Annotated in this window: 101 protein-coding genes and 2 tRNA genes (1 of these 103 running past the window's edge); 41 read left to right on the plus strand and 62 right to left on the minus strand. The window is 68.7% G+C overall.

All coding sequences use genetic code 11. From position 1 onward, the window contains the following. Positions 1-145: 145 nt before the first annotated feature. The 8 genes from GGQ96_RS12335 to GGQ96_RS12370 are packed head-to-tail and all read right to left on the minus strand — an operon-like array spanning position 146 to position 7,678. A complete protein-coding gene (locus GGQ96_RS12335; RefSeq protein ID WP_184115176.1) occupies positions 146-742 on the minus strand; it encodes a retropepsin-like aspartic protease family protein in 597 nt (198 codons plus the stop codon). Beyond that, complete coding sequence (locus tag GGQ96_RS12340; protein ID WP_184115178.1) at positions 739-1,503, minus strand: MBL fold metallo-hydrolase; 765 nt, start codon at positions 1,501-1,503, stop codon at positions 739-741. Before GGQ96_RS12340 ends, GGQ96_RS12335 begins: the two co-directional genes overlap by 4 nt. Beyond that, positions 1,500-2,276: a TatD family hydrolase gene (locus GGQ96_RS12345; protein WP_184115180.1), complete on the minus strand. Its 777-nt coding sequence runs from the start codon at positions 2,274-2,276 to the stop codon at positions 1,500-1,502. Before GGQ96_RS12345 ends, GGQ96_RS12340 begins: the two co-directional genes overlap by 4 nt. After that, a complete protein-coding gene (gene metG, locus GGQ96_RS12350) occupies positions 2,276-3,829 on the minus strand; it encodes a methionine--tRNA ligase (RefSeq protein ID WP_184115734.1) in 1,554 nt (517 codons plus the stop codon). Before metG ends, GGQ96_RS12345 begins: the two co-directional genes overlap by 1 nt. A gap of 10 nt (positions 3,830-3,839) precedes the next feature. Further along, complete coding sequence (locus GGQ96_RS12355; protein ID WP_184115182.1) at positions 3,840-4,814, minus strand: AAA family ATPase; 975 nt, start codon at positions 4,812-4,814, stop codon at positions 3,840-3,842. Positions 4,815-4,827: 13 nt separating this feature from the next. Further along, positions 4,828-6,000 (minus strand): D-alanyl-D-alanine carboxypeptidase family protein, encoded by a 1,173-nt coding sequence (locus GGQ96_RS12360; protein WP_184115184.1) that lies wholly within the window; start codon positions 5,998-6,000, stop codon positions 4,828-4,830. 18 nt (positions 6,001-6,018) lie between these two features. Continuing rightward, complete coding sequence (locus tag GGQ96_RS21460) at positions 6,019-6,663, minus strand: SPOR domain-containing protein (protein ID WP_184115186.1); 645 nt, start codon at positions 6,661-6,663, stop codon at positions 6,019-6,021. Further along, a complete protein-coding gene (locus GGQ96_RS12370) occupies positions 6,647-7,678 on the minus strand; it encodes a lytic murein transglycosylase (RefSeq protein ID WP_184115188.1) in 1,032 nt (343 codons plus the stop codon). Before GGQ96_RS12370 ends, GGQ96_RS21460 begins: the two co-directional genes overlap by 17 nt. 104 nt (positions 7,679-7,782) lie before the next feature. Here GGQ96_RS12370 and GGQ96_RS12375 point away from each other — a divergent pair. Further along, positions 7,783-7,872 (plus strand) — tRNA-Ser (locus tag GGQ96_RS12375). Between the two features lie 1,459 nt (positions 7,873-9,331). On the opposite strand, the gene GGQ96_RS12380 is transcribed toward GGQ96_RS12375, so the two are convergent. Next, positions 9,332-10,342 carry a ferritin-like domain-containing protein gene (locus tag GGQ96_RS12380; protein WP_184115190.1) on the minus strand — a complete coding sequence of 337 codons (1,011 nt, stop codon included), beginning with the start codon at positions 10,340-10,342 and terminating at the stop codon, positions 9,332-9,334. A gap of 27 nt (positions 10,343-10,369) precedes the next feature. After that, positions 10,370-11,338, minus strand: a complete 969-nt coding sequence (locus GGQ96_RS12385) for a ferritin-like domain-containing protein (RefSeq protein WP_184115736.1) — start codon at positions 11,336-11,338, stop codon at positions 10,370-10,372. A 327-nt stretch (positions 11,339-11,665) separates the two neighbouring features. On the opposite strand from GGQ96_RS12385, the gene GGQ96_RS12390 reads away from it, so the two are divergent. Further along, complete coding sequence (locus GGQ96_RS12390; RefSeq protein ID WP_184115192.1) at positions 11,666-11,848, plus strand: hypothetical protein; 183 nt, start codon at positions 11,666-11,668, stop codon at positions 11,846-11,848. Between the two features lie 87 nt (positions 11,849-11,935). Here the strand turns inward: GGQ96_RS12390 and GGQ96_RS12395 are convergent, their stop codons facing one another. The 5 genes from GGQ96_RS12395 to GGQ96_RS12415 all read right to left on the minus strand — a co-directional run bounded on the left by GGQ96_RS12395 (position 11,936) and on the right by GGQ96_RS12415 (position 18,431). Continuing rightward, entirely contained in the window at positions 11,936-12,364 is a 429-nt protein-coding gene (locus tag GGQ96_RS12395; RefSeq protein ID WP_184115194.1) for a hypothetical protein, read from the minus strand. Between the two features lie 403 nt (positions 12,365-12,767). Further along, positions 12,768-13,319: an FxDxF family PEP-CTERM protein gene (locus tag GGQ96_RS12400; protein ID WP_184115196.1), complete on the minus strand. Its 552-nt coding sequence runs from the start codon at positions 13,317-13,319 to the stop codon at positions 12,768-12,770. Positions 13,320-13,892: 573 nt separating this feature from the next. After that, positions 13,893-16,787, minus strand: coding sequence for a PAS domain S-box protein (locus tag GGQ96_RS12405; protein ID WP_184115198.1), 2,895 nt, complete (start codon positions 16,785-16,787; stop codon positions 13,893-13,895). Between the two features lie 190 nt (positions 16,788-16,977). Further along, positions 16,978-17,364: a response regulator gene (locus tag GGQ96_RS12410; protein WP_184115200.1), complete on the minus strand. Its 387-nt coding sequence runs from the start codon at positions 17,362-17,364 to the stop codon at positions 16,978-16,980. 2 nt (positions 17,365-17,366) lie between these two features. Beyond that, positions 17,367-18,431, minus strand: coding sequence for an HWE histidine kinase domain-containing protein (locus tag GGQ96_RS12415; protein WP_184115202.1), 1,065 nt, complete (start codon positions 18,429-18,431; stop codon positions 17,367-17,369). Between the two features lie 295 nt (positions 18,432-18,726). Between GGQ96_RS12415 and GGQ96_RS12420 the strand changes: the two genes are divergently transcribed. Beyond that, entirely contained in the window at positions 18,727-20,184 is a 1,458-nt protein-coding gene (locus tag GGQ96_RS12420; RefSeq protein ID WP_184115204.1) for an aminotransferase class I/II-fold pyridoxal phosphate-dependent enzyme, read from the plus strand. A gap of 274 nt (positions 20,185-20,458) precedes the next feature. Then, on the plus strand, positions 20,459-21,112 hold the full coding sequence (locus GGQ96_RS12425) for a PAS domain-containing protein (RefSeq protein ID WP_184115206.1): 654 nt from the start codon (positions 20,459-20,461) through the stop codon (positions 21,110-21,112). Here the strand turns inward: GGQ96_RS12425 and GGQ96_RS12430 are convergent. After that, on the minus strand, positions 21,080-21,247 hold the full coding sequence (locus GGQ96_RS12430) for a hypothetical protein (RefSeq protein WP_184115208.1): 168 nt from the start codon (positions 21,245-21,247) through the stop codon (positions 21,080-21,082). The genes GGQ96_RS12425 and GGQ96_RS12430 overlap by 33 nt on opposite strands. Before the next feature lie 352 nt (positions 21,248-21,599). Between GGQ96_RS12430 and GGQ96_RS12435 the strand changes: the two genes are divergently transcribed. Next, complete coding sequence (locus tag GGQ96_RS12435; protein ID WP_184115209.1) at positions 21,600-22,688, plus strand: glycosyltransferase 61 family protein; 1,089 nt, start codon at positions 21,600-21,602, stop codon at positions 22,686-22,688. Between the two features lie 18 nt (positions 22,689-22,706). Here GGQ96_RS12435 and GGQ96_RS12440 read toward each other — a convergent pair whose 3' ends face one another. From GGQ96_RS12440 to GGQ96_RS12470, 7 genes are all read right to left on the minus strand, one after another. Further along, positions 22,707-23,297 carry a hypothetical protein gene (locus tag GGQ96_RS12440; protein WP_184115212.1) on the minus strand — a complete coding sequence of 197 codons (591 nt, stop codon included), beginning with the start codon at positions 23,295-23,297 and terminating at the stop codon, positions 22,707-22,709. Next, positions 23,294-23,836 (minus strand): hypothetical protein, encoded by a 543-nt coding sequence (locus tag GGQ96_RS12445; protein ID WP_184115214.1) that lies wholly within the window; start codon positions 23,834-23,836, stop codon positions 23,294-23,296. Before GGQ96_RS12445 ends, GGQ96_RS12440 begins: the two co-directional genes overlap by 4 nt. Further along, positions 23,836-24,651, minus strand: a complete 816-nt coding sequence (locus GGQ96_RS12450) for a hypothetical protein (RefSeq protein WP_184115216.1) — start codon at positions 24,649-24,651, stop codon at positions 23,836-23,838. The genes GGQ96_RS12445 and GGQ96_RS12450 overlap by 1 nt, the downstream gene beginning before the upstream one ends. Before the next feature lie 13 nt (positions 24,652-24,664). Then, positions 24,665-25,102, minus strand: coding sequence for a hypothetical protein (locus tag GGQ96_RS12455; protein WP_184115218.1), 438 nt, complete (start codon positions 25,100-25,102; stop codon positions 24,665-24,667). Positions 25,103-25,114: 12 nt separating this feature from the next. Beyond that, positions 25,115-26,656 (minus strand): phenylacetate--CoA ligase family protein, encoded by a 1,542-nt coding sequence (locus GGQ96_RS12460; protein WP_184115220.1) that lies wholly within the window; start codon positions 26,654-26,656, stop codon positions 25,115-25,117. After that, positions 26,653-28,116, minus strand: a complete 1,464-nt coding sequence (locus GGQ96_RS12465; protein ID WP_184115222.1) for a pyridoxal phosphate-dependent decarboxylase family protein — start codon at positions 28,114-28,116, stop codon at positions 26,653-26,655. The genes GGQ96_RS12460 and GGQ96_RS12465 overlap by 4 nt, the downstream gene beginning before the upstream one ends. Before the next feature lie 1,241 nt (positions 28,117-29,357). Continuing rightward, the gene (locus GGQ96_RS12470; RefSeq protein ID WP_184115224.1) at positions 29,358-29,675 is read right to left on the minus strand and encodes a hypothetical protein; all 318 of its coding nucleotides are present in this window, start codon (positions 29,673-29,675) and stop codon (positions 29,358-29,360) included. A 72-nt stretch (positions 29,676-29,747) separates the two neighbouring features. On the opposite strand from GGQ96_RS12470, the gene GGQ96_RS12475 reads away from it, so the two are divergent. From GGQ96_RS12475 to accD, 8 genes are all read left to right on the plus strand, one after another. Next, positions 29,748-30,443, plus strand: coding sequence for an endonuclease/exonuclease/phosphatase family protein (locus GGQ96_RS12475; RefSeq protein ID WP_184115233.1), 696 nt, complete (start codon positions 29,748-29,750; stop codon positions 30,441-30,443). A gap of 71 nt (positions 30,444-30,514) precedes the next feature. Beyond that, positions 30,515-32,770 (plus strand): patatin-like protein, encoded by a 2,256-nt coding sequence (locus GGQ96_RS12480; protein WP_184115235.1) that lies wholly within the window; start codon positions 30,515-30,517, stop codon positions 32,768-32,770. 81 nt (positions 32,771-32,851) lie between these two features. Continuing rightward, positions 32,852-33,193 (plus strand): hypothetical protein, encoded by a 342-nt coding sequence (locus GGQ96_RS12485; protein ID WP_184115237.1) that lies wholly within the window; start codon positions 32,852-32,854, stop codon positions 33,191-33,193. Beyond that, positions 33,190-33,864, plus strand: coding sequence for an orotidine-5'-phosphate decarboxylase (gene pyrF, locus GGQ96_RS12490; protein ID WP_184115239.1), 675 nt, complete (start codon positions 33,190-33,192; stop codon positions 33,862-33,864). The genes GGQ96_RS12485 and pyrF overlap by 4 nt, the downstream gene beginning before the upstream one ends. A 37-nt stretch (positions 33,865-33,901) precedes the next feature. Further along, positions 33,902-34,537, plus strand: a complete 636-nt coding sequence (locus GGQ96_RS12495; protein WP_184115241.1) for a phosphoribosylanthranilate isomerase — start codon at positions 33,902-33,904, stop codon at positions 34,535-34,537. Then, entirely contained in the window at positions 34,534-35,763 is a 1,230-nt protein-coding gene (trpB, locus tag GGQ96_RS12500; RefSeq protein ID WP_184115243.1) for a tryptophan synthase subunit beta, read from the plus strand. The genes GGQ96_RS12495 and trpB overlap by 4 nt, the downstream gene beginning before the upstream one ends. Then, positions 35,760-36,560 (plus strand): tryptophan synthase subunit alpha, encoded by an 801-nt coding sequence (gene trpA, locus GGQ96_RS12505; protein ID WP_184115245.1) that lies wholly within the window; start codon positions 35,760-35,762, stop codon positions 36,558-36,560. Before trpB ends, trpA begins: the two co-directional genes overlap by 4 nt. Beyond that, on the plus strand, positions 36,557-37,414 hold the full coding sequence (accD, locus tag GGQ96_RS12510; protein WP_184115247.1) for an acetyl-CoA carboxylase, carboxyltransferase subunit beta: 858 nt from the start codon (positions 36,557-36,559) through the stop codon (positions 37,412-37,414). The genes trpA and accD overlap by 4 nt, the downstream gene beginning before the upstream one ends. Here accD and GGQ96_RS12515 read toward each other — a convergent pair. Then, positions 37,411-38,082, minus strand: coding sequence for an HPP family protein (locus tag GGQ96_RS12515; RefSeq protein ID WP_184115249.1), 672 nt, complete (start codon positions 38,080-38,082; stop codon positions 37,411-37,413). The two genes, accD and GGQ96_RS12515, sit on opposite strands and share 4 nt — an antisense overlap. A 115-nt stretch (positions 38,083-38,197) precedes the next feature. Between GGQ96_RS12515 and GGQ96_RS12520 the strand changes: the two genes are divergently transcribed. Both GGQ96_RS12520 and GGQ96_RS12525 read left to right on the plus strand, forming a co-directional pair. Then, positions 38,198-39,505 (plus strand): bifunctional folylpolyglutamate synthase/dihydrofolate synthase, encoded by a 1,308-nt coding sequence (locus GGQ96_RS12520; RefSeq protein WP_184115251.1) that lies wholly within the window; start codon positions 38,198-38,200, stop codon positions 39,503-39,505. A 66-nt stretch (positions 39,506-39,571) separates the two neighbouring features. Further along, entirely contained in the window at positions 39,572-39,997 is a 426-nt protein-coding gene (locus GGQ96_RS12525) for a DUF6628 family protein (protein WP_184115253.1), read from the plus strand. Between the two features lie 4 nt (positions 39,998-40,001). On the opposite strand, the gene recR is transcribed toward GGQ96_RS12525, so the two are convergent. After that, positions 40,002-40,598: a recombination mediator RecR gene (recR, locus tag GGQ96_RS12530; RefSeq protein ID WP_184115255.1), complete on the minus strand. Its 597-nt coding sequence runs from the start codon at positions 40,596-40,598 to the stop codon at positions 40,002-40,004. A gap of 53 nt (positions 40,599-40,651) precedes the next feature. Between recR and fmt the strand changes: the two genes are divergently transcribed. Continuing rightward, positions 40,652-41,560 (plus strand): methionyl-tRNA formyltransferase, encoded by a 909-nt coding sequence (fmt, locus tag GGQ96_RS12535; protein WP_184115257.1) that lies wholly within the window; start codon positions 40,652-40,654, stop codon positions 41,558-41,560. Next, positions 41,557-42,294 carry a tRNA pseudouridine(38-40) synthase TruA gene (truA, locus tag GGQ96_RS12540; RefSeq protein WP_184115259.1) on the plus strand — a complete coding sequence of 246 codons (738 nt, stop codon included), beginning with the start codon at positions 41,557-41,559 and terminating at the stop codon, positions 42,292-42,294. Before fmt ends, truA begins: the two co-directional genes overlap by 4 nt. Here the strand turns inward: truA and GGQ96_RS12545 are convergent. The 11 genes from GGQ96_RS12545 to dapA form a co-directional block, all read right to left on the minus strand. Beyond that, entirely contained in the window at positions 42,284-43,450 is a 1,167-nt protein-coding gene (locus GGQ96_RS12545; protein WP_184115261.1) for a class I SAM-dependent RNA methyltransferase, read from the minus strand. The genes truA and GGQ96_RS12545 overlap by 11 nt on opposite strands. Next, the gene (locus tag GGQ96_RS12550) at positions 43,447-44,832 is read right to left on the minus strand and encodes an NAD(P)H-hydrate dehydratase (protein ID WP_184115263.1); all 1,386 of its coding nucleotides are present in this window, start codon (positions 44,830-44,832) and stop codon (positions 43,447-43,449) included. The genes GGQ96_RS12545 and GGQ96_RS12550 overlap by 4 nt, the downstream gene beginning before the upstream one ends. A 49-nt stretch (positions 44,833-44,881) precedes the next feature. After that, positions 44,882-46,600, minus strand: coding sequence for a dihydroxy-acid dehydratase (gene ilvD / locus GGQ96_RS12555; RefSeq protein ID WP_184115265.1), 1,719 nt, complete (start codon positions 46,598-46,600; stop codon positions 44,882-44,884). 62 nt (positions 46,601-46,662) lie between these two features. After that, positions 46,663-47,013 (minus strand): response regulator, encoded by a 351-nt coding sequence (locus tag GGQ96_RS12560; protein ID WP_184115267.1) that lies wholly within the window; start codon positions 47,011-47,013, stop codon positions 46,663-46,665. 64 nt (positions 47,014-47,077) lie between these two features. Continuing rightward, positions 47,078-49,453, minus strand: coding sequence for a hybrid sensor histidine kinase/response regulator (locus GGQ96_RS12565; RefSeq protein ID WP_184115269.1), 2,376 nt, complete (start codon positions 49,451-49,453; stop codon positions 47,078-47,080). A 75-nt stretch (positions 49,454-49,528) separates the two neighbouring features. Beyond that, the gene (locus tag GGQ96_RS12570; protein WP_184115271.1) at positions 49,529-51,553 is read right to left on the minus strand and encodes a M13 family metallopeptidase; all 2,025 of its coding nucleotides are present in this window, start codon (positions 51,551-51,553) and stop codon (positions 49,529-49,531) included. A 174-nt stretch (positions 51,554-51,727) separates the two neighbouring features. Then, positions 51,728-53,812 (minus strand): M13 family metallopeptidase, encoded by a 2,085-nt coding sequence (locus GGQ96_RS12575; RefSeq protein ID WP_184115273.1) that lies wholly within the window; start codon positions 53,810-53,812, stop codon positions 51,728-51,730. Between the two features lie 78 nt (positions 53,813-53,890). Continuing rightward, complete coding sequence (locus GGQ96_RS12580; protein WP_184115275.1) at positions 53,891-54,448, minus strand: DUF2062 domain-containing protein; 558 nt, start codon at positions 54,446-54,448, stop codon at positions 53,891-53,893. Further along, entirely contained in the window at positions 54,448-54,930 is a 483-nt protein-coding gene (gene smpB, locus GGQ96_RS12585) for an SsrA-binding protein SmpB (RefSeq protein WP_184115284.1), read from the minus strand. The genes GGQ96_RS12580 and smpB overlap by 1 nt, the downstream gene beginning before the upstream one ends. Positions 54,931-55,007: 77 nt before the next feature. Continuing rightward, positions 55,008-55,304 carry a hypothetical protein gene (locus GGQ96_RS12590; protein ID WP_184115286.1) on the minus strand — a complete coding sequence of 99 codons (297 nt, stop codon included), beginning with the start codon at positions 55,302-55,304 and terminating at the stop codon, positions 55,008-55,010. Positions 55,305-55,368: 64 nt separating this feature from the next. Further along, on the minus strand, positions 55,369-56,253 hold the full coding sequence (dapA, locus tag GGQ96_RS12595; protein ID WP_184115288.1) for a 4-hydroxy-tetrahydrodipicolinate synthase: 885 nt from the start codon (positions 56,251-56,253) through the stop codon (positions 55,369-55,371). Between the two features lie 88 nt (positions 56,254-56,341). On the opposite strand from dapA, the gene GGQ96_RS12600 reads away from it, so the two are divergent. The 6 genes from GGQ96_RS12600 (at position 56,342) to GGQ96_RS12625 (ending at position 62,322) form a co-directional block, all read left to right on the plus strand. Next, positions 56,342-58,333: a lytic transglycosylase domain-containing protein gene (locus GGQ96_RS12600; RefSeq protein WP_184115290.1), complete on the plus strand. Its 1,992-nt coding sequence runs from the start codon at positions 56,342-56,344 to the stop codon at positions 58,331-58,333. 13 nt (positions 58,334-58,346) lie between these two features. Beyond that, positions 58,347-58,832, plus strand: a complete 486-nt coding sequence (gene greB, locus GGQ96_RS12605; protein WP_184115292.1) for a transcription elongation factor GreB — start codon at positions 58,347-58,349, stop codon at positions 58,830-58,832. 50 nt (positions 58,833-58,882) lie between these two features. Beyond that, positions 58,883-59,134, plus strand: coding sequence for a hypothetical protein (locus GGQ96_RS12610; protein ID WP_184115294.1), 252 nt, complete (start codon positions 58,883-58,885; stop codon positions 59,132-59,134). Positions 59,135-59,173: 39 nt separating this feature from the next. After that, positions 59,174-60,049: an NYN domain-containing protein gene (locus tag GGQ96_RS12615; RefSeq protein WP_184115295.1), complete on the plus strand. Its 876-nt coding sequence runs from the start codon at positions 59,174-59,176 to the stop codon at positions 60,047-60,049. A 139-nt stretch (positions 60,050-60,188) separates the two neighbouring features. After that, positions 60,189-61,349, plus strand: coding sequence for a mannonate dehydratase (gene uxuA, locus GGQ96_RS12620; RefSeq protein WP_246360533.1), 1,161 nt, complete (start codon positions 60,189-60,191; stop codon positions 61,347-61,349). A gap of 154 nt (positions 61,350-61,503) precedes the next feature. Continuing rightward, a complete protein-coding gene (locus GGQ96_RS12625; protein WP_246360535.1) occupies positions 61,504-62,322 on the plus strand; it encodes an ImuA family protein in 819 nt (272 codons plus the stop codon). A gap of 66 nt (positions 62,323-62,388) precedes the next feature. Here the strand turns inward: GGQ96_RS12625 and GGQ96_RS12630 are convergent, their stop codons facing one another. Beyond that, positions 62,389-62,901 (minus strand): FUSC family protein, encoded by a 513-nt coding sequence (locus tag GGQ96_RS12630; RefSeq protein ID WP_184115297.1) that lies wholly within the window; start codon positions 62,899-62,901, stop codon positions 62,389-62,391. Positions 62,902-62,906: 5 nt separating this feature from the next. Continuing rightward, positions 62,907-64,631, minus strand: coding sequence for a ubiquinone-dependent pyruvate dehydrogenase (poxB, locus tag GGQ96_RS12635; protein ID WP_184115299.1), 1,725 nt, complete (start codon positions 64,629-64,631; stop codon positions 62,907-62,909). A gap of 199 nt (positions 64,632-64,830) precedes the next feature. On the opposite strand from poxB, the gene GGQ96_RS12640 reads away from it, so the two are divergent. Both GGQ96_RS12640 and GGQ96_RS12645 read left to right on the plus strand, forming a co-directional pair. Further along, on the plus strand, positions 64,831-66,129 hold the full coding sequence (locus tag GGQ96_RS12640; RefSeq protein WP_184115301.1) for a PQQ-dependent sugar dehydrogenase: 1,299 nt from the start codon (positions 64,831-64,833) through the stop codon (positions 66,127-66,129). Next, positions 66,126-66,980 (plus strand): hypothetical protein, encoded by an 855-nt coding sequence (locus GGQ96_RS12645; RefSeq protein WP_184115303.1) that lies wholly within the window; start codon positions 66,126-66,128, stop codon positions 66,978-66,980. Before GGQ96_RS12640 ends, GGQ96_RS12645 begins: the two co-directional genes overlap by 4 nt. On the opposite strand, the gene GGQ96_RS12650 is transcribed toward GGQ96_RS12645, so the two are convergent. Then, positions 66,964-68,484 carry a hypothetical protein gene (locus GGQ96_RS12650; protein WP_343059038.1) on the minus strand — a complete coding sequence of 507 codons (1,521 nt, stop codon included), beginning with the start codon at positions 68,482-68,484 and terminating at the stop codon, positions 66,964-66,966. The genes GGQ96_RS12645 and GGQ96_RS12650 overlap by 17 nt on opposite strands. Positions 68,485-68,614: 130 nt before the next feature. Here GGQ96_RS12650 and GGQ96_RS12655 point away from each other — a divergent pair, with 130 nt between their 5' ends. After that, on the plus strand, positions 68,615-69,580 hold the full coding sequence (locus GGQ96_RS12655) for an SDR family oxidoreductase (RefSeq protein WP_221239956.1): 966 nt from the start codon (positions 68,615-68,617) through the stop codon (positions 69,578-69,580). Next, positions 69,577-69,900 (plus strand): hypothetical protein, encoded by a 324-nt coding sequence (locus GGQ96_RS12660; protein WP_184115305.1) that lies wholly within the window; start codon positions 69,577-69,579, stop codon positions 69,898-69,900. The genes GGQ96_RS12655 and GGQ96_RS12660 overlap by 4 nt, the downstream gene beginning before the upstream one ends. A 4-nt stretch (positions 69,901-69,904) precedes the next feature. Here the strand turns inward: GGQ96_RS12660 and GGQ96_RS12665 are convergent, their stop codons facing one another. Next, a complete protein-coding gene (locus tag GGQ96_RS12665) occupies positions 69,905-70,396 on the minus strand; it encodes a nucleoside deaminase (RefSeq protein ID WP_184115307.1) in 492 nt (163 codons plus the stop codon). Between the two features lie 141 nt (positions 70,397-70,537). Here GGQ96_RS12665 and GGQ96_RS12670 point away from each other — a divergent pair, with 141 nt between their 5' ends. Next, a complete protein-coding gene (locus tag GGQ96_RS12670) occupies positions 70,538-71,569 on the plus strand; it encodes a LacI family DNA-binding transcriptional regulator (protein ID WP_425506702.1) in 1,032 nt (343 codons plus the stop codon). A 17-nt stretch (positions 71,570-71,586) separates the two neighbouring features. On the opposite strand, the gene GGQ96_RS12675 is transcribed toward GGQ96_RS12670, so the two are convergent. Both GGQ96_RS12675 and GGQ96_RS12680 read right to left on the minus strand, forming a co-directional pair. Continuing rightward, positions 71,587-73,329, minus strand: a complete 1,743-nt coding sequence (locus GGQ96_RS12675) for a DUF885 domain-containing protein (protein ID WP_184115309.1) — start codon at positions 73,327-73,329, stop codon at positions 71,587-71,589. Between the two features lie 274 nt (positions 73,330-73,603). After that, on the minus strand, positions 73,604-74,548 hold the full coding sequence (locus GGQ96_RS12680) for a phosphotransferase (protein ID WP_246360539.1): 945 nt from the start codon (positions 74,546-74,548) through the stop codon (positions 73,604-73,606). Between the two features lie 314 nt (positions 74,549-74,862). Here GGQ96_RS12680 and GGQ96_RS12685 point away from each other — a divergent pair, with 314 nt between their 5' ends. Continuing rightward, complete coding sequence (locus tag GGQ96_RS12685; protein ID WP_246360564.1) at positions 74,863-75,774, plus strand: alpha/beta hydrolase; 912 nt, start codon at positions 74,863-74,865, stop codon at positions 75,772-75,774. 55 nt (positions 75,775-75,829) lie between these two features. On the opposite strand, the gene GGQ96_RS12690 is transcribed toward GGQ96_RS12685, so the two are convergent. The 4 genes from GGQ96_RS12690 to GGQ96_RS12705 form a co-directional block, all read right to left on the minus strand. Continuing rightward, positions 75,830-77,428: a glycoside hydrolase family 43 protein gene (locus GGQ96_RS12690; protein WP_184115313.1), complete on the minus strand. Its 1,599-nt coding sequence runs from the start codon at positions 77,426-77,428 to the stop codon at positions 75,830-75,832. Beyond that, on the minus strand, positions 77,425-78,666 hold the full coding sequence (locus tag GGQ96_RS12695; protein WP_221239957.1) for an MFS transporter: 1,242 nt from the start codon (positions 78,664-78,666) through the stop codon (positions 77,425-77,427). Before GGQ96_RS12695 ends, GGQ96_RS12690 begins: the two co-directional genes overlap by 4 nt. 115 nt (positions 78,667-78,781) lie before the next feature. Then, on the minus strand, positions 78,782-79,657 hold the full coding sequence (locus GGQ96_RS12700; RefSeq protein WP_184115316.1) for an exonuclease domain-containing protein: 876 nt from the start codon (positions 79,655-79,657) through the stop codon (positions 78,782-78,784). A gap of 31 nt (positions 79,658-79,688) precedes the next feature. Further along, the gene (locus GGQ96_RS12705; protein ID WP_221239958.1) at positions 79,689-80,966 is read right to left on the minus strand and encodes a dicarboxylate/amino acid:cation symporter; all 1,278 of its coding nucleotides are present in this window, start codon (positions 80,964-80,966) and stop codon (positions 79,689-79,691) included. A 369-nt stretch (positions 80,967-81,335) separates the two neighbouring features. Between GGQ96_RS12705 and GGQ96_RS12710 the strand changes: the two genes are divergently transcribed. After that, positions 81,336-82,253: a crotonase/enoyl-CoA hydratase family protein gene (locus GGQ96_RS12710; protein WP_184115318.1), complete on the plus strand. Its 918-nt coding sequence runs from the start codon at positions 81,336-81,338 to the stop codon at positions 82,251-82,253. A gap of 57 nt (positions 82,254-82,310) precedes the next feature. On the opposite strand, the gene GGQ96_RS12715 is transcribed toward GGQ96_RS12710, so the two are convergent. Next, a complete protein-coding gene (locus tag GGQ96_RS12715; RefSeq protein ID WP_184115320.1) occupies positions 82,311-84,248 on the minus strand; it encodes a putative bifunctional diguanylate cyclase/phosphodiesterase in 1,938 nt (645 codons plus the stop codon). A gap of 192 nt (positions 84,249-84,440) precedes the next feature. On the opposite strand from GGQ96_RS12715, the gene GGQ96_RS12720 reads away from it, so the two are divergent. After that, positions 84,441-85,175, plus strand: a complete 735-nt coding sequence (locus GGQ96_RS12720) for a helix-turn-helix domain-containing protein (RefSeq protein WP_184115322.1) — start codon at positions 84,441-84,443, stop codon at positions 85,173-85,175. Between the two features lie 15 nt (positions 85,176-85,190). Here the strand turns inward: GGQ96_RS12720 and GGQ96_RS12725 are convergent, their stop codons facing one another. The 4 genes from GGQ96_RS12725 to GGQ96_RS12740 form a co-directional block, all read right to left on the minus strand. Further along, the gene (locus tag GGQ96_RS12725) at positions 85,191-85,709 is read right to left on the minus strand and encodes a GNAT family N-acetyltransferase (RefSeq protein ID WP_184115324.1); all 519 of its coding nucleotides are present in this window, start codon (positions 85,707-85,709) and stop codon (positions 85,191-85,193) included. Further along, positions 85,709-86,131: a nucleoside-diphosphate kinase gene (ndk, locus tag GGQ96_RS12730; protein WP_125993787.1), complete on the minus strand. Its 423-nt coding sequence runs from the start codon at positions 86,129-86,131 to the stop codon at positions 85,709-85,711. The genes GGQ96_RS12725 and ndk overlap by 1 nt, the downstream gene beginning before the upstream one ends. 91 nt (positions 86,132-86,222) lie before the next feature. Beyond that, positions 86,223-86,663 (minus strand): DNA polymerase III subunit chi, encoded by a 441-nt coding sequence (locus tag GGQ96_RS12735; protein WP_184115325.1) that lies wholly within the window; start codon positions 86,661-86,663, stop codon positions 86,223-86,225. 56 nt (positions 86,664-86,719) lie between these two features. After that, positions 86,720-88,192: a leucyl aminopeptidase gene (locus tag GGQ96_RS12740; RefSeq protein ID WP_184115327.1), complete on the minus strand. Its 1,473-nt coding sequence runs from the start codon at positions 88,190-88,192 to the stop codon at positions 86,720-86,722. 154 nt (positions 88,193-88,346) lie between these two features. On the opposite strand from GGQ96_RS12740, the gene GGQ96_RS12745 reads away from it, so the two are divergent. From GGQ96_RS12745 to rsmA, 4 genes are all read left to right on the plus strand, one after another. Next, entirely contained in the window at positions 88,347-90,578 is a 2,232-nt protein-coding gene (locus tag GGQ96_RS12745) for an LPS-assembly protein LptD (protein ID WP_184115329.1), read from the plus strand. A 115-nt stretch (positions 90,579-90,693) separates the two neighbouring features. After that, entirely contained in the window at positions 90,694-92,016 is a 1,323-nt protein-coding gene (locus tag GGQ96_RS12750) for a peptidylprolyl isomerase (protein WP_184115754.1), read from the plus strand. A 4-nt stretch (positions 92,017-92,020) separates the two neighbouring features. Continuing rightward, positions 92,021-93,013, plus strand: coding sequence for a 4-hydroxythreonine-4-phosphate dehydrogenase PdxA (gene pdxA, locus GGQ96_RS12755; RefSeq protein WP_184115331.1), 993 nt, complete (start codon positions 92,021-92,023; stop codon positions 93,011-93,013). Continuing rightward, positions 93,010-93,849 carry a 16S rRNA (adenine(1518)-N(6)/adenine(1519)-N(6))-dimethyltransferase RsmA gene (gene rsmA, locus GGQ96_RS12760; RefSeq protein ID WP_343059041.1) on the plus strand — a complete coding sequence of 280 codons (840 nt, stop codon included), beginning with the start codon at positions 93,010-93,012 and terminating at the stop codon, positions 93,847-93,849. Before pdxA ends, rsmA begins: the two co-directional genes overlap by 4 nt. 10 nt (positions 93,850-93,859) lie before the next feature. Here the strand turns inward: rsmA and GGQ96_RS12765 are convergent, their stop codons facing one another. Both GGQ96_RS12765 and GGQ96_RS12770 read right to left on the minus strand, forming a co-directional pair. Next, on the minus strand, positions 93,860-94,258 hold the full coding sequence (locus tag GGQ96_RS12765) for a YybH family protein (protein WP_184115333.1): 399 nt from the start codon (positions 94,256-94,258) through the stop codon (positions 93,860-93,862). Then, a complete protein-coding gene (locus GGQ96_RS12770) occupies positions 94,255-95,775 on the minus strand; it encodes a GGDEF domain-containing phosphodiesterase (protein ID WP_184115335.1) in 1,521 nt (506 codons plus the stop codon). The genes GGQ96_RS12765 and GGQ96_RS12770 overlap by 4 nt, the downstream gene beginning before the upstream one ends. A gap of 85 nt (positions 95,776-95,860) precedes the next feature. On the opposite strand from GGQ96_RS12770, the gene moaA reads away from it, so the two are divergent. Then, the gene (gene moaA, locus GGQ96_RS12775) at positions 95,861-96,874 is read left to right on the plus strand and encodes a GTP 3',8-cyclase MoaA (RefSeq protein ID WP_184115337.1); all 1,014 of its coding nucleotides are present in this window, start codon (positions 95,861-95,863) and stop codon (positions 96,872-96,874) included. Next, complete coding sequence (locus tag GGQ96_RS12780) at positions 96,871-97,650, plus strand: NAD kinase (protein ID WP_184115339.1); 780 nt, start codon at positions 96,871-96,873, stop codon at positions 97,648-97,650. The genes moaA and GGQ96_RS12780 overlap by 4 nt, the downstream gene beginning before the upstream one ends. A 10-nt stretch (positions 97,651-97,660) precedes the next feature. Here GGQ96_RS12780 and GGQ96_RS12785 read toward each other — a convergent pair whose 3' ends face one another. From GGQ96_RS12785 to GGQ96_RS12800, 4 genes are all read right to left on the minus strand, one after another. Beyond that, the gene (locus GGQ96_RS12785) at positions 97,661-99,124 is read right to left on the minus strand and encodes a hypothetical protein (protein ID WP_184115341.1); all 1,464 of its coding nucleotides are present in this window, start codon (positions 99,122-99,124) and stop codon (positions 97,661-97,663) included. Positions 99,125-99,330: 206 nt separating this feature from the next. Beyond that, positions 99,331-99,405 (minus strand) — tRNA-Asn (locus GGQ96_RS12790). A gap of 109 nt (positions 99,406-99,514) precedes the next feature. After that, a complete protein-coding gene (locus GGQ96_RS12795; RefSeq protein WP_184115343.1) occupies positions 99,515-100,660 on the minus strand; it encodes a glutathionylspermidine synthase family protein in 1,146 nt (381 codons plus the stop codon). Next, on the minus strand, positions 100,657-101,028 hold the full coding sequence (locus GGQ96_RS12800; RefSeq protein WP_184115345.1) for a hypothetical protein: 372 nt from the start codon (positions 101,026-101,028) through the stop codon (positions 100,657-100,659). The genes GGQ96_RS12795 and GGQ96_RS12800 overlap by 4 nt, the downstream gene beginning before the upstream one ends. A gap of 93 nt (positions 101,029-101,121) precedes the next feature. Here GGQ96_RS12800 and GGQ96_RS12805 point away from each other — a divergent pair, with 93 nt between their 5' ends. Then, on the plus strand, positions 101,122-101,538 hold the full coding sequence (locus GGQ96_RS12805) for a secondary thiamine-phosphate synthase enzyme YjbQ (protein ID WP_184115347.1): 417 nt from the start codon (positions 101,122-101,124) through the stop codon (positions 101,536-101,538). A 123-nt stretch (positions 101,539-101,661) separates the two neighbouring features. Then, positions 101,662-102,285, plus strand: coding sequence for a CC0125/CC1285 family lipoprotein (locus GGQ96_RS12810; RefSeq protein ID WP_184115349.1), 624 nt, complete (start codon positions 101,662-101,664; stop codon positions 102,283-102,285). A gap of 209 nt (positions 102,286-102,494) precedes the next feature. Here GGQ96_RS12810 and secA read toward each other — a convergent pair whose 3' ends face one another. Beyond that, entirely contained in the window at positions 102,495-105,239 is a 2,745-nt protein-coding gene (gene secA / locus GGQ96_RS12815; protein ID WP_184115356.1) for a preprotein translocase subunit SecA, read from the minus strand. Between the two features lie 87 nt (positions 105,240-105,326). Then, positions 105,327-105,584 (minus strand): hypothetical protein, encoded by a 258-nt coding sequence (locus GGQ96_RS12820; protein ID WP_184115358.1) that lies wholly within the window; start codon positions 105,582-105,584, stop codon positions 105,327-105,329. 97 nt (positions 105,585-105,681) lie between these two features. Between GGQ96_RS12820 and argJ the strand changes: the two genes are divergently transcribed. Together argJ and GGQ96_RS12830 are read left to right on the plus strand one after the other, a co-directional pair. Next, positions 105,682-106,902 carry a bifunctional glutamate N-acetyltransferase/amino-acid acetyltransferase ArgJ gene (gene argJ / locus GGQ96_RS12825; RefSeq protein ID WP_184115360.1) on the plus strand — a complete coding sequence of 407 codons (1,221 nt, stop codon included), beginning with the start codon at positions 105,682-105,684 and terminating at the stop codon, positions 106,900-106,902. Between the two features lie 5 nt (positions 106,903-106,907). After that, positions 106,908-107,522, plus strand: a complete 615-nt coding sequence (locus tag GGQ96_RS12830; RefSeq protein ID WP_184115362.1) for a glutathione S-transferase family protein — start codon at positions 106,908-106,910, stop codon at positions 107,520-107,522. Between the two features lie 49 nt (positions 107,523-107,571). On the opposite strand, the gene trxA is transcribed toward GGQ96_RS12830, so the two are convergent. The 3 genes in view from trxA to GGQ96_RS12845 are tightly spaced (at most 47 nt apart) and all read right to left on the minus strand, a layout consistent with a single transcriptional unit that may run on beyond the window. Next, positions 107,572-107,892 carry a thioredoxin TrxA gene (gene trxA / locus GGQ96_RS12835; protein ID WP_184115364.1) on the minus strand — a complete coding sequence of 107 codons (321 nt, stop codon included), beginning with the start codon at positions 107,890-107,892 and terminating at the stop codon, positions 107,572-107,574. A 47-nt stretch (positions 107,893-107,939) separates the two neighbouring features. Further along, complete coding sequence (addA, locus tag GGQ96_RS12840; protein ID WP_184115366.1) at positions 107,940-111,368, minus strand: double-strand break repair helicase AddA; 3,429 nt, start codon at positions 111,366-111,368, stop codon at positions 107,940-107,942. Continuing rightward, on the minus strand, positions 111,352-114,197 hold the 3' portion of the coding sequence (locus GGQ96_RS12845) for a PD-(D/E)XK nuclease family protein (RefSeq protein ID WP_184115368.1). 103 nt of this gene lie beyond the right edge of the window; only the last 2,846 of its 2,949 coding nucleotides appear in the window; the start codon falls outside the window, past its right edge; its stop codon occupies positions 111,352-111,354. Before GGQ96_RS12845 ends, addA begins: the two co-directional genes overlap by 17 nt.

The raw sequence follows: 114,197 nt of genomic DNA on the forward strand, positions 1-114,197 counted from the left end.
ACCTGGCGACGATCATGGCACCCGACGTCCGCTTGTCAGCTTAAAGTGTCATCTCTAAGTTGCGGAGAGGTGTCATTTGCACGTTGCGCTTACACATCCTCCCGCACACAGATGCTCGATAAGAAACATTATGTAAAATCAGGCGTCATTCCGCAGGTGGTGCCGCGCCGCGGTCCGTCGCGGTCATCACCAGTGTTCGACCATCGACATGCCAGGACGCCAGCCGCGACAGGAAGTTCATGCCCAGCACGTCGGTGTCGCCGAACGCCGGCGACACCACCACGCCCAGATCGTGCATCCGGATCGAGCCGACGCGCACTTCCTTGACCCGCGCGGTATCGGCGGCGACGCGGCCGTTCGCCGTCTGGATCAGCGCAGCGAACGGATTGGCGTTCAAGTCGAGCCCCAGCGCCTTGGCGGTGCCGACCGACAAGGCGGTGGTTGTGGCGCCGCTGTCGACCAGCATCCGGCGAGACACGCCTTCGATCTCGACCTCGGCATAGAAATGCCCGTCGGGGTCCTGGCGGATGCGCGTCTCGCCGCCGCTGGTGCGCTGGTCGGAGAATATACCCGGCAACCGGTCGCGCTGGCTGACGGCCAGCAGGCCGACCGCGAAGATGCCGATCCAGGCCAGCGCCATCTTCACCGTCTGCTTCAGCGGAGGCCGGCGCGCGATCAAGCCGGCGAGCGGCAGGATCAACAGCAGCGCATAGAAAAACAGGTCCGCGCCGCGATCGCTCATTGGCCGAGCGTCAGTCCGTCATAGCCCGGCTCGACCCCAGCCGGCAGCGCCGCCGCCAACGTGCGATAGTCCAGGCTCTGGTCCATATGGATCAGCGCGGCCCGGCCCGGCTGGAACGCGGCGATCCAGCCGAGCACCTGATCGACGGTCGGGTGCGAAGGATGCGGCTTGTAGCGTAGGGCATCGACGATCCACACGTCCAAATCCTGGTACAGCGTGCGCATCGCATCGGTCATCACATTGAAATCAGTAGCGTAACCGATGCTGTACCCCCCTGCCTCGAACCGCAACCCGGCGCTGGCGATGTTGCCGTGCGGCTGATCGGTGACGGTGACGACGATGTCGCCGATGGTGATCCGGTCGGGCAGGATCTCCGCCGCGATGGTCGGCGGATAGCCGGGTCGGCCGTTGAATGCATAGGCGAAGCGCGTCTGCAGCGCGTCCAGCGTCCTTGGGCGGGCCAGCCCCCTGACAGGATGGCCGAGCGCATGGAAGACCTGGCGCAGGTCGTCGATACCGTGGCAATGATCGGCATGGTCGTGGGTCCAGATCACCGCATCGAAGGTCCCGACCTCGGCGGCGAGCAACTGCTCGCGCATATCGGGGCCGCTGTCGACCAGGATGCGGGTGTCGCCATGCTCGACCAGCAGCGCCGCGCGCGTTCGCCGGTTGCGCGGCTCGGCCGGGTCGCACGCCCCCCAGTCATTGCCGATCCGCGGCACCCCCGACGAAGTGCCGGCGCCGAGGATGCGCGCCCTCACGCCAGCGTCTTGCCAAACAAGGTGTGGAAGTTGGTGGCGGTGCGTTCGGCCAACGCTTCGGGAGCATCGCCGCGCACTTGCGCCAGAAAGGCGAGCGTGTCGGCGACGAAGCCAGGTTCGCCCGGCTTGCCCCGATGCGGCACCGGCGCGAGGAAGGGCGCATCGGTCTCGATCAGCAGGCGATCGGCGGGGATGGCGCGCGCCGTTTCCTGGATGTCCCTGGCGTTCTTGAACGTCACGATCCCGGAAATGGATATATAAAGCCCGAGTTCAAGCGCCTGGTCGGCGAAGGCGCGGCTGGCGGTGAAGCAGTGGATGACGCCGGAATAGGCGCCCTTGTCCATCTCGTCGCGCAGGATCGCGATCGTGTCCGCTTCCGCGTCGCGGGTATGGACGATCAGCGGCAGGCCGGTCTCGCGGCAGGCAGCGATATGGGCGCGGAAGCTGGCCTGTTGCCGCTCCACGCCGCTATGCTCGTAATGATAGTCCAGGCCGGACTCACCGATGCCGACGACGCGGGGATGCGCCGCACGCGCCACCAGCTTGCCGGTATCGACATGCGGGTGGGCATCCGCCTCGTTGGGGTGGATGCCCACCGTCGCCCAGACATCGGCCTCGCGCTCCGCGGTGGCGAGCACCGCGTCCCATTCGCTCTCGCGCGTGGCGATGTTGAGCATCGCGGTCACCCCCCTCGCCCGCGCGCGCTCCAGCACGGCCTGCTGCTGTTCGACCAGTCCCGGATAGTTTAGGTGGCAGTGGCTGTCGGCTAGCATCAGGCGGCCTCTACAGGGGCTTCCAGGCGGGGAAAGGCGGGTGTCGGGGTGTCGAGGCGGAAACCGGCTTCGGACTGGCGCGCATACCAGCCGTCATCGTCGATCGCCGCATGGTCGCGCTGCTCGACGCCGAGCAAATCGAGCACCCTGCCCGCGCCGTCCGGCACCACGGGCAGAATGGCGATGGCAAGCATGCGGATGGCCCGGACCAGCGTGCCAAGCACCGCATGCATCCGCTCCGGATCGGTCTTGCGCAGCGCCCAGGGCGCCTGCACGTCGATATATTGGTTGCAGGCATAGACGCCGCGAATCCAGCTTTCAATCCCCTGACTGAGCATCAGATCGGAAAACCCCGCCTTCAATCCGGCACAGGCGACGACCACCTCCTCGATCAGCATCGCGTCGGCCGGATCGCTCCGTCCCGCCTCGGGCAGCGCGCCGCCCAGGTTCTTAACGATGAACGACAAGGTCCGCTGCGCCAGATTGCCGAAGGCGTTCGCCAGTTCGGCATTGACGCGCGTGACGATCGCCTCGGCCGAATAGCTGCCGTCCTGACCGAAGCTCACCTCGCGCAGGAAGAAATAGCGCAGCGCATCGATGCCGAACAGGTCCGCCAGCTCCATCGGGTCGACGACATTGCCCAGCGATTTGGACATCTTTTCGCCGCGGCTGAGCAGGAAACCGTGGCCGAACACGCTCTTGGGAAGCGGGATCTTCGCGGACATCAGGAAGGCGGGCCAGTAAACCGCGTGGAAGCGCACGATGTCCTTGCCAATCAGGTGCAGGTCGGCGGGCCAGTAGCGCGCCTTTTCCGCATCCTTGTTGGGATAACCGGTGCCGGTCAGATAGTTGGTCAGCGCGTCGACCCAGACGTACATGACATGCCCGGGGCTGCCCGGCACCGGCACGCCCCAGTCGAAGCTGGTGCGCGACACCGACAGGTCGGACAGGCCGCCCTCGACGAAGCGCATGACTTCGTTGCGGCGGCTCTCCGGCCGGATAAAGTCGGGATTGGCGGCGTAGAGGTCGAGCAGCGGCTGCTGATATCGGGACAAGCGGAAGAACCAGGTCTCTTCCGCCGTCCATTCGACGGGGGTGCCCTGGGGCGAGAGCTTTGCGCCCCCCTCCCCTTCGACCAGTTCCTTTTCGTCGTAGAAGGCTTCGTCCCGGACCGAGTACCAGCCCTCGTAGCGATCGAGATACAGGTCCCCGGCCTCGACCATCGCCTGCCAGATGGCCTGGCTGGCGGCGTAGTGATCGGCGTCGACCGTGCGGATGAAACGATCGTACGAAATCTGGAAGCGGTCGGCCATCACGCTGAAATGCGACGACATCTCGTCGGCGAAGGCGCGCGTCTCCAGCCCGCGCGCGCGCGCGGCCTGCGCCATCTTCAAACCATGCTCGTCGGTGCCGGTCTGGAACAGCACGTCGCGCCCCGCCTGGCGCTGGAAACGGGCGATGACGTCGGCCGCGACCATTTCATAGGCATGTCCGATATGCGGACGCCCGTTGGGATAATGGATGGCGGTGGTGATGTAATAGGGTTCGGCCATGCGCGCGGGGTTACGCGGCGTGGAGCCGCGCGACAAGTCCGGCCATCTCGAAGATCGTGCCCGACGCGTCGAGCGACAGCCCCCGCGCCGCGCCGGCGAGGTCGCGCGCGGCAGCATGGGCGTCCAGTGCGGTCTTCAGCGCCGCGCCCTGCCGGGTGCGCGCCTCGCGTGCGATGAAGCTGGGCGCGCGATCGAGAAAGGCCTCGTATCGCTCCTGCGCCGCCTTGCCGGCGAGTTGCCGGGCCAGCGCCGCGCGACGTGCATTGTCGGGATCGCCGTCCGCCGCGATCGCCGCGATCGCTGCATCGACCTTGGCGAGGTCGAGCCCCGCAAACCGCAGCCCCCGCCCCGGCGCGCCGTCCGCCGCCGCGACCAGAGCCGCGATCTCGCCCCCGTCCGCTTCGGGCAGCAGGTCGCGCAGCACCGATCCGGTCAGGCCGTCGTCCAAGCGCTCGAACCGCACCAGGCGGCAGCGCGAACGGATCGTCGGCAGCAGCTTGCCCGGCGCGTGGCTGACCAGCAGGAAGACAGTGCCGGCAGGCGGTTCCTCGAGGTTCTTCAGTAGAGCGTTGGCGCCATTCCGCTCCAGGTCGTCGATCGAATCGATGATCACCACGCGCCGCGGCCCCAAGGCCGGCATCGTCGCGAACATCGGCTGGAGCGTGCGCACCTGTGCGATGGTGATCGAGCGGGCGAGATCAGAGTCGGGCTTGTCCGCGTCCTTCGGCAGACGGCGCAGCACGCGCAGGTCGGGGTGGGCCCCCGCTTCCGCCAGCGCCCGCATCCGGCTCGCCTCGCCGACCGCGAGCCCGGTCGGCAGCGGCTCGCCCGCCGCCTGGGCCAGCATCCGCAGCGCGGCCTCCCGCGCGAACCCCGCCTTGCCGACTCCCTCCGGCCCGGCGAGCAGCCAGGCATGATGCAGCACGCCGCTGTCCAGCGCGGCCAGGAACGCCGCCCTGGCCGAATCATGCCCCTGGATCGTCATGCGCCCGCTGCGATCACGCGAAGAAGGACATCAGCCCATTCCAGGCGCGTCGGAAGAAGCCCGCCTCGCCCACGTCGCTCGCGGCAACCAGTGGCAGATGCTGTTCCGGCACGTCGGGCGAGGTGATGACCAGATCGGCGACATGTTGGCCCGCCTTGATCGGTGCCTTGATCGGCCCCTGATAGACGATCTTCGCCGTCATCTCGGGCGCCAGGCCGCCGGGCAGCGTCACCTTCAGCGTGTCGCCCGCGACCAGCCCGACCTGGGTTGCGTCGCCCAGTTGCACCTGCGCCGTCCCTACCTGCTTGCCCTTGGCGGCGATCGGCTTCGATTGCCACGCGCGGAAGCCCCAGTTCATGAACTTGACCGATTCCTCGACCCGTTGGTTGGCGCTGCCGAGGCCCGCCATCACCATCACCAGCCGGCGGCCATTCTGTTCGGCCGAGCCGGTGAAGCCATAGCCGGCCTCCTCGGTATGACCGGTCTTCAGACCATCGGCTCCGGCGACGCGGCCGAGCAGCGGATCGCGATTGGCCTGGGTGATCTCGCTGCCGCCCATGGTCTTCCCCCAGGTGAAGTCGCGGCGGCTGTAGAACTGCTTGTAGAGCTGTGGAAAGTTGGTGATCGTCGCCTCGGCCAGCGTCGCCAAGTCGCGCGCCGTGACATAGGTGACGCCGCCGTCAGGCCAGCCGTTCGACGTGCCGAAATGGCTGTTCTTCAAGCCGATCTTTTGCGCGTCGCGGTTCATCCGCTCGGTAAAGGATGGCTCGGTACCCGCAATATGCTCGGCCAGCACGACGCAGGCGTCGTTGCCCGACAGGGTGACGATGCCATAGAGCAGGTTGGCGACGCTGACCTGTTCGCCCGGCGACAGGAACATGGTCGAACCGGCCGCGGGGCCATGCCACTTCTTCCACGTCTCCGGCTGCACCGTGACCATGTCGTTCAGCTTCAGCTCGCCACGCTTGATCAGGTCGAAGGCCACGTAGACCGTCATCATCTTCGCCATCGACGCCGGCGGCATCCGGCGATCGGCGTCGCGCGCGAACAGCACCGCGCCGGTCGACATGTCCTGAAGGAAGGCGATCGGGGCCGGCGTATCGAACTGCGGCGCCGCGGCGGTCGAGGGCACCGCCAAGGTGACGATGGCGAGCGGGGCGGCAAGCGGCCCGAGCAGGGTCTTCATGAATTTTTGGTCCGTCATTCAATCGGTGGCGACTAGATGGGCATCGGCATAGCCGCGTGCGGCCGCGGCGTCACGCGCTTGCTGCGCCGCTGCGGCATCGAACGGCCCCTGTTGCACCCGCCAGAGGGCGCCGGCCGGCACGACCACGCCCGCCATCTGCGTGGCGAGCGCCAGCGCCCGGTCCTGGCTGGCGAACGTCGCGACCTGGACCAGGTAGAGACCGCTGGCCGAACGGGGCGCCACCGGAGGCTGCGCCACCGGCGCAGCGCCCCGGCCATCGGCGACGACGGTGCCGGGTCTCCCGTGGGGAACCGCCCGCACACGAACCTTGGCCAGTGCGCGGCGATCGGTGCCGAGCAGCTGCGCCGAGCCGCGCGAGAGGTCGATCAGCCGGCCATGACGATAGGGCCCGCGATCGTTGATCCGCACCAGAATTGACCGGCCCGTCGCGAGATTCGTGACTTGCGCGACGCTGCCGAGCGGCAGGCGGCGATGCGCGGCGGTGAAGCCGGCCGGATCGAACCGTTCGCCGGTGGCGGTGGGGCGGCCCGCCAGTTCCTCGCCATACCAGCTCGCCAGTCCGGTCTTCGCGTAACCGCCGCCACAGCCCGATAGCAGCAGCAGGGTCGCCAGCGCGACCGATGCGTCAGCCCGCGACCGCATCGGCCAGCAATCCCACTGACAGGGCATAGAAGTTGGAGCAATTGTAATCGAGGATGACCCGATAGTTGCCGGTCAGCAGATAGGCGGTGTTGCCCGGCCCGTCCGGCTCGATCAGCGTCGCCTGCACGTCGTCGGCGGGCCAGGCCCGGCCCATCGGCACCAGGCCCAGCGCGCGCCACTCCGCCATGCTGCGCCACGCGCTGTGCCGCTCGAAGACGCGCGGGCAGCGTGGCGACACCAGCCGGTTGGCGATCGTGGTGCGATCGAAACCCTGGGGCACCCCCACCGCCACCCCCCAGGGCTGGCCTGGCCGCCAGCCGGCATTCGCGAAATAATTGGCGATCGAGGCCAGCGTGTCCGCCTGGCTGTTCCAGATGTCGGCGCGGCCATCGCCATCGCCGTCGCGCGCCAGCCGCAGATAGATGGACGGCAGGAACTGCGGATTGCCGGTCGCCCCGGCCCAGCTTCCCTTGAGCTGCGACCGCGTCACGCCGCGATCGATCATCTTCAGCGCGGCGATCAGTTCCGGTTCGAACAGGCTGCGCCGCCGCCCCTCAAAAGCGAGCGACGCAAGCGAGCGGATCAGGTCGAAATTGCCGGTATAGCTGCCGTAATTGGTTTCATGTCCCCAGATCGCGACCATGATCGCCTCGGGCACGCCGGTGTCCCGCTCGATTGCCTGTAGCCGCGCGCGCTGCGCCTGATAGACGTTGCGTCCGCGCCCGATACGCTGCGCATCGACATGCTCGATCCGATAGGGCGCAAAGGGCGACACGATCGTGCTGCGCGGATTGCCCGGCTGGCCACGATCCAGTTCGATGACGCGCGGATTGACGGTCAGCCCGGCCAGCTCGCGCGCGGCCGTGTCGGGACGCACCCCATCCGCGACAGCGCGGGCGCGCACCTGCGCCAGATAGGCCTGGAACGCAGCGTCGCCCCCGGCATCCTGAGCCCGAGCCTGACCGGCGGCGAGGCCGAAGCCGAACATGGCGAGCGTGATGATCTTCCCCCACATGGCGGCGCTTGTCGCCGCAAAGGGGGCAAAGGGGCAAGCTCCGGTCATCGCCGGGGTTGCACGGACGGCCGCGCACGCTATCGAGGCACAACCAGCCGTGGCGCGGAAGAGTGGCCGAGCGGTTTAAGGCACCGGTCTTGAAAACCGGCGAACGGGCAACCGTTCCGTGGGTTCGAATCCCACCTCTTCCGCCAAGTCGTTGTTTCGACGTTTCAGAACAACCGAGAACTGGCTTAAATCTGCTATTCTCAGGCTTGTCGGGCTATGCATATCGCCCCACGATATGCCGGTTCAGCGCGCTCAATTCGGCACATGTCGGGAGTATATAAAATATTATTCCTGAGCATCGGTAATCTGGCGGATTTTAGGTGCTGACCGATGTCGCCTGCCGCCGCGCGACGGCAGAGGAGTAGCCGTACAAGCTACGCGGCTGGCGCCGCCTACCGAGAAATTCCCTCTTGGAAGTACGAATAGACGACGAGCACAGTGGGTGACCCCCCGGCATGTCCCGTTCGATGGCGCGAGTTTGCGCATGCAACCAGTCAGCTGAACCAAAGGGTTCTACGTGGGTTAGGTGGATAGCGAGGGACTAAACCGTTGCTTTCGCGTGGACTTAGCTGTTCGTGGCGATGCGGGAACAGGCCGGCGCTTCTACTTTCAGCGGCAAGGAGATGGTGATGAGGGAAGTCAACGCAGAACGCTGTCTCATGGGAGTGGTGACCGTAAGTTGCGCAGTGATCGCGTTGGGTGGGTCTGTCGGCTTAGGTGTCTTAGAGAAGAAGCGGACGCAGGAACAAATCGCGGTCGCGAAAACCCGCGGTCAGGTGTCCAAATGGCAGGAGCTCGAACGCCGCCGCGCACGCATGTCACACGCAACGGTATCCACTGCCGTCAGCGCACGGTAACTTCGACTCCGTATTCCGGAGCGGAGACAGCCTCCGTCGCGATAATGTCCTGCCCCGCTATTTCCACGTCGATATCCCCCGACCAGCGCTGGCCATACCCCCGTCTCAGCGTACGCCAAATTGCTGTCATGGCCGCTATCTGTGATGGCGAAGGCTATGCTTCCATTTGCCGCGCTTCTCGCCGCCGTTCCGGCAACGCCTGCATCTCCGATCGTTCCGTTAAGTCAAACAGCGGAGATCGACCAGATAGTGGAAGCTCCATAGGACGACGCTTCAAAAAAGTTCGAGGATCACGTCGCTTCACTGGCGGCTGATGATCGAGCGCCCGCGCTGCTTGCCGCAGGCTTCCGCCGCATTCGCCCCGAGGATACTGTGCTAACTTTGTATATTCGAAGCGCATCGCGGAGGACCTGGGTCGGCGATCACTTCACCCTAAGGATCTACACGTCCGGGAAGTCGTTCAGCGCTGCTATGTCGCTGCGCGCCAGGCTGCAGGGCGAAGCGGGTGACAAGATCGAGTGGAAACCTCTTACCGTTCCCCCGCCCCCGGAGGATTGAAGCCGCCCTCGACCAAGACGGCAGCCACCTCGAAATTGCGGTCGTCTGGGGCGGACGATCCGTTTGCCGCGCCGCTTACGTCCCCTCGTTCGATGGGGCCGGCCGGGGCGTATAGGCCCCAGCCGTACCCCAGACCGGCATGCGTGGATCAGACCCGGATGTGTCTGCGTGCGTCTTCATCGCACGTCGGTCATCCCGCAGTCGATCCACGCACATTGCCGTTCAGCCCGGCTGGGAAGAACCCGCCGCTCGTCACCGCGCCGGCGTTGAGATAGGCGATGTTCAGGACGTCTCCGGGCGTACGGCCGAAGACGATGCCGTCACTATCCGTGGGCACGATGTTCGAAGCCAAGCCGCCATTGATCGTGACCGGACTGATGCCTTGATCATCGTCGACGCTATTGTCCAGCGCGTCGCGTGCGTCGGATATCTTGTCGGCATTGGTCCGCAGGATGGGCAAGGCCAGCCCCTTGCGATACAGCAGCGTGCGGATCAGGCCGGAGTGATAGGCTTCCACCGCCAGAATGCCGGCAGCAGCCTCCAGGATCACCTTGTTGGCAATCTTCGAGGCCGATCCCTTATAGGCGGTAACGCCGACATCGGTGAGCAGCATGCCGCCTAGCAGCCAGTTTTCGTCGGAGGCATAGGGATCGAAGGTGCCGTTGGCGTCCACCACCCCAGCTGCGCGCGCGGCCGCGGTGAATGCGCCGGTCGCACCGCCATCGATGTTGATGGCCGGTTGCGCCACGGCAGCGCTGCCCAGCTGCTGCCGCAGGAAACTGACATGCGCGTTTTCGTCCGCTGCGATCTCCCGGGCGTAGGCGGCCACGCTTGCATCCGTGAAAGCCACGCGCCGCCCGCCGATCACGCCGCCTCGCGCGCCGGTCCCGTCGGTGAAGGCGTCGTTCAAACCCGACCCGAAGGCCGCGAAGGTATAATAATTAGCCTCGAGATATTCGAGGTTGAGCGCAAAGTTGAGCACGTCGACGTCGCCCGCCGGGAGCGATGCCGAAGGTGTCGGCGTGGCTGTCGGCGCCGGTGCCGGCTGATAATCGTCGTCATCATCGCCGCAGGCGGCGAGCATCGTCGAACCGGCGGTCGCCGCCAGGGCGGTGCCAGCAATCTTCATGAAGCGGCGTCGTTCGGACCGGCGCTGCGCGGCGATGTCGAACACTTCCAGGAGCGTTTCACGATCGATCATGGGAGTTTCCCCTTGTCCGCCCTTGGATCAGGCGTTGTTGATGCTGCTGCGGATGGCGCCGTTGACGCCGGCAGGGAAAAATCCACCCGCGGTGGCCTCTGCCTTGGTCAGGTAGACGATGTTGAGCACCTGACCGGCCGACCGGCTGAACGCGAGTCCATTGGTATCGGTCGGCGCGATGTTCGACGTGTCGCCTGCGTTCGAGGCCACATAGGCGATCCCCTGGTCCAGGTCGGTCGAACCGTCGAGCGAATCGCGGGCGGTCGACACCAACTCGGTGTCGCCCCGCACGGTCGAGGCCTTCAGGCCCGGCATCGATCCCATCTGATCGATCGTCGTGCGGATGATCCCGGCATGATAGGCTTCGGCCGCCAAGATGCCGGCCGCCGCGTCGATATAGGCGGGCGTGGTGATCAGCGCCGACGATCCCTTATACGCGGTGACACCGACGTCCTCGAACAGGAATGCCCCGTAGAGGAAATTGAGATCGGAGGCATAGGGATCGAACGATGCCGTGGTCGGGATCAGCGTCGCGGCCTGCGCGGCTTTGCTGAAGGCGCTGGTCGGCGAGACCGACAGGTCGATCGCAGGCTGCGCGACGGCGCGTTCGCCAAGCTGGCGGCGCAGAAACAGCACGTGATTGAGTTCATCCTCGGCGATCTCGCGCGCCATCTCGGCGATGATACGGTCCGAGAAGGTCACCTGCTTGCCGCCCGTCGCCGCGCCGGCGGCCCCTGTCCCACCCGTCGCGGAAACAGGAATGGCCTGACCATAGACCGCGTAATAGTAGAAGTTGGCCTCGAGATATTCGAGATTGAGCGCGAAGTTGAGGACATCGAATTCCGATAGGGTCTGCGCCTGGGCAGCCTGACTGACAAGGAAGGCACCCGATCCGACGGCGGCAGCTCCGAGGGCCGCTCTGAAGAAAGCGCGACGCCCTTGTTGACGCTCGGCGTGGACCTCGAGCGCTTCCATGCCCATTGACGTATTCGCCATGCCTTGGCTCCCCTGTTTAACAGGAAAGCTTAAACTATTGATATATGACGCAGTTCCTGGATAATTGGTCAACAAACATCACTGATTTGCGGCAGCGTTTGCGCGCAACTTGGGTTATCGACAGTCGTGCCCTGCACAGCTTGCCGATGGATGCTCAAGCGACTGTGTAGATCGGGCGGACACATGGTCCGCCGCGCTCTTCATTTCTCGTTATATGGACCTGTGGGCGGGAACGGATATATTCCGGCTGTACCCCAGTCCCGCCAGGACAAAGCATCGAAGCGGAGTCGTATTGCATCCTCGCGAATGGCACGTAGGATGCGGACAATGGACGTTGATGATACCGATCAGCTCATCGCCCTGGTACACGGCTGCGGTTTGCAGGCGGGCGCGGATGCGTCGAAGAGCCGGTCGGACTGCCCGTTCTGCAATGACCGGGCCGATCTCTGCCGCGCTTGGCTCGCCGGCTTCGGGATCGGGCGTGCCGTACTGTCGAAAGCGCGGCATTGACCGGACGGAAGGCCACGACTCCTCACCGACGATTTGCTGGTGATCGGCCTCTCATTTGCACACACTTCGACACCGGATCGGATCGGTTCAGAGATGCGCGATCGCGCGCCACCAACCCGGAAGCGCGGCTCTTTTGCGACTGAGATGTCCGCTCAGCGCCGCGACCAGCGCCCGGACCGATACAGCATACCCCTCTCGATCCTCGCTGATCGCAGGGATAGACCACAACCCGACATGCTCCGTGTACCGGCGGCGCAAGTCCGCTGCCTCCGCTCCCAAATCGACGAAATGTAACGGGCGTTTGGCCGTTGGCAGCCGGCGGATCGGTCCATTGATCGCCGCCTCCTCCGCGATCACATTGTCATGAAGAAGCTTGGCAAGCCGCATCCTGGCTTTTCCGATCTCTTCGATGCTCACGTCAGGTCGCAGTTGCGATACCAGCATGGCACAGCAATCGACGATTGCGGCATGTTGCTGTTCGATGGCGTTCTTCGCTGTATCTATCGATGATGTCACACCTGCCCTGTAGCGCGAGAAGCCCGATAGTATGATGAATTATCTGACATAAATGGCAGATGGGAACTCATCATCTCCCATCGGCTTCCGTGGTGCCGCCGCCGTGCCAGCGCGCAGAGTAGGAGCACGCGACCCGTGCGACCGTCTGGACGGGCGCACATCGGCCGAGGGGCACAGGGTCTGGGCGCTCTCAGGACATCCCGGCATCCTCCATCGACAGACGGACGAGCGGGAGGCCGTGGCCGATGCGCCAGGCCGTACGCGCCGCCGACCCGAAGACGTACAGGCAGCTTTTCGGGATCACCGGCCGGATAGTCAGGGATGCCGCCGCTGAACATGGCAGGAGCGGCGGAGGCAAGCCCCGCCGCTCCTTCCATCGGCCTTCCGGGCGACGCGCGTGAGTCTAGGCGTAGACGACCGCCTGGCTGCGACGACGATAGCGCGAAGCCGCGCCGAGCATCGCGAAGCCGACAAGCATCATCGCCCAAGTTGCCGGCTCGGGAACCGCCGAGGGGATGAAGCTGGCCTGACCGCCATAGGCACCGTTGCCGCGCGAGAAGCCGGTGACCGTGATCGTGTTGAGCTGACCCGCGACGATCGGGATCATGTTCTTGTAGGCGGACTCAAACACGCCACCGCCTGCGCTGGTCAGGTCCGCTGCCACGCCGTTGATCAACACAGAGGTGAAATCCAGGTCGTTCGCGGACCCGACGAAGTTCGCACTCGTGGTCACGGTACCGCTGCCAAAGCCATCGCTGGGCAAGGTAAAGGTGAACGTGTCGGTAAACGCGCCCGCTGCGATGCCGGTATTGAAGAAGGCGCCGGCGAACGTTCCATTCGGACCGGGCGTCGCCGTGAAATTCGGGCTGCCGACCGGGAAGGTGGCGGCCTGAGCCGACGAGAAGCTGACGAAAGCGAGGGTGGCGGCACCTGCCGCGAGTAAAGCCTTTTTCATTCCATCTCTCCCTGCGCCGGTACGGCGATCATGGTGGAGACGGTAGAACGTCTGCTGTCGTTGGCTGATCCCAATGGTTAAGCAACTGAATACGCTTGCTTTTGTCCCAGTTGTCCCATGGTGGGATGGGTGCGATGCCCATTCCGAACTTTTGCGTATTTACAACGCGATACAACCCAAATGGCCGTTGCCGCAGTTTGAAGACGCAAAGTCCCTTCAGCCTCTCGTGAGTTCCTGGGTTTCATGGATCGAAGATATGCGATCTACAGCATCGAAACTGTACAGCCCTGCGGCCGCTACGTTTCGCACTCGGAGATTGCGCACAGGATCGTGACTATCGCGCGTATCCTGCGAACCATCGTCGCCCGGAAAGCGCCGGCTGCACGGCTCTCACCGACTGTCGCATAGGCGGCAGCCCTGTCCTTCGCCCACGCCCAGCCGCGTCGCAGCAGCCCAGGCACCGGACCGGACATGGCTCAAGCGCGCCGGGAGCCGGCTGCCCAGCGAGCACGTGCGGGACAAGGCACCCCGGGACCCGTCCGATATGGTGCGTGGCGGCAGGATGTCAGACCGTCACGGCTCCACGTGCTTGACGCGGGCGACCTTGCGCAGCGCCCGCGCCAGGTCGTCCATGGAATAGGGCTTGTGCAGGAGGGCGAAGCCGTGGTCGGCGTTGCGGGCCAGCACTTCGCTATAGCCGCTCGTCAGCAGGACCGGCACGGTGGGATGGCGTTCGGCCAGCGTCTCGCCCAGCTCGATGCCGGACATGCCGGGCATCATTACGTCGGAGAACACGGCGTCGAACCGTTCTTCGCCCAGCAGGGCGAGCGCCTTGGCGCCGTCCGTCACCCATTCGGTGCGGTAGCCGAGTTCGGTCAACGCATGGGTGGCGAACGCACCGACTTCGCCATTGTCCTCGACGATCAGGACCCGCGCGCCCTCTCCTAGCGGAACGAAATCGTCCGGCGCTTCGGCGGCGACGCTTCCGTTCGCCCGGACCCTCGGCAGGTACATGGTGAAGGTCGCGCCAGCACCGACGATGCTGTCGACCAGGACATCACCGCCGGACTGTTTGGTGAAGCCGAAGACCTGACTGAGGCCTAGGCCGGTTCCCTCCCCGATCCCCTTGGTGGTGTAGAAGGGCTCGAAGATCAGCTCCATCCTGTCCGCGGCGATGCCCGGCCCCGTATCGGTCAGCGAGACGGTGACGAATTCTCCCCGCACGGCCGGATGGGCCCGTATGGCGGGCATCTCCGCCGCCTGCCCAACCGTGATCGTCAGGGCTCCCTCGCCCTTCATGGCGTCGCGGGCGTTGACCGCCATGTTGACGATCGCGGTGTCGAACTGGCTGCGGTCGGCGTCCACGCAGCAGGGCTCCGCAGGCAGCCGCAATTCGACCGCGATTCGCCCGCCGGTCAGGGCGCGAACCATGTCGACCACGGCACTGGTGCTGACGCGGGCGTCGAACACCTCGGGCTTCAGCGACTGCCGCCGTGCGAAGGCGAGCAGCTGATGGGTCAGCTTGGTCGCGCGATCCGCCGTGTCGGCGATCGCATCGATATAGCGGACGCGGCGTTCCTCCGAGAGCCCGGCGCGTCGCAGCAAATCCACCGAACCGCGGATCACGGTCAGCAGATTGTTGAAGTCATGCGCCACTCCGCCGGTGAGCTGGCCGATCGCCTCGACCTTCTGCGACTGGCGCAAGGCATCTTCCGCTACCCCCAGATCGGCGGTCCGCTCGGCGACGCGTTGCTCCAGCGTTTCGTTGAGCGCGCGTAGATCGGCCACTGCCCGGTCGCGCTCCGCTTCGATCGCACGCCGTTCCTCGACGTCGATCAGCACGCCCGGAAAATAGAGCGGCGTGCCGTCGGGGCCGTGGTCGACACGGCCATTCGCCTCAATCCAGTAGTAGCGACCATCGGCGCGTCGCACCCGATATTGGTGCGCATAGGAGCCGCCCCGCGCGATGGCCACGTCCAGCGCCTCGGCCAGCCCCGACTGGTCGTCGGGATGGACCGTTGCCGTTATCTGCGCGAGCGGGATACCCTCTCGCCCCAGCGCCGGGTCGAGGCCAAAGGCGCGGGCGAAGGCTTCGTCGACGGTGAACTGGTCTCTGGGCAAGTCCCAATGCCAGGTGCCGATGATCGCGCCGGCCTCCAGGGCGAGTTGCACCCGCTCGCTATTCTGCCGGGCCAGCGCCTCGCTGACGCGCAAGCGGTCCTCCGCTGCCCGGCGCGCGGTGACATCGTTGAAGATGATGGCAATCTGCCGGTCCGCGGGATCGCCGACCCGCACCGCCCGAACATCGAACCAGCGCTGGAACGCTTCGGCGTAATTCTCGAAGTTCATCGGTTCGCCGGTCTTGGCCACATGACCATAGGTGTCGAACCAGAAACGTTCCAGATCGGGGGCGAACTCGGTCACCCACTTGCCGCGAAGATTGACGCCGGACTGACGCTCGAACGCCGGGTTGGCTTCCAAGAACCGATAGTCGACCGGGCGGTCGTCCGCGTCGAACTTCACCTGCACGATGGCGAACGCAGCCTCGACCGTCTCGAAGATCGTCGTGAACCGCTCCTGTGCCTTTCGCAATTCGGCGCCGGCGAGATGCTCCTGCGTGCGGTCGCGGAGGATCTTCACATAACCGATATGCTGGTCCGCTTGGTTGAGCAGCGGCGACAGATCACCGCTCGCCCAGAACCGTTCCCCCCCTTTGCGTACATGCCATCGATCGTCCGCGGCGCGTCCGGTTTCCCGCGCAACCGTCATCTCCGCCGCGGGGACGCCGGCCTGGCGATCCTCATCGGTGAAGATCAGGCTACAGCTTCGCCCCATCGCCTCCTGCTCCGACCAGCCAAGCACCCGCTCGGCCCCATAGCTCCACTCGACGATCATGCCGTCGAGATCGGTCGCGATGATCGCGAAGTCCTGCGCGCTGTCGACGATCGCGCGCTGCCGGGCTTCGGCGGCGGCGACCTGCTTCGTTGCGAGACGCTGTTCGAGTTGCATCATAACCTGGCGCGCCAGGACCCGGATGGCCTGCAATTGCACCTCGGTCAGCGTCCGCGGGCGACGGTCGAGCACGCACAAGCTGCCGATCGGATACCCTTCGCTCGTCTTCAGCAGGGCACCGGCATAGAAGCGCAAATGGGGCGCGCCCGTCACCAGCGGGCTGTCGGCGAAGCGTGGATCGGCGCTGGCGTCGGGGATGAGCATGAACTCCTCCTCCAGGATCGCCTTGGCGCAAAACGATGTGTCGAGCGGGCTTTCCCGAACGCCCAGCCCCACCTCGGCCTTGAAGAACTGGCGACCGTCGCCGATCAGATTGACGATCGCGATCGGCGCCTCGCAGATCGCGGCCACCAATGCCGCAATTTCGTCGAACGCCGCTTCGCGCGGCGTGTCCATCACGTCGAATTGTGCGAGCGCGGCCAGCCGCTGCTGCTCACGCGCGGGAAGATCGGTCATCGTCGTCCAGGAAAGAAGTCTGTGTCCGGCTATGGCAGGAACATCAATCCATCGCATTGATCGACGCTAAAAGGAACAGTGGCGCAAACATATTTAAGGGTGAATTTACAGTCCGTTGTGGGATGGGGGTCGTCGCCCAAGATTCCGTGTCCGGCCGCCCTTCCGCCCCCACGTCCTTCGGAGCAAGGGGTCACCGGTGGCTTGACATGCTGCCCCGCAACGCATCGTCAGCAGACCGCAGCAGGTCGGCGCCCCGGTAGGGCTTCTGCAGCACCGGCACGTCCTGATAGCCTCCGTTCAGGCCTTCGCGGCCATAGCCGGTCGCGAAGATGAAGGGCGTGCCGCGGGCCCGCAGCAGGTCGGCGACCGGGTAGCTACGCTCCGTGCCCAGGTTGACGTCGAGGATGCCGAGTTCCACCTCGTCATCCGCCGCGAGCGCCAAGGCCTCGTCCAGACGCATCGCCAGGACCACCTCACATCCTGCATCCAGGAGCAGGTCCTCGGCCAGAGCCGCCACCAGGCTCTCATCCTCGACCAGAAGGATGCGGCGGCCGCTGAGCGACGGGGGGCTGTGCATGTTCATGATGCTGCGCCAGCCGCTGCATCGGGCAGCCCCGCGCCCGCGCTGCCGGGCGGAGGAAGTCTGAGATCCATCCGGCACAGCAGACCGGACGGGCGGTACAGCAGTTCGATCGAACCGTCGAATTCCATTGAGACCTGACGCTCCAACAACCGCGTTCCAAAGCCTTTCCGGGTCGGCACCGCTACCGCCGGCCCGCCGACTTCCTCCCACCGCATCGTCATGCGCTCGCCGTCCGCCTCCTGCCTGACCTGCCATGCGATCTTCACGGACCCGTCCGGAACCGACAAGGCGCCGTACTTCACGGCGTTGGTGGCCAGTTCGTGGATGACCATGGAGAGCGAGACCACCATCTTGGGCGCGAGCGGATGATCGAGCCCGGTGAGTTCAAAGCGCCCGGGCCCTTGATAGGGGGCGATCGCGGTCTCGATGGCGGTGTAGAGGCTCGCTCCGGTCCAGCCCTCCCTGACCAGAACGTTATGGGCACCCGAAAGAGCGACCAGACGGCCCTCGAACGCTTGCCGCGCGTCGGCGTCGGCGCCTTTCAGCGATTGATAGGCGATCGACTGCACGGCCGAGAGGGTATTCTTCACGCGGTGGTTCAGCTCGTCGATCAGCAGCCGCTGCCGCTCCCGGGCGGCTTTGTCCTCGCGTATGTCCCGAACCTCGATGATCGTGCCGATCGTTCTCGACGCCTCGTCCCGGATGGGACTGGCGGTAAACGCGACGGGATAGAAGCTTCCGTCCTTGTGGACGAAGGTCTCCTCACCCTGCATTTGGTTATGCTCGGGAAAGGCGCGATCGATCGCACATTCGGCCAGCGGAAAATGCGAACCGTCTGGTCGGGTATGGTGCACGATGTCGTGGAGCGGGCGATCGAGCGCCAGCACCTCATCCAGCGTGAATCCGGTCAGGTTTTCGGCGGCGCGGTTCATGTAAATGCATTGCTGCCGCTCATCCATCAGGATGATCGAGACGGAGGCGTTGTTCAAGACCGCATCCAATCGGCGCTGCGTATCGCCGAGTTGGCCGGCTCCATCGATGCCCGCAACCGTCGAACCCATTCCCGCCCCTCAAGCCCGTGTCGCCCTTTGTCCAACCATATGGGATTATCCAAGCCCCGCAAGTGGATAGCCCCTGATTGGATGCAATCGTTTATCATAGGCTTTCCCAATGTACGATAACGGGGATTGGCACCGCATGAGCAAGACATGGGGTCGGCAAGATGCGGCACACGCACGCAAACCCGCGCGGTCCCGGTGGTCAACTATGTAACCGGAAACGCGAATATCGCCGCTTCGCTGTGCCTAAGTTCCCGGAATTGAGGCGTTCAGCCGGTCGCACTGGCGAAGGACGAATATGGATCAGAAGAGCGCGCCCCTGGTCGAGGCGCTTGCAGCGATCGAGCGGAACCCACCGGTCGGCTTTGGCGCACCGGGTCACAACCAGGGTGCCGTCATTCCCTCGGGCTTGCGAACCTTGCTTGGCAAGCGCACCTTTCGTGGCGACGTGCTGACACCGAAGGGACTGGACGACCGGACCGAGGGTGCGCTGGCGCTCCAGCGTTCCCATGAAATCGCGGCGGAGGCTTGGAACGCCGACTTCTGCCGCTTCGTCACCGGCGGATCAACGCAGAGCCTCCATATGGTGATGGCTTCGGTCGCCGGGCCGGGGCAGGCCATCCTCATCGCCGCCAACGCCCACAAGGCCGAGCGGACCTACGCCTTGGCGACCGGACTGGAGGTCGAGATCGTACCGGTGCAGATCGATCCGGAATGGGATATCGAACATGGCGTCCACCCCGATGCGCTTCGTTCCGCCTTGGCGCGATGCCCCGCCGCCAAGGCGTTCATCCTGGTGAGCCCGACCTATTTCGGCGTCACCAGCGATGTCGCTGCGCTGGCTGCGATATGCCACGAGCACGGTATCCCACTGATCGTCGACGCGGCCTGGGGCGGCGCCTTCGCCTTTTGCGAAGCCTTGCCCGACGATCCGCTCACCAAAGGCGCCGACGCCGCCGTGTACAGCGCGCACAAGACGATGGGCGCCCTGGCGCAGGGGTCGGTGATCGTGGCGAAGGGCGAACGACTGGACCGGCAACGTCTCTGGATGGCGTATGAACTGTTTGAGACGACCAGCCCCTCGGTCCCGATCCTGGCGTCGCTGGACGCCACCCGCCGCGACCATAGCCTGAGTGGCGAGCAGATGTGGAACGATGTGATCGGCTTGGCCATGCACGCGCGAGAGCGGATCGGCGCAATCGCCCCATTGCGCGTCTTCGGCCATGACGACGTTCCCGACGGCGGCGCGCTGGACGTCACGAAGATCCTGATCGACGTGTCGGCGCTTGGCATATCGGGTTACGCCATCGACGACTGGCTCTTCGCAGAGCATCGCATCAGCATCGGCCTATCCGATGCCCGCCACCTGCTCGGCGTCATATCGCTCGGGACCACCCGCGGTGACATCCAGGCGCTCGAACGGGCATTGGTCGATCTTGTAGCGCAGCTTGCCGCCGATCCGTCGATCCTGCCCCATATGGGTCCGGTCCCCGGCGTCGGGACGCTGACGGTGGAGATGGCGATGCCCGGACCGGAAGCGATCGCGGCGGCGGTCGAGATGGTGCGTTACGAAGATGCCGGGGGTCGGATCGCCGCCGAGCTGATCGCGCCGGCCCCGCCCGGCGTCCCGCGCCTGGTGCCGGGTCAGCGCATCTCCCCGGATCACGTCGCCTGGCTGGTCGCCAACCGCGATGCCGGCGCCTTCATCATGGACCCGGTCGATCCGAGCGAGGCCATGATCCGCGTGGTCGCCTGACCGAGCCCCCGATCCGCGCGGTCCCCGCCCGGAGGAACACCGTTCGCGCGCCGTTCCGCCGGGAGTGCGCGTCGCCATGACCTGCACGCCCACCAAGTCTCCCGACCGGCTCGGTCGCCACGCCGCGCCCGTCGTTCGACGGGACGGCCTTCGCCACGGACGCCGTATCGGCCGGCCGGCGACCGGCAGGTCCGGGACGCTTGTCGGCAATCCTGCAATCGGCCTATCCATGGACACCGGCCCCGACGATGGGGGTGGCGAAATGGGGGTGACCATGCCGACTGCCCATTGCGTTTCCACGGTCGACGGCATCATCCTCACCGTCGACCAGGGGTTCCTCGACCTTGTCGGCATGAGCGAGGAAGAGGTGGTCGGCGCCTCCTACCGGGATATTACCCATCCGGACGATCTCGGCCGCAGCGCCACGATGCTCGCTTCGCTGGTCGACCGGGCGCCGCCGTTCCGGCTGCAGAAGCGCTACATCCGGCCAGACGGCACCATCGTCGTCGCCAATCTCTATGTCACCCGCTTCAGCGAACCCGACCGGCTCGTCAGCACGGTCTTCTGGAACGACCATGGCCGCGCCCTCCCGCCCGCGCGCCTCTGGGAGATGGCGCTGCGCGTTCGCCGGTTGCATGCGGTCCGCAAAGTGGCGCTGGGGGCGGACCTCGCCACCGATCCGGTCTGGTCGATGCTGAACTGCATCTACTTGGCCGAGGCGGAGGGCCGCGTCGTCGACCTCGCCGACATCACGACCGAGACCGGCATGGCCGCCGGCATTGTCGCGCGCTGGATACAGGTCTTGGAGGTTCGCGGCCTCATCGAGCTCGGTGCGCTCGCGAAGCGGAACGTGCAGCTGACCCATCTCGGCATGGCGAAGATGGAGGCGATATTGTCAGCTCCGTTCGAGCTGCCGATCTCGCCTTGAGGCTTCGTCGACGAGGTGGATCACCTCGTCCAGGTGCGCGGCCGCGACATTCAGACCCTGTTCGTCCAGGATCGCGAGCGCCTCACGAAGAAGGCTCGAGGCGGACTCCAGGCGTGCCGGGTTCGAATGGATCACCTCTGCCTCCTGTCTCGCGGTTGCAACGCTATCATTGTCTCCGTGACGATAAGGCCAAGGCTGCATGACATGCATTGACGAAGATCAGAAACCCCAACCAACGCCGCTTCCGAATCCACCCAGGCCCCGCCGCCACTGGACGGGGCAGACCATGGCCGCTGCATCACCGGGGCCTAGACGATTTTGGTTAATTTAGCGTAAGTCTTTGTGATTACGCCAGTTGCGACGATTGTCATATCGCGGCACGGTGGTCGCGGTTCGCAACGCCGGGGTCGAGGCGGGCAATGACGCGCCACCGCCCACCCGCCCCTCCCCATTCGCCATTCCCCCGTCACCCATCCAGGAGGCCCAGATGAGCCAAAGTCGCGCGGCGCCGATACCCCGCCTCAAGCCGCTGGTCAGCCGGTTGCGGCCGCGCCTGGGACTGCCGAACGATCATGTCCATGGCGCAACGCGTCGCTGGGAACTGGCCCCGGCGACGCGCACAGTCAGCCCACCCGCCTTGCATCATCCCGACGATCTGGATCGCATCACCGGCTTGGGATCGTCCATTCGCGACATCCCCTCCGAGCGGCGTCGCGTGCTCGGCGGGATGGTCGAACACGCGCCCACGGTCGCTTATGAGCTTCGCGACGCGGTGATCTCGGGCACCCAGGTCTTCACCTGGCAAATCTACCTGCACGTCGGCACCGAACCGGCGCCGATGGTCGCGGGCGCGCAGGCGCTGCATGTCGACCAAGCGTCCATGGCCTCATCCTGGATCGGCTGTCGCTATTTCGGTCATTGGCTGATGGACGACCTGCCCCGCCAGCTCGCCGTCGAGGCGCTGGCTCCGCCCCTGTCGGTGCTGACGCGACCGACGCCATCGCAGCGCGTCTATGCCGACGAGCTCGACCTCGCGATCCCGACCGTCGACGAAGCCCGGGTAAAGCGACTGATCGTCATCGACGACTTCGGACAAAATGCCGGCAAGAAGGCGCGATACGCCGAATTGCGCGGACGCGCGCGGCGTCGGTTCCCGGATGCCGGCGGCGCGCGGGTCATGCTGTTGCGGGGCAGCAGCGGCAAGCGTCGCATGCTCACCAACGAGGCCGCGCTGGCGGCGGCCTTGGAGGCGCGGGGGTTCGTCATCCTCGATCCGGGCACGTGCAGCGTCCCGCAGATCCTGTCGACCTGCGTGGACGCGGCGCTGGTCGTCGGCGTCGAGGGGAGCCAGATCCTGAACGGCGCGATGTGGGCGCGAACGGGCGCCACCGTCCTGACCATTCAGCCACCGCATCGCTTCGAGTTGATCATCAAGGACCTGTGCGACGCGATCGACCTTCGATATGCCTTTGTGGTCGGGGAACGGCACGGCGACACCGACTTCACCGTCGATATCAGTCAGGTCTTGCGGATGATCGATCGCATCGATTCGGATGATGGCCGCGTGCGATCGTAAGGGCGTGGGTCGACCGCGCTATCCGACGCGGCGGATCGGCCTCGCTTCGGCGGCGTCGTCGCGCAGCAGCATTTCGCTGTCGTCGGGCGGAATGTACCAAATGTCGAGGGTCGCCCCGGTCAGCGTCATCCGCTCCTCGCCCAGCCGGAGCGTGACGTCATAGGGGTAGCTGCCCGCCGCCAGCTTCGGCAGCACCATGCCCGCCCAATAGTCATAAACCGGGGTCACGCCGGGCACATAATCCGGCGAGCGCGGAATATCGACCGCGCCATAGGATTGCAGCTTGAAACAGACCTTCTGGGCGAAGCTGATCGCGTCGATCGCCGCCGGCACGGGATCGCCGAACGGACCGACCGGATAGATGATCCAGTTGAGCACCATGCCAGGCTGGGCCTGGGTCGCGAGCCCGGTGGTGCCGCGCCCGGGGCTCGGCTTTTCGTCCCGGTCGACGCTATTGTCGACCAGCATGACCGCGTCATCCAGGGTGCCGGCGGCAATCGCCCGCGCCACGTCGACGATGATGACGATGTTGAGCTGGATAGAGTTGCGGACCAGCGCGCGGGGTTGGCTCGGCGAGGCGATCAGGGACGGGTTGGCAGGATCGGTCATTGCCCCTCTCCGGCAGGCGTGGCGCGCGGCGGCAGCAGATAGGACGGCACCGGCATGATCATCGGCTCGGACCGGCTGCCCAGCCGGAATTCGAGCTGATAGGGGATCGGTTCGACCAGCGTCTTCAAGACCCTCAGCGTCCAATAGACGACGGCGGTCCCGGTATAGGCGCCGCAATCGATCGCGACGAACTCTGCAAAGGCTGCGTCGATTCGGATGCCGCTGAGCCGCACGAACGCCTCGCATTCCAACCCCATCGATACCCACACCATCAGATCACCGGCCGACAGCGGCGTGGAGAGGCTGGCGGTGCCATGGCCGATCGCCCCGTCGGTCTGCGCGTTGTCGAAGAGATAGGCGCTGTTCGCCAGCGTGCCCGACGCCAGCGCGCCGACCACATCGACCAGCGCCAGCCCCGTCACCACGGTGCGGACCGGGCGATCGGAGACGATCGGCTCCGACGGGTCGGCCGGATCGCTCCCTGTGCTGACGGCTTGGGCCAGCGGGCCGGTGCCGCTGCGTGTCGCTGCTCGTGTCATCATGCCACTCCCGGGCCGACGGCGACGGCGCCGCCCATATCGGTGAAGCCGCTGCGCATCGCGCCGGTCGACAGCGACAGATAGGCGTCGTGCGACAGGGTGAGCGAATGATCGGTGACGGTGCCGTGTCGGTCGCGCCGCGCATAGGACAGCGTGATCCAAAGCGTGTAGCTATACAGGCCGCGTCTGCACGGATCGACCGACGCACTCCAGTACAGCCCGTCGGAGAAGAGTTCGGGCGAGCCATATTGCGCGGGATAGAAGACGCCCAGCGCCATCGCCTCGCCGCACACCCGCGTGATCACCGGATTGGGGTGATAGACCAGCTCGTGGTCGCCCGGCTCCGCCACCCGGCTGCGTCCGCTGCGATGGAAGCGCGCCGTACCGGGATCACGGAACCCCTTGCCGGAACAGATCATGCCGGGTTCGGGCGGCCCGGCATGGAAAAGGCCGGTCTCCGGCCGCGCGATGTCGATGTCGTCGCCCAGAATGTTGCGCATGCGCAGCGGGAAGTGCGGCCCATGCGCACCGGGCATGGACCGCAGTCCCGGCGCGCCGGGGGCGCTGTCGGCCAGGAAGAAGGTTTGCGGCACGGCGACCGGAACGGCGCCGATCCCCACCGGCAGCCAGTTGAGCACTGGCGGCCCTGCGCCGATGTCGGTGACGTCCAGCGCCGTGACCAGGTCCGGGGTCCCCTCATGGCGCGACCCGTTCCAGCCGCCATTGTCGACCAGCCAGATATGATCGCGCAGCGCGTTGGCCTCGATCGCCGCAGCGATGTCGATGAGCACGATGATGTTGAGTTGCTGTCCCATTCTTGCTGCTCCCTCAGCCGATCACGTCAAGCGCGGGACCGTCGATCGCAAATGTCGACTGCACCCCGACCCCGATCTCCACCGCCAGCCGATAGGGGTGGCGGCCCGGCGGCGTGCCGCATGGCACCACCATCGACCAGCAGCGCCATTCCGGCATCGTCAGGCGGTCGGAGCGCGGATCGAACGGGCCGGCGCAGTCCGAACCACCATCGTCGGGCAGGAAGGCGATGCCGGCGATCAATGCCGGCGTCTGCACGTCGATCGCGCCGATCCGCCAGATGATGGTCTGGCCGGGGACGCACGCGGTGGCCAGCCGCCGCGTGGCCTTGTCCTGGCTGCACCAGACATCGTCGGTCAGGAAGACCATGTCCTCCAGGCCACCGAGCGACAGGGCTGCGATGGAATCCAGGACGATCAGGACATGGATTGGTGGGGGAATGAGAAGGGACATGACGCTCCTTGCCTAGAAACGGTCGCGCAGCAGCGGCGTCTTGCCGACGGCGGTTCGCTGGACCTCGGGCGATCCGGGCGCGACGAGCCGCAGCGCGAAGCGGTATCCGGTGGCGGCGACGAAGCCGAGATGCGCTTCGCCCTGGTTGAACAGCGACAATGCGCCGATCATCGCCTCGGCGAAGAGATGTTGGACGATCTCGGGGGCGATCATCGCCGTGGCCGATCTCGTCTCCACCATCAGCGTCAGCCGCCGCGCCGGCCGCTCGTTGACGAACTGCACGGCCTCTGCGCTGCGATCCAGGTCGAGCCCGAAAGCGCGCAGCGCGTCGGTCAGCCGGGCAAGCGCGCGGACGGCGGACACTTGGCTGTCGCCCAGATGGATGATGTCGCCGCTCCGCCCAGCGAACTCGAACCGCATGGTGGTGAGCGCGTCGCTCGCCAGCGGCGCACGGCGGATCAGCCGGTCGCCGATGCGCAGGCGCGGCAGCGGCGCTTCATGGGCATGAAGCCGCGTCACCACCAGCTCGCCCTCTTCGTCGACATCGACCCAGCGCCCCTGCTGGTCGACGATCTCGACCAGGTGCAGGCCCGGCACCGTCGCGTGCCACGGATTGTCCGTATTGAGCTGCAGGCCGATCGTTTCCGCCTGCGTCGCCGCGAAATAGCTGAGGATGGCGATTTCAGGATAGACGGCGCGCAACGCATCATGCTGGCTTGGCGGCAGCACGCCGCTGCCATAAAGCGCGACCTTCAGCGACCGTCGCGTCGCCTCGTCCAGATCCGCCCCCATCTCGCACAATCGGGCGATGCCGGCGGTGATCCCCATGAACGCCTTGGGCCCTTCATAGCGCAGGAAATGCTCATAGACCGGCTTGCCGATCGGACCGGCGCCGACATAGTTGATGCCCGGAATGCGCGACAGCACGCCGCCGACCATCGTTCCGCTGCTCCACATCTGATAGTCGGCCAGGCTGGTCGCGACCCAGCCCGCCGGGCCGCCGCCCAGGAACCGGCCAAGCTGATGCCGGCCCATGAATTCGCCTGCGAGTTCATAGCTATCCTGCAATTCGCGGAGGGAATAGATCGTCTCCAGCGGCTCGCCGCTACTCGTCCCGCCGCTGGCGACGGTCTGGAACCCACCCAGCGACAGCGGCACGACCAAGCCGCGGCGCGCGCCCATGTACAGGTCGCGCATCTCCGGCTTGTCGGCGATGGGGATCGCCTGCCATTGCGCGAAACTCTCCAGCCGGCCCGTGACCCCCGCCCCCGCCAGCCGCGCCGCCCAGGCAGGGTTGAGCCGGAGCGTGGCGACCATCTGCTCCAGCCGGCGAAGCACCAGCGCATCCTGCACCTCGGCGTCCAGCGCGGCGAAGGGACGGCCCGCCATCGCCTCGACCGCGCGCAGCTTCGACAGGAAGGACGGCAACCGAACGACGGAAGCGACGTCGCCGGGCGCGCGTTCCGCGGCGCCGATCACGGCGGCAGCGTCTTCGGGACCGATCGACGCGGACGCCGGCCGCCCGGCCGGCCGATCGAGGATGGCGATCGTCATGCCCGCTCCTCCAGGACCATGGCGGCGACGGTGCGGATCTCGTCGAGCAGCAGGCCGACATGCTGGGCGGTGACGACATGGTTCATGAAGACCACGCGCAGCGCCGCCTGCCCGTCCAGGTCGACCTTGGAGATGAAGAACCGGCCGCGCGACCGCACGCGGTTGCGAATTTCCGTCTGCAGCGCACCAGATGCCGCCTCGTCCATCGGCGGCTCCGGCACGTAGCGGAAGCACAGGATGTTACTGTCCGGCCGGTGGAGCGGCACGAAGTCGCGTTGCGCCCGCAACAGGTCATGCGCCTGAACCGCCATGTCGCACAGCCCTTCGATCTTCTCGACAAAGGGGGCCGGCCCATACAAGGCCCATGGCACCCAGAGCGACATGATCATCGGCCGTTTGGTGCACTCGAAATTCTTCTCGGCCGCGTCGAAGGCCGTGTAGCGATCCGGGGTCTTCTCGAAGACATAGCTCGCCTCCTGCCGGAACGCGGCGTGGGCATGGTCGCGGTCGCGATAGAACAGCATCGTGCAGGCGGCGGGCACGAACATCGTCTTGTGCGCGTCCCAGGCGATCGAGTCGGCCCGTTCGATCCCGGCCAAACGGGCGCGCAGCCGGTCCGACACGATCATGCCGCCGCCATGCGCCGCGTCGACATGGAGCCACAGGCCCCGCTCGGCGGCGAGGTCGGCGAGCGCCTCCATCGGATCGATCGCGCCGACCGGGGTGGTGCCGGCGGTGGCGACCAGCGCGAACAGGTCGAGCCCGCGCGCGGCGGCGGCGTCCAGTTCGGCGGCGGCGCGAACCGGATCGATCCGCCGCGCGGCATCGAGCGGCAGGCGGACGACCTGCGCCTCGCCCATACCCAACAGGCCGGCCGCGCGCGTGATGCTGTAATGCGAGTCCTCGCCCACCGCGATCGCCGGGCGGCGGTCGAGGCCGGCGAGACCGGTGGTCCAAACCTCCGGATAGCGTCGGCCCCGAGCGGCGAGCAGCGCCGTCAGATTGGCTAGGGAGCCGCCGGAGGTAGTGACCATCGTGAACCGGTCGGCCGGCATGCCGAGGAAGCGATTGAGCTCCTCGCCCATGATCCGCTCGGCGACGCTGGGCAGGGGCCCCGCTTCGTAGAAGGAGGCGGGCTGCGTCAGGATCGCGCTGGCCAGGTCAACCGCGGCGGTGACCGGCAACGGACCGGAGAATTGCCGCCCCATATAGCCGGGCGAGTATACGGGAATGCCGGTTCGCGCATACAGGTCGAGGATCGCGGCCAGGCGATCGGCATGCATCGCCGCATCGTCGGGGCGCCCCCCACGGGTCAGCTTGCCTGCGGCGGCCATGACCAAGGCCGGATCGGTGAGCGCCAGTCCCCGCACCGACGTGTCGCCAAGAAAGCGACCGATGCGTGACAATGCGATGCCAGCATCGCCGACGAACCGCTCGACCGAAAAGAGATCGTCCAGCATCGCCCCTGAAGGCATCAATGATGGACGCGGCGCATCTGTCGCGTGATCCTGTGTTACGGATGCATCCACCAGCATCGTCACCCCCTGATCCTGCATCCGCTCTCGTATTCGGATGATCGTCCCCGCCGAGTCGGCGTTGCCGGGGATTTTGGTTACTTTCTGTGGTGATTCTCGACAATCACGCTTGTCTCCATTTCGGGGACAAGTCGATCCATTTCCTTGTAGCATTGGCTGGATCGTCAGAGCTGCGGAAATTTCGAGTTGTCACATCGGCAGCCGACAAATGCTGTAACTTTGCCATTCGAGTGATCTTGTGCGGCCAGGAAACCGATCTGCCGCGAAATTTGCTCATCCGTCCCTGCGAGGGTCGCGCGCCTGCTCGATCATTCCGCCGCCGAGCCGTCAGTGGCCTCCAAAGACGAGGATCGTCAGGACCGTCATGCCCTCCCCGCCGGACGCGACGACCGGTCCGCTGATACTGGTGACACCCGGCTTGATCGGACATCCGCACAGGGGGAACCTGTGCTTGCGCCCGCAGCCGAGATGGCCGGACCGGCAGTCCGCGCCCATCACCCGTCCCCTTGCCCATTCGGCCTGATCGATGAGCCGGCCGCCTGCCCCGATGCGGCGAAGGCGATAAGCACCATACCAGAGCGGCTTGCGACCATGTCGATCGACGCGCCCATCCCCAGCGCAACGCCGCGCGTGTTGAGATTTTACCTGCGCGTGATCATCCGGTCCGCGCCCCCTCGACCACGAGCGGGCGGCATGACCGATCGACCGGCAGCGCCTGGGTCGCAGCATCGCCGATGCGGCGACTGCTAAAGACACAGTGCCTCCTTCATCTTCCAGGCCGCCGGCGACATCGGGAGGTCCAGTTTCGGGTCGCCCCCGGCACCTTGTCGCGCGGCTAGAGGTCGGGTTCCGGAGCCTGCTCGGCTGGCAGGATCACGCCCGGCACCGTGTCGCGGCCGGACTCGGCATGGGTGCCTGCCGACGGTTCCGGCGTTCGGACCATCCCGCCTTCCGCAACGCCGGGGACGAAGCTGCCCTAGCCCACAGCCCGGAGCAACCCTCGGCCCACCGGGCCGAGGTGACGAGCGGATCGGCGACCGCCGTCCGTTCCGGCGTGCTCGGCGATAGGGCCCCCGCAACCGCTCCACTCGCCGGCTCTCTCGAAGCCGAAGGTCGTTGCGCGCGGTTTGACGGGTGGAGGCGATGATCGGATCGATCGACGTCCCTCAGTCGTTGTCGTAATTCTCGCCTTCCGATCCGCCGCCGGCGCCCATGCCACTGCCATGGACCTCGCCGGTGCGCTGATCGACATGCGCGCGGCGGCCGGCTTCCTCCGGTATCGCTTCGCCGGGAGCGTGCGTCGCATCGATCGGGTGACGCGCGACGCCGCCCTCGCCGGCACCGACGGCGACCTGGGGTGGGTTCTTGCGCGCATGGCTGTCATATTCCTGACCGGAATAATGACCCTTGGTGCCGGTGGGATTGTCGCGCATCTCCTGGCTGTCGTCGGTGGCGGGCGGCGTGATGGCGTGGGGGTCGACCATGTGTAACTCCTTCGGCAGGCTCAACGCTTGGGAAGGCAACCGGTCCCCGCTTCCACGCGTTCCACCACCGAAATGATTAAGGTCGCCAGCTATAATATGCGCAAGGCCATCGGCACCGATCGGCGGCGCAATCCCGAACGCATCCTGGAGGTGCTCTGCGAGATCGATGCCGACATCATCGCCCTCCAGGAGGCGGACCGACGCTTCGGGGCGCGGGCGGCGGTGCTGTCGACGCACCTGATCGAGGAGCATAGCGATTGGAAGCCGGTGGCCGTGGCGCGCCGCGCAGCCTCGATGGGCTGGCACGGCAACGCCCTGCTGGTCCGCAAGCGCGCCGAGGTTCGCGCGTGCGGCGCGATCCACCTGCCCGCGCTCGAGCCACGCGGCGCGGTGGTCGCTGACGTCGCGATCGATGGTCAGGCCATGCGCGTCGTCGGCATGCACCTCGACCTGTCAGGCCTGTGGCGGCGCCGACAGGCGGCGGCGATCCTCTCCCACCTCGCCGCCGCGTCCGAGCCATTGCCGACGGTGATGATGGGCGACCTGAATGAATGGACCGCCGCGGCGGGCTGCCTGCGCGATTTCGGCCGCGACTTCGCGATGGCCGCCACCGGACCCAGCTTCCATGCGCGCCGACCGATCGGGCGGCTCGACCGGATCATGGTCTCGCGCCAGCTCCGCACGCTCGACTGCGGTGTCCATAGCAGCCCGGCCGCCCGCGTGGCGTCCGATCACCTGCCGATCTGGGCGACGCTCGCCCCGGCCTGAAATCCGGCTATAGAAGAATCATGGAGAAGGGATCACAGGCGGGCCGCATGACGGCCCCGCGGCGCTAGAGCGTGCGGGAGAAGGAGCTTCGCCTGGCCCTGATCTGCTATGGCGGGATCAGCCTGGCCGTCTACATGCACGGCATCACCAAGGAGATCTGGCACGTCGCCCGGGCCAGCCGCGCCCTGCACGACGGCGCGCCGCCGTCGCCCGGCGCGGACGGCGTGTACTACGCGCTGCTGACCGAGATCGAGGCGGAGAGCGGCCTACGCCTGCGGGTCCTGGCCGATATCGTTGCGGGCGCATCGGCCGGCGGCATCAACGGCGTCTTCCTGGGCCAGGCGATCGCCACTGGCCAGTCGCTCGACCCGCTGACCGACCTGTGGCTGAGCTCCGCCGATGTCGAGGCGCTGATCGACCCCCAGGCCGCACCCGCCTCCCGCTTTTCCAAACTTTGGGCCCTGCCGCTCGCCTGGATGGCGGCCGGGCGCAGCGCCGCCGCCGTCGACGAGCTCGCCGAGGCCGCGACGCGCGACGAGGTCCGCGCCAAGCTGTCCCACTTCGTCCGTTCGCGCTGGTTCGAGCCGCCCTTTGGCGGCGCGACCTTCACCCGCCTGCTGCTCGACGCGCTGGATGCGATGGCGGCATCCGAGCGGGGACCCCGCCTCCTGCCCGACGGACAACCGCTCGACCTGTTCGTCACCGTGACCGACTTCACCGGTCACCCGGAACGCCTGCCACTCCATTCGCCGCCCGAGGTGGTTGAGACCGAACATCGCCTGGTGGTCGGCTTTTCGGACCATGGCCGATCGCTGCCTACCCTCGCCGCGCTGCCGGAACTGGCCTTCGCCGCCCGGTCCACCTCCAGCTTCCCGGGCGCCTTCCCGCCCTTCATGATCGGCGAGCTGGACGGCGTTTTGAAGGAGCGGCAGCTTGCCTGGCCCGGCCGGCGGGCGTTCCTGCGCCGCATCCTGCCGCGACAGGCGGCAGCGAACGCGCTCGATACGGCGGTGCTGATCGACGGCTCGGTGCTGGCCAACGCACCGTTCGGGCCGGCGATCGACGCGCTGCGCGAGCGCCCTGCCCGCCGGCAGATCGATCGGCGCTTCGTCTATATCGACCCCTCCCCCGGCCCCAAGTTCCGGCTGGGCCGCGGCGGCGCGCAGCCCGGCTTCTTCCAGACCATCATCGGCGCGGTCAGCGAGCTACCGCGCCACCAGCCCATTCGCGACAATCTGGAGGCGATCGCCGAACATAGCCGCCGGGTCGAGCGCATGGCCGGGGTGGTGGCGACGATGCGCCCGGCGGTCGAGGAACAGGTCGAGGCACTGTTCGGCCATACCCTATTCCTCGACCGGCCCACGCCCAAGCGGCTGGCGGCCTGGCGGCACCGCGCGCAACAGGCGGCGGTCAACCAGGCCGGCTATGCCTTCGCACCCTATGAGGCGGTGAAGCGTGACGGTGTTGTCGAGCGGCTGGCGGCGACAGTAGCCGGGCTGATCGGCGACCCGAGCCCGCGCCGGCGCGGCGCCGCCAGGTCGCTGATCGAGACGGCGTTGACCGCGCAGCCGGGCCGAAGCGGCATCCCGCTGCTGCGCGCCTATGACATCGGCTTCCGCATCCGCCGCCTGCGCCTGCTGGCGCGCCGGTTGGCCGATATGGAAGCGGTGCACGAGGATGCGGCGCTCGGCCCGATGCACGACGCGATCTTCGAATCGCTCGCCGGCTATCTGCAGCGCCAGCGACTGGAGCCGCTGCTGCCGCTGCGTCCGCTCGCGCGCAGCATGGCTGGCGACGCCGCGCCGCTGCTCGACTCGATCGCCACCGCCTATGACCTGAACGAGCTGGACGGCCAGGCCGACGCGCGACTGAGCACGGCGCTCGGTGCGCTGCCGCGGACGCTGCGCCGACCGCTTTTGCTCGCCTATCTCGGCTTCCCCTTCTACGACACGGCGACGCTGCCGTTGCTCGGCGGCGAGGGGATGGACGAATTCGACGCGATCAAGGTCGATCGCATCGCCCCGGACGACGCCGCCACGATCCGCCCCGGGGGCGCGGAGGCGACATTGAAAGGCATCCAGTTCAACAGCTTCGGGGCCTTCTTCAGCCGCGCCTACCGCGAGAACGACTATCTCTGGGGACGGCTGCACGGCGCGGAGCGGATGATCGACATCATCGTCTCGACGTTGCCGGCGGGCGCGCGACTGCGGGCCGGACGAGTATCGGCAATCAAGCGCGCCGCCTTTCATGCCATCCTCGACGAAGAGGCGCCGCGCCTCGTCACTGCCGCCGCGCTGATCGCGCAAATCCGCAACGAGGTCGGCTGAGCGGCGCGCGCCGGGTCGCCTGCTCTGGTCAAATCAGCCGTTTCCGGCTAGCCTCGCCCTCCCCATCCGTGGAGACGCGCATTGCAGTTCCTGAAGATCCTGTTCTGGTGCCTGTTGGCCTTTCTGGCCGCGCTGTTCACGATCGCGAACTGGACGTCGATCCCGGTGCATCTGCCCGGCAACCTGGTCGCCGACATCAACCTGCCCTTCCTGCTGCTCGTTACCTTCCTGCTCGGCCTGCTGCCGACGCTCGGCTGGCAGGCGGCGCGGCGCTGGCGGCTGCGCCAGCGGCTGACCACCTGCGAGCGGCAATTGGCGGAGGCGCGCGCCATCCATGCCGCGCTCGAACCCGCCGCGGCGCCCGCGACGATCGTCGAACCGGTCGTCACGCCAGCCGCGCCGGCTGCGGGAGGCGCGCTGTGACCAACCGCGTCTATGTCGCGATCGACACGCCCGATCTGGCCCGCGCCAAGGCGCTGGCGACCCGCGTCCGCCATCATGTCGGCGGGATCAAGCTGGGACTGGAATTCTTCTGCGCGCACGGTCAGGCCGGCGTGCGCGAGATGGCCGCGCTCGATCTGCCGATCTTCCTCGACCTCAAGCTGCACGACATCCCCAACACGGTCGCCAAGGCGGTGCAGGCGCTTCATCCCCTCCACCCCGCGATCCTGACCGTCCATGCCAGCGGCGGCCGCGCGATGCTGGAGGACGCGAAGGCCGCCGCGCCGATCGGCACGAAGGTGGTGGCGGTGACGATGCTGACCAGCCTCGACTCCGGCGACCTTGCGGCGACCGGGGTGCAGGGCAGCGCCCATGACCATGTGGTGCGGCTGGCCGGATTGGCGCAGGAAGCGGGCATCGACGGCATCGTCTGCTCGGGCGCGGAGGTGGCCGCCGCCAAGGCGCTATGGCCGCACGGCTTCTTCGTGGTGCCCGGGGTGCGACCGGCCGACGCGGCGGTGGGCGATCAGAAGCGGGTGGTCACCCCGCGCGCGGCGCTGGACGCGGGCGCGTCGATCCTGGTGATCGGCCGCCCGATCACCGAGGCCGAGGACCCGGACCAGGCGGCGCGGGCGATCGCGGCGACGCTCTGACCCTTTCGCCATCTGTCCGGGCGGCTATAGGGCGGCGATGCCCACCACCGCCAAGATTTGCGGGCTGACCACGCCCGAGACGATCGGCGCCGCCATCCGGGGCGGCTCCAGCCATATCGGCCTCGTCTTCTTCCCGCCCAGCCCGCGCCATCTGGACTTCGATCGCGCCGCCGGGCTCGCCGCGCCGCTGCCCGACTCGGTGACCCGGGTCGGCGTCTTCGTCGACCCGGACGACGCGATGCTCGACCGGGCGATCGCGGCGGGCCGGCTGCATACGCTCCAACTCCACAAGACCGCGCCCGCCCGCGTCGCCGCCATCGCCGGCCGCACCGGGCTGGAATGCTGGTCCGCCGTCGCGGTCCGCACCCGCGCCGACCTGGATGAGGCCCGGCATTTCATCGGCGCGGCGACCCGCATCCTCTACGACGCCAAGACGCCGCCCGGCGCGGCGCTGCCCGGCGGCATGGGCCTGCGCTTCGACTGGAACCTGCTCGACGGCTTCCGCCATCCCCTACCCTGGGCGCTGTCCGGTGGCCTCGACCCGGTCAACGTCGCCGAGGCGATAGCGCGGACCGGCGCGCCGCTGGTGGATGTTTCTTCCGGTGTCGAGCGCGCGCCGGGCGTCAAGGATATGGACAAGATCGCCGCCTTCCTTCAGGCGACGCAGGCATGAACGCGCCCAACTCCTATACGACGCAGCCCGACGATCGCGGGCATTTCGGGGCTTTCGGCGGCCGCTATGTCGCCGAGACGCTGATGCCGCTGATCCTCGATCTCGAACGCGAATATCGCGCCGCCAAGGCCGACCCGGCGTTCCAGGCCCAGTTCGACGACCTGCTCGAACATTATGTCGGCCGGCCGAGCCCGCTCTACTTCGCCGAACGGCTGACCGAGGCGCTGCGCGTCGGCGCGCCCGAGGGAATGGGGGCCGAGGTCTGGTTCAAGCGCGACGAGCTGAACCATACCGGCGCGCACAAGATCAACAACACGATCGGCCAGATCCTGTTGGCGATCCGCATGGGAAAGACGCGGATCATCGCCGAGACCGGCGCCGGCCAGCACGGCGTCGCCACCGCGACCGTCTGCGCGCGCTTCGGCCTGCCCTGCGTCGTCTATATGGGCGCCAAGGATGTCGAGCGGCAGCAGCCCAATGTCTTCCGCATGAAGCTGCTCGGCGCGGAGGTGCGCGCCGTCACCTCGGGCGCGCAGACGCTGAAGGATGCGATGAACGAGGGGCTGCGCGACTGGGTCGCCAACGTCCACGACACCTTCTACATCATCGGCACCTCGGCCGGTCCCGCGCCCTATCCGGAGCTGGTCCGCGATTTCCAGAGCGTGATCGGGCGCGAGGCGCGCGCCCAGATGCTGGCGCGCACCGGCCGTCTTCCGGACCTGCTGGTCGCGGCGATCGGCGGCGGATCGAACGCGATCGGCCTGTTTCATCCGTTTCTCGACGATCCCGAGGTCGCGATGCTCGGCGTCGAGGCGGCGGGCCACGGCCTGGACAAGGACCATGCCGCCAGCCTGGCCGGCGGCTTCCCCGGCGTGCTCCACGGCAACAAGACCTATCTGCTGCAGGATGCGGACGGGCAGATCACCGAGGGCCATTCGATCTCGGCCGGTCTCGACTATCCCGGCATCGGCCCGGAACATGCCTGGCTTCGCGACATCGGCCGCGTCGAATATGACAGCGCCACCGACACCGAGGCGCTCGACGCCTTCCAGCTGCTCTGTCGGACCGAGGGCATCATCCCCGCACTGGAGCCAAGCCACGCCATCGCCGCCGTCGCGCGGCGCGCGCGGACGATGCGCCGCGATCAGGTGATCCTGGCCAATCTGTGCGGGCGCGGCGACAAGGACATCTTCACCGTCGCCGACGCGCTGGGGGTGGCGATATGAGCCGCCTCGCCATCGCCTTCGCCGCCGACCGGCCGGCGCTGGTCGCCTTCGTCACCGCGGGCGACCCGACCCCGGCGGCGACGCCCGCCATCCTCGACGCATTGGTCGCGGGCGGCGCGGATGTGATCGAGCTGGGCATGCCCTTCACCGATCCCATGGCCGACGGCCCCGCCATCCAGGCGGCGAATATCCGCAGCCTGGCCGCCGGCACCACCACCGCCGATATCCTCGCCCTCGCCGCCGACTTCCGCGCGCGCCATCCGCAGGTGGCGCTGGTGCTGATGGGCTATGCCAATCCGATGCTGCGACGCGGTGCCGACTGGTTCGCCGCCGCCGCCCACCAGGCTGGCGTCGATGGCGTGATCTGCGTCGACATTCCGCCTGAGGAGGACGATGCTCTCGGGCCGCAGCTGCGCGCAGCCGGGGTCGACCTCGTCCGTCTCGCCACCCCGACCACCGACGAAGCCCGCCTGCCCCAGGTGCTGGGCGGCGCATCCGGCTTCGTCTATTATGTCTCGGTCGCGGGCATCACCGGCCTGCAACAGGCGGCGCAATCCTCGATCGAGGCGGCGGTCGCGCGGCTCAAGCAGCATTGCGACCTGCCCATCGCGGTCGGCTTCGGCGTCCGCACCCCCGAACAGGCCGCGGCCATCGCCCGCGTCGCCGATGGCGTCGTCGTCGGCTCGGCGATCGTCGAACTGGTCGCGCGCGACGGAGCCGATGCGCCCGCCGCCGTCACCGCCTATGTCCGCACTCTCGCCGATGCCGTCGCGTCGGCCCGCAAGGTACCCGCATGAGCTGGCTGAACAGCGTCCGCAACGCCCTTCCCTTCGTCGCCAAGAAGGAGACACCCGACCATCTCTGGCACAAGTGCAAGGGATGCGGGCAGATGATCTTCACCAAGGAGCTGGCCGAGAACCTCTATGTCTGCCCGCGTTGCGAGCATCATGAGCGGATCGGCCCCAAGGTCCGCTTCGCGCAAATCCTCGATCCCGGCAGCTGCGACGAACTGCCCGCGCCCCGAGTGCCGGAGGACCCGCTCAAATTCCGCGATTCGAAGCGCTATGGCGACCGCATCCGCGCCGCCCGCGCCGCCACCGCCGAACCGGACGCGCTGATCAACGCGCGCGGCACGATCCTCGGCCGGCGCGTCGTGATGGGCGTGCAGGACTTCGCCTTCATGGGCGGATCGATGGGCCTGGCGGTCGGCGAGGCGTTCGTGCGCGGCGTCGAGGCGGCGATCGCCGATCGCAGCCCGTATCTGATCTTCACCGCCGCCGGCGGCGCGCGAATGCAGGAGGGCATCCTCAGCCTGATGCAGATGCCGCGCAGCACGGTCGCGATCCAGATGCTGCACGATGCCGGCCTTCCCTATATCGTCGTTCTGACCGACCCGACCACCGGCGGCGTCACCGCCTCCTATGCGATGCTGGGCGACGTGCAGATCGCCGAGCCCGGCGCGCTGATCGGCTTCGCCGGACAGCGCGTGATCGAGAGCACGATCCGCGAGAAGCTGCCCGAGGGGTTCCAGCGTGCCGAGTATCTGCTCGACCACGGAATGCTCGACATGGTCGTGCACCGCAAGGACCTGCGCGAGCGGCTGGCCCAGGTGATCGGCTATCTCTGCGGCAACCGGGCGACGGCGGCCTAGGCCTTGCGTCCGCGTACCCGCGCGGCGGCATGAGCTTCCGCGCGGTTCAGCAGCGTCTCCAAATCCTCGCGCGTGATGTCGAAGGTTTCGTGCATCTCCTCCAGCGCCGCGTCGATATCGGTGGCGTGGAAGCCGGGTACCGGCGCGGGCGCGGGCTGGTGCGGATAGGAGCGTGCGGTCGCGCGGTGGAACATCATCCCCAATGTGACCAGCGCGATCGAGTTGATCCCCACCGGCACGAAGGCGAAGTCATAGCCGGCCGCGTGAATGCCCTGGCTGCCGATCACCGCGGTCAGCGCCGCTGCCCCGCCCGGCGGATGCAGACAGCGGAGCAGCGACATGACGAAGATCGCACCGCCCACCGCCACCGCCGCGGCGATAGTCGGCTGCCCGATCAGCTTGAACGCCGTCACTCCGGCCAGCGTCGACAGGATATTGCCGCCCACCACTGGCCAGGGCTGGGCGAGCGGGCTGGCCGGGACGGCGAAGACCAGCACCGCCGATGCGCCCAGCGGCGCGACGATGATCGGCAGGTCGACTCCCGTCATCGGCACACCCGCGCACACGACCATGGTCAGGCCGATCCCGACCGCCGCGCCCAGACAGGCGATCAGGCGCTCGGGCCAGTGCGCCCCGGCGAGCAGCAGGTCGAGGAGGCGATTGTTCATGATACTGGACCGGAAGGAGAAATCACGGGCGCGCTGTAAACCGTGTCGGCCGCGAAGGCCAAGACAGGATCGCCCGGTTCCCGGCCGCCCCGAACCACGCTAGGACGCCGCCATCATGGCCGACCACGCAGTCTCCGCCCACCCCGCCGTCCAGGCGCAGCTCGACCGCCTCACCTCGCTGTCGCCGGGGGCAGACCTGTTGGGCTTGGATCGGATCAGCCGGCTGCTCGCACGGCTGGGCGACCCGCACCACGCCATGCCGCCTGTCTTTCACGTCGCCGGGACCAACGGCAAGGGATCGACCTGCGCTTTTCTACGCGCCGCGATCGAGGCGAGCGGCCACAGCGTCCACGTCTACTCCAGCCCCCATCTGGTCCGCTTCAACGAACGGATCCGGGTCGCCGGCACGCTGATCGCGGACGAGACACTGGCCGGCCTGCTTGCCGAGGTGCTGGACGCCGGTGGCGATATCGGCCCCAGCTTCTTCGAGGCGACGACCGCGGCGGCGTTCCTCGCCTTCGCCCGCACCCCGGCCGCCGCGACGATCGTGGAAGTCGGCCTGGGCGGGCGGCTGGATGCGACCAATGTCATCGTCGCCCCCGCCGTGACCGGCATCGCCGCGCTGGGCGTCGATCACCAGGCGTTCCTGGGCCGCGACGCCGTGACCATCGCGGGCGAAAAGGCCGGAATCGCCAAGCCGGGCGTGCCGCTGGTAACGATGGACTATCCTCGCGCCTCCGCCGAGCGGATCGCCGCCGTCGCAGGCGCGGCCGGGGCCCCGGTCATCGCCCGCCGCCGCGACTGGCAGAGCGAGACCGCGCGCACCACGATGCGCTACAGCGATCCGGGCTTCTCGGTCGTGACCCGTCGGCCGCGGCTGGTCGGGCCGCACCAGGGGCGCAACCTGGCGCTAGCGATCGCGATGCTGCGCCACCAGGGCGCGCTCCACATTCCTGAGGCGAGCTACCGTGCGGCGGCTGACTGGGCGCAATGGCCTGCCCGAATGCAGCGCTTGGGCGACGGGCCGCTCGCCGCGCGTTTGCCGCCCGGTTCCGAGCTGTGGCTCGACGGCGCACACAACCCCTCCGCCGCCGCGCCGGTCGCGCGCGCGCTCCGCACCATCGCCAAGGGTCGGCCGGTGACCCTGATCATGGGCATGCTGGCGAACAAGGATGCCGGCGACGTCCTGCGTCTGCTCGCCCCCGGCTGTCACCGGATCGTCTGCGTGCCGGTGCCGGGCCATGACCATCACGCGCCGGACCATCTGGTGTCGGTCGCCGAGCGCTTCGGCCTGGCAAGCGACAAGGCCCCCGACCTGCCCGCCGCCATGGCCGCGGTCAGAGAAGGCGGCATCGTCCTGATCGCCGGCTCGCTCTACCTCGCCGGCGAGGCGCTTCGCCTGAATGACGAAACGCCCAGTTAGTTGCTATTGACTTGCAATAACGAACTAGCGAACATGGCTTCCTACCCTGTCGAGGAGGCCCGTACGATGACGACGACCACCGAAACCGCCACCCTGATCCCCCATGCGCTGCCCGCCTGCCCGAATGCCCGCATCATCCTGTTCTCGGTGCGGCGGATGGGCGCGCATGGCGTCGGTGACGCACGCGTCGGCCACCTGTTCTTCTCCAGTTTCGGCCAAGCCTTTCGCCGCCCGCTCACGCTGATGCGTACGCTGATGGTCGAGCTGGCCAGCGGCGCGGCCGGCACGATCGCCATCGCGCCCTGCTGCTGCGCGCGGATGACCACGGCGGAGGCGGCGCTGCTAACGATCCTGGCGCGGATCGAGACGCAGCCGGACTCGGCCCGCTTCCTGATGACCGACCTGCTCGGCACACGGCGGGTGGAGCCGGCGCTGATGGCGGCGGCGGCGGTGGCCGCGGCCTTTGCCGACGAAGGCCGCCCCGTCGGCTGACGCGTCAGGCGATCGGCCGCCGCGCGCGGAGTGCCTGGGCTAGGGTGCCCTCGTCCAGATAATCCAGCTCACCCCCGACCGGCAGACCGTGCGCGAGCTGGGTGACGCGAACCGGAAAGCGCTCGATCCGGTCGGCGAGGTAATGGGCGGTGGTCTGGCCCTCCAGCGTGGCGTTCATCGCCAACACCACCTCGTCGATGCCGCCCGCCTCGATCCGGCGGACCAGCGAGTCGATCGCCAGATCCTCCGGCCGCACGCCCTCCAACGCGGACAGCCGTCCGCCCAGCACGTGGAAGCGGCCGGGGAACAGCCGCGACCGCTCCAGCGCCCAGAGATCGGCGACCTCCTCGACCACGCAGAGCGAGCGCGCATCGCGGCGTGGGTCGGCGCAGATCGCGCACGGATTGGCGGTGTCGACATTGCCGCAGGTAGCGCAGGTCTCCAGCCGTTCGTCGACCTGCTCCAGTGCATGGCGCAGCGGACCGAGCGCCGCCTCGCGCTTCTTGAGCAGATGCAGCACCGCACGACGCGCCGAGCGCGGTCCCAGACCGGGAAGGCGCGCCAGCGCCTGGGTCAGCGCTTCGATTTCGGGAGAGGCCATGCGGAACAGATAGGGGGTTGCGCCGCCGCCCGCCAGCGCGTTGAAGGCGCGTCATGCGGATCGTCTTCATGGGAACCCCCGACTTCGCCGTGCCGACGCTGGAGGCGCTGGTCGCCGCCGGCCACGACGTCGTCGCCGTCTACAGCCAGCCTCCCCGACCGGCCGGGCGACGCGGCCGCGCGCTCGTCGCCTCGCCGGTGCAGCAGGCCGCGGAACGGCTGGGTATCGCGGTGCATGTGCCGGTGTCGCTGCGCGACGGGCCAACACAGGCGATCTTCGCGGGCCACGCGGCGGAGGTCGCGGTGGTCGCCGCCTATGGCCTGATCCTGCCGCGCGCGGTGCTGGATGCGCCGGTCCATGGCTGCCTCAACGTCCATGGCTCGCTGCTGCCGCGCTGGCGGGGGGCTGCCCCGGTGCAGCGCGCGATCCTGGCCGGCGATGCCGAGACCGGCGTCGGCATCATGCAGATGGAGGTCGGGCTCGACACCGGCCCCGTCCGGCTGGAGGGCCGCACGCGCGTCGCCGGCAAGACGGCGGGCGACCTGTCCGCCGAATTGGCCCGGCTCGGCGCGCGTCTGATGGTCGAGGTGCTGGCCGACCTGCCCGGCCACCCGCCGATCGCGCAACCCGAGCAGGGCATCACCTATGCCGCCAAGATCGACAAGGCAGAGGCGCGGCTGGACTTCGCCGAGCCGGCGGTCGCGGTGGAGCGGCGGGTGCGGGCGATGAACCCGGCCCCCGGCGCCTGGTTCGAATGGCAGGGCGAGCGGATCAAGCTGCTGGCCGCCGAGATCATCATTGGCGATGGAGCGGCGGCAGGCACCGTGACCGACGATCGGCTGACCATCGCGTGCGGCGCGGATGCGATCCGGCCGGTGCTGGTCCAACGCGCCGGACGCGGCGTGACGAACGCCGCCGACCTGCTGCGTGGCTTTCCGATCCCGGCGGGCAGCACGCTGTGACCCGCTTCGCGCTGACCATCGAGTTTGACGGCCGACCCTTCATGGGCTGGCAGCGCCAGTCGCACGGCCCCTCGGTGCAGCAGGCGCTGGAGACGGCGGCCCATGCGATCACCGGCGAGCCGGTGGCGGTCCATGCCGCCGGGCGCACCGATGCCGGCGTCCACGGGCTGGCGATGCGCGCGCATTGCGACATCGGCAAAGCGATCACCCCCTTTCGCCTGATGGAAGCACTCAACGCTCGGCTCCGTCCGCACCCAGTCGCGGTGCTAGCCTGCGAGGTCGTGGCTGACGACTGGCATGCGCGCTTCTCCTGCCTGGGCCGATCGTACGAATATCGCATCGTCAATCGCCGCGCGCCGCTGACCTGGGAGGCGGGGCTCGCGTGGCAGGTCCCGCAAATGCTGGACGAAGGCGCGATGGCCGCGGGCGCGGCGCATCTGCTCGGCCGCCACGACTTCACCACCTTCCGCTCCGCCCATTGCCAGGCGGACAGCCCGGTGCGCACGCTCGACACGCTCAGCGTCACCCGGACAGGCGACCGCATCGCGATCCGGGCTGCCGCCCGTTCGTTCCTGCATCACCAGGTCCGCTCGATGGTCGGCTGTCTGGCCATGGTCGGCATGGGCCGCTGGACGCCCGACCGGGTCGGCGAAGCGCTGGCGGCGCGCGACCGCGCCCGGCTGGGGCTCAATGCTCCGCCGGACGGGCTGTTCTTCACCGGCGCTATCTACTGAAGCAGGCGGCAAGCTCGACATGGGTCGACCAGCGGAACTGGCCGACCGGCTGGACCCAGTCGATCCGCCAGCCCGCATCGACCATCAGCTTCGCATCGCGCGCGAAGCTGGACGGATTGCACGAGACATAGGCGATTCGCTTCACCAGGCATTGGGCCAGCGCCGCCGCCTGCTCGCGCGCGCCGGACCGCGGCGGGTCGATCACCACCGCGTCAAACCGGTTCAGCTCGGCCACGGTCAGCGGCCGGCGATACAGATCGCGATGCTCCGCGAAGACCGGCCGCTGGCGCGCATTGGCCGCCAGCTTCAACGCCATCAGCGCATCGCGCGCGCCCTCCGCCGCATAGACCTTGGCGGGCAGCGCCAGCGCGAAGGTGCCGAGCCCCGCGAACAGGTCCGCCACCGTCTTCGCGCCCGTCGTCGCCTCCCGCACGGCCGCGACCAGGGCCGCTTCGCCCTCGCACGTCGCCTGGAGGAAGCTGGCCGGGGGCAAACCGACCGGGATGCCGCCCAGCGTGATCGTCACCGGCTGCGGCTCCCAGCGCGTTTCCGGACCATCGCCGCCATCGACCGCGAAGCGGGCGACGCCGTGTTTCGCGCAGAAATCGTTGAGCGTCTCTGCCGCCTTCAATCCCTCCGGCGCAAAGCCGGTGACCAGGATGTCCGCGCCCTGGTCCGCCAGCGTCAAATGCACGTCCGCTCGCCGCTTCAACCCCATGCGCTGGAGCAGCGAGCGGAGCGGCGCGACCAGCGCCAGCAGCGCGGGCGCCAGGATATGGCATTCGCGCAGGTCGACGATCGCATGGCTTTGCGCGGCGGTGAAGCCCAGCAGCCCCTTGTCGGCATGGAGCGTCGCCCGGCGCCGCGTATCGGGGGGCGACACCAGGGGCGCGCGGACCGGCGCGCTCAGCCCCTGCCCGTCCAGCGCGCTCGCCACCCGGTCGGCAACGAAGGCGGCATAGCTCGCATCGTCGAGGTGCTGGAGCTGGCAGCCGCCGCATTGCGGGAAATGGCGGCAGGGCGGCGTCTGGTGGTGCGGACCGGGCGTGACGCTGCCGTCGTCGTTCAGCCAGTCGCCGGGGGCGGCCAGCGCCGCGTGGCGGCCATCGGCGGTCACGCCATCGCCAAGGGCGGCGACGCGCAGGATCGGGGTCATAGGGATGCTCGTGTCAGGGTCAGGGCCGTGGCCAGGTCATCCGCGATAAAGCTTGTACCACAGCGTCGTCCAGCCTCTGCGTGCAACCACACGCCGGCGGCGGCCGCTTCAATGGGCGTGCCGTGCTCGCCCGCCAGCATCGCCGCGATCGCGCCGGTCAGCACGTCGCCGGTGCCGGCGGTCGACAACCAGCTATTGCCGCCGGGATGCACGATCGCGCGGTGGCGGTTGGCGATGACCGTGGTGGCCCCCTTGAACACGACCACGGCGCCAGTGGCGCGGGCGGCGTCGCGCGCCCGGTCGATCACGCTGCCCGAGCCCTCACCGAACACCGCCTTGAACTCGCCGGCATGGGGCGTGAGGATCACCGGGCAGTCACGATCGGGCAACGTCGCCGGATCGAGCAAATGGAGCGCGTCGCCATCGACGACGAGCGGGTGCCGGTCCGCCGCGATCAAGGTCGCGAGCCGCGCGCGCGCCGCTTCGTCCCGGCCCAGCCCGGGACCGATCACGATCGCGCCGATGCGTGGATCGTCCAGGCTGGCCATGTCCGCCAGCGGCCGGTGGACGATCGCGGCCGGTCCCAGCTCCGACGCATCACCATAGAGCGCGGCATAGCCCGCCCCCGACCGCAAGGCCGCCTCAGCCGACAGGCGGGCCGCACCGGCCATCTGTCCGACGACGATCGCGACCATGCCACGGCTGTATTTGTGCGAGTCCGGGTCCGGCGCGGCGAGACGCGGCGGCGCGATCATCGCGACGGCACCGGACAGGTCGTGCGCCGACAGGCCCAGCGGCACGAGCCGGATCGCGCCCATCGTCCGCATCGCCGGTTGCAGCACATGCGCGGGCTTGAGCGCGCCCAATGCCAGGGTCAACGCGTATCCAGGCGCATCCTCCACCAGCAGCGCACCAGAGTCGGTCGCGACGCCCGAGGGCAGATCGACGGCGACGGCGAGCGAGGCGGCCTCCACCAGCCGGCGCAGCGGATCGGCGATCGTCGCATCCAGTGGGCGCGACAGGCCGGTGCCGAACACCGCATCGACAAGGATCGCGGCGGACCGGACATCGGCCAGAGGCTCGACCGGCCCGGTCCAGCGCGCGGCGGCCGCTTTGGCCAGGTCGGACCGGGGCACGTCGGTGCACGCGACCCGCACCCGGTGTCCCATGTCCCGGAGATAGGTAGCGGCGACATAGCCGTCGCCGCCATTGTTGCCAGGCCCGCACAGCACCAGCACCTCGGCGCCAGCGGCGAGACGGCGGACCGCCTCGCCGACGCCGCGCCCGGCCCGCTCCATCAGGCCGGTCAGGTCGCCATGCGCCTGCTCGGCCGCGCGCATGGCGGCGGCGGTGACGACAGGTCCTCCTTCGATCGCAATCATCCCGGTGACCTAGCGTATTGCCGCCCGACTGGCGATGGCGACCCGACGTTCAGATATCCGCGTAGACATGGCGCTCGGCCGCCGCGCCGGGATGCGTCACCGCCCCCTGGTGCGCGGGGCCGACATTCTGCGCATAGCGCCACAAGGCGCCCGAACCATAGGCGTTGACGCGCGGGGTCCAGGCGGCGCGGCGGGTGGCGAGCACATCCTCGTCGACCAGCAGGTCGATCGTCCCCGCCTCGGCGTCGATGCGGATCCGGTCACCCTGCTCGACCAGTCCGATGGGACCGCCCTCGGCAGCCTCGGGGCCCACATGGCCGATGCAGAAACCGCGCGTCGCCCCGGAGAAGCGGCCGTCGGTGATCAGCGCCACCTTCTCGCCCATGCCCAGGCCGTAGAGGGCGGCGGTGGTGGACAGCATCTCGCGCATCCCCGGTCCGCCCTTCGGCCCCTCGTAGCGGATGACGACGACCTCACCTTCCTCGATCAGCCGCGCCTCGACGGCGGCAAACGCATCCTCCTCGCAGTCGAAGACGCGCGCGGGCCCCTCGAACTGGAGGCGCTGCATTCCCGCCACCTTGACGATCGCGCCATCGGGGGCGAGCGAGCCGCGCAGGCCGACTACGCCGCCGGTCGGGCTGATCGGCGTCTGCACGTCGTAGATGACCTTCTGGTCCGGGTTCCAGGTCACCTGGTCGATATTCTCGCCCAGCGTGCGACCGGTCACGGTCAGGCAGTTGCCGTCGAGCAGGCCGCCCGCCAGCATCGTCTTCATCAGCATATAGACGCCGCCGGCCTCGTACATGTCCTTGGCGACATAGCGGCCGCCTGGCTTCAAGTCGGCGATATAGGGGGTGGACTTGAACGCCTCGGCGACGTCGAACAGGTCGAAGTCGATCCCCGCCTCGTTCGCCATCGCCGGCAGGTGGAGCGCCGCATTGGTCGAGCCGCCGGTCGCCGCGACGATCCGCGCGGCGTTGACGAAGGCTTCACGCGTGCAGATGTCACGCGGGCGGATGTTCTTGGCCACCAGCTCCATCACCTGCGCACCAGCCGCGATCGCGATCTGCTCGCGCGACGTATAGGGCGCTGGGACCATGTTGCTGTTGGGCAGCGACAGGCCGATCGCCTCGCCGACACAGGCCATGGTATTGGCGGTGAACTGGCCACCGCACGCGCCGTGGCCGGGGCAGGCGACCTTCTCCAGTTCGTGCACTTCGGCGATCGGACAGGCGCCGGCGGCATATTTGCCGACCACCTCGAACACGTCGACCACGGTCACGTCACGGTCCTTGTACCGGCCGGGCAGGATCGAGCCGCCATAGACGAAGATGGAAGGGATGTTGAGGCGCAGCATCGCCATCATCATGCCGGGCAGCGACTTGTCGCACCCCGCAAAGCCGACCAGCGCATCGTAGCAATGGCCGCGCACCGACAGCTCGACCGAATCGGCTATCACCTCACGGCTGACCAGCGACGCCTTCATGCCCTGATGGCCCATGGCGATGCCGTCGGTGACGGTGATGGTGTTGAACCGGCGCGGCATGCCGCCGCCCTGGATCACGCCGGCCTGCGCGGCATCCGCCTGGCCGTCCAGCGTGGTGTTGCACGGCGCGCTGTTGTTGCCGGCGGAGGCGAGCGCCACGAACGGCTTGGCGATATCCTCCTCGGAGATGCCCATCGCATAGTAATAGGAACGATGCGGCGCACGCTCCGGACCGACGGAGACGTGGCGCGATGGCAGGCGGGCTTTGTCGAACTGGCTCATGGCGCACGCCTATGTCGCCAGAGCGCCCTTCAACGCAAGTAGATTGCGCCAGAAAGGGCCGCTTAGAGCGAGTCGAGCGCCTTGCGCACGCCGTCCATGGTGAAGGGCTTTTGCAGGACCGGGCGATCGCGGAAGCGTTCGTCGACGCTCTCGTCGCTGCCGCCGGTGGCGAAGACGAACGGCACCCCGGCATCGGCCAGCGCCTCCGCGATCGGCGTGCTCTTCTCGCCGCCGCGCAGATTGACGTCGAGGATCGCGGCGTCGATGCCGCCCTGCCCGACGCGTTCCAGCGCGCCGGCCACGGTATCGACGCTTCCGGCCACCCCCTGTTCAAGGACGTCGAGGAAATCCTCGAGCATCATGGCGATCAGGGGCTCGTCCTCGACGATAAGGATTTGCTTCGCAACGGTCATCGCCCGTCTCTTAGCCACGTTCCCGCAAGGGACGCAATGATGGGCGAACCGGCTTTGACGTGAATTAACCGGGACGCAGCAGATCGCGCGCCGCTTCGCCGAGCTGCTGCACGGAGAAAGGCTTGGGCAGGAAGGCGACCTTGTCGATGTCGATCGACTTGCGCAGTTGCTCCTCGGCATAGCCCGACATGAACAGCACCGGCAGCGCGGGATAGCGTTTGCGCACCTCGCGCACCATCGTCGGGCCGTCCATCGTCGGCATCACCACGTCGGAGATCAGCAGGTCGGGCTGGCCGCTGGTGCGCAGCACCTCCAGCGCGGTCTCGCCATTGTCGGCGGTCAGCACCGTATAGCCCTGGCGGACCAGCGCCCGCTCGGCCACGGCGCGAACCATGTCCTCGTCCTCGACCAACAGCACGACGCCGGATCCCCAGGTGTCGCCCTGGCGCGGCAGCGGTTTGGGCGGCGTGCGCAGCGGGTCGGCGACGGCGCTGTGCACCGGCAGGTAGATGGTGAAGGTCGCGCCTTGGCCGGGCTTCGAGTCGGCGAATATCCAGCCACCCGACTGCTTGACGATGCCGTAGACGGTCGACAGGCCCAGCCCGGTGCCCTTACCCAGCTCCTTGGTGGTGAAGAAGGGCTCGAATATCTTGCCGATGATGTCGGGCGGGATGCCGGTTCCCGTGTCGCTGACCGACAATGCGGTATAGTCGGCCGGGGGCAGGATGTCCGAACCCATGGCGCGCACCTCCGCGGCGGTGACGGCGCGCGTCTGGATGGTCAGCCGGCCGCCGCCTTGCGGATTGGCGCTCAGGATCGCGTCGCGAGCGTTGACCGCCAGGTTTACGACCACCTGCTCCAGCTGGCCCGGATCGGCGCGGACCGGTCCCAGGTTGCGACCATGCGTGACCTCCAGCCGCACCGTCTCGCCCATCAGCCGTTTCAGCAGGTTCGACACCTCCGCCACGACATCGGGCAGCTGCAGCACCTGGGGGCGCAACGTCTGCTGGCGCGAGAAGGCGAGAAGCTGGCGGGTCAGGCTGGCGGCGCGGTTCGAATTGGTGCGGATCTGCTGGATGTCGTCATAGTCGCTGTCGCCGGGCGAGTGGCGCATCAGCATCAGGTCGCAATGACCCAGGATCGCGGTGAGGATGTTGTTGAAGTCGTGGGCGACGCCGCCCGCGAGCTGGCCCACCGCCTGCATCTTGGTGGCTTGCGCCACCTCGCGCTTCAGCCGGCTCTCCTCGCTATTGTCCTTGAGGCTCAGCAGCACCGCCGCATCCCCCAGCCCGCGCGCGCCGGCGATGGTCAGCGCCACCGGTTCGTCGGGATGATCCTTCAGCCGGACCGCCATGTCCGCGGAATGGGTGGCGCCGCTGGCGAAGCGGCGGATCGCGTCCGCCACCGCCGACTTGTCCTCACGCACCACCAGGTCGCCCGGATAGAGCGGCGGTGCGGCGGCATCGACGCCGGCCGCGCGGACGAAGGCGGTGTTCATCTGGAGGAAGCGACCGTCGCGGTCCACCAGCGCCATGCCGAACGGCATCAGCGACACCAGGCTGCGGACATGGGCGGAGGCCGACGCACCGATCGCCGGTGCGTCATGGCGGTCGTCCAGGATGGCGAGCAGGATCGGCATGTCCTCACCCTCGCCGAACGGAAGCTGGATCAGCCGCAGCGGCGATCCCTCCAGCCCCTCACGCTCGAAGCGGACCAGGCCCAGGCTGTCGGTGATCAGGCAATGGGCGAAGTCGCGCCCGATGATCGACCCGTTGCCCCCACTCGCCCGGTGCGACAACACGCGCGTCGCCGCCCGCACCCGGCCGTTGGGGGTGAGCAGCGCGACCATCACGCCCCCCTGCCCCAGCCGATCGCCGATCGCGCCGCCCAGCATCGTCTCGATCCGCGCCGCCAGGTCATGCTCGCCGGTCGCGGCGAAGCGCCAGACCAGCACATCGGCGTCCTCGCCCGCGCGGACGACGGTGGCGTCCAGCCCAACCTCCGCGCCGATCAGCCCTTTCACCTCGGCGCGGCCGTCGCGCCAAGCGGTTCGCCCGGCCAGGCCGAGCGCCGCGACGCCGGCCGTGTCGAGCGGGAGGACGGGCGGGGTCGGCAATCCCTCGAACAAGGCCTCATAGGCATCGTTGGCACAGACCAGCCGGCCGGCGCGATCGGTCACCGCCACCGCCGCATCGGTGGTCGCGGCGATGGTGCGGGTGATCGTCCAGTCGATCCGCGCCAGCCCGGTTTCGACCGGTGGCCGCAGCAGCCGCCACGCCGCCACCGCGCCGCCCGCGACGAACCCCGCCGCCAGGAAGCCGCCGGCCATGGCGATGCTGCCGATCGTGACCAGGATCAGCAGCGCCGCCGCCAGCGCCGCCGCCCCGATGGCGAGGGCGGCGGCGCGGATCGACGAAGAGCTGGGTGAGAAGGACGGCATCGCTACCCCGTGTCCACGGGCAATCGCGCGGCGTCAAGCACCGCGCGGATGCCGGCCCCGATCACCAAGGCCCGATCACCAGATGCGGACGCGCTGCTCCGGGGTCAGGTACAACCGCTCGCCCGGCTTGGGCTGATAGGCGGCGTACCAGGGATCCAGATTGCGTACGACCCAGGCGCGCTGTTGCGAGGGGCTGTGCGGATCGGTCAGCAAGCGGTTGCGCAGATTGGCATCGCGATAGTTGCGCCGCCATACCTGCGCCCAGCCGAGATAGAAGCGCTGATCACCGGTGAAGCCGTCGATCACCGGTGCAGCGCGCCCTTTCAGCGAAGCCGTGTATGCATCGTGCGCCACCGACAGGCCGGCCAGGTCCGCGACATTCTCGCCCAGCGTCAGCGCCCCCTTCACATGCAGGCCCGGCAGGGGTTCATAGGCATCATATTGGCGGACCAGCGCGCCGGTGCGCTGCTTGAAGGCGGCGACGTCGGCGGGCGTCCACCAGTCGATCAGGCGGCCCTTGGCGTCGAACTTCGATCCCTGGTCGTCGAAATGATGGCTCAGCTCATGACCGATCACCGCGCCGATGCCGCCATAATTGACCGCCGGATCGGCCTTGGGGTCGAAAAAGGGCGGTTGCAGGATCGCCGCAGGGAAGACGATCTCGACCATGCCGAAATTGGCGTAGGCGTTGACGGTCATCGGCGTCATCCCCCATTCCCAGCGCTGGATCGGCTTGCCGAGATGCCCGATATTATAGTCGTGCAACCACTGCGCCGCGCGCAGCGAATTGCCGAACGCGTCACCCTTGGCGATGCGCAGCCCCGACAGGTCGCGCCAGCGGTCGGGATAGCCGATCTTGGGGGTGAAGGCGGCGAGTTTGGCATGCGCCGCCGTCTTGGTGGCCGGCGCCATCCAGTCCAGCCGGTCGATCCGCTGCCCCATCGCCGCCAGCACGTTGCGCACCAGCGTGTCTGCCGCCGCCTTGGTCTCGGGCGGGAAATAGCGGGCGACATAGACCTTGGACACGTCATCCGACAATGCGGCCGAGGTGAAGGACACCGCGCGCTTCCACCGCTCCTCCTGCTGCGGCGTGCCGGACAGGACCGTGCCGTAGAAGGCGAAATGCTCCTGGTCGAAGGCGCGGGGCAGCACATCGGCGAACTCGTCGAGCGAGCGGAGCAGCAACTGGTCCTTCAGCACCGGCAGCGGCGTCGCGGCAATCAGCGCGGCGATCCCCGTCACCGCGCTCGGCTGCGCGACCACGACGCTGTCCACCGGCGTGCCGACCGCCTTCAGATAGGCGGCGAAGTCGAAGCCCGGGGCGCTGCGTGCCAGATCGGCGACGCTCATCCTGTTATAGGTCTTGTCGCGGTCGCGGCTGTCGATCCGCGTCCAGCTCACCTGCGCGATCCGGGTCTCGAAGTCGAGCACCGCCCTAGCGCGGGCTTCCGCGTCCACTTCGCCCGCCAGCGCCAGCATCCTCGCCAGATGCGCTTGATAGGCGGTGCGCGCCTCGACCAGCTTGGCATCGGCCGACAGATAATAGTCGCGGTCCGGCATCCCCAGGCCCGACTGGCGGACGCCGACGCTATAGACGTCGGACTGGCGCGCATCCTGACCGACGCCGCTGGCGAAGGGGATGCCGACGCCGTTGCGGTCCGCCTGGGCGACCAGGGCGGCATAGCCCGCCTTGTCGCTCAACGCCCTGATCGTGTCGAGCCAGGGGCGGATCGGGGCGAGCCCGCGCGCCTCGATCGCCGCGGTGTCGAGATAGGCGGCATAGGCCTGGCCGATCTTGCTGCCGCCGGCCCCTTCCAGGATGCCGCGCGTCCGGTCGCGCGACAGGTCGGCCAGCGTATCGAACGCGCCATAGCTCGCCTTGTCGGCCGGGATGGCGGTGGTCTTCGCCCATTCGCCATTGGCATAGGCGTAGAAATCATCCCCCGGCGGGGTCGTCTTCATCATGCCCGCCTCGTCGAAGCCGAAACGGCCGATCTGCGGCGTATCGCGGGCCACGGCGGCGGTGGGCGTCTGGGTCTGGGCGTGAAGCGCCACGGCGGAGGCGGCGGCGAGCAGGCTGGCGAGAAGAAGTCGCGTCATGGCGGTCCTGAATAGCTTAGATCCGCCAGCTTCGCGTCTAATCGCCGCATTCGCAATACGTTATATCGGACATCTTCCAAGTAGGGGAAGCATGGCGCCCCCGCGCCCAGCGGCCGTTCCCCTGCCCGGGACGAGGGGTCCCGTTCGCCGTGGCGACGAACGGGACCCGGTCGATCACCAGATGCGGACACGATCGGCTGGCGCCAGATACATTTGCTGGCCCGGCTTGGCGCCGAACGCCGCATACCACGGGTCGAGGTTGCGCACGGTCAGCGTGCGCTCATGCCCTGGCGAGTGCGGGTCCGAGAGCAGCGCCTGGCGCAGCGCCGGCTCGCGCCACTTGGTCCGCCACACCTGCGCCCAGCCCAGATAGAAGCGCTGATCGCCGGTCAGCCCGTCGATCACCGGCGCGGGCTTGCCGCCCAGCGATTTGTGGTAGGCGTCGAGCGCCACCGTCAGGCCCGCCAGGTCGGCGATGTTCTCGCCCAGCGTCAGTTCGCCCTGAATATGCTGGCCGGGGATGGGCTCATAGGCGTTGTACTGCGCGACCAGCTTGTCGGTGAAGCTCTTGAACCGCTCGACATCCTGCGGCGTCCACCAGTCGGTCAACTTGCCGGTGGCGTCGTACTTGCGGCCCTGGTCGTCGAAGTGATGGCTGATCTCATGGCCGATCACCGCGCCGATGCCGCCATAATTGACCGCCGGGTCCGCCTTGGGATCGAAGAAGGGCGGTTGCAGGATCGCCGCCGGGAAGACGATCTCGTTCATCACCGGATTGGCATAGGCGTTGATCGTCATCGGCGTCATGAACCACTCGCCGCGGTCGAGCGGGTGGTCGAGCTTGTTGAGCCCGCGCTGGTATTCGAACGCATTGGCGCGCGCGACATTGCCGACCAGGTCGCCGCGCTGGATCGCCAGCGCCGAATAGTCACGCCATTTGTCGGGATAGCCGATCTTGGGGGTGAAGGCGGCGAGCTTCTCGAGCGCTTTCGCCTTGGTCTCGCGCGCCATCCATTGCAGGTTCTTCAATCGGTCGCCCATCGCGGCGATGACGTTCTTGACCAGCGCGTCGGCGGTCGCCTTCGCCTCGGGCGGGAAATAGCGCGCGACATACTGCTCGCCGATCGCCTCGCCCATCGCGTTGCTGACCGTCGACACCGCGCGCTTCCAGCGCACCTGCTGCTGCGGCGTGCCGGACAACGTGGTGCCGTAGAAGCCGAAATTCGCCTGATCGACCGGCGTAGCCAGATAGGGGGCGTAGGAGCGCAGCACGCGGAGCATCGCCGCATCCTTCAGCACCGGCAGCGGCGTGTCGGCATACACCTTGGCCTCGCCGGTCAGCGCGCTGGGCTGCGCGACCAGATAGGTCGGGCGATTGGCGACGCCCATCGCGGTCAGGAAGGGCTGCCAGGGGAAACCGGGCGCCTTGGCGGCGAAATCGCCGGCCTTCCAGACGTTGTAGGTCGCGTCGGCGTCCCGGCTCTGCACGGCGGTCCAATGGGCGTTGGCGATCGCCTTCTCCATCTGGAACACCGCCGCCGCACGCGCTTCGGCGTTCGGCTCGCCGGCCAGCGTCAGCATCTTCGCCAGATAAGCCTGGTAGGCGGTGCGCACCGCCGCCAGCTTCGGGTCGTCCTTCAGATAATAATCCCGGTCGGGCAGGCCAATGCCGCCCTGCCCCAGGCTGACGACATAGGTCTCGGGCGACTTGTCGTCCTGCCCGACCGACACGCCGACCAGCCCGCGCACGCCCTGACGCTGGAGCTTCGCGATTTCGGTGGCGAGCGCGGTCTTGTCGCCGGCATTCTTGATCGCGGTCAGCCAGGGCTGGACCGGGGTGATGCCCTTGGCGTCGACGGCCGCCTGGTCCATGAAGCTGGAATAGAAGTCGCCGGTCTTGTCGCCCGAACGCTTCTCCGCCGCTTCCAGGATGCCGCGCGTCCGCTCCAGCGACAGGTCCTGGAGGACGTGGAACATGCCATAGGAGGACCGGTCCGCCGGGATCTCGGTCGCGCCATACCAGCGGCCGCTGGCATAGTTGAAGAAGTCGTTGCCCGGCTGCACGCTGGTGTCCCGCCCGGCCATGTCGAAGCCGAAATCGCCGATCTGCGGCTTGTCGGCGCTCGCCGGAGCGACCGGGCCGGCCGCGGCCTTGCCGACGGTCCGGGTCTGCTGGGCCTGCTGCGCGGTGGTCTGCGCGAGGGCGGTGGTGGAAACGGTGGAAGCGAGCAGGATCAGGCCAATCAACGGCGTACGCATCGAGCATCCTCAATCAGGGTCAGTAATGCTGTTGTACGTCGCTAGGACGCCTCGTCAATGCGAGGTTCGTTACAACCGTTACATGCTCTCCTTGTTGTGGCGGTTGCGCCACTTGCGGGCGATCCACAGCCGCCAGCCGAGCGCCGACACGCCATAGCCCAGCACCGCGCCGGCCGCGGCGATGATGACCAGCCCGGTCACCGTCGCCGGTCCCGCCTCCCACAGCCATTGCAGCCAGCCGGTCGCCGCCTCCGCCACCGGCTGCGCCACCACCGGCGCATCGACATGCAGCACCCATCGGCCGATCTGGTAGGCCGCGATCAGGATCAGCGGCGTGGTGAACGGGTTGGTGATGAAGGTCGTCAGCGCCGCCACCGGCACATTGGCGCGGAACGGCAGCGCGATCACCGCCGCGATGGCGATCTGGGCGACCGGGAAGATCACGCCGGCCACCATGCCCAGCGCGACGCCGCGCGGCACCGAGCGACGGGTAAAGCGCCACAGCTCGGGTGCCAGCACGCGGTGCGCGACCGGGCGCAGCATCCGGCTACGCTCCATCGACTCCCGCGTCGGCAGGTTGCGCCGACACCAGCCGGCCGCGCGCTGCCACATGGAGCGCGGCGCGGCCGTGGCCATCAGCCGCGATCCTTCAGGATGCGCTGCGCCTCCCGCTTCCAGTCGCGCTCCTTGATCGCCTCCCGCTTGTCGTGGTTCTTCCGACCCTTGGCCAATGCCAGCTCCACCTTCGCCCGCCCCCGCGAATTGAAATAGACCGACAGCGGCACCAGGGTCATGCCCTCGCGCGCCACCGCGCCGTGCAGCTTGTTTATCTCTCGCTCGTGAAGGAGCAGTTTACGGGGCCGCTTCGCCTCGTGGTTGAAACGGTTGCCATGGCTGAACTCGGGGACGTTGGCGTTGACCAGCCAGACCTGGTTGTCCTTCACCTCGGCATAGCTTTCCGCGATCGATCCCTCGCCGAAGCGCAGCGACTTCACCTCGGTGCCGGTCAGGGCGATGCCGGCCTCGTAGGTGGTGTCGATCGAATATTCGAACCGCGCCTTGCGGTTCTCGGCGACGATCTTCTTCTTGTCGAAGGTGGCTGGTTTCGGGCGCGACATGACGGGCGATGTAGGCGCGCCCGAGCACTTAGGGAAGCGGCCGTTGCGACCGGCGCGGCACGAAGCGCGATCGGATGTCAGAAGGGCTTCGACAGCCGCAGCATCAACCGGTTGCTGGCCACGCCGCCGACGCTACCCTGCTCGACCTCCGCCGCCACCCTGCCGCCGCCGGGCAGCGCCATCGCCGCTTTCGGGACCAGCGGCTCCTGGGGGCGGGGCGGCAGGGACTTGAGGCGGTACCGGTCGTCGTCGCGGCCGCAGACGACGACTTCATCGCTTGCGGCCGGCGTCGCCGCACAGGGCGCATCGGATCGGTGCCGCCGGACGACCGGCAGGACGGGCCCCGAGACCACCTGCAACACGAACCACAGCATCCACCGACCTCCCCCGACAGGAGGCCACGACCATCAAGCCGGATCATGGCGGGGATAAGGCAACCTAGATCAGCCCCGCGGTCGCCAGTCCGGCATCGACCGCCGTACGCGCCGCTTCGGACGGCCAGGTCATCGGCAGGCGAAGCGCGGGCGGGAAGTCCGTGCGGACACGGGTTAGGGCGTACTTAACCGGGCCGGGCGAAGCGTCGGTGAACATCGCGTCGTGCAGCGCGTAAAGCCGGTCGTGCAGCGCCAGCGCAGCCGCCTGATCGCCCGAGGCGCAGGCCGCCTGGAAGTCGGCGCACAGGCGCGGCGCGACGTTGGCGGTGACCGAGATGCAGCCCACCCCGCCCATCGCGTTGTAGGCGAGCGCCAGGTCGTCATTGCCGGACAGCTGCGCGAAGTCCGCGCCCAGCGCCAGCCGGTGCTGGGTCACCCGCGCCAGCACGCCGCTGGCATCCTTCACGCCGACGAACAGTTCGGGAAAGGCCTGGACAATCCGGATCAGCGTGGCGGGCTGGATGTCGGTGACGGTGCGGCCCGGCACATTGTAGAGGATGATCGGCAGCGGCGCGTCGGCGGCCAGCGCCGCGAAATGGCGGAAGATCCCCTCCTGCGACGGGCGGTTGTAATAGGGAGGGACCATCAGCGCCGCGTCCGCCCCGGCATCCTTGGCGGCGCGCAGATTGGCGGCGGCGACACGGGTGTCGTTCGATCCCGCGCCCGCGATCACCGGCACGCGCCCGCGCGCCTGGTCGACGCAGACGCGCACGACATGGAAATGCTCCTCGGCACTCAGCGTCGCCGCTTCGCCGGTGGTGCCGCAGGCGACCAGCGCCGACGACCCCTCGGCGATCTGCCATTCGACGAATTCGCGAAAGGCCGCCTCGGCGAACCCGCCGGCCGCATCGAACGGCGTGACCAGGGCGGGAATAGAGCCTGAAAACATTGTGTTACATCGTCCTTCTGCGACGGCTGCGGGGACGCCCCCCAAAATCGTTCAGGACAGATACGGGTTCGATCCGTATTCTGTCCACATGATCGCGCCCCTGAAATCGACCCTGCTGCTTTCCCTCGTCGCCGGCACGGCCATCCTGCCCCAGTCGCAGGAGCAGAGCGACCGTGCCTCGACCCAGGCCGCCAACCGCATCGCCGCCGGACTGCCCCAGCCGGCCGCCAATCCCGCAATCACCTCCGCCATCGCCGAATGGCGGGCGCTGCGCCAGACGGACGCGCTGCCCTTCGACAGCTATGCCGGCTTCACCCAGCGTCATCCCGGCTGGCCGGGCGAGGCGGCGAACCGGCGCGCTGCCGAGCGGCAGGCGGGCAATGCCGCGCCGGCCAATGTCCTCGCCTTCTTCCGTCGCTATCCGCCCCTGACCGCGACCGGCATGGTGGCGCAGGCGCGCGCGCTGCTCGCCACCGGCGATGCCGCGGGCGCGCAGGCCGCCGCGCGCGCCGCCTGGCGCATGGGCGCGCTGTCGAGCGCGGACGAAGGCGCGATCCTCACCTATTTCCCCGCCGCGTTGCGACCGGAGGATCAGGACGCGCGCATGGACCGGTTGTTGTGGCAGGGTCAGACCGGCCTCGCCCAGCGGCAGCTCGCGCTGGTCAGCCCGGCGAACCGCCCGCTGTTCGAGGCGCGGCTCGCCTTCCGCACCAAGGCCGCCAATGCCGCCGACCTGTCCGCCGCGACGCAGGCGCTCTACGCCAACGACGCCGGCTATATCGCCGATCGCGCGGTGTGGCTGCGCAACACCCTGTCGCCCAGCGTCCGCACCTATCTGGCGCAGCCGCGGACGCTGGCGACCCGGCCGGGCGATGTCGAGAAATGGTATGAGGTGCTGCTGACAAACGCCCGGGCAGCCGCGGCTGACAGCCAGTATCAGCTCGCCTATGACATCGCGCGCCAGGTCGATGACGCCTATCCCGCCGGCACCGACGTCTCGAAAAAGCCGTATGGGGAGCGCGACGACTATACGTCGCTGGTCTGGCTGGGCGGGCAGGTCGCGATGAAGCAGCTCGGCCGCCCCGCCGACGCGATGCCGCTGTTCGAACGCTATGCGCGCGCCAGCCAGGCGCCGCAGACCCGCGCCAAGGGCTATTACTGGTCGGGCCGCGCAGCCGAGGCGGCGGGGCTCCAGCCCCAGGCGGCGCAATTCTATGCGCAGGCGGCCGGTTACCGGGACCAATATTACGGACAGCTCGCGCTGGAGCGGACCGGCCGGCCGCTGGTCGCGCCGCCGCCCGTTGCCGCCGCGACGCTCGATCCCGCCGTGCGTGCCGCCTTCAACGCGCGCGAGGTGGTTGTCGCCGCGCGCTTCCTGGGCCAAATCGGCGACTGGCAGGACCAGACCGCCTTCGTCCGCCAGATCGCCGCAGACGCGAGCTCCGACACCGACCATCTGCTCGCCGAGCAACTGTCGCGCGAGATCGGCCGTCCGGACCTCGGCGTGATGGTCGGGCGCAGCGCGATGCAGAACGGGCTGACCGACTATTCGGCGATCGGTTTCCCCGTGGTGCCGATCCCGGCCGGCTATGATGATAGCTGGACGATCATCCATGCCATCGCGCGCCAGGAAAGCCAGTTCGACCGGGCCGCCGTTTCGGGTGCGGGTGCGCGTGGCCTTATGCAGCTGATGCCGGCCACCGCGCGCGAGCAGGGCGGCAAGATCGGCCTGAGCTTCACGCCCGAGCAATTGTCGTCCGACCCGTTTATCTCGATCCAGCTCGGCGCCAGCTACTTCCAGCGGGTCTATGCGAACTATGGCAGCTATCCGCTTGCGATCGCAGCCTATAATGCCGGCGGCGGCAATGTGAACAAGTGGCTGCGCGCCAATGGCGACCCGCGCACCGGCGCGGTCGACTGGGTCGATTGGGTGGAGGCGATCCCGTATGGCGAGACGCGCAACTATGTGCAGCGCGTGCTGGAAAATGCCGTCGTCTACGACCTGATGAACCCGGCCCGGTCGAAAAGCCGGGGCGCGGCGCGGCTCAGCTGGTATCTGGGCAAGACCCGCCCGGGTTGAGTAAGGGAGCGGCGTGACCGACCGACCCAATTACATCACCCCCGCCGGCTATGCCGCTCTGCGCGCCGAATATGACCGGTTGTTCGCGACCGAACGGCCCGCCCTGGTCGAGACGATCAGCTGGGCGGCGGGTAACGGCGACCGGTCGGAGAATGGCGACTATATCTACGGTCGCAAGCGGCTGCGCGAGATCGACCGGCGGCTGGGCTGGCTGTCGCGGCGGATGAAGGCGGCCAAGGTCGTCGATCCTGCCGCCCAGGCCGACAGGACGCGCGTGTGGTTCGGCTGCACCGTCACCATCGCCGACGAGGACGACCAGCAGCGCGTCCTGACCCTGGTCGGCGACGACGAGGCGGACGCGGGCAAGGGCCGGGTCGGCTGGTATTCGCCGATCGCCCGCGCGCTGCGCGGCGCCGGGATCGGCGACCTGCGCCGCGTGACCTTGCCAGCCGGTGAGAAGGAATATGAGATTATCGGCATAACCTACTCGATAGATTGAGGAACGTGGCGCTCACGCTGGCCGTTGGTCGGGCAGAAGGAGAGCATGACATGGCTGAGAACCCGCGCACCACCACCGCCCGCGACACCGACGATCATGAGCTGATCGACGCCGCCATCGCCGACGCCGATACCGGCATCACCGGCAGCAGCGGCGGTGGTCACCTCCAGACCGATCTCGGCACCCAGGCCGATCGGATCACCGATGTCGACGATCCCGACGCGCATCTCCGCCCCGAAAAGGCCGACGCCATCGCCAACGACCAGGCCTATGACAGCGATCGGCGGGGCAATAGCGGCTGACCGCTTGCCGCGGAGCGTCGGGCTTGCGAGACGGGGATCATGGAAGAAACGCCCACCCGCAACATCGCGCTGCTGATCGACGCCGACAATGCGTCCGCCGCCACCATCGATCCGGTGCTGACCGTGCTGGCCGAACTCGGCACGGTCAACGTCCGCCGGGTCTATGGCAACTGGTCGAAGCCGGCGCTGAAAGGCTGGCGCGACATGACGGTGAAGCACGGCATCGAGCCGCAGCAGCAGTTCGACCTGACCAAAGGCAAGAACGCCACCGACATGAAAATGACGATCGACGCCATGGACCTGCTGTTCCGCGGCAAGGTCGAGGGGTTCGGCATCATGTCGTCTGATTCGGACTTCATGCCGCTGGCGATGCGCATCCGGCAGGAGGGCATCCCGGTCTACGGCTTCGGCACCAGCCGCACGCCCGAGGCATTCAAGCGCGCTTGCACCCGCTTCATCGACGTAGGCGCGCTGACCGCCCGCACGCCCGAGATCGCGACGCCGGTCGCCGCATCCCTCCCCCTTGCCGCCCCTGCCCCTGCCCCTGCCACGGCGCCGGCCGCTACCCCGCAACCCGCTCCCGTCGCATCGCCGGCCGCGGCGAAACCGGCCAGCAAGGACGTGCCGATCGCCGAGTCGTTGCCGCCCGCGATCGTCCCCAATCGCGCGGCCAAGCCGAAGGCGCCGGTCGACCCCGAACTGGTCGAGTTGCTGATCGCCGCCTACGACGCGACCAAGCGGGACGAGAAGGGCTTCGTCTCGCTCTCCGCCATGGGCCAGCTCGCCGCCAATCGGTCGAGTTTCGACGTGCGCAACTATGGCTATCGCCGCCTGTCGGACCTGATCGAGGCGGTGCCCAATTTCCAGATCGAACGCCGCGAGGGCGGCCGCTCCTTCGTCAAACGCGTCCGCTAGTCCGCAGCCGCGCCTGCATCCGGGACCCTTTAGGCTTTCGATTCGGCCCGAGTGCGGGCATGAGCGTGCTGCGAGATACCGGTACCATATGTCCGGGCAGCGATGGGAGATTGGGGTGCAGCAGGCCGACCGCAGGATGATGACACAGACGATGCGCTGGTTCGGCCCGGCCGATCCGGTCTCCTTGCGCGACATCCGCCAGGCTGGGGCGACCGGCATCGTCACCGCGCTGCACGAACTGCCCAATGGCGCGGTCTGGCCGCTGGAGACGATCCTCGCCCGTCAAGCGATGATCCGTGAGGCGGGTCTGGAGTGGGACGTGGTCGAGAGCCTGCCCGTCCATGAAGGGATCAAGACCCGGGGACCGGACTGGGACCGGCTGATCGATGCCTATGCCCGGAGCCTGCGCCACCTGGCGGCGGCGGGCATCCGCACCGTCACCTATAACTTCATGCCGCTGCTCGACTGGACGCGCACCGATCTGGCTTGGGCGATGCCGGACGGCGCGCTGGCGCTGCGGTTCGAGCTGGAGGCGGTCGCCGCCTTCGACATCCATCTCCTCGAACGGCCGGGCGCGGCCGGGGATTATGCGCCCGCCATGGTCGAGGCCGCCGCCGCCCGCGTCGCGGGCATGGACGCGGAGGCCCGGCACCGGCTGGAACGCACCATCATCGCCGGCCTGCCGGGCAGCGAGGAAAGCTTCACCGTCGCGCAGTTCCGCGACGCCATCGCCGGCTATGACGGGATTTCGGCCGACGCGCTGCGCGCCAACCATGTCGCCTTTCTGGAGGCGGTCTGCCCGGTCGCGGACGAACTGGACGTGCAGCTGGTCGTCCACCCCGACGACCCGCCCTTCCCGATCTTCGGCCTGCCGCGCGTGGTCAGCACCGAACGGGACGTGGCCGCGCTGTTCGAACGCGTGCCGAACCGGTCGAACGGCCTGTGCTTCTGCACCGGGTCCTTCGGCGTGCGCGCCGACAACGACCTGCCCGGCATGGTCGATCGGCTGGGCGACCGCATCGGCTTCCTCCACCTGCGCGCCGTCGCGCGCGAGCCGGACGGCGCGTTCCACGAAGCCCCGCATCTGGAGGGCGATGCCCACATGCCCGCTGTCGTCGCGGCGGTGAGCCGCCTCCAGCAGCGCGAGGACCGCAGCATCCCGATGCGGCCCGATCATGGCCATCAGATGCTCGACGACCTGACCAAGCGCACCAATCCCGGCTATTCGCTGCTCGGCCGAATGCGCGGTCTCGCCGAGCTGCGCGGGCTGGAGCGCGGGATCCTTCATGCGATCGGCTGACCAGGCGCCGGTCCGTTCGGCGGGCTACGGGTTGGTCGCTGTTCGATAGCCTGACGACCGCCGCGCCGAACGCGGCGGTCGGCCCCCGCCGATGCCGTATCGCCTTGACCATTAGTCAATAACCCTGGAACATATAGCGAACAGATGAGTCGCTATGCCCATGTCCCAGCTTGCTCCCGCTGATCCGCCCGATGATCCCCCCGGCAAACGGATCGCCGCGCTACGGGCCGTGCTCAGCCAGGACAAGCGGCAGGGGGAAGCCGGCGTCATGCCGTTCGGCGTGGAGGCGATGGACCATCGGCTGGCCGAGGGCGGGCTGGCGCTGGGTGGACTGCACGAGATCGCCGCCGCCGCGCCGACGCTGAACGACGATGCCGCCGCGACGCTGTTCACGGTCGGCATCGCCGCCCGCGCCGCCGCTCGCAAGGGCCGGCGCGTCCTCTGGGCGCTGACCCGGTTCGACCTCTATGCGCCCGGCCTGGAACAGGCAGGCCTCGACCCCGCCACCCTGCTCTTCGTCGAGACCCGTGACGACAGCCAGGTGCTGGCGGTGATGGAGGACGCCCTGCGCCACGGAGGGCTGGCGGCGGTCGTCGGCGAGGTGAAGCGCGCCGACCTGGTCGCGACGCGGCGGCTGCAACTGGCGGCGATGGCGGGCGACGCCCCCGCCCTGCTCGCCCGGCACTGGCGGCGCCCGGCCTGCTGCCCACTGATGGAGACGTCGACGGCGATGACGCGCTGGCGGATTGGTTGCGCGCCTTCGGTACGGCTGCCCGCTCCGGGCGTCGGCCGCGCGCACTGGACGGTCGAACTGGCGCGCCAGCGCGGCGGCCCCGGGTTCACCCTGGAACTGGAGGCCTGCGATTCGACCGGCCATCTCGCTCTCCCTGCCGACCCTGCCACCCTTGTCGCCCCTGCCGCGTCGCGTAAGGAAGCGGTTGCGGCGGCTGGCGCGACCGCCCGTGCGGCCTGACCGGTCCCACCCCCCGCCGCGGGGCCGGCGCGGGATCCGGATGTCGCGGCTGTCCACCCGCGCCTCTTACCGCGCCCGGGCGGCCGCGCGACGCTCCAGCCGCAGGATCACCCCTTCCGCGATCTGGTGCAGCACCGCACCGATCAGCGCGCCGAGCAGCACCTCCTGCGCGCGGTCGAGGCCGGTCCGGACGACCGTCCCCCCCGGCGGCACCGTGGTCAGCACGATGACGGCGGTCCACATGCAGACCCGCGTCTCCGCCCGCCAGCGCGTGATGCTCGCCGCGATGCCGACCGCCAGCGCCAGCCGCAGTTCCGCCGATCCACCCGGCAGCACCGTGGCGGACAGCAACGCTACGACCAGCCCGATCAGAGTCGCCGCGACCCGCCAGCCCAGCGCGCGGTGGGTGTCGCCGATCCGGTCCTGCGACACCACCAGCGCCGACACGCAAGCCCAGACCGGATGGCCCAATCCCAGCCTCTGCGCCACCGCCGCCGCGACCACGGCCGCGGCGGTGCAGCGCAGGACGAAGGCGACCGCGCGCAACCGCCCGAACGGCGCGCCGACCACCTTCGCCATCCCGCTCACCGGAACAGATTGGCCCGTGCCAGTTCGACCACCTCGGTCCCGCGCCCGCTCATCACCGCGCGCGCGGCATAAAGGCTGAAGCCCCTGACCTGCTCGGCCTTGATCTTGGGCGGCATCACCAGTTCCAGCCCCTCGGTCACCACATCGACCAGCGCCGGGCCGTCATGCGCGAAGGCGGCGCGTAGCGCCCCCTCCAACGCGTCCGACCGCGTCACCCGCTCGGCCGCATAGCCCATCTCGCGCGCGATCGCGGCGAAGTCGGGATTTTGCAGGGAGACATTGGTATCGACATAGCCGGCGGCCTTCTGCTCCAACTCGACGAAGCCGAGCGTGCCGTTGTTGAAGACCACGATCTTGACCGGCAGCTTCATCTGGATCGCGGTCAGCATATCGCCCATCAACATGGCGAGCCCGCCATCACCCGACAGCGACACCACCTGCCGCCCGGGAAAGGCCGCCTGCGCGCCCAATGCCTGGGGCATGGCGTTGGCCATCGAGCCATGGTTGAACGAGCCGATGATCCGCCGCCGCCCGTTCATCCGCAGATAGCGGGCCGCCCAGACCGATGGCGTGCCGACATCGGCGGTGAAGATCGTGTCCGCGGCCGCCAGCCGGTCGATCGTCGCGGCGACGAATTGCGGGTGGAGCGGCTTGTCGCCATCGCGCGGCGTCGCCAACTCGTCCAGCCCGCGGCGAGCCTCGCGATAATGATCCTTCGCCTTGGCCAGGAAGCCGCTGTCGCGGCCGCCCCGGATCAACGGCCGCAACGCCCGTGCGGTCTCGCCGACATCGCCGACCACGCCTAGGTCGAGCGGCACGCGCCGGCCTAGCGCGCCGGGATCGCGGTCGACCTGCACTACCTTGGCCTGTTCGGGATAGAAGTTGCGATAGGGGAAGTCGGTGCCGAGCATCAGCAGCGTGTCGCATTCCATCATCGCATGATAGCCCGACGCGAAACCGATCAGGCCGGTCATGCCGACATCATGCGGATTGTCCCACTCGATCCACTCCTTGCCGCGATAAGCATGGACGATCGGGGCCTGCAGCGCCTCCGCCAGCGCGATGACCTCGTCATGCGCGCCGGCGACGCCCGCGCCGCACAGCAGCGTCACCCGCTCCGCATCGTTGAGCAGCGTCGCGACCTGCGCCAGCGTCGCCTCGTCCGGCACCAGGCGCGGGGTCGCTGGCAGCGTGAAGGCCACGTCGCGCGTCTCGGGTGCGGGCAGCAGCGCCACGTCGCCGGGGATCACCAGCACCGCCACGCCGCGCTGGCCGATCGCGGTGCGGATCGCGCGGTGGAGCAATTCGGGCATCTGCTTGGCATCCTGCACCATCTCGCAGAAATGGCTGCATTCGCGGAACAGCTCGGTCGGATGTGTCTCCTGGAAATAGGACAGGCCGATCTCGCTGGACGGGATATGCGCCGCGATTGCCAGCACCGGCACGCGGTTGCGGTGGCAGTCGTACAAGCCGTTGATCAGGTGAAGATTGCCCGGCCCGCAACTGCCCGCGCACACCGCCAGTCCACCAGTCGCCGCCGCCTCCGCGCCCGCCGCGAAGGCACCCGCCTCCTCGTTGCGGACGTGCATCCACGCGATCGCGCCCGACTGGCGGAGGCTTTCGTTGAAGGCGTTGAGACTGTCGCCCGTCACGCCCCAGATCCGCTCCACCCCGGCTTCGACCAGAGTGCTGGTAAGAAGGTCCGCGATCGTCCGTGCCATGATCCGATATGTCCTTGTTGCGCCGCACCACCATCGACCGGTGCAGCGCAACAACACCCCGACCCCGCGATTGTATTCCTTGCAATCGCGACACCGCCGCCGGATTCAAATAAAGGCCCGTGTCGGCACAATTCTTTTTCCTGGCGAGGAGCCGGGCAAGGGATCGGCGGGTTGGGATGGACACCAACCGGGAGTTGTCATGAACCGTTCATCCGCCTTGAGGCTCTGCGCCTCCGCCCTACTCTTGCCGACCGCCGCGCAGGCGCAGACCCCGCCCAGCGGCACCGCCACCAGGCCCGTGCTCGGCGCGCCGACCCAGGCTCCGCCCTATGCCACCGAGTCGGTCGTCAACCACCCGCGCACCATCGGCTGGCCGGCGGGGCGCACGCCTGTGGCGCCGCGCGGCTATCAGGTGGTGAAGTTCGCCGATGGCCTCGACTATCCGCGCCAGGCGCTGCTGCTGCCCAATGGCGACGTGCTGGTCGCGGAGGCGCGCACCAAGCCCAAGCTTGACGCCGAGCCCGAGGTGCAGCGCGGGCAGGCGTTGTCCAAGACGACCGGCTTCAGCGCCAATCGCATCACCCTGTTGCGCGATGCCGACCGCGACGGCGTGGCGGAGCAGCGCTTCGTGCTGCGCGAGGGGCTGAACCAGCCGTTCGGTATGCAATATGCGGGCGGACGCCTCTATGTCGCCAACACGGACGGCGTGGTCAGCTTCCCCTTCCAGCCGGGCGAGACGCGCATCACCGCCGCGCCGAAGACGATCGCGACGCTGCCGGCGGGCGGCTACAACAATCACTGGACGCGCAATCTGCTGCTCAGCCCGGATGCGCGCACCCTCTATATCTCGGTCGGCTCCGCCTCCAATGTCGCCGAACACGGGATGGACGAGGAGAAGCGCCGCGCCGCGATCCTGGCGATCGACCTCGCCACCGGGCGTGAGCGGCTCTACGCCAGCGGGCTGCGCAACCCCGTCGGCATGGACTTCGCGCCGACCACCGGCACCCTGTGGACGGCGGTGAACGAGCGCGACCATCTCGGCGACGACGTCTCGCCCGACTATCTGGTCGGGGTGCGCGAGGGCGGCTTCTATGGCTGGCCCTACAGCTATTATGGCCGGCAGGACCCGCGCCACGCCAACGAGCGGCGCGAGCTGCTCGCCACCACCCTCCTGCCCGACGTCGCGGTCGGTCCCCACGCCGCAGCCCTGGGCCTCGCCTTCGCCAAGGATCGGGGCGGCACCGACCAGCTTGCCTATGTCGCGCGGCACGGATCATGGAACCGGGCCGAGTTCATCGGCTATGACGTGCTTGCCGTCCCGTTCGCGCAAGGCCGCCCGACCGCCGAGCCGCGCCCCTTCCTGACCGGCTTCGTGGCCGACGCGAAGAAGGGCGAGGTCTATGGCCGCCCGGTCAGCGTCCAGACGCGCAGCGATGGCGCGGTGTTCGTGGTCGACGATGCCGGCGACACGGTCTGGCTGGTCCGCCCCGCTTCGTGAGTGTTTTGCTGGGGGCCGCGCTGGCGCTGCTCGCGCCGGTCGCGGTCAGGGCGGCGGAGCGGCAGTCGGTGCCGGTGATCGACACCGAAGACGCGACGCTCGGCACCGTCGAGGTGCCGACCGGTTCGCTCCACGGCACAGCGTCGCTGGACGTACGCAACGGCGACTATGCGCGCGGCGCCTATGACGATGACGATGCCGGTCTGTCGCGCCTGCCGGTCCATGCCGCCGTCACGCTGGCCGGGGTGCTGGCGCGCGACGCCGCGGGCGACGCGCGGCTGTTCCTGATCGGGCAGAGTTCCAACGGCTTCCACGCACCCTCGCCCGACGAACGCGTGACGCCCCGACGCTGGTATGAAAGCAACACGATCGTCGCGCTCGCCTGGCAGCCGACGAAAGGCCTGACCACCGCCGCCGCCTATGCGATCAAGGCCAGCCCCAATGGTGTCGCCGGAACGACGCACGAGGCGAGCCTGTCGATCCGCTATGCCCGGGCGCGGGGTCTCGGCTGGTGGCGGCCGAACCTGGTCGTGACCCGCCGCACCCAGGGCGATGGCGGCGTCTTCACGCTGCTCGGCCTGTCGCCGGAGATCAGCTGGGGCGAGACGACCGTGTCGGCGCCGATCGTGGCGGGTGTCGGCTGGAGCGGCTTCTATGGACCGGACAGCGGCGACCGGCGCTATGCCAGCGCCGGCCTCGCGCTGCAGCGCCCGCTGGGGCGTATCGCGACCTGGCGGGCGGAGATCGTGGCGATCGCCCGCGATCGTCGCCTGCGCCGGCTCGACGCGCCGGATGGCACCACCGCGCCGGTGGTGCCGCTGGCGACGATCGCGCTCAGCGTGCCCTGGTAGCGGCCGGCTGGGCGCAGCGCAGGTAGACGCGCACCGTCCGCTTGTCGCGCGGAAGGGTCATCGCCAGGCAATAGTCGCGCGTCAGCGCCGCCGTCACCACCGCAAGGCTGGCCGGGTTGAAGAAGCTTGCCGGACGGTCCAGCGTCACCACCACCGCCGGGCGCGTTGCCATGATCCGCGCCACCTCGCGCCCCTCGTCGACGCCCGTCGCTCCGCCTTCGATCGCATGACCCAGGGTGTTGGGAAAGGCATAAGGGGTGGGAACACAGCGATCGGCCAGATAATAGAGGATCGCTGGCCCGTTGAAGACATAGGGACAGGCCCCGCTGCCGGTATTCGCGCGGATCAGCGCCACGGCCGGTGCAATCGCGGCGCGATCGTCCGGCATGTCCACCCGTTCGCCGACAAAGACCAGCATCGCCGTAACGATGACGAAGGCGCGCAGCCTGATGGATCGGCCAAGCGACCAGCCGGCGAGCGCCGCGAGCGGCGGCAGCAACGGCAGGCCATAATGGTCGTAGAAGGTGCCGATGCACGCGAAGCCGATCACCGCCGCCAACAGCCAGCCGATCGCCAGCGCATGGACCGGATGGCGGGCGGCACGTGGACCGATCCGCGCCAGCGTCACGCCAGCCCCGATCAACAGGGGCGCGATCTGCCCGAGCAGCCCCGCCAAATTCAGCATCGTCTTGCCCGCCGGATAGGCCTGGCGCAGCGTGATCGACACGAAATTGGCGAACCAGAAGGCCTGGAACGCGCCCGCGCCCATCATCGCATAGGCCGCAGCGACTGCCAGGGTCGGCGCGATCCCCGCCACGCCCCAGGCCAGCGTCCAGCCGATCGTCGCGCCCGGCCGGCGCACGCGCGCGATCGCCCAGAGATGCGCCAGGCCGATGAACAGCCCCTCGAACGCGGCGGTATATTTGATCTGGATCGCCACGCCGCACAGCGCGCAGGCGGCCAGGCCGTTGCGCCCGATCGCCTGCACCGCACGATCGGCGGTCAGGCGCGGCAGGCGCATGGCCAGCAGCGCCGCCAGCGCCACCGGCAGATTGTAGAAGACCGGCGACTGCCCGCCCTGCCCGCCGATGACCGCCATGGTCAGCAGATAGAGCACCCCCGCGCTCCACCCGCCGACCGGGGCGGCGCCCAGGCGACGCGCGATGGTGAGGATCACCGTCGCGGTCGCGCCCGCGCACAGAGCTGCCGCGACCTGATAGGTGACGATGCCGTCCGCCGGGATCAGCCGGAACCCGGCGAACAGCAGGAACAGCCCCAGCGGCTTGCGGTCCCAAAGATCGATGAACGGCACCGCGCCGTGCACCATCCGGTCGCCGACCAGCAGATACCATTGCTCGTCGATATCGAGCACCGGGTTGCCGAAGTCCCAGCCGCGCAGCAGCAGCGCCAGCACCAGCATCGCCGCCAGCGCGACGATCCCGCTTCGTCGCCGTGCGGACGCCGGGCCATGATCACGGAAAGCCGATCGAAGATCCTGATGCACCGTGACGAACCTGATCCTGATCATAAAGGCGGGACAGGCGCGGTAGGGCAGGCCCGCACGCGCGACAAGCGTCGATGGGAACGCGGGTCCGCGCTCAAGCGTCCATGGCCGGCCTGAACGAGGAACCGCCATGACCCACCATCCCTTGCGCATCGTCGTCACCGGCGCATCCAGCGGCATCGGCGCCGCCACTGCCATCGCCTTCGCCAGGGAAGGTGCGCATGTCCTGCTCGCCGCCCGCGGGGCGGAGGGGCTGGACGATATCGCCGCACGCTGCCGTGCCGCAGGCGGCACCGCAGGAACGCAGGTGCTGGACGTGACCGACGCGGCCGCGGTCGCCGCCTTCGCGCAAGACGCGCAGCAAGCCCTCGACGGCATCGACCTGTGGTTCAGCTGCGTCGGCGTCGGCGTGGTCGGCCGCTTCCAGCAGGTGCCGATCGAGGATCATGCCCGCGTCATCGACACCAACCTGACCGCGCACATGAACGAAGCGCATGCCGTGCTGCCGATCTTCCTGGCGCAGGAACACGGCATCTGGGTCAACATGATCTCGGTCGGCGGCTTCGTCGCGACACCCTATGCCGCCGCCTACGCCGCCAGCAAGTTCGGCCTGCGTGGCCTGTCCCAGGCATTGCGCGGGGAGGTCTCGAAATATCCGCGCATCCATATCTGCGATGTCTACCCGACCTTCGTCGACACGCCGGGGATCGATCATGCGGGCAATTACACCGGCGCGCGCCTGTCGCTGCCGCCCGGCGCGCTTTCGCCGGACAGCGTGGCCCGGGCCGTCGTACGGCTGGCGCGCCACCCGCGCAACACGACCGTGATCGGGGCACCGGCGCTGGCGCTCAAGCTTGGCCAGTTCGCCATGCCCAATCTGATGGCGGCGACAATGAACGGTTTCATGGACGTCTGGTCCCGCCATGCCGAACGTGGTGCCGACGGCAGCGGCGCGGTCCATGCCCCGCCCGCAGGGGCAAGCGGGCCCGATGGCGGCCGCCGCGATCCGCAGCGGGGTCGCAAGGCGGCGATCGGCGCGGCGGCGGCGCTGGGCTTGGCGGGCATCGGCACCTGGCTGTGGCGGCAGCGGCGGTGAATGCGCCGCCAGTCACGCCCGATGGCCGCTATATCGTGGTGCGCGGACGGCTGTGGCGGCGCGCCAACCCGCATTTGCCGGAAGGCGAGCGACAGAAGCACGTCGCCGCACTGATGGCCGCGCGGCGCGGCGTTCGCTCGGCGTTGTCTGACGGCGACACCAACGCGCTCCGTGCCGCCCGCGCCGCGGTCGACGCCGCCAAGGTCGCGCTGGGCGAGCGCGGCCCGGTCTGGTGGCCAGGCGAGGAGGATCTCAACCGCCACCTCGCCCGCACCACCCGCTATGCCGACTGGTATGCCCGCCTGGAGGCCGACGACTGAGCCATCACAGATTCGCCTGCTCGTCCTCCGGCAAGTCGGCATCGGGTGGATAATAGAGCTCGGCGCACTCAGCGCGCAGGCACCCGCCCTCGATCACGATGTCGTCGCGATAGGCGTCGGCGATGAAGGACAGCGTATCGACATGGCGCGCCTCGAAATACATCGGGTGCACATCCGCGCGTCCGGCGCCGTAGACGACCCGGCCGACCTTTGACCAGATCGACGCCATGGTGCACATGCCGCAGGGTTGCAGCGTGGAATAGAGCGTCGCGCCGCGCAATTCCAATGCCCCGCTCGCCTCGCAGCCGCGCCTTATCGCCATCATCTCGGCATGGGCGGTGGCGTCGGGCAGCTCGTGCGTCTGGTTGCGCTCGGCCGCGATCACCCGGCCATCCAGCACGATCACCGATCCCAGCGGCGAGGTGGACGGGTCGGAGCCCTTGGAGCGAGCGATACGGATCGCCTCCCGCATCCAGCGTTCATCGTCTTCGGTCATCGCTGTTGAACGCGATGCCGGGCAGAAGGTGCCGTGCCGATGTCCTTGCTGTGCCCCATCGACCTGCCCCATTGACCTGCCCCCACCCTGCGGGGCACCACCCCGTGATGCGCCCTCCGTTCCATCCGGCCTGATCCAGGCGTGGCCCGATCCCCCGGCCGCCCGCGCGGCGTGACCATCATCGACGTCGCCCGACATGCCGGCGTCTCGCCGATGACGGTCTCGCGCGTCATCAATGCCGAACCCGGCGTACGCGACGAGACGCGCCGGCTGGTCGAGGCGGCGATCGCCACGCTCAACTACACGCCCAACCTGATGGCGCGCAGCCTGGTCACTTCGCGCGAGATCCGGATCGGGGTGCTCTATTCCAACCCCAGCGCGGCCTTCATGAGCGGCTTCCTGGCCGGCGTGTTCGAGGAGGCCTCGGCGCGCGGCGCGCAGCTCCAGTTGCTGAAGGGCGAGGCCGGACAGCCCCCCGCCCCCGCCGAGATCGAGCGGCTGATCGCCGGCCGGATCGGCGGCATGATCCTGGCCCCGCCGCTCGGCGAGAATGATTCGGTGCGCGCGTTGCTCGCCGAGGCGAAGCTGCCCGTGGCGGTGGTCGGCGGCGTCGCGGCCGGGGCGATCTGCATCGGCATCGACAATCGCCGGGCCGCGTTCGACATGACCCGCCACCTGATCGGCCTGGGCCATCGCCGCCTGGGCTTCGTGCTCGGCAATCCCGACCAGACCGCCAGTCGCGAGCGGCTCGCCGGCTTTGAGACGGCGGCGGCGGATGCGGGTATCGACGCGACCCGGATCGTGCCGGGCGACTTCAGCTATGCCAGCGGCCTGGTCGCGGGCGAGACGCTGCTCGACGACCCGGCACCGCCGACCGCCATCTTCGCCAGCAACGACGACATGGCGGCGGCGGTCGTGTCGGTCGCGCATCGCCGCCATCTCGACGTGCCGCGCGACCTGACCGTGGTCGGCTTCGACGACAGCACCGCCGCGATCACGCTCTGGCCGCCGCTCACCACCATTCGCCAGCCGGTGCGCGCGCTGGCGGCGGAGGCGATGCAGCATCTGATCGAGGCGATGCGGCGCGGCCGCGCGACCAGCAGCGCATCGCCGCGTGTCCTCGACCATCTGCTGGTCGAACGCGAGTCCACCGCACCGCCCCCGCCGGCCTGACCAGCGGCCGTTGCGGTTCAGGGCAACGGATACGGCCCCTTGCCGCCCTCGGCGATGAAGCGCTCGACGCGCCGGTCGATCATCGGCAACGGCACCGATCCCAAGCTCAGCATCGCGTCGTGGAAGGCGCGGATGTCGAACCGCTCGCCCAAAGCCTTCTCGGCGCGGGCGCGGGCATCCAGGAACGCCAGCTCGCCCATGTAATAGCTCAGCGCCTGGCCAGGCCAGCCGATATAGCGATCCACCTCGGTGGTGATCTCGTGGTTCGACAAGGCGGTGTTGTCGCGCAGGAACGCCTGCGCCTGCTCGCGCGACCAGCCCTGCGCATGGATGCCGGTGTCGACCACCAGCCGCGCGGCGCGCCACATCTGGTAGGACAACATGCCGAACAGCTCATAGGGCGTCTCGTACATGCCCATATCTTCGCCCAGCGCCTCGCAATAGAGCGCCCAGCCCTCGCCATAGGCGGAGATATAGTCGTCGCGCCGGTAATCGGGCAGCTCGGTCAGTTCCTTGGCGAAGGGCATCTGGAAGGCATGACCCGGTGCGCTTTCATGCAGCGTGAGCGCCGGCAGCGAATAGAGGCCCCGCGACGGCAGGTCATAGGTGTTGACCAGATAGATGCCGGGTCCGCCCCGGCCGCTGGTGTAGAAGGGCGCGATCTCCGGCGCGACCGGCTTGATCGCGAAGCGCATCCGCGGCAGCCGCCCGAACCATGTCGATGCCTTGCCGTCGAAGGTCTTGGCGATCCACGCGGCGCGGTCGAGCAGATCCTGCGGGGTCCGGGCGTAGAAGCGCGGATCGGTGCGCAGGTGCTGGAGGAACGAGGTGAGGTCGCCCTGCCATCGCACCTGCCCCATCACCAGCTGCATCCGTGCGCGGATTCTGGCGACCTCGCGCAGGCCGATGGCGTGGATCTCCTCCGGCGACAGGTCGCGCGTGACATATTCGCGGATCTTCGACCGGTAATAGGCCTGGCCGTCGGGCAGGTCGTACGCGGCGAGCGACTGGCGCGCGCCGGGGATGTAGGTGTCCCGCAGGAAGGCGAGCAGCCTCCGATGCGCCGGCACAACCGCCCCGGCGATCACGCGGATCGCCTCCGCCCGCAACGCTGCCTGGCGGACGGCCGGGATCGTCGCGGGCAGCGTTCGGAAGGGCGCGTAGAAGGGCGACCCCTCGCCCGGCCCCGCCTGCACGACCTGCGCCACGCTCTCGTCGCGCCCCTGCAGGGTCACGCGCGGCGGTGTGAAGCCACGCGCCAGCCCGGCGCGCATATTCGCGATCTGCTGATCGAAATAGCGCGGCTGGTCAGCAAGCTGTCCCAGATAGCGGCGCAGGGCCGCCTCGTCGCGATAGCTGTCCCGCGCCGCCGCAGCCACGTTCATCCAGAAGCTGGTGTCCGCGTTGAGCGGTTTCTCATAGTCACGGAAGCGCTGTTCGGCCAGCAGCGCCGCGATCTGCCCGCGATAGACGCTATAATCGTCACGCGCCCTGGCGGACAGGCTGGCCGGGTCGATCCGGTCGAGCGCCGCCATCGTCGCGGTCCAGCGCGCCAGCTTGGCCGCCTGCGCGGCCGGGCCGACATCGGGCAAGCCAGTCCGCGCCGCGGCGGGTGCATCCTCGTCCGGCCCCGCCAGCGTCTGGCGCCATGCATATTCCGCGGCGGCGAGCCGGTTGAAATCCGCGTCCTGCGCCGCGCCATCCGCAGTCGCGGGCGCTCCGCTCGCCAGCAGAAGGGCCAGGGCCAGCGCGATCGTCATGCCATCATGTCCATCGGGCCATGCTATCGCAAAGCCGTGGGTACGACGCCAGCCTTGCGTCGCCGCCACGATCGCGCGGCTAAAATCCGATCGTTTAACGGCTTGGTCATCGGTTCGTAACTAAAGCCGTGCAAGAGGGCCTTGGAGCCGCCGACGCATGAGGATTTTCGCTTTGCCCCGTTTGCTTCTCAGCCGGATGACCCGGCATCGGCGTCTGTCCACCCTGCGCGGCTGGGCGGCAGCCCAGCCCGACGACCGCAGCCTGCTGCGCCAGTCAGCCGCGCGGCAACCCCATCAGCGCTGAATCCACCGCGCCGTAGCAATCGCGCGCCAGGGCCACGAACCGCTCGCGAGGGAACTCGCCGAGCCGATTGGCATAATGGCCCAAGGCACCGAGCAGATGGGCGCGGATCATCGCCAGCCCCTCCGCGCCGCCACCCAGCGCGTCGCGATACCATAGCAGTTCGCGCCGCAGCCGGTCAGCCGACAGGTTGAACGATTGGTGGAAGCGGATCAGGTCGTAGATCGCATAGCCTGCGGCCGTGCCCCCCGCCCAGTCGATCACCATCAGTTCGCCATCGCCAGGCCGGACCATGATGTTGTTGCGCCACAGGTCGCCATGCATCGGCACATGACGCGGCGCGATCGCGCCGGCGGCGATCGCCGCGTCCAGCCGTCCGGCCTCGGCGCGAAGCGGCTCGGGCAAGTCCTGCATGGCGACGAGCGCGCCGAGCGACCGCCGGAACTCGGCCGCCGCGGCCCCATCGGCCGACGAGGCGGCCGCGATCAACCGCCGTAGCCAGTCCAGGATCGTCGTTGCCACCTTCGGCGTCTGGAGCAGGCGGCGCAGGCGCCCGCTCGCCAGTGGTTCGCAGCGCGGCAAGATGACGAAGCTGCGCCCCGCCAGCGTGCCCGTCGCCTCGACCGGCAGGATGCGCTCGGCCAGCACCGACCCGTGCGCGGCCATGGCCTGCGTCGCCTGCGCCTGGATCGCCGCCGCATCGGGATGCGCGGCCGGCGACAGGAACAGCACATGGTCGTGATCGAGGAGAAAGATCGCCGCACCGTCCGCGACCATCGATTCCGTGCGGATCACCTCGACGCTGCCGATCTGGCCACCATCCGGATAAAGCGCACGAGACAAGATCGAGAGGATGGCAGCCTGCGACATAGGCGGGGCGGACGATGACGTCGCTTCGAGATAAGTCGCGATGGGCATTGCTGTTTGCTAACGTTACAGAATTATTAAAACAATTGGTTAAGTCGCTGATCTCTCTAATTTGTCGGCCTATATCGCTCGGTCCCGTCTCTATCTGATACAGTAACGTCCGGATCGGTTATTTTGTCGCGATATTGATTATTGCGCTGCAAGGACATGCTGCTGTCGCAGCCATCCCTGCCGATGAGCATGCAGGACCGTTGTGATGGAGAATTGACGCTAGCTCGGCGCGCCGCGAAGCTGCTTCGAAATTGGAGGAGGATTCGCCGATGGTTCAACATCTTGGCAGCATTGCCGCGCGTCGGTGCGGCGGCATGACCGGAATTGCCGTTCTGGCGCTGGCGCTAACGGCAGTGACGCCCGCCTTGACCCAGAACGACCGCATGGCCGCGATCGCTACCCCGACCCAGCCCGGTGCGATCACGCTCGACACCGGCCCCCTGCCCGGCGCGACGGCGAAAGAGGCCTGGCACAGCCAATATGGCAGCGTCTTCGCCCGCAACGTCAGCGTCGCCACGCTCACCCCCTTCCTGCCCGATCCGGCCAAGGCGACCGGCGCCGCCGTGGTCGTCGCGCCGGGCGGCGGCTTCACCACCCTGTCGATGCAGAATGAGGGCTGGGACGTGGCCAAGGCGCTCGCCGCGCGCGGCGTGGCGGCCTTTGTGCTCAAATATCGGCTGAACCCGACGCCCGCCGACATGGCCGGCTATGAGCGGCAGATGCGCGAACGCTTCTCCGGCGCCAACCCGCCGCCCCGCCCGTCGACGGAGGCGATGATGGCCGGCATCGCGCCGCAGATCGCCGATGCGCGCGCCGCCTTCAAGCTGATCCGCGCCCGGGCGGGCGAATGGCATGTCCAGCCCGACCGGATCGGCATGGTCGGCTTTTCGGCCGGCGCGATGCTGACCATGGCGACGGCGCTGGCGGGCCAGGATGCCAAACCCGCCTTCATCGCCGACATCTATGGTCCGCTCTCGGCGGTGACCGTACCCGCCGATGCGCCGCCGCTGTTCGCGACGCTGGCCGCCGACGATCCCTTCTTCGCCAATGGCGGCTTCGGCCTGATCGAAGCCTGGAAGACGGCGAAGCGGCCCGTCGAATTCCACCTCTATGAACAGGGTGGCCATGGCTTCGGCATGTACCAGAAGGCGACGACGAGCACCGGCTGGTTCGACGCCTTCGCCCGCTGGATGACGATGCACGGCTGGATCGCCGCGCGGCCGTGATGTCGGGCGACCGGCCTTTCCGCCAGGCAGGGCCGGTCGGTAGGGTTCCGGTCGGTCAGGCCATCGCCTCGTCATAGGCGAACCAGGCGAAATCCGCCGGCCGCCCGGTCCCGGCCATGTCCTGGCAGGCCATGCCGACGAACGCGCCGGTGAAGTTGGGCAGACCCGGCAGGGTCGCCTCGTCCGACAACAGGCTGGCGTCGAACGTCTCCGGCAGCCAGCACCAGTCCGCCGCGCCTTCGGCCCGCCAGGCGAAGCGCAGCTCGGCATGGTCGACGCGCGCGCGCAACTCGATCGGCCCGGCCGGCAGTGGCAGGGGATCGGTCATCACGCTCTGCCCCTCGCCAAGCGGCAGCACCGACAGGACCTGGATCACGCGTCGGCCGTCATCGTCCGCCGTGAGCTGCAGGAAATGATATTTGCTGCTGTTATAGTAGCAGACCAGCCCGGCGGCCTGTTGGAAATGCTCGGGCGCGGCCTCGACCAGCGTCCGTGCGTCGTAGCGGAAGCCCGTCTGCCGGCGCGCGACCAGCGCCTGTTCGAAATGGCTGCCGATCGTTTCGCGCCCGAACAGCCGAAGATGCCCCGGCCGTTCCGTCAAGCTGAACAGATGGTCCGGCGCAGGCGAGCGGAGCCACTGGAATGCGTCGGGCAGATCCGGCCCGTCGAAGCGGTCGAGCGCGGCGATCGGGCGCTCCTCGAGCATCGCGGGCGGTGGCGCGGCGGTGCGCAGCCAGCCATCCGCGTCCCAGCGCATCGGCTGGATCGCCGTCTCGCGCCCCAGTACGCATCGGTCGCTGCCCGGCATCGGTCGGCCGCAGAGATGCACCATCCAGGGCGCACCCTCCGGCGTTTCGACCAGATCGCCATGGCCGACCCGCTGCAGCGGCGCGTCCGGCGTATCGCGCGCGGTCAACACCGGCCCGTCGGGATGGACCGCATAGGGGCCGAAGAGGTCGCGCGACCGGGCCATCGTCACCGCATGGCCGCGCTCGGTCCCGCCTTCGGCGACCAGCAGATGATACCAGCCGTCGCGCTTGTAGAGATGCGGTCCCTCGGTGAAGCCCAGCGCGGTGCCCTGGAAGATCACCCGCCGCTCGCCGACCAGCCGGCGCGCCGCCATGTCGAGCTGCTGCACGACGATGCCGGCGAAGCGCTTGCGGCCGGGGCGATGGTCCCAGAGCATGTTGAGCAGCCAGCTTCGTCCGTCGTCGTCGTGGAACAGCGCGGGGTCGAAGCCGCTGCTGTTGAGATGGACGGGGTCCGACCAGTCGCCGTCGATCCGATCGCTCCACACCCAGTAATTGTGGAAGTCGCGGAGCGACGCGCCGCGCGCGCCATCCACCGTGGTGCGGCCATAGCGCTTCACATCGGTGTAGATCAGGTGGAAGCGCCCGTCCTTGTGGCTCAAGTCCGGTGCCCATACGCCGCACGAATCGGGATCGCCGCGCATGTCGAGCTGGCTAGCGCGCACCAGCGGCCGCGCCACGAGCCGCCAGTCCGCCAGGTCGCGGCTGTGATGGATCTGCACGCCCGGAAACCATTCGAAGGTCGAGGTGGCGATGTAATAATCCTCGCCCACCCGGACGATCGAGGGATCGGGGTTGAAGCCGCGCAGGATCGGGTTCGCAGGGGAGATGGTGTCAGCGGTCATGCGGGTTTTCGCACCAGGGTCCAGAGCAAGGCGGCCCCGCCCAGGTCGAGCAGGCCGAGCAGGATGAAAAAGGGTTGATAGCCGACCCGGTCGACCAATGCGCCCAGCGTCAGGGTGAAGATCAGCACGCCCAGATTGGCGGCGGTGCCCGATACGCCGGTCGCGGTCGCGACCTGGTCCTGCGGGAACAGGTCGGAACATAGAGTGATGACCGTCACCGACAGGGTCTGGTGCGCGAAGCCACCCAGGCACAGCAGCCCGACCGCGGCAACCGGGCTGGTCACGCTGCCGACGAACATCATGCCGGTCATCAGCAGCGCCCCGAGCGTGAAGGCACCGCGCCGCGCGTCGATCAACTGGACGCCGCGCCGTTGCAGGAAGGCGACCACGGCCGGGCCGAACAGGCAGCCCAGGTCCGCCGCCAGAAAGGGCAGCCAGGCGAACAGCGCGATCTGGGTCAGGTCGAAGTGCCGCGCCTGGACCAGATAGAGCGGCATCCACAGCGACAGCATCCCCCAGACCGGATCGGCCAGGAAGCGCGCCGCCGCGATCGCCCAGAGATTACGGCGGCGGAGCAACTCGCCCAGCGGCGGCCGGCGACGCCGGCGGACCAGCGCCGCCTCCTGCCCCTCGACGATCAGCCGGCGCTCGCCGTCGGACAGGCGGCGGTGGCGGGCGGGTGGCGCATACCAGACCAGCCACGCGACCACCCAGGCCAGGCCCAACCCGCCCGCGACGAAGAAGGCGGCGCGCCAGCTATGGTTGAACACCGCCCAGGCGACCAGCGGCGGCGCGAACACCGCGCCGAACGACGCGCCGATCTGGTAGATGCCGCCCGCCACGCCGCGCTCGCGCGCCGGAAACCATTCGGCGACCAGCTTCATCCCCGCCGGCTGCGCCGATCCCTCGACCAGGCCCAGCGCGCCGCGCAGGCCGGCGAACCCCATCCAGCCATGGGCGAAGCCATGGCCCAGCGTGATGCACGACCAGACCGCGACGAACAGGGTGAAGCCGATCTTCAGCCCGACCAAGTCGAGCAGATAGCCGGCGACCGGCTGAAACATGATGCCGAACTGGAAGGCGCCGGTGATCCAGCTATACTGTTCGGACGTGATGTGCTGCTCGGCCATGATCGCCGGCGCCGCAACGCCCAGAATGCTGCGGGTGAGGTAGTTGATGACCATGGCCACCACGAACAGCGCGATGATCGTCCAGCGTATATAGGGAAACCCGCGCAAGCCCCTCTCCCGGTAACGTTATCATCCAGCCCTAGGACGGGTTGGCCGGTCAGGGCAAGCGGGCTTTGCCGGTTTCCAGCCGCGCTTGATCGAGCGCAAGCCGTTCGGCCGGATATCAGAGGATGCCGCCGTCGCCGGACAGCAGCAGATCCGCCGCCATGATGCGGATGCGGCCACCCGCGCGGCGCATCGACTCCGCACGGCGATAGCGCGTCTCCTGTTGCAGCGCCGGGCCGGTCGGCGCGGTCGGCGCGATCGCCAGAACGGTGGTGGACGGGCCGACGGCGCTCACCACCCGACCGCCCAGCGCGGCGATGCGGTGCGCCAGCGGACCGTCGCGCGGCTCGCCCAGGATGGCGATCCGCTGCCCCGCCAATGGGCCATGCGCGGCGGGGGACGGCGCAGGCGGCCGCTTCACCGGCTTGGCCGGCGAGAGCCAGTCGGCGAGCGGCCGCCCGCTATGCTCGATCGCGCGCACCACCACCATGCCCGCGACCCGCGCATCGCTCAGCGCGTCGTGGTGGCGATGCTCCAGCCCGAGATGCCGGGCCAGCACGTTCAGCCGGTGGCTGCCGAGTTCCGGCCAGGCGCGCTGCGCGACGCGGACGCTGTCCAGCCAGGTGGTCGCGATCTCCGGCCGGTCGTGGACGCGGCAGGCGGCGGCCAGCGCGCCCTTGTCGAAATGCGAATGGGCGACGGTGATCCGCCCCGCCAGGTGGCCATCGACAATCGCATGGAGGTCGCCGAAACAGGGCTGGCCCAGCACATGGTCGGCGGTGATGCCGTGGATGCCGATATTGAACCCGCTGAACGTGTCGCGCGGATCGACCAGCGTCTCATATTCGAAGCAGACCGCGCCGCGGCGGAAGCCGACGATGCCGATCTGGCAGATGCTGCTGACCCGCGAACATGCCGTCTCCACGTCGATCACGACGAAATCGGGCGACTCCGCGTCGGCATGCGCGGTCGGGGCGGAGGGGCTGGGCGGCATCCCTTACGATAGCGGCCCCGCCCCGGTCGGATCAAGCCGGCCCGTTGCCGCCTCCAACCCCCTCCCCGCCGCCATCCGCGCCGCCCCGCCGCCCGACGATCGCCATGACCGCGATGTCGGCGGTGACGTTGCCCAGCGTGCGGAACACGTCGGGGAGCGTCTCGATCGCCAGCAGCAGCGGCAGCAGCGCCACCGGCACGCCCATCGCCAGGCAGACCGGTGCGACGATCGCGAAGAAGGACACCTGCGCCGGCAATCCGACCGCCGCGATGCTGACCAGGGCCGCCACGATCACCCCCGCCGCCACGGCGGCGGGTCCCGGCACGACCTGATGCACCTCCGCCAGGTAGAGCGCCACGGCGACATTGACGGCGGCGCTGGTCAAGCGGAACAACGACACCGCCAGCGGCAGCACGACGCCGGCGGAGGATTGCGCGACCCGCAAGCCGGGCGCGGCCTCGACCATCGCCGGCAGGCAGGCGAGCGAGGATTGCGTGCTGACCGCAATGACCTGCGCCGGCAAGGCTGCGCGCGCGAAGGCGAGCGGCCCGATCCGGCCGAACAGGATCGCGACGGTATAGACGAACAGGATCGACACGATCGCCGTCGCGATCACCACCGCGACATAATGCGCCAGCACGCCCGCCGCGCCGCCGCCCAGCCGCTGCCCCACGCCGAACGCCAGCGCGAGCACGCCGATCGGCGCGACCAGCAGCACCCAGCCGACGATGACCAGCATCGTCTCCGCCAGCGCGCGCACCAGCCGGTCGACCGCGCCGCGCAAGGCCGGATCGATCCGGCTCGCCGCCAGGCCGAAGAGCAGCGCGAAGACCACTACCGGCACCATCGCGGTCTCCGCCGCCGCCTTGATCGGATTGGTCGGGATGATGCCCGCCAGCCAGTCGCCCGAGCCCGGCAGTCCGGACAGCGCCGTCGACGCCGGCCCCGCCGCCTCGGGCAGCAGCCGCGCGGCGGCGGGGAGCGGGAACAGGTCCAGTGTCACGAGCGTCGACGCCGCACCGAGCATGCAGGCGGCGAGCAGCAGCACGGCGAACCAGAGCAGCGAACGCAGGACGATCCGCCCGCCCGCCGCCTGCATCGCCGCCGCCATCACCCCGCCCGCCAGCAGCGAGAAGACCAGCGGCACCACCGTCATCGTCAGCGCGTCGAGCCACAATCGGCCGACCGGTCCCGCGACCATCGCCAGCGAGGCCCCCCATGGCCGCCCGGCGAGCAGCGCCCCAGCCACCAGCCCGGTCGCCAGGCCGATCAGGATGCGCACCGGCGGGCTGATCCGCCAGCCGCTCATGCGCGCGTCACGCTTTGTCGCTTGGTCGTCGGCATCCTCGGCTCCTTCATGCCTGATCAGGCCTCCGCCCGCGGACCGTGGCAACCCGAAGGCGGGAGCCTCGCATTGTACACGCCATAAGGCATTGTTCTTATTGGCCATAGGCCTTGACGTTGCACAAGCGCGGACGCCTAATGCGTTTGTCCGGTCGTGTCCCGACGATCCCCGGCAAGGGCGGATATCCCGGATTGCCGTCTAACGGGGCCATCCGCCCGATGTCGTTGACCAGCGACAATCGCACGCCGGTCCCGATTCCACGTCGCGCCCGTCCGCCCAAGCAAACTATCCTTTCTTCGCAGCAACTTGCTGCGAGTACAGAAGGAAGTCACCATGACCGCCGAATTTCCATCCGTGGTTCCGGCCGATCGTCACCTTGCCCGCCACCATCCCCTGCTTTCCCGACCCGACGGGCACCGGCCCTTCGCCTATGCCGAATTGGACGTGGCGTTTGATTCCGCGCTCGACACGCTCTGGACCTTCATGCGCGCCCGTGAACGGCCGAGCTTCAATCCGCGCCTGCTGACCGAATTCGGCCTGTGGCAGCAGGACATCGTGGAAGCGATGCGTTCGGAGGACATGCCGATCCGCTATCTGGTGCTCGGCTCGCGCCATCCGGGCGTGTTCTCGCTGGGCGGCGATCTCGATCTGTTCGCCGCCAAGATCCGCTCGGGCGACCGCGCCGCGCTGGTCGATTATGGCCGCGCCTGCGTTCGAATCCTCCATCGCAACATGATGAGCCTGGAGCGGCCGATCATCACGATCGGGCTGGTGCAGGGTGATGCGCTGGGCGGCGGGTTCGAGGCGCTACTCTCGTTCAACGTCGTCATCGCCGAGCGTGGCGCACGCTTCGGCCTGCCCGAGACGGCGTTCGGCTTGTTTCCCGGCATGGGAGCGCACTGCTTCCTGTCGCGGCGGCTGGGCGCGGCGCGGGCCGAGCAAATGATCCTCAGCGGGCGCATGTACAGTGCAGATGAGCTGTACGACTTGGGCATCGTCCATGGCCTGGCGGCGCCCGGCGAGGGACGCGCCGAGGTGGAGGCGTATATCCGCCTCAACCGCCGGCGCCACAGCGGCCATTGCGCGATCTACGAGGCGTCGCGCTCGGTCAATCCGCTGCCGCTGGCGGAGCTGGAGGCGGTGGTCGACCTCTGGGCCGATGCGGCGCTGCGGCTGAGCGACACCGACCTCAAGCTGATGCAACGATTGGTGCGGGCGCAGACCCGGCTATCCGGTCCGGCCGCCGGATAAGCCGGCATGAAGCGTCCGGGCGGGCGTTCCGGCGCCCGCCCGGACGTGCTCCGGTGGTCAGGCGGGGCGCAGGCTCCGCTCGCGAAACAGCGCACCGAACTGGTCGACGGGCAGCGGATGGCCGAGCAGGAACCCCTGCACCGAATCGCACCGCGTCCGCCGCAATTGGTCGAGCTGCGCCTGCGTCTCGACGCCCTCGACGGTGGTGCGCATGCCCAGTTTCTGCGCCAAGTCGATGATCGTCTGGACGATCGCGACCGAGGCGGGATTGCGCTCCAGGTCGGTGACGAACGAGCGATCGATCTTGAGCGTCTGGAACGGGAACCGGGTCAGATAGCTGAGGGACGAATAGCCGGTGCCGAAATCGTCCAACGTGGTGCGGACCTTCAGGCGGTTGATCGCGTCCAGCGCCGTGAGCGACGCTTCGATATCGTTGAGCAGGACCGTCTCGGTCACTTCCAGCTCCAGCCGCTCGGGACACAGACCGCTCGACGCCAGCGCGCCCAGGATCACCGACGGAAGTTCGGCCGAGCGAAGCTGGATCGGCGATAGATTGACCGCGATGGTGACGTCGCCCCAGTCCCGGCCGACGCGGCACGCCTCGCGGATCACCCAGCCGCCGATCGCGACGATCAGGCCATTATCCTCGGCGATCGGGATGAATTCGGCCGGCGAGACGGGGCCGTAGCGGCGGTTGGTCCAGCGCAGCAGCACCTCGCCCGCCGTGATCCGCTCCCCCGCCAGATCGAAGATCGGCTGAACCGCGAGATGGAACTCGCCCCGCTCCAGCGCGCCCTTCATTTCCGACGCCAGCTCGCGCTCCCGCTCGATCTTCTCGTCCATGCGCGGCTCGAAGATCCGCATCTCGCCGCGACCGCCATCCTTGGCGCGGTATAGGGCGAGGTCAGCGTTCTTCAGCAGCCGGTCCGGATCGGTGCCGTCCTTGGGCGCGATCGCCACGCCCAGCGAGGCGCTGACCTTGAGCGGCGCGCCGTCATGCGCGACCGGCAGCGCGACCAGCTCGAGGATGCGCGCGCCGATCGCCGCCACCTCGGCTTCGTCCCGGATCGTGCAGACCAGGGCGAATTCGTCGCCGCCCAGCCGGGCGACAATGTCGCGGTCGCCAAACGCCTCGTTCAAACGGCGCGCGACGGCGGCGAGCAGGTCGTTGCCGGCCAGATGCCCGAAGGAGTCGTTGATCTCCTTGAACCGGTCGAGGTCGAGCCAAAGCAGCGCCAGCATCCCCTCGCCGCGCGAGACCGCCTCCAGCCGCGCCTCGAAGCGTTCGCGGAACGCCGTGCGATTGGCCACGCCGGTCAGGTCGTCGCGCCGCGCGATCGCGGCATGATGCTCGGCCAACGCCGCCTTCTCGATCGCGCCCACCGTCGCCTTAAGGATCACGCCATAGGTCTGGAGCGTGATGTCCATCATCGCCACGATGAACAGCAGGATGACGCCCGCGAGCAGCGCCTTGAGCGGCATCAGTGACCAGAGCAGCCCCGCCACCAGGGGCAGCGAGGCGAAGCAGAGCTGCGACAGCGCGATCCACGGTCGCCCCGCATTGCGCCCGGCGATGCCGGCGGCATAGCCGATCGTGGTGGTGACCGCGAGCAGTTGCAGCACGCCATCCACGGTCCGGGTGAGGGTCAGGAGACCGAAAAGGCCGAGCAGCGCCGAATAGCTGAGTGCCCCGGCGCGGTAGATCAGCTCCTGATGGCGCGGCCGGTCGCCCGATGGCGCGGGGGCGGCCGGTGTGCGCAGCACGTCGACGATGCGGACGCCCGCCACCGCCGCGATGGTCAGCGCCACGCCCAGCATCAGGCCGTCGCCGCTTATCGCCGCCACCGTCATCGTGATCGCGCTGCTGGTTAGCGCGCCGATGACCAGCGATTGCGGCGAGGCGTAGAGCGACTCGACCAGGGTCTCGCGCACATGCGCGGCAATCGTGCTGTCCGATGCGCGCAGCTGCCGCAGCCGGGAGATCAAACGGCTCATCGCGCCCTATCTGGAGCCTTTGCGTTGAATTACCACTAACGCCCTAGCGCACCAACGCGGTTCGCCGGACCGCGCTCCAGCCGATCCGCACGGCTCATCGCATTTTTACTATAGGCGACCCAAAAGTTTGCTGCATGCCAAATGCTTGGCGCGCCTGCCGCGATAGGCTAGCGAAACGATGTTAAGGGGCAAGTGAGTGAGAAAAGTTCGTTGAACCGCCTGGAGGATTTTACATCGCTGACCCCGGAGGAGGTGGAGGCGGTTCAGGGACTGGGAGGCCCTGTCATCCGTCTCGATCGCCTGCGGGAGATCCGGCGCGAGGGCGAAGTCGCTTCAGGTTTCTACATGCTGGAGAAAGGCTGGGCGATGGCGTCGCACATCCTGCCCAGCGGCAGCCGCCAGATCTTGAAGGTCCATCTTCCTGGCGACCTGTTGGGTACGCCGAGCATGTGCAGCGACACCGCGGTCGAGACGCTGTCCTCGATCACCCCGGTGGTGATCCGCCATGTTCCGCTGGCTCAGTTTGGCGCGCTGATCGATGCGCGCCCCCGGCTCGGCGCGCTGTTCCTGCTCAGCGTCCAGGCCGAACGGCTGGCGCTGATGGACCAGCTCGCGCAGATGGGCCGAACCTCGGCCGAGGCGCAGCTCGCCGCCTTCCTGCTTGACATCGCCAAGCGACTGACCCGGCTGGGCGAGGTGCACAATGACAGCTTCCAGTTGCGGCTGACGCAGGAGCATATCGGCGACCTCTTGGGACTAACCAACGTCCATGTGAACCGGATGATGCGGTTGCTGGAAGACAAGCTGCTGATCCAACGCGACCGTGAGCGGATCACGATCCTGGATCGCGCCGCGCTGACCAAGCTGGCCGGTCGTCCTCCGCGGGAGAAGCGCAAGGATCTGGGCTGGCTGCCGAAAAGCCGGTGACGGCGCGGGCCAGGGTCAGATCGCCCGGCCATAGACCCGATCGTCGTGCCAGGTCGACCCGACCAGGAAGCGGCGCTCGCCGACAATGGCGAAACCCTGCCGCTCGTAGAAGGCGCAGGCGCGCCGGTTCGTCGCCAGGACCCCGAGCAGCATCCGGTCCTGCCCCATCGCGCGCGCATCGGCGATCGCCCGGTCCATCAGCGCCGCGCCCAGCCCGGTGCCCCGGGCCAGCGACAAGGTGTAGATCCGGCGAAGTTCGATGTCGCCGGGCCGCACCGCGCCGACATCCTCCGGCGTGGTGAGCAGGCTGTATCCGACGGCCGCGTCGCCATCGGGATGCGTCGCCAGCGTTACGCGGCTCGCGGGATCGGCGATCCAGGCGGCGAACCGGTCGGGCGCGCTCTTCATGCCGACATGGGCGACGATATCCGCGCCCGACAGGATGCCGGCGAAGGTCTCCAAAAAGCTTGCGGCCGCGACGAGCGACACGGCCGGCGCATCCGCCGCCTCCGCTCGCCGCAGCCGCCAGCGCATCAGCCGACGATCTCTTCCGGCTTGAAGAAATAGGCGATCTCGATAGCCGCATTCTCGTCCGAGTCCGACCCGTGGACGGTGTTCGCCTCGATCGATTCGGCCAGCTCCTTGCGGATCGTGCCCGGCTCGGCGTTGGCCGGGTTGGTCGCGCCCATGATGTCGCGGTTGCGCTGCATGGCGTTCTCTCCCTCCAGCACCTGCACCACCACCGGACCGGAAATCATGAACGACACCAGGTCGTTGAAGAAGGGGCGCTCCTTGTGGACCGCATAGAAGCCCTCGGCCTGCTCGCGGGTCATCTGAATCCGCTTGGAGGCGACGACGCGCAGACCGGCCTCTTCCAGCATCTTGGTGACCGCGCCGGTCAGGTTGCGGCGGGTGGCATCGGGCTTGATGATCGAAAAGGTACGGTTCGCGGCCATGACGGTCACGGGCTCCTGCTTGGCAAGGTGGAAAGTGGCGCCGCCCTAGTCGCGGGCGGCAGGATTGGCAACCACCGTCGCCCGCGACCCCCTAGGCCGCCTGTTCCCAGCGGCCGGCGTCGTTCTGTTTCCAGTACCGCCGCTCGACCCCTTCGCGATCGGCCAGCCCCTTCCAGGCCAACCGTGCCTCGCGGATCCGATCGTCGTCGAAGAAGTGGAAGGCGCGGTCGAATGCCAGCGCGGCATCACGCCACTCGCCGTCAACGATCGCGACGAAACGCGCGCCGTTCGCCGGCTCGACCTGCGGGGCGAGCAGCACCGGCTGTTCGGCCTCGTCCCCCTCCCCGGCGGCGGCATGGGGCAGGAAGCTGTCGGGCGCATAGCTCCACAGCCAGCGGTCGAGATGCCGACGCTGCTCGTCCGACGCCGCGACGATCAGCAGCCGCCCGCCGCCCGCCAACACCCGCTCGGCGATCTGCGGCAGCGCGCGCTCCAGCGGCGTGGCGGTGAGGTGGTAGAAATCGACCTGCATCGTGGCTGATCCGTCCAGGGTGGCGGCAGGCCGGCGACCCGGCCCGCCGCCCTGGATCAATCCTCGAACCGGTCGGCGACGAACCGATCGAGCAGCTTCACGCCATAACCGGTCGCGCCCTTGTCCCAAGTCGCACCCGGCTTGTCGGACCAGACCATGCCGGCGATGTCGAGATGCGCCCAGCGCACATCCTTGTCGACGAAGCGCTGGATGAACTGCGCCGCGGTGATCGACCCGGCGCCGCGCGGACCGACATTCTTCATGTCGGCGATCGGGCTGTCGATCAGCTTGTTGTAGGTGTCCGACAGCGGAAAGCGCCACAATTTGTCGTCGGTCGCGACGCCCGCCGCCAGCAGCGCGTCGGCAAGCGCGTCGTCATTGGCGAACAGGCCGCCATATTCATTGCCCAGGCTGACGATCATCGCGCCGGTCAGCGTCGCCAGATCGACGATCGTCTTGGGGCGGAAGGTCTTCTGGGTCCAGGTGATGACGTCGGCGAGGACCAGCCGTCCCTCGGCATCGGTATTGATGACCTCGATCGTCTGGCCCGACATCGAGGTGACGACGTCACCGGGGCGCTGTGCGTTGCCGTCGGGCATGTTCTCGACCAGCCCGCAGACGCCGACGACGTTCGCCTTGGCCTTGCGCCCGGCGATCGCCTTCATCGCGCCGACCACCGCGCCGGCGCCGCCCATGTCCCACTTCATGTCCTCCATGCCGGCACCCGGCTTGAGCGAGATGCCGCCGGTGTCGAAGGTCACGCCCTTGCCGACGAACGCCAGGTCCGGATCGCCCGCGCCCTTGCCGTTCCACCGCAGCGCCAGAATGCGCGCGTCGCGCACCGAGCCCTGGCTGACGCCAAGCAGCGCCCCCATGCCGAGCGAGCGCATCTCGTCCTCGCCCAGCACCGTGATCTCGAGGCCCAGGCCCTCGACCGAGCGGCGGACGCGCTCGACGAAGCTTTCCGGATAGACGATGTTGGGTGGCTCGGCGACCAGCGTGCGGGTCAACTCCAGGCCGTTGGTCACCGCCTCCTGCACTTGCCAGGCCTCGTCGGCGCCGGTCGGCGCGGCGGCCAGCACCAGCTTGGCGAGCGTCGGCTTCTGCGCTTCGGGCAGGGTGGTGCGATAGATGTCGTGCCGCCAGGCGCGCTGCGCCGCCGCGCCCGCCAGACGCGCCACGGCCTGGGCGCTGGGCGCGGTGGGAAGCGCGGAGAAGTCCACCACCGCCTCGGTGGCGGTGGTCAGCAGCTTGGCGGTCAGCGCGCCGCCCGCCTTGGTCCAGTCCTTGTCCGCGCCCGCGCCGACGCCGAGCAGCAGCACACGCCGCACGCCCGCAGCCGCCGGCACGAACAGCTCGACGCTGGCGCCCGCCTCGCCGACGAAGCGGTGCGCGGCGGCCGCCGCCGCAGCGACCGATGCCGCGCCCTCGCCAAGCTGCCCCCAGCCGATGCGCGCCACCCCGTCCTTCTCGACCGGGAGAACGAGCAGCGCGGCGTCTGCGGCGCCGGGGGCGAAACTGATCTGCATAGGGAAAACCTCGTTGACTATTCCCCTGCATCTAAGCCGCATGTCGCCGCTGGCAAGCGTTGCGGCTTGCACAAGGGTGCGATAGGCGGACGGAAGCCCGATCGCCTGGCGGGATCAGGGCGGTCGAACCGCGTGCGCCAAAAGGGGAAGTTGTTTGTCGCGTATCAGCCTTCTTGCCGGCTGCGCCCTGGGGATCGTGCTGGCGCTGCCCGCCGCGGCCCAGGATCTCCAGACCCCTATCGTGCCGCCGCCGCCGCCCGCGGCGGCCCCGCCGGCCAGTGACGAGCAGGTGAAGTTCAGCGCCAACGCGCTGGAATATGACACAAACACGGACGTGGTGACCGCGACCGGCGACGTCCGCATGTTCCGCAGCGACGGCCGCCTGCGCGCCGACAAGGTCGTGTGGAACCGCAAGACCGGCAAGGTCGTGGCGACCGGCGACGTGGCCATCGTCGGCGAGGAAGGCGACACCGCCTATGGCGACAGCATCGAACTGACGGACTCGCTGAAGGACGGGATGGTCGACAACATGCTGGTCGTGCTCAACCAGGGCGGCCGGCTGGCGGCGGTGCGCGGGACGCGCGAACCGAATGGCGTGATCGAGCTCGAGCAGGCGGCGTATACGCCCTGCTCGGTCACCAATGCGCAAGGCTGCCCGAAGGAGCCGAGTTGGAAGATCACCGCCGTCCGCGTCGTCTATCGCCCCAGTCGCGAGCGCATCTATTACCAGGGCGCGCAGCTCCACCTGTTCGGCCTGCCCTCGATCCCGCTGCCGCAATTCTCCAATCCCGTCGGCGGCGGCAGCGACAGCGGCCTGCTGAGCCCCAACATCCAGTACAGCCGGGTCAACGGGGTCGAGGTCGCCCTGCCCTATTATTTCCGGCTCGCGCCCAATCGCGGGCTGACGCTGACGCCGCACGTCTATTCCAGCGTGCTGCCGATGGCGGATGTCGAATACCAGCAGTTGAGCGAAACGGGGGCGTTCCGGCTGCGCGGCTACGCGACCGAAAGCCGGCGCAGCGACGACCTGAACACCATCGACCCGACCGATACCAGCATGGCGTTCCGCGGCTATCTGGACGGTGTCGCGCGGTACCAGTTCACCCCCGAATGGAGCCTGAGCGGATCGCTGCGCGTCACCACCGACCGCACCTTCCTGCGCCGCTACGACATTTCGCGCGACGACCGGCTGCGCAACACCGCCTCGCTCCAGCGCATCGATACCAACAGCTACTTCGCGGTGACCGGCTGGGCGGTGCAGACGCTGCGCGTCAACGACCGCCAGGGCCTGCAACCGATCGCGCTGCCCGAGATCGATTATCGCCGCCGCTTCGCCGACGGCTTCGCCGGCGGCAATGTCGAGCTGCAACTCAACAGCCTGGCGCTGACCCGCACCGCCGGTCAGGACACGCAGCGCGCCTTCGCAAGCCTGCGCTGGGACCTTCGTCGGCTGACCAACTGGGGCCAGGAACTGACCTTCACCGCCTTCGCGCGCGGCGACGCCTATAACGCGAATGACGTCCTGGCGACGACGCAGATCGCCTATCGCGGGACCGAGGGGTTCCAGACCCGCGCGATCGGCGCGGTGGCGGTCGACATGCGCTGGCCCTTCGTCGGCAGCATCGGCGCGGGGACGCAGCGGGTGACGCCACGCTTCCAGATCGTCGCCGCACCACGCATCAAGAACTTCGCCATCCCGAACGAGGACTCCCGCGCGGTCGACCTGGACGATTCCAACCTGTTCGCGCTCAACCGCTTCCCCGGCTACGACCGGTTCGAGGACAGCACGCGCGCGACCTATGGCGCGGAATACGGCCTGAGCCTGCCCGGATTCAGCCTGGATGCGGTGGTCGGGCAGAGCTATCGCCTGTCGGCGCGACCCAGCATCCTGCCTGACGGAACCGGCCTGTCGGATCGCTGGTCGGACATCGTCGGTCGCACCGAACTGCGGTTCCGCGACTTCGTCTCGATCGTCCATCGCTATCGCCTGGACAAGGACGATCTGACCGTCCGCCGCAACGAGGTGGACGCCACGGTCGGTTCGCGCAGCACCTATGCGCTGGTCGGCTATCTCAAGCTCAACCGCAACATCACCTCGGTCGAGGACCTGCGCGATCGCGAGGAGGTGCGCGTCGCCGGCCGCGTGCAGTTCGCGCGCTTCTGGTCCGCCTTCGGCTCGGCGATCGTCGACCTGACCAACCGCGACGAGGATCCGCTGGGCGTGGCGGACGGGTTCAGCCCGATCCGCCACCGGCTGGGCATCGAATATCAGGACGACTGCCTGCGGCTGGGCGCAACCTGGCGGCGCGACTATCGCCAGATCGGCGACGCGCGCCAGGGCAACAACTTCCTCTTGACGCTGGCGTTCACCAACCTCGGCCGCTAAGCGCGGGTTCAGTTAGCCTGCACTAGCCGTCGCCGTTCCGGCCGGCGTTGCGGCCGAGTGGGGACGGATCGAACACGTGAAGCAGAATCGTCGTTGGGCTGCACGCAGCGGCCGGATGCTGGGAATGGTCGCGCTGGCCGCCGTTGCGGCAGGTGCGGTCGCCCAAACCGTGCAGGAAGCGCCGGGCGCCGACACCGGCCTGAACATCCCGGCCGATTCGCAGATCTTCGGCAAGTTCGACCCCAACGTCCGTAAGCCCACCGCGATCGTCAACGACACGGTGATCACCGGCACCGACGTGGACCAGCGCGTGGCGCTCGTGCTGGCGGCGAACAATGGCGGCCAGGTCAGCCAGGCGGATCGCGACCGGCTGAAGCTGCAAGTGCTGCGCCAGTTGATCGACGAGACGCTGGAGATCCAGGAGGCCAAATCCGCCGAGATCACCATCACGCCCGACGAGATCACCCAGAGCTACAATCGCGTTGCGCGCAACTTCAACCGCACGCCGCAGCAGATGTCCGACTATCTGCGCCAAAACGGGTCGTCGGACCGCTCGCTCAAGCGGCAGATCGAGGGCGAGCTGGCCTGGCAGCGCTATCTGCGCCGCAAGGTCGAGCCCTTCGTCAATATCGGCGACCAGGAGGTGAAGGGCATCCTCGACCGGCTGGAAGCGGCCAAGGGCACGGAAGAATACAATCTCCGCGAGATTTTCCTGGCCGCCAACGACGCCAATGCCGCCCAGGTCGCGGAACGCGCCAAGGGGATCATCGGCGAGATCCAGAAGGCGCAGCAGCCCTTCGACTTCTTTGCCCGGCAATATTCCGAAGCCTCGACCCGTTCGGTCGGCGGCGACCTGGGCTGGGTACGCGCCGCGGTGCTGCCCGCCGAACTGGCCAGCGCCGCGCAGCAGATGCAGGTCGGCCAGGTCGCCGGACCGATCCCGATCCCGGGCGGATTCTCCATCCTGTATCTCACCGACAAGCGCCAGGTGCTGACCGCCGACCCCCGCGACGCGCGACTCAGCCTGAAGCAGCTCACCGTGCACTTCCCCGCCGGCACCACCCAGGCCCAGGCGACGCAGCGCGCCGCCGCCTTCGCCGAGGGGCTGAAGAAGATCCAGGGCTGTGGCACCGTCGCCAAAATCGCCAGCGGCGTGGGGGCGGAAGTGGTCGACAACGACACGGTCCGCATCCGCGACCTGCCGCCGCAGCTCGCCGACATCATGCTCCAGCTCCAGATCGGCCAGGCGACGCCACCCTTCGGCTCGGCCGAGTCGGGCGTGCGGGCGCTGGTGCTGTGCGGCCGCGACGATCCGCAATCGGGCCAGCTTCCCTCGTCCGACCAGATCCAGAACCAGCTCCAGCAGCAGCGCGTCAACCTGCGCGCCCAGCAGAAGCTGCGCGACCTGCGTCGCGACGCGGTGGTCGAGTATCGCTGATCCGATGACGCCGCTCGCGGTATCGCTCGGCGACCCGGCCGGCGTCGGCCCGGAGATCGTCGCCAAGGCCTGGGACGCGCGGACCGGGCGGGCGCTGCCGCCGTTCTTCGCGATCGGTGATCCGCGGGCGCTCGCGGCGGTGTGGGCCGGGCCGGTCGTGGAGATCGCCGATCCGGCCGAGGCGGCGGATGCCTTCGCCGCTGGCCTCCCCGTCCTGCCGGTCCGGGGCACGGGCGAAATCCGGCCCGGCGAGCCCGACCTCGCCGGCGCGCAGGTCGCGCTCGACAGCCTGGAGCAGGCGATGGCGCTCGTGCTGGCGGGCCGGGCCGGCGCGCTGGTCACCGCGCCCGTTTCCAAGGCGCAGCTCTATGCGGTCGGCTTCCGCTATCCGGGGCAGACCGAATTCGTCACCGACCGCTGTGGCCTGGACACCGACGAAACGGTGATGATGCTGGCCGGACCCGGCCTGCGCGTCGTGCCGATGACCACGCACGTACCGCTGTCCGCGGTGCCGGCGCTGCTGACGTCCGAGCGGATCGCCGCCAGCGTCCGAGTGACCGCAGCAGGCCTGCGCCGCGACTTTGGCATCGCCGCCCCGCGCCTGGTCCTGGCCGGGCTCAACCCCCATGCCGGCGAGAGCGGCGCGATCGGGCGGGAGGAGATCGAGGTGATGGAGCCGACCATTGCCCGGCTCCGGTCGGAGGGGATCGACGTCACCGGCCCGCATGCCGCCGACACCCTGTTCCATCCGCGCGCGCGCGAACGCTACGACGCGGCGCTGTGCGGCTATCACGACCAGGCATTGGTGCCGATCAAGACCCTGTTCTTCGACGACGGCGTCAACATCACGCTTGGCCTGCCGGTGGTGCGGACCTCGCCCGACCATGGCACCGCCTTCGGCATCGCCGGACAGGACCGGGCTGTGGCCGGCGCGATGATCGCCGCCATCGCCATGGCCGGCCTGGCCGCCGGACGCCGGGCGGCGGAGCGCGCGTGACCGCCGGCCTGCCCCCCTTGCGCGAGGTGATCGCGCGCCATGGTCTCTCCGCCTCCAAGGCGCTCGGCCAGAACTTCCTGTTCGACGGGCAACTGCTCGGCCGTATCGCCGCGGTGCCCGGTCCGCTCGCCGATCGCGCGGTGCTGGAGGTCGGCCCCGGCCCTGGCGGCCTCACCCGCGCGCTGCTCGCCGCGGGCGCGCAGGTGACCGCGATCGAGCGCGACCATCGCTGCATCCCCGCGCTCGAGGAACTGGGCGAGGCCTATCCAGGCAAGCTGCGCCTGATCGAGGGCGACGCGCTGGCGATCGACGCGCCGTCGCTGTTCGCGGAGCGGCCGCATATCGCGTCCAACCTGCCCTATAATGTCGGCACCGCGTTGCTGATCGGGTGGCTGTCGGCGGATTGGTCGCCCGAGCCCTGGTGGCGATCGCTGACTTTGATGTTCCAGCGAGAGGTGGCGGACCGGATCGTCGCCGCACCGGGATCGTCCGCCTATGGGCGGCTCGCGGTGCTGGCGCAGTGGCGCTCGACCGCGCGGATCGCGATGCCGGTCCACCGCTCCGCCTTCACCCCGCCGCCCAAGGTCATGTCGGCCGTCGTCCACCTGACCCCGACGCCTGCGCCCGACGGTGTCCGGCTGGCGGTGCTGGAGCGGCTGACGGCGGCCGCCTTCGGCCAGCGTCGCAAGATGCTGCGCCAGAGCCTGAAGGGCGTGTCCGGCGCGGATGCCGCGATGGCCACGGTCGGCGTCGATCCGTCGCGGCGTGCGGAGACGGTATCGGTGGCGGAGTTCGTCGCCATGGCCCGTGCGATGGATGCCGCCGCGCCGGTCTGAGGCGACCGGTTCAGCTGCTATGATCGCTGACGATCCGCCAGACCCCGCCCTGGCGCTCGAACATGAGCGACGTCAGGCCGGTTTCCACTCCATCCCGGCCCGTCAGCGTCCAGCGCGCGATCAGCAGGCGGTGCGTGGCGTTGATCGGGCGCTCGTGCAGCGTCGCGAACGACAGGGTGCCGCGCGCATTGCCGCCCGACCGGAAGGACGGCGCATAGCGCGCGGCGATCCCCGCCCGCCCGCGCACCAACCCCTTGGCCGTGACGAACACCGCATCCTCGGCATAGGCAGCCATGAATCCCGCCAGGTCGCCCCGGTTCCAGGCGGCGGCGCTGTCGGCCATCGCCGCCGCGACGCTGCCCGGCTGCACCGCCGCCGCCGCGATCACCACCATCGGCATCATCATCATCGCGCCTGCTCCACCAGGGTGACCAGTTCGTCCTCGCGCAGTGGTCCGGCGCACAGGAAGCCCTGATACCAGCCGCATCCTTCGGCCGAGAGCAGCGCGAGCTGCGCCGGCGTCTCCACCCCCTCGGCGATAACCGCGAGCCCCAGCGCGCGGGCGATGTCGATCACGCCGCGCACCACCACCCGGTCGCGCGGGCTGCCCGCGATCTCGTCCACCAGCGCCTTGTCGAGCTTCACATAATCGAGCGGCAGCGCCTTCAGGTAGGCGAGGCTGGAATAGCCGGTGCCGAAATCATCGATCGCAACCCGGCATCCGGCCGCGCGCAGTTCCGCAAGCAGGCCGGCGACCGTCGTCATCTCGCGAATCATCCCCGTCTCGGTCAGCTCCACCGTCAACCGACCGCGCGGGAAGCCGCTGGCATCGACCCGTTCGAGAAACGTCGCGGCGAAACCACGGCGCGCGACGTCGGCGGCGGTCAGATTGAGCGACAGGCGCAGCGCGCCGAGCGTGCGTGGCCAGGCAGCGGCGCGCGACAGGACCAAAGCCTGGATCTGGTCCGACAGGGCGATGCCCAGATCGGCGCGCTCGGCGGCGGCGAACAGCGTGGCGGCCCCCAGCGCGCCCCAACGCGGATGATCCCAGCGGGCCAGCGCCTCCACCCCGACGATCCGGCCGCTGACCACCTCGACCTGCGGCTGGAACACCACGCCGATCTCGCCGCGCGACAGGCCCAGATGCAGGTCCACCGCCAGCGCGTCGAGCGGCGCCACGCCCTCCGGCTCGGCGAGATGGATGGTGGCGCCGTCGCTGCCGCGCGCGCCGTGCAGCGCCTGATAGGCGCGGCGGATCATCGCCTCCGCATCGTCGCCGGCCTCCGGCGTGGCGACGCCGACACGGCTGCCCAGCATCACCCGCGCGCCGCCGACCAGCACCGGGCGGGTCAGTTCCTCGCCCAGGATCGCCAGCATATGGTCGGTGCTGCCATCCTCCATCGCCAGCAGCACATGTTCGCCGCCCGCCCGGGCGATGATCGCATGGCCCGCGACCGCAAGGCTCAGCCGCTCGAGCACGGCGGCGATCGCGGCATCGGTGCGCCCCCGGCCATGCGCGGCGTTGGCCAGGTCGAGCCGCGACAGCGCAACCGCCGCCACCGCGCAATTCGCCCCATTGGCCAGGCGTCCCGCCAGCCAGCGATGCAGCGGTCCCGGCGCGCCATTGGCGCCGGGGCTGGACCGTTGCGGCACGCTGCCCCCGGCGGCGCGCACCGCCAGCGCGATCGCATCCGGCTCGCACGGGTCGATCAGGAAATGGGTGGCTCCGGCCGCCACCAGCACGCCGGCATCCTCCAGCGTGTCCGCCAGCACCAGCACCGGACCGCGCAGCGCCGCCGATTGCACCGATTGCGCAACTCGCGATCCGCGCCCGCGGGCGTCGATCACCGCCACGCGGCCACCCGGGCCGCCGTCCATGGGCGGCGAGGGCCGGGCGACCAGGCCGCTGGGATTGCTATCGCTCATCGGCACCTTTTTGCGTCCTTTCGTGCTCGGCGGCAAGCAATCCCGGCTTGCGACGGAGCCTGTCCCTGCGTAGCGCGTTACGGCGATGGTGAACCATGCTGTCCCTGCCGAGCCCGCGCTGATCGATGCGCATGGCCGCGCCATCCGCTATCTGCGCATCTCCGTCACTGATCGCTGCGACCTCCGCTGCCGATACTGCATGGCGGAGACCATGACCTTCCTGCCGCGCCGGGCGCTGCTGGCACTCGAGGAGATCGCGGTCATCGCCGAACGCTTTGTCGCGCGCGGCGTCACCAAGATCCGCCTGTCGGGCGGCGAGCCACTGGTCCGCCGCGACGTGGGCGAGCTGATCCGCCGCATCGGCCGGCTGGTCGGCGATGGTCTGGACGAGCTGACGCTAACCACCAACGGCACGCGGCTGGCCGACCATGCCGCGACCCTGGTCGACGCAGGCGTGCGCCGCGTCAATGTCAGCCTGGACACGCGCGATCCCGACCGGTTCCGCTACATCACCCGGCATGGCGACGTGCACCAGGTGCTCGCCGGCATCCGCGCGGCCCAGGCGGCCGGGCTCCGCGTCAAGATCAACGCGGTCGCGCTCAGGGGGCTGAACGACGCCGAACTGCCCGACCTGCTGCAATGGTGCGTCGACGAGGGCCTCGACCTGTCGTTGATAGAGACGATGCCGCTGGGCGCCATCGACGAGGACCGGGTCGACCGGTTCCTGCCGCTGACCGTGGCCATGGAATCGCTGCAACGCCGCTTCGCCCTGGTCCGCGACACGCACCGGACCGGCGGACCGGCGCGCTACTGGCGCGTCGAGGGCAGCGACACGCGGCTGGGGCTGATCTCGCCGCTGACCGCCAATTTCTGCGACGGCTGCAACCGTGTGCGCCTGACCACCGAGGGCAAGCTGTACCTGTGCCTGGGCCATGACGACCAGGTCGACCTGAAGCATGCGCTGCGCGAGGGCGGGCTGCCCGCTCTCGACGCCGCGATCGACCAGGGTCTCGCGCGCAAGCCCGCGCGGCACGATTTCCAGATCACCGCTGGCGCCTCCCCCGCCGTGGCCCGGCACATGAGCGTCACTGGCGGATGACCCGATATCCCCGGCGCGCCCTGCTCGCCTCCCCGACCGCGCAGGCGCAGCAGGCGGCGAAATCCCTGGCGGATGCGACTGACTGGGTCGACTGGGAGGAGGCCGACATGGTCGTCGCGCTCGGCGGCGACGGCTTCATGCTCCAGACGCTTCACCGGATGCTCGAACGGCGCAAGCCGCCGGTGCCCGTGTTCGGCATGAACCTGGGCACGGTCGGCTTCCTGATGAACGAGTGGCAGTTGCACGGCCTGAACGCGCGGCTCGACATGGCGCGACCGTTCAAGGTCACGCCGCTGCAATGCACGATCACCGGCACGGACGGGCGCATCCATGTGCTGCCGGCGATCAACGAAGTGTCGCTGCTGCGCGAGACGCGCCAGACCGCCAAGCTGGAGGTCACGGTGAACAACCGCGTCGTCCTGCCCGAACTGGCCTGCGACGGCATATTGGTGGCGACGCCGGCGGGATCGACCGCCTATAATTTTTCGGCGCAGGGGCCGATCCTGCCGCTCGGCTCGAACCTGCTGGCGCTGACCCCGATCAGCCCCTTCCGCCCGCGCCGCTGGCGGGGGGCGATCCTGCCGGAAAAGGCGCGCATCACGATCCGCGCCATCCATACCGAGAAGCGCCCGGTTTCCGCGGTCGCCGACCAGCGCGAGATCCGCGACGTCGCCAGCGTCGATGTCTGCATCGACCGGGCACGCGAGCTGACCCTGTTGTTCGACCCCGAACATGCGCTGGACGACCGGATCACGATGGAACAGTTCATCGCCTGACCCGCGGGCGCTATCGCAGGTCGTTTCGCCGCCAGATGACCAGGGTCTCGTTCGTCGTGAAGAAGCGATGCGGCCGATACGCGATCGGGCGGTAATCCCGGTGTAGATCCCCGAGCAGGCGCGCCTCCATGGCCGCATTGCGGTCTGGCCGTGCCGGTGCGGTGACGGTGATGACCGTTCCCGGTCGGCGCGACATGGCCGCATCCAGCGCCACGCGCGGCGGCTCGCCCAGCGCCGCCGCCTCACGCCGTGAACTGATGTGCGCGCTAAACGGGTAGCGGGTGACGCGACAGGCATCGGTCAACTGATAATAGGCGACCGGCCCCTCAAAGACGAAGAGGCAGCGCGTCCGCACATCGGCCGGGATCGCGGCGCGGACCTGTTCGGCAATCGCGCGATCGCGCGCGCCGCTGCGCGGGATGAAGATCTGGGTATGCGCCAGCGGCCAGAGGAGCGCCAGGACGAAGACCGCCTTGCCGATCCGCCCGAATGCGAAGGCGTGCGCGATCGGCAGCGATGCCGCGAGCAGCAACGGCAAAGCATAATGCGGATAATAGCCCCCGATCGCGATGAAATCGACTGCCGCTGCCGCGACCCAACCGATCATGAAGCCGCTGTCCGCATCGATCCCGGTGCGCCCGCGCATCCGCACCCATAAGCCGAATAGGGTCAGGACGACGATCGGCAGGATCAGCAGCCAGGTTTCGGTGAACATGCCCGCGACCGCCGCATCCTGCGGTCGTCCCTTGGCGAGAATCGACAGGACATTAGCCTGCCACCAGGCGGGGAACGCGCCGATACCGGCATAGAAGGCCATCACCGCCAGCGTCGGCGACGCGCCGACGACGGCCAGCAAAGCGGTACGACGTGCGAGATTCATGGCGTCGCGCTCAGCCCGCCAGCGGCTTCCCAGATGCCAGAGCGCGAAGAAGGTCCCCTCGAAAACCGCATTGGTCTTCACCTGCACTGCCAGCCCGGCGAGCAGCATGGCGGCGATGATTCTTGTATCGGCCCCTTCCCGATTGCCTGGTCGCGACGCGCGCCACGTCAGCAGGGCAGCGGCGGCGACGGCCAGATTGTAGAAGACCGGCGACTGGGTGGTATCGCCCCACAGCTCGATTTCTCCGGCCAGGTAGAACAGCCCCGTCAGCGTCGCCGGCCCCCACCCAGTCCAGCGTTGCGCGAATAGCGCCAACACCCAGGCCGTCGCCGCGGAAAAGCCGGTGGCCACGAGCTGCGCAATCAGAAACGGATTGCCTGGGATCGCCTGAATCGCGGCGAAGAGCAGGAACAGGCCAAACGGCTTGCGATCCCAGATCGCGACATAGGGCAGCTCGCCATGCCACATCCGCTGCCCGGCCAGGAGATAAAGCTGCTCGTCTAGCCCGGCGATGGGATTGCCGAACTGTCCACGCCGCAGGATTACCGCCGCAACTAGCACGGTCAGCGCCGATAGGAGCGCCGCACGCGGCATGCCGAGGCTAAGCGCATCCCGGGGTAGCGGCCGCATGAGTGGATTTGGCGAGGCGCGACGGATCATGGCGTTCAGGGCTAGACCACCAGGGTTAACGCCGATTTAAGCCTGACCGCGACTTTATGCTGTTTCATGCGGCATATAGTATGGTGACGGCGCAGCGCGCTTCGCCTTCGGCAAAAGGCCAGCTTTTCTGTGAGAAAAGGTGGCTCCCTGAGTAGGATTCGAACCTACGGCCGCTCGATTAACAGTCGAGAGCTCTACCGCTGAGCTATCAGGGATCGTTGCCGTGCGGGGTCCTATAAAGGGCGGGAAAAATGGCGCAAGCCTGTTTTTGCAGAAAATCGTTACGCAGGCGATTTTTGCCGTGCCGCGTTTCGCGCCGCCCCCTTAGCCTTCGACGATATGCGGCACGAAGCGCGCCGTGTTGCCGGTGATGAGGCCATCCTCGCGGATGCCGATGCCGACGGGCGCGCCATCGACCATCCAGCTGCCGATGACCGGAAAGCATCCCGGCACCGGTTCCGGCAAGGGATAGAGCGCTTGGTAGACATAGCCCTCGTCGCCATATTCGCCGTCCCGCTCCGCCAGGATCGCACCGCCCCGGCGGATCGAGACATTCGCCCCCTCCCGCGACAGCAGCGGCTTGGCGACGGCGTCGCCGGACGGGATGGCGAAGCTGGCGGGGAGCAGATTGGGATGGTCGGGGAACATCTCCCACAGGATCGGCAGGATCGCCTTGTTCGACCAGAGCATCTTCCAGACCGGCTCCATCCACAGCGTGCCCCGCTCCAGGCTGTCCAGCAGCATCGGCGCGAACGCCTCCTGCGCCAGCCATTCCCAGGGGTAGAGTTTCCAGCAGGCCGTGATCGGCCGCTCCGCCTCGTCGACGAAACATCGTCGGTCATGGTCCCAGCCGATCGCTTCGATCAGCAGCGGCAACGTCTCGACACCCGCCGCCCGCGCGGTGTCGCGCAGATACGCGGCGGTGACGCTGTCCTCGCCCGCGTCGTCCTCGACATGCGCGACATGGACCGGCCCCGGCAGACAGGGCGCGATGTCCGCCCATTTGGCGATCAGCGCCTCGTGCAGCGCGTTGCACTGCCCGGCCCCGGGGAATACCGCTTCCTTCCACGTCCATTGCACCACCGCCGCCTCCAGCAGCGCGGTCGGCGTGTCGCCGTTGAACTCGAAGAGCTTGGGCGGCGTGCGGCCGTCATAGCCCAGGTCGAACCGCCCGATATTGAGCGCGGGCGGCTCCGCCTCCCAGGCGGCGCGGATCGCGGCGTGGAACGGACGGGGAATGGCGAACCGGTCGAGCAGGCGATCGCTGTCCACCACTGCCTGTCCTGCCGCCAGGAACAGGCGGTAGAGCTCGGCACTCGCCGCCTCGATCTCGGCCACCTGCGCGGCCGTGAAGATGTAGCAGGCGGATTCATCCCAATAGGGCTGGCCTTCGGCGCTGTGCCAGACCAGTCCCTCGGCCTCGACCAGCGCCTGCCAGTCGCGGCGGGGGGCGATGCTGCGGCGGATCATGCGTGGCCGCTGCCGAAGAAACGTCCTGACCCGCCGAAACCACCGCGCGACACCGCGCCCGACCGTGTGACAGCGCTGGCGACCGGCGCGCGGACATAGCGCGACGCGGTCGGCCGATAGGAGCCACCCCGCGCCCGCTCGCCCAGATAGGGCAGCGTCGCGTTACGCGCGAGGTAATACCAGCCGAAGCCGCCCCCGCCGGCATGGCGCTGCGCCTGGCTGCACTGGCTGTCGGCCACGCGCCGGCCAGACCGGTCGGTGCAGATGGCGGTGTCGCGATCCGCCGTATAGCGTTCCGGCTGGCGCTGGCACCCGCTTGCCAGCACCGCGGCGGCCATGCCGATGGTGATCCTCAGGTCGAACGTCATTCTTGTGCCTCCCCCATAGGGGCTTGATAGGACAAGGCGAGGCGGTCATCCAAGCGGCTGGAGCATGGCGACGCTTTCGGGCATGGCCGGGCGATGCGCCAAGCCACCACCCTCATCACTATCGACACGCCCGGTGCGGGCTTGCACGAATGGACCGACCGGCTGGTCGACTGGGTCAGCGCCCAGCGGTTCGAGGCCGGGCTGCTCACCCTGTTCTGCCGGCACACCTCCGCGTCGCTGCTGATCCAGGAGAATGCCGCGCCGGCCGCGCGCCGCGATGTCGAACGCTATTTCGCGCGCATCGCGCCGGAGAGCGCCGATTACGAGCATGACGATGAAGGGCCGGACGACATGCCCGCGCACCTGCGCACCGCGCTGACCCAGACACAGCTTTCCATCCCCTTGATTGGCGGGCTTTTGATGCTGGGAACCTGGCAGGGCGTGTACCTGTTCGAACATCGCAGGCAGCCGCATCGCCGGTCGGTCGCGGTGCATCTGATCGGCGATTGATGATCGGCCGCATGTCGAATCGTTCACTGAGTGCGACGGACCGAGTTCGTTCATCGACCGTTCTGCCACCAACGGCTATGACCAAGCGGTTCGCCGCATGAGCCGCGAACGGAGATGTGGAAAATGGCACTATCTTTGGGCCGCAAGGCCATGGTGGCGGCACTCGCCACCACAACCCTGATGGTCGCAGGCTGCGCGACGGAGACGCGCTACCGCCCCGCGACCGGCCAGGGCTTCAACCGCCAGGGCTATAGCGAGCGGATGATCGAGCCGGGCCGCTTCCTGGTGAGCTTCGCGGGCAATAGCGTGACCTCGCGCGATACGGTCGAGCGTTATCTGTTCTACCGCGCCGCCGAGCTGACGTTGCAGCAGGGCTTCGACTATTTCGTCATGGCCGATCGCGACACCAACCTGCAGAGCCGCACCTTCTCGACGCCGGGCGTCGGCGGTCCGTGGGGCTATGGCGGTTTCGGCGGCTATTGGGGTCCGTCGTGGCGCTATTGGGGCCGTGGCTTCGGCTGGCGGAGCTGGGACCCGTGGTACGGCGGCGGCTTTGGTGGTGGTTTCGGGGGCGGTCCGTGGGGCAACGACTTCGACGTCCGCACCATCGACCGGTACGAGGCGACGGCCGAGATCGTGATGCGCAAGGGACCGATCCCGCGCGACAACATCCGCGCCTTCGACGCGCGCAAGGTGGTCGAATCGATCGGGCCGACCGTGCAACTGCCGGAACAGCGCGCCCGCTGATCCGTCTCCGTTCGCGGACGAAAGATAGGGCCGTCGGGAGCGATCCAGGCGGCCCTTTCTTTTGTTCCCCCGCCCTTCTGTTCCCTGCGAAGGCAGGGCTCCAGCTGGAAAGGTGGTGATCAAGGACTGCATGCAACCCGCAGTCATGATCGTCCCTCGACTGTCCCCCTGCCTTAGCCGGGGAACAGTGAGGGTGATCAGCTCCTTCCTTATGCCGTCACCGCACCGTGGCAGTGCTTGTACTTCTGGCCCGAGCCACAGGGGCACGGCGCGTTGCGGCTGACCCGGCCTTCCCAGCTCGACGGGTCCTCTCCCAGGTCCGCCGATTCCGGCCGGATGATCTGAAGCGGCGGCAATTGCGTCGTGACGAAGCCACGCGTGCCGGCATCCACGTCGTTGGTATTGTCCTCACCTGTGAACGGATCGAAATGGGTGGTGAGGAAATCGGGCAGCTCCGGCAGTTCGGGCGCTGGCTGATAGGCGAAGTTGGCGTGGGCGATCGTCCGCGTCACGTCCTCGCGGATATGGTCCAGCATCCGCTGGAACAGCGAGAAGGCCTCCTGCTTATACTCGTTGATCGGCGTCTTCTGCGCATAGGCGCGCAGGTGGACGACTTGGCGCAGCGCGTCCAGGGTTGCCAGATGCTCCTTCCAGTGATGGTCGAGATGCTGGAGCAGGATCGACTTCTCGACCTGCTGCCAGGTGGTGGGATCGAGCGTCGCCGCCTTCTCCGCGACCATCGCGTCGGCCGCCTCCTGCACGCGGCTCTCGACGATCTCGGGGTCGATCGCCTCTTCCTGCAGCCACGCGTCCACCGGCGGGTGGAAGTTCAGCACCTCCGCCAGCTTCTCCTTCATGCCGGCCACGTCCCATTGCTCGGGATAGGAATTGGGCGGGCAGGCATCGCCGACGATGAGGTTGACCGTCTCGGCGCGCATGTCGGCGACCATGTCGTCGACCGACTCGGCATCCATGATGTCGGATCGCTGCTCGTAGATCACCTTGCGCTGGTCGTTCATCACGTCGTCATATTCGACGACCTGCTTGCGGATGTCGTAGTTGCGCGCTTCGACCTTCTTCTGCGCGGTCTCGATCGCCTTGGTCAGCCACTTGCTGCCGATTGCCTCGCCATCCTCCATGTTCGAGCGCATCATGCGCGCGAACAGTGTGTCGGGGCCGAAGATGCGCAGAAGATCGTCGTCCAGCGACAGGTAGAAGCGCGACAGGCCCGGATCGCCCTGACGGCCGGAACGGCCGCGCAGCTGGTTGTCGATGCGCCGGCTCTCATGCCGCTCGGTACCGAGCACGAACAGGCCGCCCGCCGCCAGCACCTCCGCCTTCTCCGCCGCGATCTCGGCGCGGACGCGTTCCGCCACCGCCTCGTAATCGGGCGTGCCGGGGTCCAGGTCGCCATATTCGTCGCTCATGCGGAATTCGAGATTGCCGCCGAGCTGGATGTCGGTGCCGCGACCCGCCATGTTGGTCGCGATCGTCACCGCCGACTTGCGGCCGGCCTGGGCGACGATATGCGCCTCCATCTCGTGATAGCGCGCATTCAGCACCTTGTGCGGCACGCCCTCCTGGCCGAGGAACTCGCTCAGCATCTCCGACTTCTCGATCGACACGGTGCCGACCAGCACCGGCTGGCCTTTGGCGGCATGCTCGCCGATCTTCTTGGCGATGGCACGGAACTTGTCGTGCGTGTCCTTGTAGAATTCGTCCTCCTCGTCGACGCGGCGCACCGGCACGTTGGTCGGGATGGAGACGACGTTGATCTTGTAGATGTCGTAGAACTCGGCCGCCTCAGTCGCCGCGGTGCCCGTCATGCCGCCGATCTTGGGATACATGCGGAAATAATTCTGGAAGGTGATCGACGCCATGGTCTGGTTCTCGGGCTCGATCGTGACGCCCTCCTTGGCCTCGACCGCCTGGTGCAGACCATCCGACCAGCGCCGGCCGTCCATCATGCGGCCGGTGAACTCGTCGATGATGACGACCTTGCCGTCCTTGACGATATAGTCGGTGTCGCGCTTGAACATCATATTGGCGCGCAACGACTGGTTCAGGTGGTGGACCACCTGCGTATTCTCGAAATCGTACAGGTTCTCGCCCTGGAGCAGCCCGGCCTGTTCCAGCATCCGCTCGGCGCGCTCGGTGCCGTCCTCGGTCAGGATGATCGACTTCTGCTTCTCATCCTTCTCGTAATCGTCGGCGGTCAGGCGCTTCACCACCGCATCGACTTGGATATAGAGTTCGGACTTGTCGTCGGTGGGGCCGGAGATGATCAGCGGCGTGCGCGCCTCGTCGATCAGGATCGAGTCGACCTCGTCGATGATCGCAAAGTTGAAGGGCCGCTGGACCATCTGCGACCGCTCGTACTTCATGTTGTCGCGCAGATAGTCGAAGCCGAACTCGTTGTTCGTGCCATAGGTGATGTCCGAGCCATAGGCGGCGCGGCGCTGCTCGTCGGTCAGGTTGGGCACGATCGTGCCGACCGACAAGCCCAGGAAATTGTAGATCCGGCCCATCTGCGCCGCGTCGCGGCTGGCCAGATAGTCGTTGACGGTGACGACGTGGACGCCCTTGCCCGGCAGGGCGTTGAGATAGGTCGCCAGCGTCGCGACCAGCGTCTTGCCCTCGCCGGTGCGCATCTCGGCGATCTCGCCGCGATGCAGGACGATGCCGCCGATCATCTGCACGTCGAAATGGCGCATTCCCATGACCCGCCATGCCGCCTCGCGCACCGTGGCGAAGGCCTCGGGCAGCAGCTGATCGAGAGTCTCGCCATTCGCCAGCCGCTCGCGGAAGCGGACGGTCTGCTGCGCCAGTTCGGCATCGTCCATCGCCTTTACGGCGGACTCGAAGCCGGCGATCTTGGCGATCAGGGGGTTGAGCGACTTGACGTAGCGGTCGTTGGACGAACCGAAAATGGATTTGGCGAGGCCACCGAACATGGAGGGACTTCCTGATACGGGAGGCCGCAGGCGGCCGATCGGCGCCGCGGCGGAATAGAGAGGAGACGGATGGAGCGAGTGGCCGCGCTATTCGCGCCGACGCGTCGCCCAGATCGGCTCGACCGCCTGTAGCGCCAGGGTGCGGCCCCAGGGCAGGGCCGCCTGCCCGGCGCGGCGCGGCATGGCCAGCGCCGGCCGGGCCGCGCCCCCCGGACGCCGCGCGGGCGCCACCGCCACCGCTGCGTGCGCCCCGGCGACCGCCTGCGCCATGTCGGGCGCGCGCACGCTGCCACCGATGCCGGTGAGCGCGGACAACAGGGCCGACAGGAGGAGGAGCAGGTTCATCGGTGGAACGACATAGGGTCGTGCGGGTAAACAGTCCATCCCACGACCGGCACGTCGCGTCTGGTGCGCGGACGCGCCCGCGATTATGGCGCGAGCCATGACTCGCTCTCCGCTCGCCACGCCCTTCCCCGCCCTGCCAGCGATCGCCGGGGTCACGCTCCATGTCGCGCGCGCGCGGTACAAGAGCTGGGACCGATGCGACCTGACCTATGTGACGCTGCCCGAGGGCACGAGCGTGGCTGGCGTGCTGACGCAGAGCCGCTGCCCCTCGCCCGAGGTGGAATGGTGTCGCGCCGCCTTGACCCTGGGCCAGGCCCGGGCGCTGGTGGTCAATGCCGGCAATTCCAACGCCTTCACCGGCCATCGCGGGCGCGCGGCGGTGGAGGCGGTGGCGGCGCGCGCCGCGGCGCATCTCGGCTGCAAGCCATCCGACGTGTTCGTCGCCTCGACCGGCGTGATCGGCGTGCCGCTGCCGATCGACAAGGCGGAGGCCGGGCTCGACGCCGCCTTCGCGGCCCAGCCGTGCGACTGGCTGGCGGCCGCCGAGACGATCGGCACCACCGACACCTATCCCAAGGGCGCCAGCGTCACCGCGATCGTCGACGGGCGCAGCGTCACGCTGAACGGGATCATCAAGGGGTCCGGGATGATCGCGCCCGACATGGCGACGATGCTGGGCTTCATCTTCACCGACGCGGCAGTCGACGCCCCCTTCCTCCAACGCGCGCTGAGCGCCGCCAACGCACCCAGCTTCTCGTGCATCACCGTCGATGGCGATACGTCGACCAGCGACACGGTGCTGGCGTTCGCGACCGGCGCGGCGGGCAACCGGATGCTGGTCGACGACGACAGCCTGGGCGCTGACGCCTTCCGCGCGGCGCTGGCCGATCTCTGCCGCCAGCTTGCGCTACTGGTGGTGCGCGATGGCGAAGGTGCGACCAAGCTGATCGAGATTCAGGTCGAGGGCGCGGAGAGCGACCGCTCGGCGCACCGGATCGCGATGAGCATCGCCAATTCGCCTTTGGTCAAGACCGCGATCGCCGGCGAGGACGCCAATTGGGGCCGCGTGGTGATGGCCGTCGGCAAGGCGGGCGAGCCGGCCGAGCGCGATCGGCTAGCGATCCGGTTCGGCACGACACAGGTCGCGCGCGACGGCCTGGCGGTCGAGGGCTATGACGAGGCGCCCGTCGCCGCGCATCTGAAGGGCGACCATGTCGAGATCGGCGTCGACCTGGGCCTGGGCGACGGCCGCGCCACGGTGTGGACCTGCGACCTGACGCATGGCTATATCTCGATCAACGCCGATTATCGGAGCTGAACGCGATGCTGACGCTCTGGGGCCGGCTGAACTCGCACAACGTCAAGAAGGTCGCCTGGTTCGCCGAGGAGCTGGGCCTGGCCTATCAGCGCCGCGACGTCGGCGGGGCGTTCGGGATGGATGCGGCCTATCTCGCGCTCAATCCCAATGCGCTGATCCCGACGATCACCGAGGCGGACGGCTTCACCCTTTGGGAGTCCAATGCGATTCTGCGCTACCTGGCGGCGAAATATGGCGGCGAGCGCTTATGGCCGGCGGACCCGGCAAGCCGGGCGCTGGCGGATCGCTGGATGGACTGGCAGTTCGGCTTCGCCGAAGCGCAGCGCGACGCCTTCGTGAACCTGGTCCGCAAGACAGAGCGTGAGCGCGATGCGCACGCGGTGGCCGCCGCAGCCGCGAGAGCAGGCGCGATGATGGCCATCCTGGACGAGCAATTGTCACGCACGCCCTGGCTGTCGGGCGAGTCGTTTGGCCTGGGCGACGTGCCGATGGGCGTCTATGCACATAGCTGGTTCACGCTCGCGATCGAGCGGCCCGACCGCCCCCATGTCGCGCGCTGGTATGCAAGCCTGCAATCGCGGCCGGGCTATGCCGCCAATGTCATGATCCCGCTCACCTGATTGGAAGAACCGGTCCCTCCCCCTGCACGGAGGAGGGCCGGAGACGCGATCAAATCGCTTGTTCGAGCCAGCTCTTGATCCGGCCCTTGGGCTCCGCGCCGACCTTGGTGGCGGCGGGAACACCGCCCTTGAACAGGATCATCGTCGGAATGCCGCGCACGCCATAGCGGCCGGGCGCATCGGGATTGTCGTCGATGTTGAGCTTGGCGATCGTCACCTTCTCGCCCAGCTCATCGGAAATCTCTTCCAGCGCCGGGCCGATCATCTTGCACGGGCCGCACCATTCGGCCCAGAAATCGACCAGCACGGGGGTATCGGCATTCAGCACGTCGTCGGTGAAGCTGGCGTCGGTGATCGTCTTGGTGGGCATGATGTGACTCCTTGTACGTGTCGATCTGGGGAAAATCGTGGACCGTCTCAACCCCCGGCGGAAGAGCTTTGCTCCGCCGCGGGAAAGCCGGGCTTGTGGCGGGCGATCTGGTCGGGGGTCAGCGTGACCAGCAGCGGCCCCGCCGTGTAGAGCAACGACGCCTCGACCGGCCGCCCCGGGAACACAACCGAAAGCGCCGCGACATAGCCGGCCATCTGGCGGATATGATAGTCGGGCGGCACGTCCGGCACGCGTCGGCCGGTCTTGAAGTCGACCACTCGAATCGTATCGCCAATGAGCAGCCGATCGACCTGGCCCGACACGACGAAGCCACCCGAGATCGTCGCCGCGATCGGCGCCTCGGCCAGGCTGTCCGGGCCGAACAGCGCGGCGAAGCGCGGATCGTCGATCACCGAGAGCGCCGCTTGGGCCAACCGCGCCCGTTCGTCCGCATCCGCCACCGCTCCGGCGGTTGCCAGCCATCGCTCGGCCGCTCCGACCCGCGCCGCAGGCGAGACCGTTGGCAAGCGCTCGAACAGGGCATGGAGCAGCCGGCCCCGTTCCGCCGCGGCACGCATGGCGGCGGTCGGCGGCGGATCGGCGACCAGGTCCTCGCCCATCGCCGATGGCGCGAGGGGGCGCGACGGACGCGACTCCTTCGGGGCGGGCGTGCGGCTCCAGTCGGGCAGCGGCGCGGGCTCCGCCAGCTCCGGAGCCATCACCGCGCCGCGACGGGCCGCGACGGGCGCACCCTCCGCATAGACCCGCTCGCCCTCGCCCGCCGGAACGCCGAGCGTGTCCAGCCCGTGCGCGGCGGCGGCATACCAGCTCGCCGGCGGCGGCGCGCCCCGGGCCTTCGGCCCGAGCGCGCCAGCGATCACCAGCCGTTCCTCCGCCCGCGTCGCGGCAACGTAGAACAGCCGCCAATGCTCCTCCAGCTCGGCCGCTTCGGCCTGTGCCTTGACCTCGTCCAGCGGCCCGCCCCGCTCGGCCGCCCGGGGCGGAAAGACGGGCAAGGGCGCGGCCCCCGGCTCGGGCGACCAGCGCAAGGTCGTGCGCGGGCTCTGCGTCGGATCGACCGTCGCATCGGCCAAAATCACCAGCGGTGCCTGCAATCCCTTCGCCCCGTGGGCGGTCATCACCCGCACCGCGTCGAGCGGGGCGGAGGGATCGCGAACGATCTCGACGTCGCCGCGATCGAACCAGTCGAGGAAACGCTGGAGCGACGGCGTCGTCATATGTTCGAAGGTCAGCGCCGCCGACAACAATTCCTCGATCGGATCGCGCGCCTCCGCGCCCAGCCGCGCCAGCAGTTTGCGCCGCCCGCCCAGCGGCCCCGACAGCAATTCCTCCAGGAACTGATAGGGGGTGGTGAAGTCGGCGCGGTTGAGGATCAGCCGGAGCGGCGCGATGCGATCCTCGGACAGGGTCTGGGTCAGGTGCCGCCACAAACTGCCATGCGTGCGCGGCGCGGCGCGCATCAGATCGTCCTGGCTCCAGCCGATCAGCGGCGAAACCAGCAGGCTGGCGAGCGACAGGTCGTCGTCGGGCTGAAGCGCGAAACGGACTGCCGCCAGCAGGTCCTGCACGGCCAGTGGCGAATTGAGGCGCAGACGGTCCACGCCCGCCACCGGCACGCCTTCGGCATAGAGGCGCGCGACCAGCAACGAGGCGAGTTCGCCGCGCCGCTTGACCAGGATCATCACGTCCTCGGGGCGCAAGGGCCGCGCCTTGGACCCGAGCACCAGTCCCTCGTCCAGCCAGCGCCGCACCACACGGGCGACATCGCCGGCCAGCTTGCGCACGGCGTCGTCGACCCAGCCTTCCTCGTCTTCCTCCGAACCGCCCGCGATGACGGGCGGCCAGAGCGCGACATGGCCGGGGCCGGCCACCTCGCTGGCATGATCCTCCATCCGTCCGATCGCGCCCAGCCCCGGCTCGGGCACTGCGGCGACCGCCGCGTCGACGAAGCGCAGGATGCCCCGGGTCGAGCGGAAGCTGTGGGTCAGCGACAGCCGCTCGAAGGGGAGGCCGCGCTCATGCTCGGGCCAGTCATCATCGCCCAGCGCCTCCAATGCGCGGCCACCGAAGCGTCGCTCGGCCCAGGCGAAGTTGATCGGGCTCGTGCCTTGAAAGCCGAAGATCGCCTGCTTCCAGTCGCCGACCGTGAACAGCGTGCGGGTGCGCGGCGCATAGATGCCGCGCCCGACGAAGAACTCGTCCGCCACTGCGCTGACGATGCGCCATTGGTTCAGGTTGGTGTCCTGCGCCTCGTCGATCAGGACATGCTCGGTGACCTGGTCGAGCTTGTAGCGCACCCACTCGCCCACCCCCGGCTGTTCGAGCAAGCTGACGGTGACGCGGATCAGATCGTCGAAGTCGACGCCCCCCACCTGCCGCTTCGCCCGGTCATAGGCGCGGGCATAGTCGCGCCCGACGCTCAAGCCCGCCGCCAGCAGATCGGCATATGCGGCACGGGTCGCCAGCGACAGCAGCGCGGCGCATTGCCCATGGAAGCGGCTGGCGGTCTCCGCATAGTCCGCCTCCTGCGGTGCCTGCCCCTTGGCGAAGGAGCGCGGTTCCCCATCCGCGCGCGCCCACACTGCATGGAGGTCGGCGAGCGTCGCCGCGCGCTCCTCCGGCTCCCGGGCCAGCCAGGCGGCGATCGCATCGGCGCGGGCCAGGCCGTTCTTGGTGCCCCAGGCGGCGTTCTGCGCGGCGAGACGCTTCAAGGCAGCCTCGTCGAAGGTTGCGCATTCCGCCGCCACCGCCTCGCCGACATCGCCCGGCGGCAGGTCGAGCTGGCGGCGCAGATACGGGGCGATGCCCGCGGGCAGCGCCTCCAGTGCGGCGAGCGAGCGGGCGCAGGCGATCAGGAATCCTTCCGCCCCGCCCTCGCCCAGCCTGAGGCTCAGCGCGCCGATCGTGTCGACCACCGCGCCCCGTCCCTCGCGCTCGGCCTCCGTCAGCATCTGCGCCAGCGCCTCGCGCGCCAGCACGGCTTCCTCGCGCGCCTCGAGCGGGCGGAAGCCGGGTGCCAGACCCGCCTCGACCGGAAAGGCGGCGAGCAGGCCCTGGCAGAAGCCGTGGATGGTCTGGATGCGCAGGCCCCCGCCCGGCGCGTCGAGCACCTTGGCGAACAACGTGCGGGCACGCGCGCGCTGCTCCGGATCGGCGCTTTCGCCCAGGGCGTATAGGTCGTTGGCGAGGTCGGTGTCGGCCATCCGCACCCAGGCGGCAAGCCGCTGGCTGATCCGGTGCGCCATCTCCGCCGCTCCCGCCTTGGTGAAGGTCAGGCACAGGATCGCGGACGGATCGACGCCCTTCAGGAGCAGGCGGAACACGCGGGCGGACAGCACCTGTGTCTTGCCGGTGCCGGCCGAGGCGGACAGCCAGACATGCGCATGCGGATCGCTGGCGGCGGCCTGCTGGCCCTTAAGCCGAGGAAGCGGACGGAGTTCAGCGGTCACGGCCATACCATTCGTCGCGACGCATCAACTGGTCGTATTCCGCGAAAGGAGCATATTCGGGCACCAGCTTGGCGGTGAAGGGCGCATCGCCGGTCAGCCATTCGCCGGCGACATCGGTGAAGTTGGCGGCGGCGATGCTGACGAATTCGTCGGTCACGATCTTGTCGCGCTTGCCGGCCGCATCGCATGGGCTCTCGATGAAACCGAAGGCGTCGCGCTTCTTGGCCAGCGACCAATATTCGAACGCGGTCGCGCGGCCCGTTACCCCCTCGAACCCGCCGCGCTCGGCGATCAGGCCGAGCAGGCCGAGTTGCAGGCTGAACCCGCTTCGCACCGCGGCCGCGCTCGGCGGCTTGCCGGTCTTGTAGTCGATGATGCCCAACCCGTCGGCCAGCCGGTCGATCCGGTCGAAGCGGCCGGACAGGCGGACGCCGGCGATGTCGATTGCGCCCTTGCCCTCCGCCGCCAGCACCTGCCGCCCCTGCGCCGCCATCGCCTCCACTTCGGCGGCGATCCAGTCGATCGCCTCGCGCAGGCGGGGCTGCCAGAGCGCACGGAGCAAGGGATGCACCTCCGCCTCGGCGAGCATCTTCATCGCGCGCGGGCGCAGCGCGTGCGGCGCGCAGCGATCCTCCGTCCACCAGGCTTCGAGGATCGCATGGACAGCGGTGCCGCGCCAGGCCGCGGTCGGATCGGCGTCGACGGGGTCGAGCGGCATCAGCCGCAGCACGCGCCGCGCGTAGAAGGCATAGGGGTCGGCCTTCAGCCGGTCGACCTCGGTGACGGAAATCGCCTTCGGCCGTTGCGCGACCGGCGGCGACGGATGTGGCCGCTCGGCCGGCACCGGGATGCCGGCATCGTCGAGCGCCCGCGTCCATCCCTCCAGCGCCGTGTCGCGCACGAAGCGGTCGCCGGCCATCGCCTGAAGCCGCAACCACAGTCGCGAGGCCAGGGCGGGCGCCGAGGCGTCGCGCCTGGCGCGGGTGATCAGCACCTGCGGCGCGCCCAGACCTTGCGCGAAATCATGCGCGGCGACGCCGATCCGCCGCTCCAGCCCGGACAGGCCGAGCGCGGTGCGGATGCGTGGGGCGAGCCATGGGTCGGGCGCCGGCCGGCCGGGCCACACCCCCTCGTTCAGCCCGCCCAGGACCATCAGGTCGGCGGTCTGCAACCGCGCCTCGATCAGGCCGTAGATGGCGAGACGCGGATGCCCCAGGCCGGGGGGGATGCGGACCGGCACTTCGTCCAGCAAGGTGCGGAGCAGCGCCGGCATCTCGGTCGGCTCGACCAGCGCGGGCCCCGCCCCCGCCTCGGCTTCCAGGTCGGCGATGAAGTCAGCCGCCGCGCGCCCGGCCGGCCCCGACCATAGCGCGTCGCCGCACAGCGTCTGCGCCGCTTCGCGCAGGCACGCGATGAAACCCGCCAGCGGTTGCGCGCCGCTGTCGAACGTGTGGCCGACCGGCGCCAGCACCGGCTTCGCCTCGGCCCAGAAATGCCCCGCCGGGCCGTCGGGCGCCAGCCCATCCAGGCCGGCGGGCGGACGTGGCCCGCGCAGCGCCCGGTCGAGCGCGCGCACCCCGTCCAGCCAGCGGAGGCGATCCTCGGCACGGACCAGCGGATGCTTGAGCAGGGCGAGCAGCGCCAGCGGCGCGAAGCGCTGCGCCGCCGCCTCCGCGAGCGCGAGCAGCAACGTGCCCGGCGGTTGCAGCGACAGCGGCTGCCCGGCGCTGTCCGCGACATCGATGCCCCAGCGTCGACAATGGACCGCGACGCGGCGCGCCAACGCGCGGTCGGGGGTGACCAGCGCGGCGGTCTTGCCGGGTTCCTCCAGCGCCTGGCGCAGCGTCAGGGCGATCGCCTGCGCCTCGTCGGCCGGAATCGGCAGCTCGACCGCACGTACGCCCGACAGCCGGCGATCGGCGGCGGCGAGATGGGTCCAGCGGCCGGTGAACTCGGCCGGCGCCAGCGCATTGGCGATCGCCCGGCCGCGCGCCGGATCGGAATCCGCGCCCGAGCCGGCCGGACTCCCGCCGCGCCACGCCCGCACCTCGCCGCGCGCGACGCCCATCCGGTCGAGCATCTGCTTCAGATGGAATTGGGGATGCGTCTCGATCGAACGCGGCACATGGTCGGTGACCGGATCGGCCGGATGCGGCCCCAGCGCGTCCCATTCCTCTCCGGCCATGTCGAGGTCGAGGCCGGCGAACACCACCTGCCCTTCCGCCATCTCCGACACGCAGCGCAGCAACCGCGCCACCGCCGGCGCGGCGTCGGTGATGCCGGCCGCGCAGACGAAGCCGGGCGGCGGCGCGGTCCGCCAGCGCGCCTCCAGCCGGCCGAGCAGCCGGGCGCGCCGGTCCGCCGCGTCGATCCGGCCGAGCCGCGCCAGTTCGCCCGGCCAGCGGTCGAGCACGATGCGGAAGGTGGAGAGCGCGCGGTGCCAATGCTCGGTCAGCTCCGGGCCCAGATCGAGTTCGGCGAGGCGGGTAGGCGGCACTTCCTCGACCAGCAACTGGTCCAGCGTGCGCGCCAGGTCTCCGGCCAAGCGCACCGCTTCGGCCGCCGGCACCGGCTGGCCGGCGCGGGCGCGTTCCTCGCCGACCAGCCGCGCCAGGATCATCCGCCGCGCATAGGGGGCGATGGCGGGCGGCGGCGGCTCGGCCTCGTCGGCTGCGTCCAGCGCCGCGCCGACCGCCTCGCCCAGGTCGGGATCGCCCAGCGGCACCAGGCGCGGCAACAGCAGGCCGCCGCCGCTGGCGCGAACGAACGCCTCGGTCACCGCGCGCGCCGCGCGATTGTTGGGCAGCAGGATCAGCCCACGCGCCAGTTGCGTCA

It is taken from the genome of Sphingomonas abaci (assembly GCF_014199625.1).
Lineage (GTDB): Bacteria > Pseudomonadota > Alphaproteobacteria > Sphingomonadales > Sphingomonadaceae > Sphingomonas > Sphingomonas abaci.

Bases quoted from the DNA above. Each gene is read 5' to 3' on its own strand.
- GGQ96_RS12335 (WP_184115176.1), bottom strand. From the start codon at position 742: ATGAGCGATCGCGGCGCGGACCTGTTTTTCTATGCGCTGCTGTTGATC.
- GGQ96_RS12345 (WP_184115180.1), bottom strand. From the start codon at position 2,276: ATGCTAGCCGACAGCCACTGCCACCTAAACTATCCGGGACTGGTCGAA.
- metG (WP_184115734.1), bottom strand. From the start codon at position 3,829: ATGGCCGAACCCTATTACATCACCACCGCCATCCATTATCCCAACGGG.
- GGQ96_RS12355 (WP_184115182.1), bottom strand. From the start codon at position 4,814: ATGACGATCCAGGGGCATGATTCGGCCAGGGCGGCGTTCCTGGCCGCG.
- GGQ96_RS12360 (WP_184115184.1), bottom strand. From the start codon at position 6,000: ATGAAGACCCTGCTCGGGCCGCTTGCCGCCCCGCTCGCCATCGTCACC.
- GGQ96_RS21460 (WP_184115186.1), bottom strand. From the start codon at position 6,663: ATGCGGTCGCGGGCTGACGCATCGGTCGCGCTGGCGACCCTGCTGCTG.
- GGQ96_RS12370 (WP_184115188.1), bottom strand. From the start codon at position 7,678: ATGTGGGGGAAGATCATCACGCTCGCCATGTTCGGCTTCGGCCTCGCC.
- GGQ96_RS12380 (WP_184115190.1), bottom strand. From the start codon at position 10,342: ATGATCGATCGTGAAACGCTCCTGGAAGTGTTCGACATCGCCGCGCAG.
- GGQ96_RS12385 (WP_184115736.1), bottom strand. From the start codon at position 11,338: ATGGCGAATACGTCAATGGGCATGGAAGCGCTCGAGGTCCACGCCGAG.
- GGQ96_RS12390 (WP_184115192.1), top strand. From the start codon at position 11,666: ATGGACGTTGATGATACCGATCAGCTCATCGCCCTGGTACACGGCTGC.
- GGQ96_RS12400 (WP_184115196.1), bottom strand. From the start codon at position 13,319: ATGAAAAAGGCTTTACTCGCGGCAGGTGCCGCCACCCTCGCTTTCGTC.
- GGQ96_RS12405 (WP_184115198.1), bottom strand. From the start codon at position 16,787: ATGACCGATCTTCCCGCGCGTGAGCAGCAGCGGCTGGCCGCGCTCGCA.
- GGQ96_RS12410 (WP_184115200.1), bottom strand. From the start codon at position 17,364: ATGCACAGCCCCCCGTCGCTCAGCGGCCGCCGCATCCTTCTGGTCGAG.
- GGQ96_RS12415 (WP_184115202.1), bottom strand. From the start codon at position 18,431: ATGGGTTCGACGGTTGCGGGCATCGATGGAGCCGGCCAACTCGGCGAT.
- GGQ96_RS12420 (WP_184115204.1), top strand. From the start codon at position 18,727: ATGGATCAGAAGAGCGCGCCCCTGGTCGAGGCGCTTGCAGCGATCGAG.
- GGQ96_RS12425 (WP_184115206.1), top strand. From the start codon at position 20,459: ATGCCGACTGCCCATTGCGTTTCCACGGTCGACGGCATCATCCTCACC.
- GGQ96_RS12435 (WP_184115209.1), top strand. From the start codon at position 21,600: ATGAGCCAAAGTCGCGCGGCGCCGATACCCCGCCTCAAGCCGCTGGTC.
- GGQ96_RS12440 (WP_184115212.1), bottom strand. From the start codon at position 23,297: ATGACCGATCCTGCCAACCCGTCCCTGATCGCCTCGCCGAGCCAACCC.
- GGQ96_RS12445 (WP_184115214.1), bottom strand. From the start codon at position 23,836: ATGACACGAGCAGCGACACGCAGCGGCACCGGCCCGCTGGCCCAAGCC.
- GGQ96_RS12450 (WP_184115216.1), bottom strand. From the start codon at position 24,651: ATGGGACAGCAACTCAACATCATCGTGCTCATCGACATCGCTGCGGCG.
- GGQ96_RS12455 (WP_184115218.1), bottom strand. From the start codon at position 25,102: ATGTCCCTTCTCATTCCCCCACCAATCCATGTCCTGATCGTCCTGGAT.
- GGQ96_RS12460 (WP_184115220.1), bottom strand. From the start codon at position 26,656: ATGACGATCGCCATCCTCGATCGGCCGGCCGGGCGGCCGGCGTCCGCG.
- GGQ96_RS12465 (WP_184115222.1), bottom strand. From the start codon at position 28,116: ATGCTGGACGATCTCTTTTCGGTCGAGCGGTTCGTCGGCGATGCTGGC.
- GGQ96_RS12470 (WP_184115224.1), bottom strand. From the start codon at position 29,675: ATGGTCGACCCCCACGCCATCACGCCGCCCGCCACCGACGACAGCCAG.
- GGQ96_RS12475 (WP_184115233.1), top strand. From the start codon at position 29,748: ATGATTAAGGTCGCCAGCTATAATATGCGCAAGGCCATCGGCACCGAT.
- GGQ96_RS12495 (WP_184115241.1), top strand. From the start codon at position 33,902: ATGCCCACCACCGCCAAGATTTGCGGGCTGACCACGCCCGAGACGATC.
- trpB (WP_184115243.1), top strand. From the start codon at position 34,534: ATGAACGCGCCCAACTCCTATACGACGCAGCCCGACGATCGCGGGCAT.
- trpA (WP_184115245.1), top strand. From the start codon at position 35,760: ATGAGCCGCCTCGCCATCGCCTTCGCCGCCGACCGGCCGGCGCTGGTC.
- accD (WP_184115247.1), top strand. From the start codon at position 36,557: ATGAGCTGGCTGAACAGCGTCCGCAACGCCCTTCCCTTCGTCGCCAAG.
- GGQ96_RS12515 (WP_184115249.1), bottom strand. From the start codon at position 38,082: ATGAACAATCGCCTCCTCGACCTGCTGCTCGCCGGGGCGCACTGGCCC.
- GGQ96_RS12520 (WP_184115251.1), top strand. From the start codon at position 38,198: ATGGCCGACCACGCAGTCTCCGCCCACCCCGCCGTCCAGGCGCAGCTC.
- GGQ96_RS12525 (WP_184115253.1), top strand. From the start codon at position 39,572: ATGACGACGACCACCGAAACCGCCACCCTGATCCCCCATGCGCTGCCC.
- recR (WP_184115255.1), bottom strand. From the start codon at position 40,598: ATGGCCTCTCCCGAAATCGAAGCGCTGACCCAGGCGCTGGCGCGCCTT.
- fmt (WP_184115257.1), top strand. From the start codon at position 40,652: ATGCGGATCGTCTTCATGGGAACCCCCGACTTCGCCGTGCCGACGCTG.
- GGQ96_RS12545 (WP_184115261.1), bottom strand. From the start codon at position 43,450: ATGACCCCGATCCTGCGCGTCGCCGCCCTTGGCGATGGCGTGACCGCC.
- GGQ96_RS12550 (WP_184115263.1), bottom strand. From the start codon at position 44,832: ATGATTGCGATCGAAGGAGGACCTGTCGTCACCGCCGCCGCCATGCGC.
- ilvD (WP_184115265.1), bottom strand. From the start codon at position 46,600: ATGAGCCAGTTCGACAAAGCCCGCCTGCCATCGCGCCACGTCTCCGTC.
- GGQ96_RS12560 (WP_184115267.1), bottom strand. From the start codon at position 47,013: ATGACCGTTGCGAAGCAAATCCTTATCGTCGAGGACGAGCCCCTGATC.
- GGQ96_RS12565 (WP_184115269.1), bottom strand. From the start codon at position 49,453: ATGCCGTCCTTCTCACCCAGCTCTTCGTCGATCCGCGCCGCCGCCCTC.
- GGQ96_RS12570 (WP_184115271.1), bottom strand. From the start codon at position 51,553: ATGACGCGACTTCTTCTCGCCAGCCTGCTCGCCGCCGCCTCCGCCGTG.
- GGQ96_RS12575 (WP_184115273.1), bottom strand. From the start codon at position 53,812: ATGCGTACGCCGTTGATTGGCCTGATCCTGCTCGCTTCCACCGTTTCC.
- GGQ96_RS12580 (WP_184115275.1), bottom strand. From the start codon at position 54,448: ATGGCCACGGCCGCGCCGCGCTCCATGTGGCAGCGCGCGGCCGGCTGG.
- smpB (WP_184115284.1), bottom strand. From the start codon at position 54,930: ATGTCGCGCCCGAAACCAGCCACCTTCGACAAGAAGAAGATCGTCGCC.
- GGQ96_RS12590 (WP_184115286.1), bottom strand. From the start codon at position 55,304: ATGCTGTGGTTCGTGTTGCAGGTGGTCTCGGGGCCCGTCCTGCCGGTC.
- dapA (WP_184115288.1), bottom strand. From the start codon at position 56,253: ATGTTTTCAGGCTCTATTCCCGCCCTGGTCACGCCGTTCGATGCGGCC.
- GGQ96_RS12600 (WP_184115290.1), top strand. From the start codon at position 56,342: ATGATCGCGCCCCTGAAATCGACCCTGCTGCTTTCCCTCGTCGCCGGC.
- GGQ96_RS12610 (WP_184115294.1), top strand. From the start codon at position 58,883: ATGGCTGAGAACCCGCGCACCACCACCGCCCGCGACACCGACGATCAT.
- GGQ96_RS12615 (WP_184115295.1), top strand. From the start codon at position 59,174: ATGGAAGAAACGCCCACCCGCAACATCGCGCTGCTGATCGACGCCGAC.
- uxuA (WP_246360533.1), top strand. From the start codon at position 60,189: ATGACACAGACGATGCGCTGGTTCGGCCCGGCCGATCCGGTCTCCTTG.
- GGQ96_RS12625 (WP_246360535.1), top strand. From the start codon at position 61,504: ATGCCCATGTCCCAGCTTGCTCCCGCTGATCCGCCCGATGATCCCCCC.
- GGQ96_RS12630 (WP_184115297.1), bottom strand. From the start codon at position 62,901: ATGGCGAAGGTGGTCGGCGCGCCGTTCGGGCGGTTGCGCGCGGTCGCC.
- poxB (WP_184115299.1), bottom strand. From the start codon at position 64,631: ATGGCACGGACGATCGCGGACCTTCTTACCAGCACTCTGGTCGAAGCC.
- GGQ96_RS12640 (WP_184115301.1), top strand. From the start codon at position 64,831: ATGAACCGTTCATCCGCCTTGAGGCTCTGCGCCTCCGCCCTACTCTTG.
- GGQ96_RS12655 (WP_221239956.1), top strand. From the start codon at position 68,615: ATGACCCACCATCCCTTGCGCATCGTCGTCACCGGCGCATCCAGCGGC.
- GGQ96_RS12665 (WP_184115307.1), bottom strand. From the start codon at position 70,396: ATGACCGAAGACGATGAACGCTGGATGCGGGAGGCGATCCGTATCGCT.
- GGQ96_RS12675 (WP_184115309.1), bottom strand. From the start codon at position 73,329: ATGACGATCGCGCTGGCCCTGGCCCTTCTGCTGGCGAGCGGAGCGCCC.
- GGQ96_RS12680 (WP_246360539.1), bottom strand. From the start codon at position 74,548: ATGCCCATCGCGACTTATCTCGAAGCGACGTCATCGTCCGCCCCGCCT.
- GGQ96_RS12685 (WP_246360564.1), top strand. From the start codon at position 74,863: ATGACCGGAATTGCCGTTCTGGCGCTGGCGCTAACGGCAGTGACGCCC.
- GGQ96_RS12690 (WP_184115313.1), bottom strand. From the start codon at position 77,428: ATGACCGCTGACACCATCTCCCCTGCGAACCCGATCCTGCGCGGCTTC.
- GGQ96_RS12700 (WP_184115316.1), bottom strand. From the start codon at position 79,657: ATGCCGCCCAGCCCCTCCGCCCCGACCGCGCATGCCGACGCGGAGTCG.
- GGQ96_RS12705 (WP_221239958.1), bottom strand. From the start codon at position 80,966: ATGAGCGGCTGGCGGATCAGCCCGCCGGTGCGCATCCTGATCGGCCTG.
- GGQ96_RS12710 (WP_184115318.1), top strand. From the start codon at position 81,336: ATGACCGCCGAATTTCCATCCGTGGTTCCGGCCGATCGTCACCTTGCC.
- GGQ96_RS12715 (WP_184115320.1), bottom strand. From the start codon at position 84,248: ATGAGCCGTTTGATCTCCCGGCTGCGGCAGCTGCGCGCATCGGACAGC.
- GGQ96_RS12725 (WP_184115324.1), bottom strand. From the start codon at position 85,709: ATGCGCTGGCGGCTGCGGCGAGCGGAGGCGGCGGATGCGCCGGCCGTG.
- ndk (WP_125993787.1), bottom strand. From the start codon at position 86,131: ATGGCCGCGAACCGTACCTTTTCGATCATCAAGCCCGATGCCACCCGC.
- GGQ96_RS12735 (WP_184115325.1), bottom strand. From the start codon at position 86,663: ATGCAGGTCGATTTCTACCACCTCACCGCCACGCCGCTGGAGCGCGCG.
- GGQ96_RS12740 (WP_184115327.1), bottom strand. From the start codon at position 88,192: ATGCAGATCAGTTTCGCCCCCGGCGCCGCAGACGCCGCGCTGCTCGTT.
- GGQ96_RS12750 (WP_184115754.1), top strand. From the start codon at position 90,694: ATGCTGGGAATGGTCGCGCTGGCCGCCGTTGCGGCAGGTGCGGTCGCC.
- pdxA (WP_184115331.1), top strand. From the start codon at position 92,021: ATGACGCCGCTCGCGGTATCGCTCGGCGACCCGGCCGGCGTCGGCCCG.
- GGQ96_RS12765 (WP_184115333.1), bottom strand. From the start codon at position 94,258: ATGATGATGATGCCGATGGTGGTGATCGCGGCGGCGGCGGTGCAGCCG.
- GGQ96_RS12770 (WP_184115335.1), bottom strand. From the start codon at position 95,775: ATGAGCGATAGCAATCCCAGCGGCCTGGTCGCCCGGCCCTCGCCGCCC.
- moaA (WP_184115337.1), top strand. From the start codon at position 95,861: ATGGTGAACCATGCTGTCCCTGCCGAGCCCGCGCTGATCGATGCGCAT.
- GGQ96_RS12780 (WP_184115339.1), top strand. From the start codon at position 96,871: ATGACCCGATATCCCCGGCGCGCCCTGCTCGCCTCCCCGACCGCGCAG.
- GGQ96_RS12785 (WP_184115341.1), bottom strand. From the start codon at position 99,124: ATGCCGCGTGCGGCGCTCCTATCGGCGCTGACCGTGCTAGTTGCGGCG.
- GGQ96_RS12795 (WP_184115343.1), bottom strand. From the start codon at position 100,660: ATGATCCGCCGCAGCATCGCCCCCCGCCGCGACTGGCAGGCGCTGGTC.
- GGQ96_RS12800 (WP_184115345.1), bottom strand. From the start codon at position 101,028: ATGACGTTCGACCTGAGGATCACCATCGGCATGGCCGCCGCGGTGCTG.
- GGQ96_RS12805 (WP_184115347.1), top strand. From the start codon at position 101,122: ATGCGCCAAGCCACCACCCTCATCACTATCGACACGCCCGGTGCGGGC.
- GGQ96_RS12810 (WP_184115349.1), top strand. From the start codon at position 101,662: ATGGCACTATCTTTGGGCCGCAAGGCCATGGTGGCGGCACTCGCCACC.
- secA (WP_184115356.1), bottom strand. From the start codon at position 105,239: ATGTTCGGTGGCCTCGCCAAATCCATTTTCGGTTCGTCCAACGACCGC.
- GGQ96_RS12820 (WP_184115358.1), bottom strand. From the start codon at position 105,584: ATGAACCTGCTCCTCCTCCTGTCGGCCCTGTTGTCCGCGCTCACCGGC.
- argJ (WP_184115360.1), top strand. From the start codon at position 105,682: ATGACTCGCTCTCCGCTCGCCACGCCCTTCCCCGCCCTGCCAGCGATC.
- GGQ96_RS12830 (WP_184115362.1), top strand. From the start codon at position 106,908: ATGCTGACGCTCTGGGGCCGGCTGAACTCGCACAACGTCAAGAAGGTC.
- trxA (WP_184115364.1), bottom strand. From the start codon at position 107,892: ATGCCCACCAAGACGATCACCGACGCCAGCTTCACCGACGACGTGCTG.
- addA (WP_184115366.1), bottom strand. From the start codon at position 111,368: ATGGCCGTGACCGCTGAACTCCGTCCGCTTCCTCGGCTTAAGGGCCAG.